Raw genomic sequence first — 82002 nt, 5'->3', positions numbered from 1 at the left:
GGCCCGGCGCCCGGCCGGCCCGCCGGCCCAGCGCGTACCGGCCGCCGCCCGCGCCGGTCCTCCGGCTCGGCAGCCCGCGGCCCCGGCTGCGCATGGTCGGCCTCGCGCTCACCCTGGTGATGCTCGCCTTCGTCGTACGGCTGCTCCAGGTCCAGGCCGTCGACGCCGCCGCGTACGCGGCCAAGGCCGTGCAGAACCGCTATGTCGTGCACACCCTGGCCGCCGAGCGGGGCGGCATCACCGACCGCAACGGCGTGGCCCTCGCCATCAGCGAGGACGCCTACGACATCACGGCCGACCCGACGATGTTCACCGCCGAGCAGCTGAAGATCGGCGACGGACCGGAGCGGGCCGCCGCGCTGCTCGCGCCGATCCTCGGCCAGGACCAGGCGGCGATCGCCAAGAAGCTCAGGCCCGCGAACAAGCTCTCGCGCTACACCCGGCTCGCCAACCGCCGGACGCCGCAGGTCTGGAAGCAGATCAAGGACCTGAAGGCCGCGCTCACCAAGAAGGCCGAGACCGACAAGGGCACGGTCAACGTGCTCGCCGGCGTCTTCGCCGACCCGAGCAGCCAGCGCGTGTACCCGAACGGCGACCTCGCCGCCGGGATACTGGGCTGGGTCAACGCCGACGGCCGGGGCGGCGGCGGCATCGAACAGGAGCTGGACAAGCGGCTGTCCGGCAAGGACGGCCAGCTGCGCTACGCCCAGTCCGGCGGGCGCGAGGTGCCCACGGCCGGCTCGACGGAGACCCCCGCCGTACCCGGCTCCGACGTCGAACTCACCATCGACCGCGACATCCAGTGGGCCGCCCAGAACGCCATCACCGAGCAAGTGCGGAAGTCCAGGGCGGACCGCGGCTACGTCATCGTCCAGGACACCCGCACCGGCGAGATCCTGGCCATGGCCAACTCGCCCGGCTTCGACCCCAACGACCTGTCGAAGGCCGACGGGGAGGCCATGGGCAACGCGGCCGTCCAGGACGCCTTCGAGCCCGGCTCCACCGCCAAGGTGATGTCGATGGCGGCCGTGCTCGAACGGAACGCGGCCACCCCGCTGACCCACGTCGTCGTGCCCAACCGGCTGCACCGCGGCGACCGGCTCTTCCAGGACGACGTCGACCACGGCACCTGGTACCTCACGCTCAACGGCGTGCTCGCCAAGTCCAGCAACATCGGCACCATCCTCGCCACCGGCCAGCTCGGCCGGACCCAGCCGGAGGCCAACAAGGTCCTCCACTCGTACCTGCGCAGGTTCGGCATCGGCAGCGCCACCGGCCTCGGCTTCCCCGGCGAGACCAGGGGCATTCTCGCGCCCGCCGGAAAGTGGTCCACGTCGCAGCAGTACACGATTCCTTTCGGCCAGGGCTTCTCGCTCAGCGCCATGCAGGCCGCCTCCGTGTACTCGACGATCGCCAACGGCGGTGTCCGCGTCGAGCCGACCCTGGTACGCGGGACGAAGGGCGCCGACGGACGTTTCGCACCGGCCCCGCAGCCCAAGAAGACCCGTGTGGTCAGCGCTAAGACCGCGAAGACCCTCGCCCAGATGCTGGAGTCCGTCGTGGACGACGAGCAGGGGACCGGCATCAAGGCCCGCATCCCCGGGTACCGGGTGGCGGGCAAGACCGGCACGGCCAACCGCGTGGATCCGGCCACCGGCCGCTACCACGGCTACACCTCGTCCTTCGCCGGATTCGCACCCGCGGACAACCCGCGGATCACCGTCTACTGCGCGATCCAGAACGCCACGTCGGGCAGCTACTTCGGCGGCCAGATCTGCGGCCCGATCTACAAGCAGGTGATGGAGTTCGCCCTGAAGACCCTCCAGGTCCCGCCGACCGGGGCGAGGCCCGCGAACCTGCCTGTCGACTACAAGCCCTGATCAGCACACGCGAACGACCACCAGGAACCCACTCGTGACGACGAACAGCCCGAACCCCGGGAACCAGGGCAGCACCCCTGGCCCCTCACTTCGCTCCGGAGCGGGTGCGCCCGGTACGCTCACCGCCGTGCCACACGCTGATCAGTCCCAAATCACCCAGAAGGGCGCTTCCGTGACATATCCGGGACCGCCGCGACCGGTTCAGGTCTCCGCCACACCTCTCGCGGAACTGGCCGATCAGCTGGGTGCCGCCGCTCCGGGGGCCGCCGCCGAGGTCACGGGGATCACCCACGACTCGCGCGCCGTCCGCCCCGGCGACCTGTACGCCGCCCTCCCGGGCGCCCGCCTGCACGGCGCCGACTTCGTCACCCAGGCCGCCGGCCTCGGCGCGGTCGCCGTGCTCACCGACCCGACCGGCGCCGAGCGCGCCGCCGCGACCGGACTGCCGGTCCTGGTGGTGGACGACCCGCGTGCGCGGATGGGCGAACTGGCGGCCACCATCTACGGCCGTCCGGGCCGTGACCTGCTCCAGATCGGCATCACCGGCACCTCCGGCAAGACCACCACCGCCTACCTGGTCGAGGGCGGTCTGCGCACCACGCGCTCCACCGGTCTCATCGGGACCGTCGAGATGCGCATCGGCGAGGAGCGCATCAAGTCCGAGCGCACCACCCCCGAGGCCACCGACCTGCAGGCCCTGTTCGCGGTCATGCGCGAACGCGGTGTCGAGGCGGTCGCCATGGAGGTCTCCAGCCACGCGCTGGTCCTCGGCCGGGTCGACGGCTGTGTCTTCGACATCGCCGTCTTCACCAACCTCAGCCCGGAACACATGGAGTTCCACTCCGACATGGAGGACTACTTCCGGGCCAAGGCACAACTCTTCACGCCGGAGCGCAGCAGACTCGGCGTCGTCAACACCGACGACGAGTACGGCCGCCGGCTCGCCGCCGAGGCGACCGTCCCGATGGTCACCTTCTCCGCCGAGGGCCACCCCGACGCCGACTGGCGCGCCGAGGACGTCCAGGTCGGCCCCATGGACTCGACGTTCACCGTGCTCGGCCCCGACGGCCAGCGCGTCCACGCCAGGTCGCCGATCGCCGGGCCCTTCAACGTGGCGAACACCCTCGCCGCGATCGTCGCCCTCGCCGTGGCCGGTCTCGACCCGCAGACCGCCGCCGACGGCATCGCCGCCGTGCCGGGCGTCCCCGGCCGCCTGGAGCGCGTGGACGCCGGCCAGCCCTACCTCGCCGTCGTCGACTACGCCCACAAGACCGACGCGGTCGAGTCGGTGCTCAAGGCACTGCGCAAGGTCACCAAGGGCCGTCTGCACGTGGTCCTCGGCTGCGGCGGCGACCGCGACCGGACCAAGCGCGCCCCGATGGGCGCCGCCGCGGCCCGGCTGTCCGACACGGCCGTACTGACCTCCGACAACCCCCGCTCCGAGGACCCCCTGGCGATCCTCGCGACCATGCTCCAGGGCGCGGCCTCCGTGCCCGCGCACGAGCGTGGCGAGGTGCTCCTGTTCGAGGACCGGGCCGCCGCCATCGCCGCCGCCGTGGGCCGCGCCCAGGCCGGCGACACCGTGCTGGTCGCGGGCAAGGGCCACGAACAGGGCCAGGACATCGCCGGCGTGGTCCGTCCCTTCGACGACCGCCAGGTGCTTCGCGCAGCTATCCAGAAGACCCAGGGATGAACTTGTGATCGCCCTCTCTCTCGCCGAGATCGCTGAAGTCGTCGGCGGGCAGACGCACGACATACCGGACCCGTCCGTCCACGTCACGGGACCGGTCGTCCGGGACTCCCGGGAGGTACGCGAAGGCAGCCTCTTCGTGGCCTTCGTCGGCGAGCGCGCCGACGGCCACGACTACGCGCAGGAGGTCGTCAAGGCCGGTGCGGCCGCCGTGCTGGCGTCCCGGCCCGTCGGCGTGCCCGCGATCGTGGTCGAGGACGTCCAGACCGCGCTCGGCGCCCTCGCCCGCCATGTCGTACGCCGGCTCGGCGCGACCCTCGTCGCCCTGACCGGCTCGGCGGGCAAGACCAGCACCAAGGACCTCATCGCCCAGGTGCTCCGGCGCAAGGCGCCCACCGTCTTCACGCCCGGCTCGCTCAACAACGAGATCGGGCTGCCGCTGACCGCCCTGTCGGCGACCGCGGAAACCCGTTTCCTCGTCCTGGAGATGGGCGCCCGCGGCATCGGCCACATCCGCTACCTCGCCGAGCTGACCCCGCCGCGGATCGGCCTGGTGCTCAACGTCGGCACCGCCCACATCGGCGAGTTCGGCGGCCGTGAGCAGATCGCCCAGGCCAAGGGCGAACTCGTCGAGGCGCTTCCGGCCGCGGCCGACGGCGGCGCGGCGATCCTCAACGCCGACGACCCGCTGGTGCGCGCCATGGCCTCCCGTACCAAGGCGAAGGTGGTCCTTTTCGGAGAGTCGGCCGAAGCGGACGTACGCGCCGAGAACGTACGACTCACGGACAGCGGACAGCCCGCTTTCAGGCTTCACACACCCTCCGGTGCAAGCGATGTGACCATGCGCCTGTACGGTGAGCACCACGTGTCGAACGCGCTCGCCGCGGCCGCCGTCGCCCATGAGCTGGGCATGTCCGCGGAAGAGATCGCCCTCGCGCTCTCCGAGGCGGGCTCCCTCTCCCGCTGGCGGATGGAGGTCACCGAGCGCCCGGACGGCGTGACCATCGTCAACGACGCCTACAACGCCAACCCCGAGTCCATGCGGGCCGCCCTCAGGGCGCTCGCGGCCATGGGCAAGGGGCGCCGCACGTGGGCGGTGCTCGGCAAGATGGCCGAGCTGGGGGACGAGGCGCTCGCCGAGCACGACGCCGTCGGACGGCTCGCCGTCCGGCTCAACGTCAGCAAGCTCGTCGCGGTCGGGGGGATTGAGGCCTCCTGGCTGCAACTGGGCGCATATAACGAGGGTTCGTGGGGTGAGGAGTCGGTGCACGTGTCCGACGCACAGGCGGCGGTCGACCTGTTGCGCAGCGAGTTGCGCCCGGGGGACGTCGTACTCGTGAAGGCCTCCCGTTCGGTGGGGCTCGAGAGCGTCGCCCAGGCGCTCGTCGAGGGCGGGGTCGATGCCCGATGATGAAGCAGATCCTGTTCTCGGGAGTCATCGGCCTCTTCCTGACGCTGGTCGGCACCCCGCTGCTGATCAAGCTCCTCGCCCGCAAGGGCTACGGCCAGTACATCCGTGACGACGGCCCGCGCGAGCACGCCAGCAAGCGCGGTACGCCGACCATGGGCGGCATCGCCTTCATCCTGGCGACGATCGCGGCGTACTTCCTCAGCAAGCTCATCACCGGCTACGCCCCGACCTACTCGGGTCTGCTGGTCCTCGGCCTGATGTTCGGCATGGGCCTGGTCGGCTTCCTGGACGACTACATCAAGATCGTCAAGCGGCGGTCACTGGGTCTGCGGGCCAAGGCGAAGATGGCCGGCCAGCTCATCGTCGGCATCGGCTTCGCCGTGCTGTCGCTGATGTTCTCCGACGCCCGCGGCAACACCCCGGCGTCCACCAAGCTGTCGTTCATCACCGACTTCGGCTGGTCGATCGGCCCGGTGCTGTTCGTGGTCTGGGCGCTGTTCATGATCCTCGCGATGTCGAACGGCGTGAACCTGACGGACGGCCTCGACGGCCTGGCCACCGGCGCCTCCGTCCTCGTCTTCGGCGCCTACACGTTCATCGGCGTCTGGCAGTTCCAGGAGTCGTGCGCCAACGCGCAGACCCTGACGAACCCGAACGCCTGCTACGAGGTGCGCGACCCGCTGGACCTCGCGGTCGTCGCGTCCGCGCTGATGGGCGCCTGCCTGGGCTTCCTGTGGTGGAACACCTCGCCCGCCAAGATCTTCATGGGGGACACGGGTTCGCTCGCCCTGGGCGGTGTGCTCACCGGTCTGGCCATCCTCTCCCGCACGGAGCTGCTGGTGGCCATCATGGGCGGCCTGTTCGTCCTCATCACCATGTCGGTCGTCATCCAGGTCGGCTCGTTCCGGCTCACCGGCAAACGCGTCTTCCGGATGGCACCGCTCCAGCACCACTTCGAACTCAAGGGCTGGTCCGAGGTCCTGGTGGTGGTCCGCTTCTGGATCATCCAGGGAATCTGCGTGATCGTCGGACTCGGCCTCTTCTACGCGGGATGGGCAGCGGACAAGTGACCTCCTCGGTGCCCACTGGGCTTTCGGAGTTCCAGGGCAAGCACGTCACGGTCGCGGGACTCGGTGTCTCCGGCGTCCCGGCGGCCAGGGTGCTGCACGCGCGCGGCGCGATCGTCACGGTCGTCAACGACGGCGACGACGCACGCGCGCGTGAGCAGGCCGCCGAACTGGAGGCGCTCGGTGTCACCGTGCGCCTCGGCGACGGCGCGACCCTGCCCGAGGGCACCGAGCTGATCGTCACCGCCCCCGGCTGGAAGCCCGACAAGCCGCTCTTCCTGGCGGCCGCGGAGGCGGGCGTGCCCGTCTGGGGCGACGTGGAACTGGCCTGGCGCCTGCGCGGGCCCGACGCGGCCCCCTGGCTCGCCGTGACCGGCACCAACGGCAAGACCACGACCGTGCAGATGCTGGCCTCGATCCTGCGGGCCGCGGGCCTGCGCACGGCCGCCGTCGGCAACATCGGTGTCTCGCTGCTGGACGCGGTCCTCGGCGAGGAGCCGTACGACGTGCTCGCCGTGGAGCTGTCCAGCTACCAGCTGCACTGGGCGCCCTCCCTGCGCGCCCACTCCGCGGCCGTGCTGAACCTCGCCCCGGACCACCTCGACTGGCACGGCTCCATGGAGGCCTACGCGGCCGACAAGGGGCGTATCTACGAGGGCAACCAGGTCGCCTGCGTCTACAACACGGCCGACCCGCGCACCGAGGACCTGGTGCGCGAGGCCGACGTCGAAGAGGGCTGCCGGGCCATCGGGTTCACCCTCGGCGCCCCGGGCCCGTCCCAACTCGGCGTCGTGGACGGCATCCTGGTCGACCGGGCCTTCGTGGAGAACCGGTACAAGAGCGCGCAGGAGCTGGCCGAGGTCTCCGACGTCGAACCGCCGGCCCCGCACAACATCGCCAACGCCCTTGCCGCCGCCGCCCTGGCGCGCGCCTTCGGGGTGCCCGCCGCGGCCGTCCGCGACGGTCTGCGCGCCTTCCGTCCCGACGCGCACCGCATCGCGCACGTCGCGGACATCGACGGTGTGGCGTACGTCGACGACTCCAAGGCGACCAACACCCATGCCGCGGAAGCCTCGTTGGCGGCATATGAGCCGATTGTATGGATTGCCGGTGGTCTGGCTAAGGGCGCGACCTTCGACGAACTGGTCGCCAGGTCCGCGAAGCGGCTGCGTGGCGCCGTCCTCATCGGCGCCGATCGGGCCCTGATCCGCGAGGCCCTCACGCGACACGCCCCGGAAGTACCCGTCGTCGACCTCGAACGGACCGACACTGGGGCGATGCTCCAGGCGGTGACGGAAGCGAAGCGGCTCGCACGGCCCGGTGACACGGTGCTGCTGGCCCCGGCCTGCGCCTCCATGGACATGTTCACCAACTACAACGAGCGCGGTGACGCGTTCGCGGAGGCGGTCCGCGAACTCGGCGCCTGACCCGGCCGCCTGCCGGGCGGATCTTGGGAGGGACGCGTGGGACGGTCGACGTTCACTGGAGGCGCTGATGCCCGGTAGCCGTACCGGCCGGCCGCCCGTACAGCGGGCGTCCCGCCGTCCCGCCGCCGCCCGGCCCGCGCGCGAGAACTCCCTGCTGCGGCTCTACACACGGGCACGCAAGGCCTGGGACCGCCCGCTGACCGCCTACTACCTGATCCTCGGCGGCAGCCTGCTGATCACCGTGCTGGGCCTGGTGATGGTCTACTCGGCCTCCCAGATCACCGCGCTCCAGCTCTCGCTGCCGGGGTCGTACTTCTTCCGCAAACAGGCCCTCGCCGCGCTCATCGGCGGCGCACTGCTGTTCGCCGCCTCCCGCATGCCGGTGAAACTCCACCGGGCGCTCGCCTACCCGATCCTGGCCGGCGCCGTCTTCATGATGGCCCTGGTGCAGGTGCCCGGGATAGGGATGTCGATCAACGGCAACCAGAACTGGATCTCCCTCGGCGGCTCCTTCCAGATCCAGCCAAGCGAGTTCGGCAAGCTCGCCCTCGTCCTGTGGGGCGCCGACCTGATCGCCCGCAAGCAGGAGCGCAAGCTGCTGACCCAGTGGAAGCACATGCTGGTGCCGCTGGTCCCGGTCGCCTTCCTGCTGCTGGGCCTGATCATGCTCGGCGGCGACATGGGCACCGCGATCATCCTCACCGCGATCCTGTTCGGCCTGCTCTGGCTCGCCGGGGCGCCAACCCGGCTGTTCGCCGGGGTGCTGACCATCGCCGCCCTGATCGGCGGGGTCCTCATCAAGACCAGCCCCAACCGCATGGCCCGGCTGGCCTGCATCGGAGCCACCGAGCCCAAGGCCGGGGTGGCCGACTGCTGGCAGGCCGTGCACGGCATCTACGCCCTCGCCTCCGGCGGACTCTTCGGATCCGGCCTGGGTGCGAGTGTGGAAAAATGGGGCCAACTGCCAGAAGCGCACACCGACTTCATCTTCGCCGTCACCGGTGAGGAACTGGGCCTGGCGGGGACGCTGTCGGTACTCGCCCTGTTCGCGGCTCTAGGCTATGCGGGTATCCGCGTGGCCGGATGCACGGAGGACCCCTTCGTGAGGTACGCCGCGGGAGGCGTGACCACGTGGATCACCGCTCAGGCGGTGATCAACATCGGTGCGGTGCTCGGCCTGCTGCCGATCGCCGGCGTCCCCCTCCCGCTGTTCTCCTACGGAGGGTCCGCCCTGCTGCCGACCATGTTCGCCATCGGGCTGCTGATCGCCTTCGCACGCGACGAGCCCGCTGCGCGGGCGGCGCTTGCGATGAGGCAACCTCGCTTTGGTAGAAAGCGGGCTGGAGGCGCCAGGATGGATCGGGGGCCTCGGAGATGGAACACGATGCGACGGCGCGCCTCGGTGGCGCGTACGTCCGGAGAGCGGTGAATTTCGGTGCATGTCGTACTCGCTGGTGGGGGGACCGCCGGCCACATCGAGCCCGCGCTCGCCCTCGCGGACGCCCTGCGCAGGCAGGACCCGACCGTGGGCATCACGGCCCTGGGCACGGAACGCGGGCTTGAGACCCGACTCGTCCCGGAGCGCGGCTACGAGCTGGCGCTGATCCCCGCCGTGCCGCTGCCCCGCAAGCCCACGCCCGAGCTGATCACCGTCCCGGGCCGGCTGCGCGGGACCATCAAGGCGGCCGAGCAGATCCTGGAGCGCACCAAGGCGGACTGCGTGGTCGGCTTCGGCGGCTACGTCGCCCTGCCCGGCTACCTGGCCGCCAAGCGCCTCGGCGTGCCCATCGTGATCCACGAGGCCAACGCCCGCCCGGGCCTGGCCAACAAGATCGGCTCGCGGTACGCGGCCCGGGTCGCCGTCTCCACCCCGGACAGCAAGCTGCGCGACGCCCGCTACATCGGCATCCCGCTGCGCCGCTCCATCGCCACCCTGGACCGCGCCGCCGTCCGCCCCGAGGCCCGCGCCCGCTTCGGCCTCGACCCCAACCTGCCCACGCTGCTCGTCTCGGGCGGCTCGCAGGGCGCACGGCGCCTCAACGAGGTCGTCCAGCAGGTCGCTCCGTGGCTCCAGCAGGCCGGCATCCAGATCCTGCACGCGGTCGGTCCGAAGAACGAACTGCCGCAGGTGCAGCAGATGCCGGGAATGCCTCCCTACATCCCGGTAAGTTACCTGGACCGGATGGACCTCGCGTACGCCGCGGCCGACATGATGCTCTGCCGCGCGGGCGCGATGACCGTCGCCGAACTCTCCGCCGTGGGTCTCCCGGCCGCCTACGTCCCGCTGCCCATCGGCAACGGCGAACAGCGACTGAACGCCCAGCCGGTGGTCAAGGCCGGCGGCGGACTCCTGGTCGACGACGCGGAACTCACCCCGGAGTGGGTGCAGCAGACCGTCCTGCCCGTGCTCGCCGACCCGCACCGGCTGTACGAGATGTCCCGTGCCGCCGGTGAGTTCGGCCGCCGGGACGCCGACGAACTGCTCGTCGGCATGGTGTACGAGGCGATCGCCTCACGCCGTTAGGACCGTATGACGAAAGGGCTGTGAGCGTGGCCGGACCGACGACCGCCGAGCGCGGTGACCGCCAGCAGGAGTCGTCCGGCCCACCGCCCGCGCGGCGATGGGGCACACGCCGCCTCCGCGCCCTCGTCGTCCTGGCCGGCCTGCTGGTGCTCCTCGCGGGCGGCTGCGCGTGGCTGCTGTACGGCTCCTCGTGGCTGCGCCTGGAGCGCGTCTCGGTCTCCGGCACGCGGATGCTGACCCCCGCCGACGTGCGCGAGGCCGCCTCCGTGCCGGTCGGGGCGCCGTTGGTCTCCGTCGACACGGAGGCCGTCGAGGCCCGGCTCCGCCGGAAACTGCCCCGGATCGACACCGTCGACGTCGTCCGTTCCTGGCCGCACGGAATCGGCCTGAAAGTGACCGAACGTACCCCGGTGCTCCTTGTCCGAAAAGCCGGGACGTTTGTGGAAGTCGACGACGACGGTGTCCGGTTCGCCACGGTTTCGCAGGCGCCGAAAGGCGTTCCGGTCCTGGAATTGACCGCCTCCCGTTCCGGCCCCGGCGCCGCGAGCTTCCGGCGTTTCGGCACCGATCGGCTGGTGCGCGAGGCGGTACGGGTCGGCGGCGACCTGCCCGCCGCGGTGGCGCGGCAGACCCGGACCGTCAAAGTCCGCTCCTACGACGACATCTCACTGGAGTTGGGCGACGGGCGCTCGGTCGCGTGGGGCAGTGGCGAGGGCGGCCGCGCCAAGGCACGAGCCCTCACAGCACTCATGAAAGCAGCTCCCGGCGCACGGCACTTCGATGTCAGCGTGCCCACCGCCCCTGCGTCATCGGGGAGTTGACGCACATCAGCGCAGGCCAGCACCCTGGTTGGGCACTGCTATGGCTGATCACATAGGGTGAAAAGAAAAACGGGAGGTTCGGCGTGTTCGTTGAACGGGCGCCACTTGTCGACTTAGTGTCCTGTTCAGAAGACTCCAGGGAACAGACACACTGGTAACCCTAAACTTCAGGGTTAGGGTTCGGGTCGGCGTTCGGACCGTCCCATTCGGCATCAGTCGTCCCGGTGCGGGGAACCGCCCGGCGGCGACAACGTAATTCGAGGCGAGAGGCCTTCGACGTGGCAGCACCGCAGAACTACCTCGCAGTCATCAAGGTCATCGGTGTCGGCGGCGGTGGTGTCAATGCCATCAACCGGATGATCGAGGTCGGTCTCAAGGGCGTCGAGTTCATCGCCATCAACACCGACGCACAGGCGCTGTTGATGAGCGACGCCGACGTGAAGCTCGACGTCGGCCGTGAACTCACCCGCGGACTCGGCGCCGGAGCCAACCCGGCCGTCGGCCGCAAGGCGGCCGAGGACCACCGCGAGGAGATCGAGGAGGTCCTCAAGGGGGCCGACATGGTCTTCGTGACGGCCGGTGAAGGCGGCGGCACCGGCACCGGCGGGGCGCCGGTCGTGGCCAACATCGCGCGCTCGCTGGGCGCCCTCACCATCGGCGTGGTCACGCGCCCGTTCACCTTCGAGGGACGGCGCCGCGCGAACCAGGCCGAGGACGGCATCGCCGAGCTGCGCGAGGAGGTCGACACCCTCATCGTCATCCCGAACGACCGACTGCTGTCCATCTCGGACCGCCAGGTCTCGGTCCTGGACGCCTTCAAGTCGGCCGACCAGGTCCTGCTCTCCGGTGTCCAGGGCATCACCGACCTCATCACCACCCCCGGCCTGATCAACCTCGACTTCGCCGACGTCAAGTCGGTCATGTCCGAGGCGGGTTCCGCCCTGATGGGCATCGGCTCGGCCCGCGGCGACGACCGCGCGGTGGCCGCCGCCGAGATGGCGATCTCCTCGCCCCTGCTGGAGGCGTCCATCGACGGCGCCCGGGGCGTGCTGCTCTCCATCTCCGGCGGTTCGGACCTCGGCCTGTTCGAGATCAACGAGGCGGCCCAGCTGGTCAGCGAGGCGGCCCATCCCGAGGCCAACATCATCTTCGGCGCCGTCATCGACGACGCCCTCGGCGACGAGGTCCGGGTCACCGTGATCGCGGCCGGGTTCGACGGCGGCCAGCCGCCGGCCCGCCGGGACAACGTCCTCGGCTCGGCCTCCTCCTCGCCGGCCCCGGCCCGCCGCGAGGAGCCCGCTCCGGCCCGGCAGCCGGAGAGCCGCCCGACCTTCGGCTCGCTCGGCAGCGTGACGCCGAAGGAGGAGCCGGAGCCGGCGCCCGAGCCGGTCGCCGAGATCCCGGTGGCCCCGCCGGTCCCGCCGTCGCCGCGGACCTACTCGGACAGCGCGGCCGAGGAGCTGGACGTGCCGGACTTCCTGAAGTGATAGGACAGCGCGAGAGCGTGAGCGGCGCGCACTTCGCCTTCACCGACCGGTGGGGCGGGGTGAGCGCCGCTCCGTATGAGGAGCTCAACCTCGGCGGAGCGGTCGGCGACGATCCCGGGTCGGTGCGCTCGAACCGGGAGCTGGCGGCGAAGACGCTCGGGCTCGATCCCGGTCTCGTCGTCTGGATGAACCAGGTGCACGGCGCCGGCGTGGCCGTCGTGGACGCGCCCTGGGGCGCGCAGCCCGTACCGGAGGTCGACGCCCTCGTCACCACCCGCCGGGGGCTCGCCCTTGCGGTCCTCACCGCCGACTGCGTACCGGTCCTGCTGGCCGACCCGGTCGCCGGTGTCGTGGCCGCCGCGCACGCCGGGCGGCCCGGCATGATCAAGGGGGTCGTTCCCGCCGCCGTACGGGCCATGACGGAACTCGGCGCCGAGCCGGGCCGGATCGTCGCCCGCACCGGCCCCGCCGTGTGCGGCCGGTGCTACGAGGTGCCGGAGGCGATGCGCGCCGAGGTGGCCGCCGTCGAGCCGGCGGCGCACGCCGAGACGAGCTGGGGCACACCCGCGGTCGACGTGGGCGCCGGCGTGCACGCCCAGCTCGAACGGCTCGGGGTGGCCGACCGGGCGCAGTCTCCGGCGTGCACGCTGGAGTCGGGCGACCACTTCTCCTACCGGCGCGACCGCACCACCGGGCGGCTCGCCGGTTACGTCTGGCTGGACTGATGGGGCATGACGGAACGTAAGACCGAACTCGCCGCGAACCTGGCGAAAGTGGAGCAGCGCATCGCCGCCGCCTGTGCGGCGGCCGGGCGCGAGCGGGACGAGGTGACCCTGATCGTGGTCACCAAGACCTACCCGGCGAGCGATGTGCGGATCCTGTCGGAGCTCGGGGTGCGTCACGTGGCCGAGAACCGGGACCAGGACGCCGCCCCGAAGGCCGCCGCGTGCGCGGATCTGCCCCTGAGGTGGCACTTTGTCGGTCAGTTGCAGACCAACAAAGTCCGTTCCGTGGTGGGTTATGCCGATGTGGTGCAGTCCATCGACCGGGACCGGCTGGTGACCGCGCTGTCGAAGGAGGCCGTGCGGACCGGGCGCGAGGTGGGCTGTCTGGTCCAGGTCGCGCTCGACGCGGGCGAGCGCGAGCGGGGCGAGCGCGGAGGCGTCGCGCCCGGCGGGATCGAGGAGTTGGCCCGGCTCGTGGCCGAGGCTCCCGGGCTCCGGCTCGACGGTCTGATGACCGTCGCTCCGCTCACCGGGGAATACGCGGGACGCGAACAGGCGGCGTTCGGGCGGCTCATGGATTTGTCGACCGACCTGCGCCGGACCCATCCGGCTGCAACCATGGTGTCCGCAGGGATGAGTGCGGACCTCGAACAGGCCGTGGCCGCCGGAGCGACACATGTGCGCGTCGGCACTGCGGTACTCGGAGTCCGACCCAGGCTCGGGTAACGTCGCCAAGAAGTCGGACCACAGCAGAAAATATGGTCAATGCCCGCCCAGGTGGGCGCAACGACCCCGTGGATCGCGGGCACTTGGCAGTCGTCACCCGATCCACCACAGAGCGGAGGACTCAGAGCATGGCCGGCGCGATGCGCAAGATGGCGGTCTACCTCGGCCTCGTGGAGGACGATGGGTACGACGGCCGTGGATTCGACCCCGACGACGACTTCGAGCCCGAGCTGGACCCGGAGCCCGAGCGGGAACACCGACGGCATGAACCGTCACACCAGTCGCATGGCGCGCACCAGTCCCAAAGGGACGAAGAGGTGCGAATCGTGCAACCGCCCGCGCCGCGCGAGCCGGTGGCCCGGTCGACCGCGCTCGCCGCGGAATCCAGCCGTCCGGCGCGCATCGCGCCCGTGGCATCCATCACACAAGAACGTCAGTCCCTGGAGAAGAACGCGCCGGTGATCATGCCCAAGGTCGTGTCCGAACGAGAGCCGTACCGGATCACCACGCTTCACCCCCGGACCTACAACGAGGCCCGTACCATCGGGGAACACTTCCGTGAGGGCACCCCGGTGATCATGAATCTCACTGAGATGGATGACACAGACGCCAAGCGACTTGTCGACTTTGCGGCCGGTTTGGTGTTTGGTCTTCACGGCAGCATCGAGCGGGTGACGCAGAAGGTGTTCCTGTTGTCGCCTGCTAACGTCGATGTCACGGCGGAGGACAAGGCCCGCATCGCAGAGGGCGGGTTCTTCAACCAGAGCTGAGACGTACCACCGGACAAGGCACGGAACAGGGGAGAGGGAAAGTCAGACCATGAGCGTGTTCGCGCAGGTGATCTACATCGCGCTGATGGTGTTCCTCGTCGTGCTGATCTTCCGGCTGGTCATGGACTACGTCTTCCAGTTCGCCCGCTCGTGGCAACCCGGCAAGGCGATGGTGGTCATCCTGGAGGCCACCTACACTGTCACCGATCCACCGCTGAAGCTTCTGCGGCGGTTCATCCCGCCGCTGCGTCTCGGGGGCGTGGCGCTCGACCTGTCCTTCTTCGTACTGATGATCATCGTCTGGATCCTCATCTCCGTCGCACAGAGATTCGTGTGATGAGGATGGACGATACGGTCTTGCCGACTGCCGATGACTACGTTGAGGTGAAGAGATGCCGTTGACCCCCGAGGACGTGCGGAACAAGCAGTTCACGACCGTCCGCCTCCGAGAAGGCTATGACGAGGACGAGGTCGATGCCTTCCTCGACGAGGTCGAAGCCGAGCTGACCCGTCTGCTCCGCGAGAACGAGGACCTGCGCGCCAAACTGGCCGCGGCCACGCGCGCTGCTGCCCAGAACCAGCAGAACATGCGCAAGCCTCCGGAGCAGGACCAGTCGCACCCTCAGCAGCAGGGCATGCGAGGTCCCGGCGCACCGGTGCCCGCCGGCATATCGGGCCCGCCGCAGCAGCAGATGGGTGGCCCCATGGGTGGCCCGCCCCAGCTGCCGAGCGGTGCCCCGCAGCTGCCGGCCGGCCCCAGCAGCCAGGGCGGCCCGCAGGGTCCCGGCCCGATGGGTCAGGGTCCGATGGGTCAGGGCCCCATGGGTCAGGGCCCGATGGGTCAGGGTCCGATGGGCCAGGGCCCCATGGGCGGTCAGCCGCCCATGCAGCAGCAGATGGGTGGCCCGATGGGCGGCCCCATGGGCGGTCCGATGGGCGGCCCCGGTCAGGGTCCCGGTGGCGACAGCGCCGCGCGTGTCCTCTCGCTGGCCCAGCAGACCGCCGACCAGGCGATCGCCGAGGCCCGCTCCGAGGCCAACAAGATCGTCGGCGAGGCCCGCAGCCGCGCCGAGGGTCTGGAGCGTGACGCCCGTGCCAAGGCCGACGCCCTGGAGCGGGACGCGCAGGAGAAGCACCGCGTCGCGATGGGCTCCCTGGAGTCCGCTCGCGCCACGCTGGAGCGCAAGGTCGAGGACCTGCGCGGCTTCGAGCGCGAGTACCGCACGCGTCTGAAGTCGTACCTCGAGTCCCAGCTGCGTCAGCTGGAGACCCAGGCCGACGACTCCCTGGCGCCGCCGCGTACTCCGGCCACCGCGTCCCTCCCGCCGTCCCCGGCGCCCTCCATGGCTCCGGCCGGCGCGAGTGCCCCGTCCTACGGCGGCAACCAGGGGATGGGCGGCCCGTCCGCGCCGTCCGCCCCGTCCTACGGCGGCCAGCAGCAGATGACCCCGGCGATGACCCAGCCGATGGCTCCGGTCCGTCCGCAGGGTCCGTCCCCGATGGGCCAGGCGCCCTCGCCGATGCGTGGGTTCCTGATCGACGAGGACGACAACTGAGTATCGAGCACTAGTACGACAAGGGCGTCGGCAGCGTTCATCTAGGGCGGGGCCCCGGACTTTGGTCCGGGGCCCCGCCCTTTTACGCGGGTTGAGCCGGGTGTGCCGGACGTGTCGGGCCGGTCCCGCCCCCGCGCACACGGCCCCCGCGCGCACCCGCCGCACACACGGCCCCGCACACATGCCAAGGGCCCGGCCCCCCTGCCGGGGGGCCGGGCCCTCGGTGTGGTCCCGCTCAGGCCTTGCGCAGCCGGAAGACGAGGGACAGGCCCTCGTCGGTGAACGGCTCACCGAAGGAGGCGTCCGCCTCGCCCTGGGCGAAGTCGGTCGCCAGGACCTCCTCGGCGATCAGCCCGGTGTGCTCGGCCAGGGCCGCGACGACCGCCGGGTCCGTGGACGTCCAGCGCAGGGCGATCCGGTCGGCGACGTCCAGGCCGCTGTTCTTGCGGGCCTCCTGGATCAGCCGGATCGCGTCACGGGCCAGACCCGCCTGCCGCAGCTCCTCGGTGATCTCCAGGTCGAGCGCCACGGTGGCACCGGAGTCGGAGGCCACCGACCAGCCCTCGCGCGGGGTCTCCGTGATGATCACCTCGTCGGGGGCGAGGGCGACCGTCTCGCCGTCGACCTCCACCGACGCCGTGCCCTCGCGCAGCGCCAGCGACAGCGCGGCGGCGTCGGCGGCGGCGACGGCCTTGGCCACGTCCTGCACCCGCTTGCCGAACCGCTTGCCCAGCGCACGGAAGTTGGCCTTGGCGGTGGTGTCTACGAGCGAGCCGCCGACCTCGGACAGCGAGGCCAGGGAGGAGACGTTCAGCTCCTCGGTGATCTGGGCGTGCAGCTCCCGGTCCAGCGCCTCGAAACCGGTCGCGGCGATCAGCGCCCGGGACAGCGGCTGGCGGGTCTTGACGCCCGACTCCGCGCGCGTGGCACGGCCCAGCTCCACCAGCCGGCGGACCAGGACCATCTGCTTCGACAGCTCCGGGTCGATGGCGGAGAGGTCCGCCTCCGGCCAGGGGGCCAGGTGCACGGACTCCGGGGCGCCGGGCGACACCGGCACGACCAGGTCCTGCCACACCCGCTCGGTGATGAACGGGGTGATCGGGGCCATGAGCTTGGTGACCGTCTCCAGCACCTCGTGCAGCGTGCGCAGCGCGGCCTTGTCGCCCTGCCAGAAGCGGCGGCGCGAACGGCGGACGTACCAGTTGGACAGGTCGTCGACGAACGCGGACAGCAGCTTGCCGGCGCGCTGGGTGTCGTACGCCTCCAGGGCCTGGGTCACCTGGTCGGTGAGCGCGTGCAGCTCGGACAGCAGCCAGCGGTCGATCAGCGGGCGCTCGGCCGGGGCCGGGTCCGCCGCGGACGGCGCCCAGTCCGACGTACGGGCGTACAGGGCCTGGAAGGCCACCGTGTTCCAGTACGTCAGCAGGGTCTTGCGGACGACCTCCTGGATGGTCCCGTGGCCGACCCGGCGGGCCGCCCAGGGGGAGCCGCCGGCCGCCATGAACCAGCGGACCGCGTCCGCGCCGTGCTGGTCCATCAGCGGGATCGGCTGCAGGATGTTGCCCAGGTGCTTGGACATCTTGCGGCCGTCCTCGGCGAGGATGTGGCCGAGGCAGACGACGTTCTCGTACGACGACCGGTCGAACACCAGGGTGCCTACGGCCATCAGCGTGTAGAACCAGCCGCGCGTCTGGTCGATCGCCTCGGAGATGAACTGGGCCGGGTAGCGGCTCTCGAACAGCTCCTTGTTCTTGTACGGGTAACCCCACTGGGCGAACGGCATCGAACCCGAGTCGTACCAGGCGTCAATGACCTCGGGCACCCGTACGGCGGTCTTTCCGCAGCCGTCGTGACGGCAGGCGAAGGTGACCTCGTCGATGTAGGGGCGGTGCGGGTCGAGGCCCGACTGGTCGGTGCCGGTCAGCTCGGTCAGCTCCGCGCGGGAGCCGACGCAGGTGAGGTGGTCGTCCTCGCAGCGCCAGATCGGCAGCGGGGTGCCCCAGTAGCGGTTGCGGGAGAGCGCCCAGTCGATGTTGTTGTTCAGCCAGTCGCCGTAACGGCCGTGCTTGACCGTGTCAGGGAACCAGTTGGTCTTCTCGTTCTCCTGGATCAGGCGGTCCTTGATCGCCGTCGTCCTGATGTACCAGGAGGGCTGCGCGTAGTACAGCAGCGCGGTGTGGCAGCGCCAGCAGTGCGGGTAGCTGTGCTCGTACGGCAGGTGCCGGAAGAGCAGGCCGCGCTGCTTGAGGTCCTCGGTGAGCTGCTCGTCGGCCTTCTTGAAGAAGACGCCGCCGACCAGCGGCAGGTCCTCCTCGAAGGTGCCGTCGGGGCGGACCGGGTTCACCACGGGCAGGCCGTAGGAGCGGCAGACCTTGAGGTCGTCCTCACCGAAGGCGGGGGACTGGTGGACCAGACCCGTGCCGTCCTCGGTGGTGACGTAGTCGGCGTTCACCACGTAGTGGGCGGGCGCCGGGAACTCGACCAGCTCGAAGGGGCGCTGGTAGGTCCAGCGCTCCATCTCGGCGCCGGTGAAGGTCTGCCCGGTGGTCTCCCAGCCCTCGCCGAGCGCCTTGGCGACGAGCGGCTCGGCGACGACGACCTTCTCGGGATTTTCCGAGCCCTTCGTGGCGACGACGTAGGTGACGTCGGGGTGCGCGGCGACCGCCGTGTTGGACACCAGGGTCCACGGGGTCGTCGTCCACACCAGGAGCGCGGCCTCACCGGCGAGCGGGCCCGAGGTGAGCGGGAAGCGGACGTACACGGACGGGTCCACGACCGTCTCGTAGCCCTGGGCCAGCTCGTGGTCGGACAGGCCGGTGCCGCAGCGCGGGCACCACGGGGCGACGCGGTGGTCCTGGACCAGCAGGCCCTTGCCGAAGATCTCCTTCAGCGACCACCAGACCGACTCCACGTACTCGGGGTCCATGGTGCGGTAGGCGTCGTCCAGGTCGACCCAGTAACCCATGCGGGTGGTCAGCTCGGCGAAGGCGTCGGTGTGCCGGGTCACGGACTCGCGGCACTTGGCGTTGAACTCGGCGATGCCGTACGCCTCGATGTCCTGCTTGCCGGAGAAGCCCAGCTCCTTCTCCACCGCCAGCTCCACGGGCAGGCCGTGGCAGTCCCAGCCGGCCTTGCGGCCCACGTGGTAGCCGCGCATGGTGCGGAAGCGGGGGAAGACGTCCTTGAAGACGCGTGCCTCGATGTGGTGGGCGCCGGGCATGCCGTTGGCGGTGGGCGGCCCTTCGTAGAACACCCACTCCGGGCGGCCCTCTGACTGCTCCAGGCTCTTGGCGAAGATCTTCTGGTCGCGCCAGAAGTCGAGCACCGCGTGCTCAAGCGCGGGCAGGTCGACCTGGGCGGGCACCTGGCGGTACGTCGGCGCTGTCATCTGCGAGCATCCTCCAACGGACTTGCTGCCTTCCGTCGGAGGGACGAGAGCCTTCAATCGTCTACGCCGTGTGCGGCGCGCTCCCGCGGTACCACCCTCCTTGGCCCCTCGGCGTGCCGTACGCGCCGCTGAGCCCCCTCATTGGGGTCGCGAGCCGGTTCTACTCGCCGCGGGGTCTCCACGGCTTTCTTCCGGCGGCTCCGGGGTGATCTTCACGTCGCGCTCGCCCCCGGGCTCACACCGTCCCCGGGTCGCTCTGGGCTGCGTACGTCGCTACTCGTCCCCATCCACGCTTTTCGCTCCGCCCAGTGTACGGCGCCGCGCGGACAGCGGCCGACCGCTTTTCGCGGGCCCGCGCGGGCGCCCGAACGGGGCGGGGCCGGTGACCCGGATGGCGTCGGGCGCGGCGACGGGCGTCAGGGCCGGGCGGACCTGCCGGATTACCCGGCGGGGAGCGGGGCACAACGGATGCAGGTCCGCTGCGCGGGGGGTGCGGGCGGGCGAATCGGGCGGTGTGCCCCGTTGCCGCGGGACTCAAGTCGATTTATCGTCCCAGAACGATTCGCGTGCAAAATCACAATATGTGAAGGGGCCGCGGCCATGGTGGCGAAGAAGACCGCCGTACAGCAGCCGGCGACCGGCCGCTCCCGGGGCGCGGACGCCCCCGGAGCGGACGTGTCCCCGGGCGGGCCCGAGCGGACCGGCCACGGGAAGGGCACGCACGCGGACGACGCCTCGGCGGGCCGCGCGAAGCACGCGACGGCTGTCGCCGCGGCGGCAGGGAAGTCCTCCGGCGGTGGGCCGGGCACCGCCCCGGGTGGGGCACCCGCGGTGGAGGAAAGCGGGCGGAAGCGGGGTAGTACTGCCGGGGCCGGGAAGAAGACTGCGGTCGAGGGGGCCGCGAAGACCGGGACGACGACCGGCAAGGGGACGGGCGGGAGAACGGCGGAGAAGGCAGCGGGGAAGGCGTCCGCCAGGGACAGGACGACCGAGCGCACGGCGGCCGGGGAACCGGCGGCGGCCACGCCCGCATCGAAGAGGACGACGGCCGGGAAGGCGCCGCACGGCAGGGCGGGCACCGGGAGGACGGCGCACGGCAAGGCGGCCACCGGAATGACGGGAACCGAGCGGACGGCGGACGGCGAGGCGGCCACGGGGAAGACGGCGGCCGACAAGGCGGCGGACGCCAAGACGGCCACCGGGACGACGGCGGCCGAGAAGGCGGCGGACGGCAAGGCGGCCACCGGGAAGTCGGGGACCGAGAAGGCGACGGACGGCAAGGCGGGCACCGGAAAGACGGCGTCCAAGAAGGCGACGGCGAAGAAGGCGACGGGCGTGAGGCCGGCGGCCGGGAGGGCGGCGGCGAAGAAGGCGGGCGCCAAGGAGGCTGCAACCGCCGGGACGGCCACCGGTAAGGCGGGCGCCAAGGAGGCGGCCATCGGGGGAGCGGCCACCGGGGAGGCGGTCGCCGCCGAGGGGACGAGTGCCTCGGCCGCTCCGAGGCCGGCCGCCCGGAAGACGGCGGCGGCCAGGACGGCCGGGGGAAAGGCGAAGGCCGCCGGGAAGGACGTGGCGGGCAGGGCGGCCTCCGGGACGGCGGCCTCGAAGCGGACGGCCGCACAGGAGACGGCCGCCGGGAAGGCGGGCGGCGAGAAGGACGGCACCGGGAAAGCGGGCGCCGGGGAAGCCTCCGCGGGGGCGGCCCGGAAGAGCACGGCCAAGAAAGCGGGCGCGGCGCGGGCCGCGAAGCAGACGGGAGCCACGACAGTGGTTGCGAAGAAGACTCCGGGCACGGCCACGGCGGAGCAGGGCGCCGTTCCCAAGGCACGGCTCGCCGCGGTGGAGCCCGGCGAGCTGGCGGTGCGTCCCGGCGAGGACCCCTGGACCCCGGAGGAGGTCACCGAGGCCCGGGCCGAGCTCCAGTCCGAGGTGGAGCGGCTGCGGAACGAGATCAGCACCTCCGAGGCGTCCCTCGTGGGCCTGATGCGGGACTCCGGTGACGGCGCGGGCGACGACCAGGCCGACACCGGCACCAAGAACATCACGCGCGAGCACGAGATGGCGCTGGCCGCCAACGCGCGCGAGATGCTGACGCAGAACGAGCACGCCCTGGAGCGGCTCGACGCGGGCACCTACGGCCTGTGCGAGAACTGCGGCAACCCGATCGGCAAGGCCCGCATGCAGGCCTTCCCCAGGGCCACACTCTGCGTCGAGTGCAAGCAGAAACAGGAACGCCGCTCCTGAGCACCGGGGTCCGCCTGACCGTGCCGTAGTCTCGTCTCAGTCAGGCACCTAGGTTGAGGGACTCACGTGGCAGAGGCGGAGCGCATCATCGGTACGCCGGACACCCCGGACGGCGGCGGCGAGCGGGCGGCGGCGGCCGGGACGCCCGCCGGTCCGGACGCGTCCGGACCGTCCGGCGCGGGCGAGCCGGCGACGCCGGCACAGCGGCGGACCGGGCGCGGGCGCAGGATCGCCGTGCTGTTCGCGGTGGCCGCGTTCGCCTACGCCCTCGACCTGATCAGCAAGCTGCTCGTGGTCGCGAAGCTGGAGCACCACGAGCCGATCCGGCTGATCGGCGACCTGCTGGAGCTGCACGCCATCCGCAACCCCGGCGCGGCCTTCGGCTTCGGCGCGGCCTTCACGGTGATCTTCACCCTGATCGCGGCCGCCGTGATCGTGGTGATCATCCGCCTGGCGCGCAAGCTCTACAGCTTCCCCTGGGCGATCGCGCTCGGCCTGCTGCTCGGCGGCGCGCTCGGCAACCTCACCGACCGCATCTTCCGGGCGCCCGGCGTCTTCGAGGGCGAGGTCGTGGACTTCATCGCGCCCAAGGGCTTCGCCGTGTTCAACCTGGCCGACTCGGCGATCGTGTGCGGCGGCATCCTGATCGTCCTGCTGTCCTTCCGCGGCCTGGACCCGGACGGCACCGTCCACAAGGACTGAGCCCCGGGTCGTACCGGTTGTCCACAGGCTCGTGCGGGGCCGCCGCGGCCGTCCGGCATACTCGACGGGTGAGCACGATTCCCGAGATCCGTACCCTGCCCGTGCCCGACGGCCTGGAGGGCGAGCGCGTCGACGCCGCCATCTCCCGCATGTTCGGCTTCTCCCGCACCAAGGCGGCGGAGCTGGCCGCGGCCGGCAAGGTCCAGGTCGACGGGGCGGTGGTCGGCAAGTCGGAGCGGGTGCGCGGAGGCGCCTGGCTCGAAGTCGAGATGCCGCAGGCGCCCGCGCCCGTGCAGGTGGTCGCCGAGCCGGTCGAGGGCATGGAGATCGTGCACGACGACGATGACGTGGTCGTGATCGTCAAGCCGGTCGGCGTGGCCGCCCACCCCTCGCCGGGCTGGAGCGGCACGACCGTCATCGGCGGCCTCGCCGCCGCCGGGTACCGGATCTCCACCTCGGGTGCCGCCGAGCGCCAGGGCATCGTGCACCGCCTGGACGTCGGCACCTCCGGCCTGATGGTGGTCGCCAAGTCGGAGCGGGCGTACACCTCGCTCAAGCGCCAGTTCAAGGAGCGCACGGTCGACAAGCGCTACCACACCCTCGTCCAGGGCCACCCGGACCCGACGAGCGGCACGATCGACGCCCCGATCGGCCGGCACCCCAACCACGACTACAAGTGGGCGGTCACGGCCGACGGCAAGCCCTCGGTGACCCACTACGACCTCATCGAGGCCTTCCGCGCCGCCTCCCTGCTCGACGTGAAGCTGGAGACCGGCCGCACCCACCAGATCCGCGTCCACATGTCCGCCCACCGCCACCCCTGCGTGGGCGACCTGACCTACGGCGCCGACCCGACCCTCGCCAAGCGGCTGCGCCTGTCCCGCCAGTGGCTGCACGCGGTCCGGCTCGGCTTCGAGCACCCGGGCGACGGGCAGTGGGCCGAGTTCGAGAGCGACTACCCGGAGGACCTGAGCAAGGCCCTCGACCAGGTACGCGAGGAGACCTACGCGTGAGCACGCCCGTCACCGTCCGGATCGCCGAGGACCCCGCCGACCGCGAGGCATGCTTCGCGATCCGCAAGGAGGTCTTCGTCGCCGAACAGGGCGTCCCGCAGGACATCGAGTACGACGCGTACGACGCCGTCGCCGTCCATGTCCTCGCGGTCCGCGAGGACGGCGAGCCGCTCGGCACCGGGCGCCTGCTGTTCGGCGAGGCGGCCGCCGCCAAGACCGGCGGGGACGCGTCGGTGGGATCGCTGGGGCGGCTCGCCGTCGCCGGCGCGGCCCGCGGGCTGGGCATCGGCGTGGCCCTGGTGCGGGCCATCGAGGAGGCGGCCCGCGCGCACGGCCTGTCCGCGGTGGACCTGCACGCGCAGAGCCACGCCCTGGGCTTCTACGAGCGCCTGGGCTACGAGGCGTACGGCCCGGAGTTCCTGGACGCCGGGATCCCGCACCGGTCGATGCGGCGCGTGCTCTAGCCGAGGCCCCCGGAACGGCCGGCGGGCGGGCGCCGTGGCAGGCTGGTGGCCTGCCGTGTGATCGTCGACCCCCGGAGCGCTGGCCGTGGATCAGTTGGCCCTGTTGTTCGTGCTGCTGCTGGGGGCCCTGGTCAGCGTCCCGATCGGGGACCGGCTCGGGCTGCCCGCGCCGGTGCTGATGACGCTGCTCGGCGGGGCGCTTGCGGTGGCCGACTTCGTCCCCAACGTCGACATCCCGCCCGGGCTGATCCTGCCCGCCCTGCTGCCGCCTCTGCTCTACGCCGCCGTACGCCGGACCTCGTGGCGGCAGTTCGCCGCCAACAGACGGCCCATCTTCCTGCTGGCCGTGGCCCTGGTGTTCGTGACGATGCTGTGCGTGGCGGCCGTCGCCCACACGATCGTGCCGGGGCTGCCGATCGCCGCCGCGCTGGCGCTGGGCGCGCTGATCGCCCCGCCCGACCCGGTCGCCGCCACCGCGGTCGCCGGGCAGCTCGGGCTGCCGCGCCGGCTGGTGTCGATCCTGGAGGGCGAGGGCCTCTTCAACGACGTCACCGCCATCGTGCTCTACCACGTGGCGATCGCCGCCGTGGTGAGCGGGGAGTTCTCGGCCTGGCGCGCCGGGCTCGACCTGGTGCTGTCCGCCGTGGTCGCGGTGGCGGTCGGGCTGGTGCTCGGCTGGGGCGCGAACCGGCTGATGGACCTGCTCGGCGACCCCACCCTGCAGATCGGCATGACCCTGCTGGTGCCCTACGCCTCCTACGTGCTCGCGGAGGAACTGCACGGGTCCGGCGTGCTGGCCGTGCTCACCACGGCCCTCTTCCTCTCCGAGTACGCCACCGACGCCGACGACGTGATGACCCGGCTCGCCGGCCACACCTTCTGGGACATCATCGACACGCTCGTCACCGGCGTCGCGTTCGGGCTGATCGGCCTCGAACTGCACAACGCGATCAGGACGGCGTCCGGGCGCTGGGGCGAGATGCTCGGCTGGGCCGCCGCGACCGCGGGCGTCGTCGTCCTCGTCCGGCTGCTGTGGCTGCTGCCCGCGACCTGGCTGACTCAGCGGCTGCACGCCCGGCGGGACTACGACGAGGAGATCCCGGTGAGCTGGCGGGAGACCGTGGTGATGTGGTGGTCCGGGATGCGCGGGGTGGCGTCGGTGGCGCTGGCGCTGGCCATCCCGCTGGAGACCGGCGCGGGGAAGCCGTTCCCCGACCGCGACGAGATCGTCTTCATCGCCTTCGGAGTGATCATCGTCACCCTGGTGCTCCAGGGGCTGACCCTGCCGTGGCTGGTGAAGCGGCTCGGGGTGCGGGCCGACTCCGAGCGGGAGAAGGAGTTCGAGAAGGAACTGGCCCGGCGGGCGGCGAAGGCGGCCAAGAGCAGGCTGCGGGAGATCGAGCAGGTGGAGGACCTGCCGGAGGAACTGTCCGAGCAGATGCTGCGGCGGGCCTTCGACATCGGCATCCGGATCAGCCCGGACATGGGCGAGGAGGAGCGCCGGGAGGCGCACCAGCAGCGGGCGCGGCGGCTGCGCCGGGTGCGGCGGATCCAGGGCGAGATGCTCAGCGCCGCCCGGCACGAGGTGCTGGCGGCGCGCAGCGAGCCGGGGGCCGACCCGGAGATCGTGGACCGGGTGCTGCGCCATCTGGACGTACGCAGCCTGCGCTGACCCGGCGGGCCCGTCGGACGTGGCCGCCTCCCGCACCGGCCGGTCCCGCCCGGTGCCGGGCGGGACCGCTGAGGGCGGGGCCGTTCAGCCGCGGCCGGTGCGCGGGAACTCGTAGGCCCTGCGCAGGGTCGCGCCGTCGGGCGACGGGACGCGGCTCGGCGGGAGCACCCCCTCGGAGGTGTTCACCCGCGGCAGGGCGTAGGGGTGCTCCGTGGACAGCCAGCCGATCATCTGCTCGCGGACGGTGACCCGGACGGTCCAGATGTCGTCCGCGTCCTTGGCGGTGACCAGGGCGCGCACCTGGATGGTGTTCGGGGTCGTGTCCGTCACCTGGAGGCTGTAGGCGCGGCCGTCCCACGCCGTGCACTGGCGCAGGATGTCGCGCAGCTTCTCGCGCATCGCCTCGATCGGCGCGCTGTGGTCGAGGTGCCAGTAGACGATGCCCGTCATCTGCGGGGTGCCGCGCGACCAGTTCTCGAAGGGGTTGGAGGTGAAGTAGGAGACCGGCATGGTGATCCGCCGCTCGTCCCAGGTCCGCACCGTCAGGAAGGTCAGGGTGATCTCCTCCACCGTGCCCCACTCGCCGTCCACCACGACCGTGTCGCCGATGCGCACCATGTCGCCGAAGGCGATCTGGAGCCCGGCGAACATGTTGGACAGGGTCGACTGGGCGGCGACACCGGCGACGATGCCGAGGAGTCCGGCGGAGGCCAGCAGCGAGGCACCGGCGGCGCGCATCGCCGGGAAGGTGAGCAGCATCGAGGCGCTGGCCACCACGATGACGATCGCGGAGACCACCCGCATGATCAGTTCCACCTGGGTGCGCACCCGGCGCACCCGGGCGGCGTCCCGGTGGACACGCGCGTAGCGGGAGTAGGAACTCTCGACGATCGCCGAGGCGATCCGGATCACCAGCCACGCGGCGGATCCGATCAGCACCAGGGTCAGCGCCTGGCCGATGCCGACCTGGTGGTGCTCCAGGAGTTTCGCCTGGTCGTACGAGCCTCTGAGCATGGCGGCGCACAGGACGAGCTGGTAGGGGATGCGGCCGCGCCGAAGCAGCCCCCACAGCGGTGTCTCGGAATTTCGTTCGTCTGCCTTGCGCAGCAGCCGGTCGGTGGCCCACCCGATGGCCAGGGTGAGCAGTACCGTGCTGCCGAGCACGATCAACGGACGGAGTACGTTCTCCATCCTGCGCACCTAACCGGAGTCGGCGGTTCATGAACATGTGAGTTCCGGCCGCGGATGGGTACGGCCGCGGTTCGGCCCGGTCGTACCGGGCTGGCACCATGGCCTCATGAACATCATGCTCTTTCACTCGACGTACGGGCTCGGGCCCGCGGTGCGCGAGGCCGCGGACCGGCTGCGCGCGGCCGGCCACGAGGTGTGGACGCCGGACCTCTTCGAGGGGCGCACGTTCGACACGGTCGAGCAGGGCATGGAGTTCGAGCAGGGGATCGGCAAGGACGAGCTGCTGAAGCGGGCCGTGCTGGCGGCCGCTCCCTACTCCGAGCGCGGACTGGTGTACGCGGGGTTCTCGCTCGGCGCCTCCGTCGCCCAGACGCTCGCGCTCGGCGACGAGCGGGCTCGTGGCCTGCTGCTCCTGCACGGCACCTCGGACATCGCGCCGAACGCGCAGGTGGACGAGTTGCCGGTGCAGCTGCACGTGGCGGAGCCCGACCCGTTCGAGACGGACGACTGGCTGAGCGCCTGGTACCTGCAGATGGGCCGGGCGGGCGCGGACGTCGAGGTCTACCGGTACGCCGGGGCCGGCCACCTGTACACCGACCCCGCGCTGCCGGACTACGACGAGGAGGCCGCCGAGGCCACCTGGCGGGTGGCGCTCGGCTTCCTCGACAGCCTCTGGAAGTGAGCTTCTAGAAGGCGGTCACGGGCCTCCGGAGGGCGGTCACACCGGGTCGTAGGTGCGCTCGATCTTCTGCGTGCCGCTGCGGGTGCGGTAGGAGCGGACCCAGGCGGAGGTGGCGTTCGCGTTCGTGCGGTCGGACAGGACGTAGTAGTCCATCTGCGTGCGGTCCGCGGTGATGTCCAGGACGCCGTAGCCGTGGCGGTCGGTGTCCACCCAGTGGACGTGCCGGTTGGCGGCCTTGATGACCGGCGCGGCGATCGCCGAGACGGTGCCCTCGGGGACCTTCACGATGTCGTCGAGGTTGTCGGAGGTCACCGAGGTGACCACGAACTCGGTGGCCGCCGAGGCCGACAGCGGGTAGGTGCCCGCGTCCACCGGCACGTCGTTGGCCCACGCCATGTGGATGTCACCGGTCAGGAAGACGGTGTTGCCGATGGCGTTGGAGCGCAGGTGGCCGAGCAGTTCGCGGCGGTCGTCGGTGTAGCCGTCCCACTGGTCGGTGTTGGCGGCGATGCCCTCCTGCGGCAGCCCGAGCAGCTTGGCGAGCGGCTTGAACAGGTCGGCGGAGAGCGAGCCGAAGGAGAACGGCGAGATCATCACCGAGTTGCCGACCAGCCGCCACTTGGTGTCGGAGGCGGACAGGTTCGCCTTCAGCCAGTCGAGCTGGGCGCGGCCGGTGATCGTGCGGTTCGGGTCGTCCACCGAGCCGCTGGCCGTCGACGCCTGCTGGGAGCGGAAGGAGCGCAGGTCCAGCAGGGAGAGGTCGGCGAGCTTGCCGAAGCGCAGCCGGCGGTAGGTGGTGCCGGCGATGGCGGGACGGACCGGCATCCACTCGAAGTAGGCCTGCTTGGCGGCGGCCTGCCGGGCCGTCCAGGTGCCCTCGGCGCCCTCGGTGTGGTTGACCGCGCCGCCCGACCAGGAGTTGTCGGCGAACTCGTGGTCGTCCCATATCGCGATGACCGGCGCCTTCAGGTGCAGTGCCTGGAGGTCGGGGTCGGTCTTGTACTTCGCGTGCCGGATCCGGTAGTCGGCGAGGGTGAGGATCTCGTTCGCGGGGGCGTGCGGACGGACCACGGTGCCGCGGGCCGCGTACTCGCCCGACTTGTACTCGTAGATGTAGTCGCCCAGGTGCAGCCACGCGTCCAGGTCGTTGCGGGCCGCGAGGTGGCGGTAGGCGGAGAAGTAGCCCGCCTCCCAGTTGGCGCAGGAGACCACGCCGAAGCGCAGACCGGCGACGGCGGCGTCCGCCGCCGGCGCGGTGCGGGTGCGCGCCGCCGGGGAGTCGGTGCCGCCGGCCGAGAACCGGAACCAGTAGTCCGTGGCCGGTGCCAGGCCGCGGATGTCCGCCTTGACGGTGTGGTCGGAGGCGGCCGTCGCCGTCGTGGAGCCCTTGGCGACGATGCTGGTGAACGCCTTGTCCCGGGCGACGGTCCAGCTCACCTCGGTGTCCGGGCCGACGCCGGAGCCGGGCAGGGCCTCGGGGACGGGGGTCACCCGGGTCCACAGCAGGACACCGTCGGGCAGCGGGTCGCCGGACGCGACGCCGTGCAGGAAGGCGGGGGCCTGGTCGGCCGCGCGCGCCGGGAGGGTGGCGGCGAGCGGGCCGGCCAGCACAGCCGTCGCCGCCGCGGCCTTGACGACCGTACGGCGGCGGGGAGAAAGGGAGTTGAGGGCCTGGTGGGCCTCAGATGATCTGTATCGACTGGTCACGGCGCATCAGATTACTGATCGGTACGTCATGCGCGCGAGCGAACCCCCAAATGTTCCCTATGTTTGGTTCGGGTTCCTGAAGAGTTCAGGTCGACATCGAGCTTGCGCAGGGTGCATTCGCCGTTCGATGCCGCCTGTATCACGACAAAACGCCCCTCGGTTCCCTTGAAGGAATTCCGAGTAGGCGTTTTGGGCAAGCGCGGAGCCGGCCGGGTGTCAGCCGATGCGGACGCCGGTCAGCAGTGCTTCACCGTGCCCGACTTGAGCGCCAGGTGTCCGCTGTAGATCCATCCCTCGTTCACGCGGACCCACTGGTTGCCGTAGCTGTTGACGGTGAAGCACCAGGCGTTCAGGTTGTGGCCCGGCGCCATGCTCATCACCGCCGTGCACTCCGAGGCGGGCTCCTTGTACGCCTTCGCGCCGCCCACGACCACGACAACCCCGTCGGATATGTTGCTCGCCGACACGTGATCGCAGGCTGCGGCGGCCGCCGTGCCCGCGGTCGCCACGTTCACCGCGACGCCGCTCAGGGCCAGTGCGGCCGCCCCCAGTGCCCCCGCCAGCTTCTTGTGGAAACCCATGTGCATCCCCGTTCTCCTACCAAGGTCATCTTGCGAACCTTGATCCAACCGGCTGTAGACGGCGGCTGACCACAGGGTTTCTGGAAAAAATCTGGCCGAAATGTTCCCCGGCGGGAGCGAGGTTCCGCAGAGCCCCGGGCCTGAAGCCGGCCCGGGGCACCTCCACCCTTTTGCGGGCTGCGGAACTAGGAGTTGAGAGCCTTCTGTATCGCGGTGTCGAACTCGGCGACCGACATGGGCGGGTTCTTGCCGTCGCTGCCGGTGACTATCTTGTCGTCCATGAGCAGCGTCGGGGTCCCCTGGAAACCGTACTTCTTTCCATCCGTGTTGAACTTGCTGCTCATCACGAGGGCCCACTTGTCGTAGGTCCCCTTCTTCACGGCATTCTGGAACGCCGTGTTGTTCCTGAGAGCGCTCACCGTGTTCGCCACCTTGATCAGGTAGTCGTCGCTCTTGAACTTGTCGTCCTGCTCGTCCGGGTGGTATTTCGCCGAGTACAGAGCGCTCTTGTACTCGAGGAAGGCCTCGGGGCCGACGTTCAGGGCCGCGCCCAGTGCGCTCAGCGCGTTCTTGGATCCCTCGCCCGGGATGTTGTTGTCGATGAACGTGGCGCCGACGTACTGGATCCTGAACTTGCCGGCGTCGAGATCCTTCTTGACCGTCGAGCCGACCGTCTGCTCGAACTGGGCGCAGACCGGGCAGCGCGGGTCCTCGTACATCACGAGGGTCTTCTTGGCGGTGCTCTTTCCGATGACGACGGTCGTACCGTCCGCCCCCGTGCTGTTGGCCGGCTTGACCAGCTTCTCCTTCTTCACCGCGTCCCAGCCGCTGGGCTTGTTCATCTGCACGACGGCGTAGCCGATGCCGCCGGCCGCGGCCAGCACGGCCACGACCGAACCGGCCACGATCAGCTGCCGCCTGGCCTTGTCGCGCTTGGCCTGCCGCTCGCGCTCCTGGCGCAGCCGCTCCCGGGCCGCCGTCTTCGCCGACTGGGTGTTCCGCTTGCTCATGGTGGTGATCTCCATATGGGACGCGCACATGCCGTACGCGGGATACGTGCGGGGGACTGGTCGTGCTCAGCCGAGAGCCGAGGAGCACGGCGGTCCACGCCGTCCCAGGGAGTGCACGAGGAGCCGGTCGAGAACGGACGCCGGCCGGGGCGAGGGGTTCGGCAGTCGGCGGACCGGCGAGAGCCGCACGGACCGGGCGGCCGCCACCGCGAGCGACAGCGGCCGGAAGGTGGTGGCGGTGACCGCGCGCAGCAGCTGCACCAGGGCGCGCTCGCCCCGGCGCAGCCAGGCGGCGGCCAGCAGGCCCACGCCCACGTGTGCGGCGAGCAGCAGCCAGGCGGCGGCCGGGTCGGCGTGTGCGAGCAGTCCGTCCGGGTTGCCGTGGCCGCCCGTGACCTGGGCCAGCGGGCCACCGACGGCACCGCCCTGGCACAGCACGTCGAAGCCGAAGGCGCGCAACGGTCCGGCGACCGGTCCGCCCGCCCGGCCGTAGCAGGCGTGCTGGCCGGTGGTGAACACGGTGTCGGCGGCCAGCTCCAGCGGGACCAGCAGCGCCGCGATGCGGCCGAAGCCGCGCTCGCGGCCCGCCAGCGCGTACGCGGTCAGGAACACCCCGGCGGCGACCGCCGTCACGGTCGCCACCGGCAACGGGGCCCTGGACAGCAGGACGTGCGACGCGGTGCTGAGCGTCACGACCACGGCCGTGAACAGCGCCGCGCGCACGGCTCTGAGGTGGGTCCCGGATATGTCCATAGCGAGAGAAGAGTCTGTCACGTGCGCGGGTAGGAGACCCCTAAAGAGTGCCTGTGAAGAGGCGCGGGTTACAGCCCCGGGATCCGGCCGTTGCGGAACAGGTCGACGAAGATCTGGTGGTCGGCACGCGCGCGTGCGCCGTAGCGGTGCGCGAAGTCCACCAGCAGGGGGCCGAAGCCCTCCTCGTCGGCGGCGAGGGCCGCGTCGATGGCCCGCTCGGTGGAGAACGGCACCAGCGACTCGCCGGAGGTGTCGTCCGCCGCCGCGTGCATCGTGGCCGTGGCCCGGCCCAGGTCGGCGACGACGGCCGCGATCTCCTCCGGGTCGTCGATGTCGCCCCAGTCCAGGTCGACGGCGTACGGCGAGACCTCGGCGACCAGCTGGCCCGCGCCGTCCAGCTCGGTCCACCCCAGCCACGGGTCGGCGTGCGCCTGGAGCGCGCGCTGGGAGATCACCGTGCGGTGCCCCTCGTGCTGGAAGTACCCGGCGATCGCCGGGTCCGTGATGTGCCGGGAGACGGCCGGGGTCTGGGCCTGCTTGATGTAGATCACGACGTCGTTCTCCAGGGCGTCGCTGGAGCCCTCCAGGAGGATGTTGTACGAGGGCAGGCCGGCCGACCCGATGCCGATGCCCCGGCGGCCCACGACGTCCTTCACCCGGTAGGAGTCGGGGCGCGCCAGCGAGGCGTCCGGCAGCGTCTCCAGGTAGCCGTCGAAGGCGGCCAGCACCTTGTAGCGGGTCGCCGCGTCCAGCTCGATGGAGCCGCCGCCCGGGGCGAAACGGCGCTCGAAGTCGCGGATCTCGGTCATCGACTCCAGCAGCTCGAAGCGGGTCAGCGAGCGGGCGGCCCGCAGCGCGCCCAGGAGCGGGCCGTCGGCCGTGTCCAGGGTGAACGGCGGCACCTCGTCGCTCTTGGCGCCCGTGGCGAGGGCGTGGATCCGCTCACGGTAGGCGGCCGCGTAGATCGTCACCAGCTCGGTGATCTGCTCGTCACTGAGCGCCTTCGCGTAGCCGATCAGCGCGACGGAGGCCGAGAAGCGCTTCAGGTCCCAGGTGAAGGGGCCGACGTAGGCCTCGTCGAAGTCGTTGACGTTGAAGACCAGGCGCCCGTTGGAGTCCATGTAGGTGCCGAAGTTCTCGGCGTGCAGGTCGCCGTGGATCCACACGCGCGAGGTGCGGTCGTCCAGGTAGGGGCCGCCGCGCTTCTCGGCGTCGACGTCGTGGTAGAAGAGCGCGGCCGTCCCCCGGTAGAACGCGAAGGCCGAGGCGGCCATCTTCCGGAACTTCACCCGGAACGCGGCCGGGTCGGCGGCGAGGAGCCGGCCGAAGGCGGTGTCGAAGACGGCGAGGATCTCCTCGCCGCGCTGCTCGTCGTTGAGCTGGGGGACCGACATCGCGGGGTGCCTCCTGGTGCAGGACGGGTGGTGCATGAACGTAGGTGTACGGGTACGACAGCGCTTCCGCCGTCTCCAACGGGCGACGCCACGCGGGAGTGCCCGGTTCCCACCTGAAGGTACGAGGACGGGGCCCGCGTGTGTCAGTGCCGGGGCATAGACTTCGACGCTGTCCCCCAGACTGTCCGCAGTCGGTCCGCAGCCGGTCGGAAGATCGTCGCCGCCCGTTTTCCTTGGAGGCCGAAACCGTGTCGAAGCCGCCCTTCACGCACCTGCACGTCCACACTCAGTACTCGCTGCTGGACGGTGCCGCGCGGCTCAAGGACATGTTCGACGCCTGCAACGAGATGGGCATGACGCACATCGCCATGTCCGACCACGGCAACCTCCACGGGGCGTACGACTTCTTCCACAGCGCGAAGAAGGCCGGAGTCACCCCGATCATCGGGATCGAGGCATACGTCGCCCCCGAGTCCCGGCGCAACAAGCGCAAGATCCTGTGGGGCCAGCCGCACCAGAAGCGGGACGACATCTCCGGCTCCGGCGGTTACACCCACAAGACGATGTGGGCGGTGAACAGCACGGGGCTGCACAACCTCTTCCGGCTCTCCTCCGACGCCTACGCCGAGGGCTGGCTGCAGAAGTGGCCCCGGATGGACAAGGAGACCATCTCCCAGTGGTCCGAGGGCATCGTCGCCTCCACCGGCTGCCCCTCCGGCGAGGTGCAGACCCGGCTCCGCCTCGGCCACTTCGACGAGGCCCTCAAGGCCGCAGCCGACTACCAGGACATCTTCGGCAAGGACCGGTACTTCCTGGAGCTGATGGACCACGGCATCGAGATCGAGCGCCGGGTCCGCGACGGCCTGCTGGAGATCGGCAAGAAGCTCGGCATCCCGCCCCTGGTCACCAACGACTCGCACTACACGTACGCGCACGAGGCGGGTGCCCACGACGCCCTGCTGTGCATCCAGACCGGCAAGAACCTCTCCGACCCGGACCGCTTCAAGTTCGACGGCACCGGCTACTACCTGAAGTCCACGGACGAGATGTATGCCATCGACTCCTCGGACGCCTGGCAGGAGGGCTGCGCCAACACGCTCCTGGTGGCCGAGATGGTCGACACCACCGGCATGTTCGAGGCCAAGAACCTCATGCCGAAGTTCGACATCCCCGACGGCTACACCGAGGTGACCTGGTTCAAGGAGGAGGTCCGCCGCGGCATGGAGCGCCGCTTCCCGGGCGGCATCCCCGAGGACCGGCAGAAGCAGGCCGACTACGAGATGGACGTCATCATCCAGATGGGGTTCCCGGGCTACTTCCTCGTGGTCGCCGACTTCATCATGTGGGCCAAGAACAACGGCATCGCGGTCGGCCCCGGCCGAGGCTCCGCGGCCGGCTCGATCGTCGCCTACGCCATGGGCATCACCGACCTCGACCCGATCCCGCACGGCCTGATCTTCGAGCGCTTCCTCAACCCCGAGCGCGTCTCCATGCCCGATGTCGACATCGACTTCGACGAGCGCCGGCGCGTCGAGGTGATCCGCTACGTGACCGAGAAGTACGGCGCCGACAAGGTCGCCATGATCGGCACCTACGGCAAGATCAAGGCCAAGAACGCGATCAAGGACTCCGCGCGCGTCCTGGGCTACCCGTACGCCATGGGCGACCGGCTCACCAAGGCGATGCCCGCCGACGTCCTCGGCAAGGGCATCGACCTCAACGGCATCACCGACCCCTCGCACCCGCGCTACGGCGAGGCGGGCGAGATCCGCGGGATGTACGAGAACGAGCCGGACGTGAAGAAGGTCATCGACACCGCCAAGGGCGTGGAGGGCCTGGTCCGCCAGATGGGCGTGCACGCCGCCGGCGTGATCATGTCCAGCGAGACCATCACCGAGCACGTCCCGGTCTGGGTCAGGCACACCGACGGCGTGACCATCACCCAGTGGGACTATCCGAGCTGCGAGTCGCTCGGCCTGCTGAAGATGGACTTCCTGGGCCTGCGCAACCTCACGATCATGGACGACGCGGTCAAGATGGTGAAGGCCAACAAGGGCCTCGACATCGACCTGCTGTCCCTGCCGCTCGACGACCCCACGACCTTCGAGCTCCTCCAGCGCGGCGACACCCTCGGCGTCTTCCAGTTCGACGGCGGCCCCATGCGCTCGCTGCTGCGGCTGATGAAGCCCGACAACTTCGAGGACATCTCCGCCGTCTCCGCGCTCTACCGTCCGGGCCCGATGGGCATGGACTCGCACACCAACTACGCGCTGCGCAAGAACAAGCTCCAGGAGATCACCCCGATCCACAAGGAGCTGGAGGAGCCCCTCGAAGAGGTCCTCGCCGTCACCTACGGCCTGATCGTCTACCAGGAGCAGGTGCAGAAGGCCGCCCAGATCATCGCCGGCTACTCGCTCGGCGAGGCCGACATCCTCCGCCGCGTCATGGGCAAGAAGAAGCCCGAGGAACTGGCGAAGAACTTCGTCCTGTTCCAGAAGGGTGCCCGCGAGAAGGGTTACAGCGACGAGGCCATCCAGGCCCTGTGGGACGTGCTGGTCCCCTTCGCCGGCTACGCGTTCAACAAGGCGCACTCCGCCGCGTACGGCCTGGTCTCGTACTGGACCGCGTACCTCAAGGCGAACTACCCCGCCGAGTACATGGCCGCGCTGCTGACCTCCGTCAAGGACGACAAGGACAAGTCGGCGGTCTACCTCAACGAGTGCCGCCGCATGGGCATCAAGGTGCTCCCGCCGAACGTGAACGAGTCCGAGTCCAACTTCGCCGCCCAGGGCGACGACGTGATCCTCTTCGGCCTCTCCGCCGTCCGCAACGTCGGCACCAACGTCGTCGAGTCGATCATCAAGAGCCGCAAGGCCAAGGGGAAGTACGCCTCCTTCCCCGACTACCTCGACAAGGTCGACGCCGTGGTCTGCAACAAGCGCACCACGGAATCGCTGATCAAGGCCGGCGCCTTCGACGAGATGGGCCACACCCGCAAGGGACTCACCGCCCAGTACGAGCCGATGATCGACAACGTCGTCGCGGTCAAGCGCAAGGAGGCCGAGGGGCAGTTCGACCTCTTCGGCGGCATGGGCGAGGACACCGGCAGCGAACCCGGCTTCGGCCTCGACGTCGAGTTCACCACGGACGAGTGGGACAAGACCTATCTGCTCGCCCAGGAGCGGGAGATGCTCGGTCTCTACGTCTCCGACCACCCGCTCTTCGGCCTGGAGCACGTGCTCGCCGACAAGGCCGACGCGGGCATCTCCCAGCTCACCGGCGGCGAGCACGCCGACGGCGCGGTCGTCACCATCGGCGGCATCATCTCCGGTCTCCAGCGCAAGATGACCAAGCAGGGCAACGCCTGGGCGATCGCGACCGTCGAGGACCTCGCCGGCTCCATCGAGTGCATGTTCTTCCCGGCGACCTACCAGCTCATCTCCACCCAACTCGTCGAGGACGCGGTGGTGTTCGTCAAGGGCCGCCTCGACAAGCGGGAGGACGTGCCGCGGCTCGTCGCCATGGAGCTGATGGTCCCCGACCTCTCCAACGCCGGCACCAACGCGCCCGTGATCCTCACCATCCCGGCCACCCGGGTCACCCCGCCCATGGTCAGCCGCCTCGGCGAGATCCTCAGCCACCACAAGGGCGACAGCGAGGTCCGCATCAAGCTCCAGGGCCCCCGCAAGACCACCGTGCTGCGCCTCGACCGGCACCGCGTCAAGCCCGACCCGGCGCTGTTCGGCGACCTGAAGGTGCTGCTCGGCCCGTCCTGCCTGGCCGGCTGAGCCGATGCGGCGAGAAGGGGCGCACCCCGCAGGGATGCGCCCCTTCTGCGTGCCTGGGCCGCAACTGCCCAGTGCCTGGAGCTCTTTGGCAGAGCCCTTTAGTTGTGGCCGAAGCTCTTCTGCTTCTTACGAGCAACATCCGACGGGCTGCCCGGCACGTGCGCCATCGAGGACTCGTGGTCCTCCGCCGGTCGCTGCGCGCGCTCCTGGCCGTGCTCGCTCTGCGGAGCGCGGTTCTGGGGGCCGGACTGCTTGCGGTTCTTGTTCTTGGCCATGGTGATCTGCCTCCTGAAGGGGATCTAGGGGCCAGGGCCGGCTTCAGATTCACATATGCCGACACGGCGCGCATGTCGGATAATTACCGTGTGTGACAGGGGTGGTGGGCGCGCAGGAGCCGCAAACGCCACGCCGAAGATCGAGTTCGGGCCGTTAACCCCCGTGGGGTCGGGCAGACTCGAAGGAAGTCCGAAGCAAAACCTCCCGGGAAGAGGGTGAGTCGCGTGGACCGCTGCATCGTCCTGGTGGACGCCGGATATCTGCTGGGTGCCGCCGCCAGCCTCCTCGCCGGTGAGCCCTCCCGGTCCCGCATCACCGTCGACCACACGGCGCTGATCCAGGGGCTGCGCGAGCGCGCGGAGGCGGAGACCGAGCGGCCGCTGCTGCGTATCTACTGGTTCGACGGCGCTCCGGACCGGGTCCCCCAGCCGGAGCATCGCCGGCTGCGCGTCATGCCCCGCGTCACCGTCCGCCTCGGCGCCCTCACCCGCAGCGACGGACGCTGGGCGCAGAAGGGCGTGGACGCCGCCATGCACGCCGAGCTGACCGAACTGGCCCGCAATCGCGCCTGCTCCGACGTCGTCCTGGTCACCGGCGACGGCGACCTGCTGCCCGGCATGATGGCCGCCAAGGAACACGGCGTCGCCGTCCACCTGTGGGCCGTGCAGGCCGCCGACGGTGACTACAACCAGTCCGAGGACCTGGTCGCCGAGGCCGACGAGCGGCGCGTGCTGGACCGGGCCTGGATCACCCAGGCCGTCCGCGCCAAGGAGCTGACCGGCGTCTGCGCCCCGCAGCCGGTGACCCGGCCGGAGATCGCCGCGATCCTCTCCGCCCCCCTGCCCGAGTCCGCACCGGCACCCGCCGGCGACCACCCCGCCGAGGAGGGCGGCCACGCCCCGGCCGCCGGGAGGGAGAACGGCGTCCAGGAGCGGGTCCCCGCCGCCAAGGGCGTTCCCACCCCCAAGGACCTCGCCGCGCTGCGCGCCCCCGGGGCGCCGCAGGCCGCGCAGCACCCGACGACCGCGACCCTGCGCTGGTCCTCCGACAAAGGGTGGGTGGACCGGCCGGGCACCGTCGCCGAACCGCCCGAGATCGCCTCGATGCCCACGCTCGCCCAGCTGACGACTGCCGAGCAGCGGTGGGCCGACCGGGAGGAGGACATCACCACGGTCGGCGGCGACCCCTACGAGGTGGGACAGGTCTTCGCCCGCCGGTGGACGGCCCGGCTCGGCGACCAGACCCATGTGCAGCGGCTGTCCACGATGTACCCGCGCATCCCGCACCGCATCGACGGCGAGCTGCTGCGGTACGCGGCCCGCTTCGGGCTGCTCGCCCACAAGGACGACCAGATCGACGAGCACGACCGTTACGCCATCCGGGCGGGCTTCTGGCGGGAGGTCGACGTGCCCGCGGCGGCGGAACAGCACGCGCCCGCCGCCGACTGAGATCCGTGTGGCCGCCCCCAAAGGCGAGTAAAGGCCCCGGACCCCGTAGTCTCGTCCCTTGTGAGTACGCGCGTGGCACCGGCACTTCGGCATGACGAGGTCCTACGCGTGCGCGGGCTCGGCAAGACCTATCCGCCCGTGAAGGGCCGGCGCGGGGCGCCGGCCACGCCCGAGGTGCGGGCCACCGACGCCGTGGACCTGGACGTACGGTCCGGGGAGATCTTCGGCCTGCTCGGCCCGAACGGCGCAGGCAAGTCCACCCTCGTCCGGCAGCTCACCGGACTGCTGCGGCCGGACACCGGCAGCGTCGAGATCCTCGGGCACGACATCGTCCGGCACCCCGAGCGGGCCGCACGGCTCCTCGCCTACCTGGGGCAGGAGTCCTCCGCCCTGGACGAGCTGACCGTCGCCCTCGCCGCCGAGACCACCGGCCGTCTGCGCGGCCTGGACGTACGGCGGGCGCGGGCCGAGCGGGACGCCGTGCTGGAGGAACTGGGGCTCACCCCCCTCGCCGGGCGGGCGCTGAAGAAGCTGTCCGGCGGCCAGCGGCGCCTGGCCTGCTTCGCCGCCGCCCTCGTCGGCGAGCGGCCGCTGCTGGTCCTCGACGAGCCCACCACCGGCATGGACCCGGTGGCCCGGCGCGCGGTGTGGGCGGCCGTGGACCGGCGGCGGGCCGAGCACGGCACGACCGTGCTGCTGGTCACGCACAACGTCATCGAGGCCGAGACGGTCCTCGACCGGGTGGCCGTCCTGGACCAGGGCCGGGTCATCGCCTGTGACACCCCGGCCGGCCTGAAGGAACAGGTCTCCGGAGAGGTGCGGGTGGAGCTGGTCTGGCGGGAACGGGCACCCCTGGAGGTGCCGGAGGTCGCCGTGCTGCGCGAGCGGGCGGTGGAGTCCGGGCGCCGCTGGACGCTTCGGCTCGCCCCCGAGGAGGCCAGGGCCGCCGTCGCCACCGTCACCGGCGGAGCCGCGTTCGCCGCCCTGGACGACTTCACGCTCGCCACGCCCAGCCTGGAGGACGTGTACCTGGCCCTGGGCGGGGCGGCGCGGCAGGGACTGGTGAAGGCGTGAGCCCGGGGGACTTCGCACCCGTATGGTCCCTGTGGGACGGCGGCCGGGCCGCCGTAGGGAAGAGGAGCAGGGCGTCGTGAGTGTCGTACCCGCGGAGATTCTGCCGGGCGGGGCCCGGACCGTGCCGGAACCGGCCCGGCGCGCGGCCGAGCTCGGGCCGCCCGCGCGGCTGGGGCCGTCGCTGGTGGCCGTCTACCGGGCCCAGCTGTCCCGCGCCCGGGTGGCGCGCATCCCGCTGCTGTTCGTGGCGACCTTCCAGTCCGTCGGCATCGCCGTGATGATGCGCGGTGTCGTCGACAGCGGCGGCGAGGCGCAGTCCGTGGTGGCGGGCTCCTCGGTGCTCGTCGTCGCCTACGTCGCGCTCAACCTGCTGTCGCAGTACTTCGGGCAGCTGCGGGCCAGCGGCGGCCTCGACCACTACGCCACGCTGCCGGTGCCGCCCGCGGCGGTGGTGCTGGGCGCGGCGGCCGCCTACGCCTCCTTCACCGTGCCGGGGACCCTGGTCACCGCCGTCTTCGGGTGTGCGCTGTTCGGGCTGCCGCTGTCCAACCTGTGGATCCTGCTGGCCGTGATCCCGCTCGCCGGAGCCGCCCTCTCCGGGCTCGGCGCCGCCTGCGGGCTGCTGGCGCCGCGCCCCGAGCTGGCCACGCTGCTGGGGCAGCTGGGCATGTCGGCGGCGCTGCTGCTGGGCGTGCTGCCGGCCGACCGGATGCCGGAGCCGATCCGGCTGGCCCGGGACCTGCTGCCGTCGACCTACGGCGTGGAGGCGTACGCCCGGACCTTCGGGGCAGACCCGGACTGGGCGGTCGTCCTGGTCGACCTGGGGGTGTGCGCCGGTGTCGGGGTGGTCTCGCTGGCCGTCGCCACCTGGGCCTACCGCCGGGCCGCCGTCCGGTGACGCGGCCCACAGCACGACCTGGCACGATGTCAGGGTGACCGCACCGCTGACTCCGCCACCGCCGCCGCACGACGACTCCCCGCACCAGGTCCGGCAGGCCCCGCCGCCCGCCGGGGCGCCGGTCGTGGGCCCGTACGAACAGGACGGCCCCGGTATGAAGACCGAAGTGCGCGAGGCCGCCCTGATCACGCTCGCCGTGGCGCTGACCGGGGTGCTGCTGGGGCTGCTGTGGTGGTGGCTGGCGCCGCACGTGCCGCTGGTCGGGGACCAGGTCGACAAGAGCTGGGTGGTCTACCTCAAGGACACCGAGGGCGAGCAGGCGGTCGGTGTGGACGGCACGTTCACGCTGCTCAGCCTGGCCTTCGGCGCGGTCAGCGCGGTCGTGGTGTTCCTGCTGCGGCGGCGCGGGGGCGTGCCGCTGGTGGTCGCGCTCGGGCTCGGCGGTCTGCTCGGGGCCGTGCTGGCGTGGCGGCTCGGCGTGTGGCTGGGGCCGACGTCCGACGTGATCGCCCACGCGAGGGCGGTGGGCAAGGGGGTCACCTTCTCCGCCCCGCTCAAGCTGGGCGCCAAGGGCGCGCTGCTCGCCTGGCCGCTGGCCGGGCTGCTGGTCCATCTGGGGCTCACCGCGCTGTTCGGACCCCGGGATCCCGAGGTGCCTCACACCGGCGGCGAGGCGCCCCACTCCGGCTGAGCGGGGAGCCGGATCGGGTCACTGCCCGGGTACCGGCAGCGCCGCCGCCCCGGCCGTGCCTCCGCCCGTGCCCCGGCCGCGCCTTGTCGGCCGCCAGGGCTCCGGGGCCGCTCAGCCCCGGCCGACGGGGGCCAGCACGGCGGCCGTCAGCTGCGCGAGGTCGCCGGGTGCCAGCTCGACCTCCAGGCCCCTGCGCCCAGCCGAGACGCAGATCGTCGGATGGGCCGCGGCCGAGTCGTCCAGGACTGTGGGGAGCCGCTTGCGCTGGCCGAGCGGGGAGATGCCGCCGCGCACGTAGCCGGTGGTGCGTTCCGCGAGCGTGGGGTCGGCCATGGTGGCCCGCTTTCCGCCCACCGCGGCGGCCAGGGCCTTCAGGTCCAGCGAGCCCGACACCGGCACCACCGCGACGGTCAGGGTGCCGTCCACGTCGGCCACCAGGGTCTTGAAGACCCGGTCGGGGGAGACGCCCATCGCCTCGGCCGCCTCCTCCCCGTAGGACGGGTGGGAGGGGTCGTGGTCGTAGGAGTGGACCGTGTACGCCACGCCCGCCGCCGTCAGGGCGACCGTGGCGGGCGTGCCGCCGGGCTGCTGCTTCTTGGACTTCTTCGCCATCGGGTGGGTCGGCCTCGGTTCGCTCGGAGCGTGCGCCCGGTCCGGGCACGGCGTGCGCTCAGTTCTGGCTGGTCGGCGTCCGCGTCAGCTCGAACGCGGGCAGCGACGGCAGACTACGGATGATGGACGTCTCGGAGCGAAGGAGTTTCAGCTCGTCGCGCAGCCGGGAGGCGGTGTCCGGCGCCTGCAGCAGCCGCTGCTTCGTCGGGGTGTCCAGCACCATCGCCGCCGCCACCAGGTAGGAGACCACCGAGGGGTCGTCCGGGAGTTCGGCACCGGTGGTGAGCGAGCGCTCGCGGGCGCCCGCGAGGCGCTTCTGGTACTGGCGGAACGCGCGCAGCACGCCCTCGGCCAGGGCGCCCGCCTCCTCGCCCGGGTCCTCCGCGAGCTCCTCCAGTTCGGCGGTCAGGAACGGGCCCGAGGTGTCCACGGACAGCAGCCGCACCCGGGTGGTGCCGGTGGCCAGCACCTCGAACGTGCCGTCGGCGCGCTCCCGGATGGTCGCCGCGTCCGCGACGCAGCCCACCCCGTGGAAGGACTTCAGCGGGTCGGGGCCGAAGCCGGCGGCCGGGCCGCGCTCGGGCTGCGCGGTCTGGTCCGGCATGCCGGGGGCGGCCGGTGCCACCTCGTGGCCGTCGCGGATCGCCACGACGGCGAACCGGCGCGGTTCGTCCTCGGGGGTCTTCAGCAGTTCGCGCATCATGGCGCGATACCGCTCCTCGAAGATGTTCAGGGGCAGCACGAGCCCGGGGAACAGCGCCGAGTTCAGCGGGAAGAGAGGCAGGCGGGCGATGGTCACGGCGCCCCAGCCTAATGGTCGTGGACGGCGGCCCGGCGGCGGTGCTCGCTTCGCGGTCGCGCGGGCGCCCCGGCCAGCTCGCCGAGCACGGGTCCGGGAGCGTCCGCGAGGAGCGCGTCGCGCAGCCGCAGGAAGTGGCCCAGGGGGTCGTCGGAGAACCGGTCCCACGGGAAGGAGGTGGCGTACGGGCCGATCAGGGGGAGCTGGGCGCGGGCCTCGTCCCAGCGTTCCAGCCGGAGCAGAACGTAGAGCAGCTTGTTGCGGAACTCGGCGGGCCGGGGGACGGCCGCCGGGAAGTGCCCGGAGAGCGCGACGGCCCCGTCGGCCGCCGCCTCCAGCCGCTCGCGCGGCACCTCGGGTCCGCAGCCGTCGACGAGGTAGCCGAAGGCCGCGCGGGCCGGCAGCGCCTGCACCAGGGAGCCGGCGGGGGCGTCCTGCGCGGCCAGGTCGGCGAAGTCGAAGCAGGCGGAGTGGGAGCCGTGCCAGCAGGCGCCCAGGTAGCGCAGGGCGGCCACATGGCAGCCGTAGTGGTGCGGGGCCCGCCGGACCGCCGCCTCCCACAGCTCCTCGAAGTAGCGGTGCCCGGCCCGGGAGCCGCGCGCGTGGTCCAGCGCGATCCGCCACGGCACCGGGTCGCGGTTCTCGGCCCGGGCGGCGGCCGTGATCAGCGGGCTCACCTCGCGCAGCAGTTCGGCGCGGGCCGGCGAGGGCCAGGCCCGGTCCACCGCGAGCTGGGCGCCGACGAGGGCCATGTCGGGGTCGTGCGGGGCGGCCGTACGCCACTCCTCGAACCACTCGGGGCGCGAGCGGGCGAAGGAGGCGAGTCGCCTGGTGTACCGGTCGCGGTCCTCCCAGGCGGCCGTCGCGCGGGTGGCGGCGAGCAGGGCGGAGGCGGCGCCGTACTCGCCCCGCCCGGCCGCGACCAGGGCGGGGGAGAGGTGCTCGTCGGGCGCGTCGAGGACGGCCTCGTCACCGGCCGGCGGAGCGGCGGGGCGGGAGGCGCGTCGTGTCGTCCGGGTGGGGCGGAGGAACGCCGGCAGCAGAACCATGGTGTCGACCATTGAAAGTCCGCTGGTCGGGGCGGCGCCAGAGGGCCGGGGCAAGTCATGGAAAGTTGTACGCCCGGCGGTCAAGGACAAGTAAAGGCGACTGTTCAACTAATCTGGGGCGACTCGTCAGCCGCGGCGCAGCAGCCGGGTCGCCCCGGCGGCCACCGTCGTGGCCAGCACCCAGCCCACCATCACCATCGCCGCCGCCAGCCACTGCCAGCCCCCGTGCAGCTCCCACTGGCCGGCCTGGCCCAGGTCCACCACCGGCAGCAGGAGGTCGAGGGTGAACAGCGCGGGGCTCCAGGACGGATGCCCGCCTGGGTTCACCGGCGGATGGTCGGCGTGCGCGAAGAGCAGTGTGCCCGCCGCCCACAGCACCGCCATCCACACCGCGGCGCGGCCGGGCCGGTACCCGTACGCCACCGCCAGGTCCTGGACGTAGCCCCAGGTCTTGGCGGCCGGCGGCAGCGTCTCGCGGCGCCGGCGCTGCTTGGCGAGCAGCACCTCCCGGGCGTCCTCGTCCTCGCCGGCCGCCCGCAGCACCGCGGCCAGCCGCTCGTACGGCTCCGGGTTGTACTCGGCGGTCGCGGCTGTCACCCAGTCCAGGCGCCGGACCAGTGGGAACGGCCCGCGCGGTACCAGGTTCTCGTAGGCGAAGCCGCCCATGTGCAGCCGGCCGGGACCGGGCCAGCTGCCCGCGCGGTCCACGAGGTTCACCACCCGCGCGCCGGACAGCAGCACCTGGCCCCGCTGCGGGGCGTCCCCCAGGAAGCGCAGCTCCGGCGTCTGCACCCGGCGCAGCGACAGCACCTGGTCGTCGGTGAGGTCGAAGCGCGCCCGGTCCAGGTCGATGGCGTCCCCGAACCGCCCGTCGTCCAGCCGCACCCCGCCCTGGCACTCGAACCGCTGGATCCGCGTCCCGCGCGCGGGGGTGGTGCCGCTCAGCAGCGGGCTGCCCACACCGGCCGGGGTCAGGTACAGGGTGCGCTCCACCGTGAGCTGGGGGGCGTTCAGGGCGAGACGGGCGTAGGGGTTGGCCAGCCTCGCTCCCCGCAGGCTCAGCGAGACGCCCACCTTGGCGCTGCGCAGGCTCAGCTCGCCGTGCGACTCCAGCAGCTCCGCCTGGAGGTCCTGGCCCACGGTCATGCCGTCCGCCGCGATCGAGCGGCCGCTGCGGTCCTGGTGCACGATCGCCTGGTTGAGCAGCAGGTCCGTGCCGATGTGGGCGTCGGTCAGCCGGATCCCGAGCGGGACGCGGCAGCGCGGCAGGTGCAGATCGCCCTCGGTGTGCACCCGGGCCGCCTCCAGACGCGGCATCGCGCAGTCGACCAGCCGCAGGGTGGTGAACCGGGCCTCGGGCAGCAGCACCTGGTCGTCGAAGCGGCAGCCGCGCAGCTCCACGTACGGCATGACCGTGCCGCCCGCCAGGTCCAGCGTGCCGGTCACCCGCACCCCGGCGAGCTTGAGCGAGGCCACCCGGCCCGCGAGCGCGGGCGGCCCGTCCAGCAGCAGCCAGCAGACGATCCGCGCCCTGACGCTCCGCTCGGGCCCCCAGGGGTGCCCGCCGTGCGGATCGTCGACGACGGCGTCCCCGCTGCTCAGGTCGTACACGCTGCCGTTGCGGAAGGCCTGCCACATGCCCGCCTCGGCCGCGGTCAGGTCGTCCGGCAGGTCCCCGGTGTGGAGGCCGGCTCCCTCGGTCACCGCTCGGCCCTTCTTCCTGTCCACTCGTGAGTCACCTGCGTCGTACAGCAGGTCATGCCCGTTGTGTGACGCCCGGAACACCCGGAGTGAAGGCGATCTTCCGAATTCCGGCCACGTTCTGTATCAGCCATTGATACGCGCGGACGGCTCCCGATGCCGGTCTGAGAGAATTGACCCTGTGATCTCCCGAATCGATCTGCGCGGCGACGCCCTTCCCGAGGGACCCGCCCTGCGCGACCTGCTGCCCCGAGCCGACTTCGACGTTCAGGCCGCCCTGGAGAAGGTGCGCCCGATCTGCGAGGCCGTGCATCATCGTGGCGACGCGGCGCTGATCGACTTCGCCGAGAAATTCGACGGAGTGCGGCTGGAATCGGTGCGGGTGCCCGCCCAGGCGCTCACCGACGCGCTAGCGGCCCTCGACCCGGCCGTGCGCGCGGCCCTGGAGGAGTCCATCCGGCGGGCACGCATGGTCCACCGCGCGCAGCGCCGCACCACGCACACCACCCAGGTCGTGCCCGGCGGCTCCGTGACCGAGAAGTGGGTGCCGGTCGAGCGGGTCGGGCTCTACGCGCCCGGCGGCCGGTCCGTCTACCCCTCGTCCGTGATCATGAACGTGGTGCCGGCCCAGGAGGCCGGGGTGCGCTCCATCGCGCTCGCCTCCCCGGCCCAGGCCGAGTTCGGCGGGCTGCCGCACCCGACGATCCTCGCCGCCTGCGCCCTGCTCGGCGTGGACGAGGTCTACGCGGCCGGCGGCGCCACCGCCGTCGCGATGTTCGCCCACGGCACCGAGTCCTGCCCGCCCGCCAACATGGTCACCGGCCCGGGCAACATCTGGGTGGCCGCCGCCAAGCGCTACTTCACCGGCAAGATCGGCATCGACGCCGAGGCCGGACCCACCGAGATCGCGGTCCTCGCGGACGACACCGCCGACCCGGCGCACGTGGCCGCGGACCTGATCAGCCAGGCCGAGCACGACCCGCTCGCGGCGGCCGTCCTGGTCACCGACTCGGTCGAACTGGCCGACGCCGTGGAGAAGGAGCTGGAGCCGCAGATCGCGGCCACCAAGCACATCGAGGACCGCATCCGCCCCGCCCTCGCGGGCAGGCAGTCCGCGATCGTGCTGGTCGACGGCGTCGAGGAGGGACTGCGGGTGGTCGACGCCTACGGCGCCGAGCACCTGGAGATCCAGACCGCCGACGCCGCGGCGGTCGCCGACCGCGTGCAGAACGCGGGCGCGATCTTCATCGGCCCCTGGGCGCCGGTCTCCCTCGGCGACTACGCGGCCGGCTCCAACCACGTGCTGCCGACCGGCGGCTGCGCCTGCCACTCCTCCGGCCTGTCCGTCCAGTCCTTCCTGCGCGGCATCCACATCGTCGACTACACGAAGGACGCGCTGGCCGACGTCGCGCACCACGTGGTGACGCTCGCGGAGGCGGAGGACCTGCCCGCGCACGGCGCGGCGATCAAGGCTCGTTTCGGCTGGAAGGTTCCGGAAGGCAAGTGACAGGCATCGACGATCTTCCCGTCCGGGACGAGCTGCGCGGCAAGTCCCCCTACGGCGCGCCCCAGCTCGACGTACCCGTACGGCTGAACACCAACGAGAACCCCTACCCGCTGCCCGAGCCGCTGGTCGAGCGGATCACCGAACGGGTCAGGGAGGCCGCCCGCGACCTGAACCGCTACCCGGACCGGGACGCGGTCCAGCTCCGCACCGAGCTGGCCAGGTACCTGACGCGCACCGGGAAGCACCCGATCGGCGTCGAGCAGGTGTGGGCGGCGAACGGCTCCAACGAGGTCATCCAGCAGCTGCTGCAGACCTTCGGCGGCCCCGGCCGCACGGCGATCGGCTTCGAGCCGTCGTACTCCATGCACGCGCTCATCGCGCGCGGCACCGGCACCGGCTGGATCTCCGGCCCGCGCGCCGAGGACTTCACGATCGACCTGGCCGCCGCCGAGCGCGCCATCGCCGAGCACCGCCCGGACGTCGTGTTCATCACCACCCCCAACAACCCCACCGGCAACGCGGTCCCGCCGGAGACGGTCCTCGCGCTGTACGAGGCGGCCCAGGCGGCCAAGCCGTCCATGGTGATCGTGGACGAGGCGTACGTCGAGTTCAGCCACGGCGACTCGCTGCTGCCGCTGCTGGCCGGCCGGCCGCACCTCGTCGTCTCCCGCACCATGTCGAAGGCGTTCGGCGCCGCCGGACTCCGCCTCGGGTACCTCGCCGCCGACCCGGCGGTCGTGGACGCCGTCCAGCTCGTACGGCTGCCGTACCACCTCTCGGCGATCACCCAGGCGACCGCGCTGGCCGCCCTGGAGCACACCGACACGCTGCTGGGGTACGTCGAGCAGCTGAAGTCCGAGCGGGACCGGCTGGTCGCCGAGCTGCGCGCGACCGGCTACGACGTCGTCGAGTCCGACGCCAACTTCGTGCAGTTCGGCCGGTTCGACGACACCCACGGGGCCTGGCAGAAGATCCTCGACCGGGGCGTCCTGGTCCGGGACAACGGCGTACCGGGGTGGCTGCGGGTGTCCGCCGGCACCCCGGCGGAGAACGACGCGTTCCTCGACGCGGTACGGGACTTGAAGAAGGAGCTTGAGGCATGACTCGCGATGTCCGCGTCGGACGAATCGAGCGCACCACCAAGGAGACCTCGGTCCTGGTCGAGATAGACCTCGACGGCACCGGGCGGACCGACATCAAGACCGGTGTCGGCTTCTACGACCACATGCTCGACCAGCTCGGCCGGCACGGCCTGTTCGACCTGACCGTGAAGACCGACGGCGACCTGCACATCGACTCCCACCACACCATCGAGGACACCGCCCTCGCGCTCGGCGCCGCCTTCAAGCAGGCGCTCGGCGACAAGGTGGGGATCTACCGCTTCGGCAACTGCACCGTCCCGCTGGACGAGTCCCTCGCTCAGGTCACCGTCGACCTGTCCGGCCGCCCCTATCTCGTGCACACCGAGCCCGAGAACATGGCGCCGATGATCGGCGAGTACGACACCACCATGACCCGGCACATCCTGGAGTCCTTCGTCGCCCAGGCCCAGGTCGCGCTGCACGTCCACGTGCCGTACGGCCGCAACGCGCACCACATCGTGGAGTGCCAGTTCAAGGCGCTCGCCCGGGCGCTCCGCTACGCCAGCGAGCGCGACCCGCGCGCGGCCGGCATCCTCCCGTCCACGAAGGGCGCGCTGTAAATCCATGAACGGTCTCTCGACCCTCCTGATCGTCGTCGGCCTCTTCCTCGTCGGCGGCATCATCTCCTTCGTCAAGCAGAAGATGCCCGCGAGCCTCGTCGTGCTGCTCTCGATCGGCGCGGCCATGTGCCTCGTGGCCGGTGTCATGCGGCTGGAGGTGTGGAATTGAGCGCTTCGAAGAAGGTGGTCGTCTTCGACTACGGCTTCGGCAACGTCCGGTCCGCCGAGCGCGCCCTCGCGCGCGTGGGCGCCGACGTGGAGATCACCCGTGACTTCGACAGGGCGATGAACGCCGACGGCCTGCTGGTGCCCGGCGTCGGCGCCTTCGCGGCCTGCATGCAGGGGCTGCGCGCCGCCCGCGGCGACTGGGTCGTCGACCGGCGGCTGTCCGGCGGCCGCCCGGTGATGGGCATCTGCGTCGGCATGCAGATCCTGTTCGCCCGCGGCATCGAGCACGGCGTGGAGGCCGAGGGCCTGGACGAGTGGCCCGGCACGGTCGCGCCGCTCAAGGCCGACGTCGTCCCGCACATGGGCTGGAACACCGTGACTGCCCCGGCCGACTCCCAGCTTTTCGCGGGCCTCGACGCGGACGCCCGCTTCTACTTCGTGCACTCCTACGCGGTCCACGACTGGTCCCTGGAGACGCACAACCCGCTGATCGAGAGCCCCAAGGTCACCTGGTCGACGCACGGCGAGCCGTTCGTGGCCGCCGTGGAGAACGGCGCCCTGTGGGCCACCCAGTTCCACCCCGAGAAGTCCGGCGACGCCGGCGCCCAGCTCCTCACCAACTGGATCGGAACCCTGTAGACCATGGCCAAGCTCGAACTCCTCCCCGCCGTCGACGTACGTGACGGCCAGGCCGTCCGCCTCGTGCACGGCGAGTCCGGGACCGAGACGTCCTACGGCTCCCCGCTGGAGGCCGCCCTCGCCTGGCAGCGCTCCGGTGCCGAGTGGCTGCACCTGGTCGACCTCGACGCCGCCTTCGGCACGGGCGACAACCGGGAGCTGATCGCCGAGGTCGCCAGGGCGATGGACATCAAGGTGGAGCTGTCCGGCGGCATCCGCGACGACGACACCCTCGCCGCGGCCCTCGCCACCGGCTGCACCCGGGTGAACCTCGGCACCGCGGCCCTGGAGACCCCCGAGTGGGTCGCCAAGGTCATCGCCGAGCACGGCGACAAGATCGCCGTCGGCCTCGACGTGCGCGGCACCACCCTGCGCGGCCGCGGCTGGACCCGCGACGGCGGCGACCTCTACGAGACGCTGGCGCGCCTCGACAAGGAGGGTTGCGCCCGCTACGTGGTCACCGACATCGCCAAGGACGGCACCCTCCAGGGCCCGAACCTGGAGCTGCTGCGCAACGTCTGCGCGGCCACGGACCGGCCGGTCGTGGCGTCCGGCGGCGTGTCGTCGCTGGACGACCTCCGCGCGATCGCCGAGCTGGTACCCCTCGGTGTCGAGGGCTCCATCGTCGGGAAGGCCCTGTACGCGAAGGCGTTCACCCTGGAAGAGGCCTTGGAGGCGGTGGCCGAGTGAGCGACGTCCGACGCGTGTCGACCGGCGCGCCCTGGGAGGAGCAGTTCGGCTACTCCCGCGCGGTGGAGCTGCCGAACGGCCTGGTCCTGGTCTCGGGCTGCACGTCCATCGTGGACGGGCAGATCGCGGGGGGCGGCCCGTACGAGCAGGCGGTCAATGCGTTCAAGGTCGCCCTGGCGGCGCTCGGGCAGCTGGGGCTCGGCCGTGACGACGTCGTCCGCACGCGCATGTACCTCACGCACGCCCGTGACGTGGACGATGTCGGCCGCGCCCACAAGGAGCTGTTCGACGCCGTCCGGCCCGCCGCATCCATGATCATTGTCTCCGGCTTCGTGGACCCCAGCCTGGTCGTCGAGGTCGAGGTGGAGGCGTTCCGAGGAGTGACGGCATGACCCTGGCCATCCGAGTCATCCCCTGCCTGGACGTGGACAACGGCCGGGTCGTCAAGGGCGTCAACTTCCAGAACCTGCGCGACGCGGGCGACCCCGTCGAGATGGCCAAGGTGTACGACGCCGAAGGCGCCGACGAGCTGACGTTCCTGGACATCACCGCGTCCTCGGGCAACCGGGAGACGACCTACGACGTGGTGCGCCGCACCGCCGAGCAGGTGTTCATCCCGCTGACCGTCGGCGGCGGCGTCCGCACGGCCGAGGACGTGGACCGGCTGCTGCGGGCCGGCGCCGACAAGGTCGGCGTGAACACGGCGGCCATCGCCCGCCCCGACCTGATCCGCGAGATCGCCGAGCGGTTCGGCCGGCAGGTGCTGGTGCTGTCGGTGGACGCCCGCCGCAGCGAGTCCGGCTCCTTCGAGGTGACCACCCACGGCGGCCGCAGGGGCACCGGCATCGACGCCGTCGAGTGGGCGCACCGCGCCGCCGAACTGGGCGCCGGGGAGATCCTGCTGAACTCCATGGACGCCGACGGCACCAAGGACGGCTACGACCTGGAGATGATCGCGGCCGTCCGCAAGCACGTCACCGTCCCGGTGATCGCCTCCGGCGGCGCGGGCCGGCTGGCCGACTTCCCGCCGGCCGTCGACGCGGGCGCGGACGCCGTCCTGGCCGCCTCCGTCTTCCACTTCGGCGACCTGCGGATCGGCGAGGTGAAGCAGACGCTGCGGGAGGCGGGTCATCCGGTGCGGTGACGACCCGCTGAGACCAGGGCCCCGGCCGCCCCGCGAGGGCGCCGGGGCCTTCTCGTGCCCGGACATAGGAGAGAGGCGAAAGAGGAGGAGGACGCGAAAGAGAAGTTGCGCAATATCTGTTGTGCAATTTTTCTTTCGCATCTAGGGTCGTGGGCATGGCAAGCAGAGAACAGCGGCAGATCACGGATCTGGGCACCCTCAAGGCACTGGCCCACCCCCTGCGTATGAAGCTCTACCGGCTGCTGTTCGCCGCCGAGGCCGCCACCGCGTCCCAACTCGCCGAACAGGTCGACGAAGCGGTCTCCCTCGTCAGCTACCACCTGCGCAAGCTCGCCGAGCACGGCCTCGTCGAGGAGGCCGAACCGCGCAGCGCCGACGCCCGGGAGCGCTGGTGGCAGCCGGCCACCCAGGGCGTCTCCATCCGCGACCGGGACTTCCGGGACGCGCCCGAGAAGGCCGCGGCCCACGTCGCCGCCTCCCGGCTCTTCCAGGAACAGCGCTCCGAGATGTACCGCACCTACCTCGACCAGCGCGCGGCCTGGGGCCGCGAGTGGAACGAGGCGTCCTCCGACTCCGAGTCGCTGCTGCGCCTCACCCCCGCCGAACTCGCAGAGATGAAGCGCGAACTGCTCGACGTGATCAAGAGGTACGACGAGCTCGCCCGTGACCGCGAGGCCGCGGGCGACGGCCAGAGGCGCGAGCACGTCGCGCTGCATGTGTACGGCTTCCCGTTCCGCGTCTGAGAAGGGCACCTCCCGTGACCGACATCCTCATACCCCCGGCCCCCGCCGCCGAGGACCGCCCCGCCCACCGCGACCCGAACGTGCTGCGCTGGCTCGGCGCCTACACCTCCTCGATGCTGGGCGACAGCATCTACTACATCGCCCTGTCCTGGGCCGCCGTCCAGGCCGGCACCCCCGCCGAGGCCGGCGTCGTGATGTCGGTCAGCGCGCTGCCGAGGGCCGTGCTCATGCTCGGCGGGGGAGTGCTGGCCGACCGGCTCGGCCCGCGCCGCGTCGTCATCGGCAGCGACGCCGTGCGCTGCGCCGCCGTCCTCGCGGTGGCCGCCCTGCTGTTCGTCACCAGCCCCGGACTGTGGCCGCTCGCCCTGCTGGCCTTCCTCTTCGGCACCGTCGACGCCGTGTTCATGCCCGCCGTCGGCGCCCTGCCGGCCAGGATCACCGGCAAGCCGCAGCTCGCCCGGGTGCAGGGCATGCGCGGCCTCGCGATCCGGTTCGCCGGCGTCGTCGGGGCACCGCTCGGCGGCCTCGGCGTGGCGGTCGGCGGCGCGGCCGCCGCCTTCGCGCTCGCCGGACTGCTCATCGCGGTCTCGGTGCCCCTGCTGTACTCCGTCCGGGTCAGGGACCTTCCCGAGGACGACCGGCGGGACGGCCGGGAGACGAGCGCCTGGCGGGACCTCAGGGCCGGCCTCGCCTACGTCCGCCGCCACCGCGTCCTGGCCCCGCTGATGATCACCATCGCCCTCGGCGACTTCGGCTTCGTCGGCCCGCTCAACGTCGGCCTCACCCTGCTCGCCGACCAGCGTGGCTGGGGCGCCTCGGGCATGGGCTCGGTGCTCGCCGCGTTCGGCGTCGGCGCGGGCGCCGCCTCGCTGCTGCTCACCGTCCGGGGACGGCTGCCGCGCGCCGGACTGGTCGCCGCCTGCGCCATCCTCGCGGGCTCGGTCGCCATCGGCGCCCTCGCCTACGCGCCCAGCCTCGCCGCGGCCGTCGGCACGGCCCTGCTCATCGGACTGCTCGCCGGACTCAGCGGCGCCATGTGCGGGGCCCTGCTGCAGACCCAGGCCGACCCCGCCCGCCTCGGCCGGGTCACCGCCGTCTCCAGCCTGGTCAGCCTCGGCCTCGCCCCGCTGAGCATGCCCTTCGCGGCCGCCGCCATCGGCGCCTGGGGACTCGGCCCGGTGTTCGTGGTCAGCGCCGTCGTCTGCGGTCTCGGCGGAGTCGTCGCCCTGTGCGTCCCCGCCCTGCGCCGCGCCGAACTGCCGCGCTGAGACTCAGCCGATCGGCTGGGTCAACTGGACCAGGTTGCCGACCGTGTCGTCGAACACCGCAGCCAGCACAGGGCCCTGCTCCTGCGGAGGATGCGTGAACCGGACGCCGAGCCCGCGCAGCCGGTCGTACTCCGCGCGCAGGTCGTCCACCGAGAAGACGATGCACGGGAGCCCCGCCTCGTACAGGCCCTTGCGGTACGGCTCCGCGAGGGGACCCTCGCCGGGCTCCAGCAGCAGCTGCAGGTCCGGCTGGGCGCCCTCGGGTGCTCCGACCGTGACGAACAGCGTGCCGCCGCCCAGATCCATGTGCAGCCGGGTCTCGAACCCCAGCACCCCCGTGTAGAAGGCGTGCGCGGTGGCCACGTCGTCCACGAACACACTGGTCATCGCCACCTTGATCATGGCGGGTCCTCTCTCGCGGGTGCCCGGTGGCCCGGACTCAGATGCCCAGTTGCCTGGACTCGTGCAGCCGGGTGATCGCGTCCTCCTCGCCGTCCAGCTCCACCTTGGCCGCGCTCTGCCGGCCGAAGACGAACATCAGCAGCTCCGACGCCTCCCCGGTCGCCGTGACCACCGGCGTGCCGCGGTGCGCGACCGCCGTCTGGCCGTCCGGGCGGCGCAGCACCAGACCGGTCGGCACACCCCGGCCCACCAGCCGTGCCGTGCGCTCCAGACGTGACCACAGCGCGTCCTGGAACACGGCGTCCAGCTCGCGCGGGCTCCAGTCCGGCTGGGCGCGCCGGACGTCCTCGGTATGGACGTAGAACTCGACGATGTTGGCCGCCTCGTCGATCTGCTTGAGCTGGAAGGGCGAGAAGCGCGGCGGACCGGTACGGATCAGCTGGATCAGCTCCTGGTACGGCTTGGCCGCGTACTCGGCCTGCACCTTCTCCAGACGCGAGGCCAGTGGCTTGATCAGCGCACCTCCCGCCGCGTCCGGCCGGCGCTCGCGCACCACCACGTGCGCGGCCAGGTCCCGGGTCCGCCAGCCCTCGCAGAGGGTCTCGGCGTCCGGTCCGACGGTTTCCAAGAGGTCGGCGAGCAGGAGCCGTTCACGCTTGGCGAAGGTCGACATGCCGTCAGCCTACGACCCCGTACCGCGTCCGCCCAGCGGGCACCGTCCTTCCGGTGCCCCCGGCGACCCCGCACCGGCCGCGGCGGTCCGCCTCGTGGACACGGACCGTCACCGACCCTGCCGCGCGGCACAATGGCACCCATGACCAGTTCGACCACACCCCGGCCCAGCGGCCTCGACCCGGAGATCGCCGCGCGCCTCAAGCGCAGCGCCGACGGACTCCTGCCCGCCATCGCCCAGCAGTACGACACCGGCGAGGTGCTGATGCTCGGCTGGATGGACGACGAGGCGCTGCACCGCACGCTCACCACCGGCCGCTGCACCTACTGGTCGCGCAGTCGCCGGGAGTACTGGGTCAAGGGCGACACCTCGGGCCACTTCCAGTGGGTGAAGTCCGTCGCCCTGGACTGCGACGCCGACACCGTGCTGGTCAAGGTCGACCAGGTGGGCGCCGCCTGCCACACCGGCGCGCGCACCTGCTTCGACGAGGACGTGCTCCTCAAGGACGCCGGTTCCGGCGCCCCGGGCACGGATCAGTAGGGTCGGCCGCCATGGACCTCGAGACCTTCCGCAAGCTCGCCACCGACCGGCGCGTCATCCCGGTCACGCGCAAGCTCCTCGCCGACGGCGACACCCCGGTCGCGCTCTATCGCAAGCTCGCCGCCGAACGCCCCGGCACCTTCCTGCTGGAGTCCGCGGAGAACGGCCGCTCCTGGTCCCGCTACTCCTTCGTGGGCGTCCGCAGCGCCGCCATGCTCACCGCGCGGGACGGACAGGCCCACTGGCTCGGCACCCCGCCCGTCGGCGTCCCGGCCGAGGGCGACCCGCTGGCCGCCCTGCGGGCGACCATCCAGACCCTGCACACCCCGCACCAGGAGGGCATGCCGCCCTTCACCGGCGGCATGGTCGGCTACCTCGGCTACGACATCGTCCGCCGCCTGGAGAAGATCGGCCCCGGCGAGCACGACGACCTGCGACTGCCCGAGCTGACCATGCTCCTCACCAGCGACCTCGCCGTCATGGACCACTGGGAGGGCTCGGTCCTGCTGATCGCCAACGCGATCAACCACAACGACCTCGACACCGGCGTCGACGAGGCCCACGCGGACGCGGTGGCCCGCCTGGACGCCATGGAGGCGGACCTCGCGCGCCCGGTCGCCCAGCCGCCCGCCGTCCTGCCCCCCTCCGAACTGCCGGCGTACACCGCCCGCTGGGGCGGCCCCGACTTCCAGCGGGCCGTCGAGGACGTCAAGGAGCGCATCCGCGCGGGCGAGGCCTTCCAGGTCGTCCCCTCGCAGCGCTTCGAGACGCCGTGCACGGCGAGCGCGCTGGACGTGTACCGGGTGCTGCGGGCCACCAACCCCTCCCCGTACATGTACCTGTTCCGGTTCCCCCTCGGGGACGGAGGTGCCTTCGACGTCGTCGGCTCGTCCCCCGAGGCGCTGGTCAAGGTCGAGGACGGGCGCGCGATGGTCCACCCCATCGCCGGCACCCGGCACCGCGGTGCCACCCCGCAGGAGGACCAGGCGCTCGCCGAGGAACTGCTCGCCGACCCCAAGGAGCGCGCCGAGCACCTGATGCTCGTCGACCTCGGCCGCAACGACCTCGGCCGGGTCTGCGAGCCCGGCTCGGTGGAGGTCGTGGACTTCATGTCCGTCGAGCGCTACTCGCACGTCATGCACATCGTGTCGACCGTCACCGGCAAGGTCGCCGAGGGACGTACGGCGTTCGACGTGCTGACCGCCTGCTTCCCGGCGGGCACCCTCTCCGGCGCCCCCAAGCCGCGCGCCATGCAGATCATCGACGAGCTCGAGCCCTCCCGGCGCGGTCTGTACGGCGGCTGCGTCGGCTACCTCGACTTCGCCGGCGACTCCGACACCGCCATCGCGATCCGCACCGCCCTGCTCCGCGACGGCACCGCCTACGTCCAGGCGGGCGCGGGCATCGTCGCTGATTCCGACCCCGTCGCCGAGGACCAGGAGTGCCGCAACAAGGCCGCCGCGGTGCTGCGCGCGGTGCACACCGCCAACCGGCTCGGCCGGGCCTGAGCGTACCTGTGACGAACCCCGGGTGACGGTTCGCCCGGGGTTCAGGCGATAGTGGAGTACGTGACAGCCGTACCTCACCCCCGTTCCGAAGCCGCCGCACCCGCCCGGTCCGGCCGGCGGAGCCTCGCCGTGGCCCTGCTGTGCGGTGCCCTCGGCGCGGCCGTGACGCTGCTCGCGACCCGGCAGCGCTGGTCGGAGGGCACCGCCACGGTGGCCGGCGGCGCGTTCCCGCTGACCGCCAAGGGCAGCGACGTCACCGGCGTCCCCGCGGCTCTCGCCATAGTCGGTCTCGCCGCCCTCGTCGCCGTCTTCGCCGTCCGCGGGGCCGGCCGCGTCGCCGTCGCCGCCCTGCTCACGCTCTCCGGCGCCGGCATCGCCGCCGCCTCCCTCGCCGGCGCCTCCGACGGCTCCTCGCTCGACGAGAAGGCCGCGCAGGCCACCGGCGACACCTCGGCAACGGTCGCCGCCCTCGGCCACACCGGCTGGCCGTACGTCGCGGTCGCCGGCGGCGTCCTGATCCTGCTCGCCGGGCTCCTCGCCCTGCGCTTCGGAAGGACCTGGCCCGCCATGTCCGGCCGCTACGAGCGCGGCACCGACCGGCCCCGGCGCACGGCCCGCCCGGTGGACCCGGAGCGCCCCGAGGAGATCTGGAAGGCCCTCGACCGCGGCGAGGACCCGACCGGCCCCTGAGCCGCGTCCCGCACCGCCGCCGGAGCCGCGTCCCGCACCGCCGCCGGATGTGGCGAACCAGACGTCACCCCCGCGTCCGGCGGACACCCGCGTACGGGACAATGGTCGGTGAGCGTCCGGCTCGGACAGGGACGGGCGGACCCGGACACGTACACGTACGACGCGAACTTCGTCACGTACACAGCAACGAGGAGCAAGTCATGGCGGGCAGCAGCCACGGTCACACCCCGGCCGCCTGGACCGGTGTCATCATCGCCTTCATCGGTTTCTGCGTCGCGGGCGCCTTCATGGTGATGGCCCAGCCGCTCGGCTTCTGGGCCGGCATGGTGATCATCGCTCTGGGCGGTGTCGTCGGCGCCGTCATGCGTGCCATGGGCCTCGGCCAGCCGAAGCAGACGCACACGCTCGCGCACACGGCCCCGGCCCCGGTCCGCGAGCCCGCCGGCGCCGAGGGCTGAGCACCCGGCTTCCCGCGCCTTCCCGTGAGGGGCGGCCCCGACCGGTGACGGTCCGGGCCGCCCCTCGCGCGCGTGCGGCGGGCGCGCGGGGCACAATGCCAGCGTGACCGCCGACAGCCGCACCGCACCACGCACCACCCCGCCCCCGGCGCTGTGGAACCGGCTCGCCGTCCCGGCCGGCCTCCTGGCGGCCGTCGCCGGGGCCTTCGCGTACGTCGGCGCCGTCGACCCCAACCAGCCCGGCCACTACCCGGTGTGCCCCCTGTACCGGCTCACCGGCCTGTACTGCCCCGGCTGCGGCGGACTGCGCAGCGCGCACGCCTTCGTCCACGGCGACCTCGTCACCGCGCTGCACGACAACGCGGCGGGCGTGGCCGCCTACCTCGGCTTCGCGGTGCTGTGGACCGTCTGGGTGGTCCGCGCCGCGCGCGGCCGGGCGGTGCGGTTCGAGCCAGGGCGCGCCCGGATGTGGGCGGTCGGCGCGTTGCTGCTGGTCTTCACGGTCGTGCGCAACCTGCCGTCCGGCGGCTGGCTGCACCCGTGACCGCCCGCGGGGACGTCCAGGTCGTGGGACCGCTATAGCTCGGATGCAGGGCCTTCGTGGACCTCCGGATACCATCGCATTGACCACGGGTTTTCGAGAGCCCGAAGGAACGACCGTCTGGAAGGGGGCCGCTCGCGTGAGTGTGCTCGACGAGATCATCGACGGAGTCCGTGCCGACCTCGCGGAGCGGCAGGCACGCGTCACCCTCGACGAGCTCAAGGAGCGTGCCGCCAAGGCCCGCCCCGCCAAGGACGGAGTGGCCGCGCTCAAGGGCGACGGCGTCAAGGTCATCTGCGAGGTCAAGCGCTCCAGCCCCTCCAAGGGCGCGCTGGCCGCGATCGCCGATCCGGCCGGGCTCGCCGCCGACTACGAGGCGGGCGGCGCCGCCGTCATCTCGGTGCTGACCGAACAGCGCCGCTTCGGTGGCTCGCTGGCCGACCTGGAGGCCGTCCGTGCCCGCGTGGACATCCCGGTCCTGCGCAAGGACTTCATCGTCACGTCGTACCAGCTCTGGGAGGCCCGGGCGTACGGCGCCGACCTCGCGCTGCTCATCGTCGCCGCCCTGGACCAGCCGGCCCTGGAGTCGCTGATCGAGCGCGCGGTCTCCATCGGCCTCACCCCGCTGGTCGAGGTGCACGACGAGGACGAGGTCGAGCGCGCGGTGGACGCCGGCGCCCGGATCGTCGGCGTCAACGCCCGCAACCTGAAGACGCTGGAGGTCGACCGCGGCACGTTCGAGCGCGTCGCCCCGGAGATCCCCGACCACATCGTCAAGGTCGCCGAGTCCGGCGTGCGCGGGCCGCACGACCTCATCGCCTACGCCAACGCGGGCGCCGACGCGGTCCTGGTGGGCGAGTCCCTCGTCACCGGGCGGGACCCGAAGGCGGCCGTCTCCGACCTGGTCGCGGCGGGCGAGCACCCCGCGCTGCGGCACGGCCGCGGCTGAGCGAGGGACGACCACGATGACCCCGACCGCACCCCGCACGGCCACGGACCGGTACGCGCGCCTGGCGCGCGGCTGCCGGCCCCGTGGCTGCCGCGCGCCCGCCCGCAGGGTGCACGGCCGCCGGGTGCGGTACGTCATCGGTGACGAGCCCGGGCAGGTCAACGGCATGCGATGGCAGCGGCGCCCCTACGGGGGCGCGGGGCTGTGCCCGGACGCGCGGCCGCGCCGCGTGGCCGCGAGCCGCCACTGACGGCCCGCGGCCGGACGATCACCCCGCCCCCACGGCGAACCGTGTCCTTCCCACACACACTCACCGTGAGGTTTCCGCATGCCCAGCGAGTTCTTCATCCCTGACCCCAGCGGCCAGGTGCCCAGCGCCGAGGGCTACTTCGGCGCGTTCGGCGGCAAGTTCATCCCGGAGGCACTCGTCGCCGCCGTGGACGAGGTCGCCGTCGAGTACGAGAAGGCCAAGGCCGACCCCGAGTTCGCCCGCGAGCTCGACGACCTGCTCGTCCACTACACCGGCCGCCCCAGCTCCCTCACCGAGGTGCCGAGGTTCGCCGAACACGCCGGCGGCGCCCGGGTGTTCCTCAAGCGCGAGGACCTGAACCACACCGGCTCCCACAAGATCAACAACGTGCTCGGCCAGGCTCTGCTCACCCGGCGGATGGGCAAGACCCGCGTCATCGCCGAGACCGGAGCGGGCCAGCACGGCGTCGCGACGGCCACCGCCTGCGCCCTGTTCGGCCTCGACTGCACCATCTACATGGGCGAGATCGACACGCAGCGCCAGGCCCTGAACGTGGCCCGCATGCGCATGCTGGGCGCCGAGGTCGTCGCCGTGAAGTCCGGCAGCCGCACCCTCAAGGACGCCATCAACGAGGCGTTCCGGGACTGGGTCGCCAACGTCGACCGCACCCACTACCTGTTCGGCACGGTCGCGGGGCCGCACCCGTTCCCGGCCATGGTCCGCGACTTCCACCGGGTCATCGGGGTCGAGGCGCGGCGCCAGGTCCTGGAGCGGACCGGCCGTCTGCCCGACGCCGCCGTCGCCTGCGTGGGCGGCGGCTCCAACGCCATCGGCCTCTTCCACGCCTTCATCCCCGACGAGGGCGTCCGCCTGATCGGCTGCGAGCCGGCCGGGCACGGCGTGGAGACCGGCGAGCACGCGGCCACCCTGACCGCGGGCGAGCCCGGCATCCTGCACGGCTCCCGCTCCTACGTCCTGCAGGACGAGGAGGGCCAGATCACCGAGCCGTACTCCATCTCGGCCGGCCTGGACTACCCGGGCGTCGGCCCGGAGCACTCGTACCTGCGCGACAGCGGCCGCGGCGAGTACCGCGCGGTCACCGACGACGCCGCCATGCAGGCGCTGCGCCTGCTGTCCCGCACCGAGGGCATCATTCCGGCCATCGAGAGCGCCCACGCCCTCGCCGGCGCCCTGGAGGTCGGCCGGGAGCTGGGCAGGGACGGGCTGATCGTCGTCAACCTGTCCGGCCGTGGCGACAAGGACATGGACACCGCGGCCCGCTACTTCGGCCTCTACGACACCGACGCCGAGGTGGCCGCCAACGAAGCCGACACCGCCGAGATCGAGGGGGACGCCAAGTGAGCGGGAACGTGCAGCTGCTGACCGACACCCTCGCCGCCGCCAAGGCGGAGGGGCGGGCGGCGCTCATCGCCTACCTCCCGGCCGGGTTCCCGACCGTGGACGGTGGCATCGAGGCCGTCAAGGCCGTCTTCGACGGCGGCGCCGACGTCGTCGAGGTCGGTCTGCCGCACAGCGACCCGGTCCTGGACGGCCCCGTCATCCAGACCGCCGACGACATCGCCCTGCGCGGCGGGGTCAAGATCGCGGACGTCATGCGCACGGTCCGCGAGGCCCACGGGGCGACCGGCAAGCCGGTGCTCGTGATGACGTACTGGAACCCCATCGACCGCTACGGCGTCGAGCGCTTCACCGCCGAGCTGGCCGAGGCGGGCGGCGCGGGCTGCATCCTGCCCGACCTGCCGGTCCAGGAGTCGGCCCTGTGGCGTGAGCACGCCGAGAAGCACGGTCTCGCCACCGTCTTCGTGGTCGCCCCCAGCAGCAAGGACGGGCGGCTCGCCGAGATCACCGCGGCGGGCAGCGGCTTCGTCTACGCGGCCTCGCTGATGGGCGTCACCGGCACCCGCGAGTCGGTCGGCGCGCAGGCCCACGACCTGGTCGAGCGCACCCGGGCCACCGGCACGGGACTGCCCGTCTGCGTCGGCCTCGGCGTCTCCAACGCCGTCCAGGCCGCCGAGGTCGCCGGCTTCGCCGACGGCGTCATCGTCGGCTCGGCGTTCGTCAAGCGGATGCTGGACGCCCCGGACCACGCCTCCGGTCTCGACGGCGTCCGCGAGCTCGCCGGCGACCTGGCGAAGGGCGTGCGTGGGCGGGCGTAAGCGCCCGTAGACGGCTTTAGGCGCTCTAAGGTGCCCGTAGTCGTTCACAACGGAAGATTCGGTCACTCGAACGAGTGGACCTCGGTCCGGGGAGGCGCGCTGCGCCTCCCCGGTTCGTTCCTGGGATGTGAGCGAGAAGAACCGTGACGGAAAGCGCACCGCCCGCGAGCGGCTGGCGGTCGAGCGTGAGAAGCAGAAGTCCGCGGAGAAGCGACGGCGCACGCTGATCGTCGGCGCGAGCGTCGTCTGCGTCCTCGGGCTCGCGGCGGTGATCGGCGTGGTCGCCGCGAACGCGGGCAAGAACAAGAGCGGCAGCGCGGGCCCGGTCGTGGCGCCCTCCGGCGCCCAGGGCAAGGACAGCCTCGCGGTCCCGGTCGGCAAGGACGGCGCCAAGGCGACGCTCACGGTATGGGAGGACTTCCGCTGCCCGGCCTGCCAGTCCTTCGAGACCATGTACCGGCCCACGCTCCACGAGCTGACCGACGCGGGCAAGCTCCGGATCGAGTACCACCTGGTCCGGCTGATCGACGGCAACCTCGGCGGCACCGGCTCGCTGCGCGCGGCCAACGCGGCGGCCTGCGCCCAGGACGCCGGGAAGTTCCGCGACTACCACGACGTGCTGTACGCGAACCAGCCCAAGGAGACCGACGACGCCTTCGCGGACAACGCCAAGCTGATCGCGCTGGCCGGCAAGGTGAACGGCCTCGACACGCCCGCGTTCCGCGCCTGCGTGAAGAACGGCACCCACGACAACTGGGTGAACAAGTCCCACAAGGCCTTCGGCGCCGGCGGCTTCTCCAGCACGCCCACGGTCCTGCTCGACGGCAAGAACATCTACCAGGACCAGACGCTGACCCCGGCGAAGCTCAAGGAGATGGTGGAAGCGGCCAACCGGTAAGGGGGTTTTCTCACGTCCCCGTTACGGACCCGTTGCCGGTCCGCCTGCCGTCCGGGCGGCCCGGCACGGTAGCGTCGACCTTGCCATGGAACTTGCCTACATTCCCAGCCCGTCGCACGGGGTGCTGTACCTCGGCCCCATTCCGCTGCGCGGCTACGCCTTCTGCATCATCATCGGCGTCTTCGTCGCCGTCTGGCTCGGCAACAAGCGCTGGATCGCCCGGGGCGGGCGGGCCGGCACGGTCGCCGACATCGCCGTCTGGGCGGTGCCCTTCGGCCTGGTGGGCGGCCGGCTCTACCACGTGATCACGGACTACGAGCTGTACTTCAGCGAGGGCCGTGACTGGGTGGACGCCTTCAAGGTGTGGCAGGGCGGCCTCGGCATCTGGGGGGCGGTCGCGCTGGGCGCGGTCGGCGCGTGGATCGGCGCCCGGCGCCGGGGCATCCCGCTGCCCGCCTACGCCGACGCCGTCGCCCCCGGCATCGCCTTCGCCCAGGCCATCGGCCGCTGGGGCAACTGGTTCAACCAGGAACTGTACGGACGCGAGACGCACGTTCCGTGGGCGCTGCACATCACGTCCTCCGAGGGCGGCCGGGTGCCGGGCTACTACCACCCGACCTTCCTCTACGAGTCCCTCTGGTGCATCGGCGTCGCCGTCCTGGTCATCTGGGCCGACCGCCGCTTCCGGATGGGACACGGCCGGGCGTTCGCGCTGTACGTCGCCGCGTACTGCGTGGGCCGCGGCTGGATCGAGTACATGCGGGTGGACGACGCCCACCACATCCTGGGCCTGCGCCTCAACGACTGGACCGCGCTGATCGTCTTCCTGCTCGCGGTGGTCTACATCGTGGTCTCGGCGAAGAAGCGGCCGGGCCGGGAAGCGGTGGTCGAGCCGGGAGCCGCCGCGGACGCCTCCGGCGACGCGGCCGACGGCACCGGGACGGCTGCCGAGGGCGACGACCGGACCGGCGCCGAGGAGTCGGCCGCCGCCGCGAAGACCGGCGACAAGCCCGGCGACAAGGCGGGGGACCAGGGCGCCGCGAAGGACCCGGACGGTGCCGGGGACGACGCCGCGGCCGAGGCGGAGCCCGCCGCGGCGGCGGACGAGGCGGAGTCGGCCAAGAAGGGCTGAGGCCCGGCCGTACGACAGCGAAGGGCGCCCCGGAGAGCCGGGGCGCCCTTCGTCGTGCCGGGGTCAGCGCCGGCGCGCCAGCGCCAGCGTCCGCCGGGCCGCCGCCACCACCGCCGCGTCCACGAAGCGGCCGTCGGGCAGCGCCTGGGCGCCCTCGGTGGTGGCCGCCGCCTTGATGACCGTCTCCGCCTGCTCGATCTCCGCCGCGGTGGGCAGATAGGCCCGTTCGATCACCGGCAGCTGCCGGGGGTGGATGGCCGCGCGGCCGAGGAAGCCGAGGGCACGGCCCCGGGCGCAGGACGCGGCGAGCGCGTCCAGGTCGCGGATGTCCGGGTGGACCGACTGCGGCGGCGGGGGCAGCCCCGCCGCACGCGCGGCGACGATCACCCGGGAGCGCGGCCAGTCCAGCCCGGCGTCGGCCCGGACCCCCAGGTCGGCGCGGAGGTCCGCCTCCCCGAGCGAGATGCCCCGCAGGGACGGGTGGGCGCCCGCGATGGCGTAGGCGTGTTCGATGGCGAGCGCCGACTCCAGCAGGGCGTACAGCGGCAGCGGGGTGTCCACGGCGACCTGCCTGACCTGCCGCGGAGAGGCCACCTTGGGCAGCCGCAGCCCGGACACCCCCGGCAGCGTGGCCAGCGCCGCGAGGTCGGCGGCCGCCCAGGGGCCGTCCGGGGCGTTGACGCGGACGTGCACCGGCACCGGCTGGGCCTCGCCGAGGCGCTCGGCCGTCGCGGCGCGCGCGTACTCCTTGCGGTCCGGGTCGACCGCGTCCTCCAGGTCGATCACCACCACGTCGGCGCCCGCGGCCAGCGCCTTGGCCACCACGTGCGGGCGGTCACCGGGGACGTAGAGCCAGGTGAGCGGGAACGGCGTCACAGGGCGCCCTCCTCGCGCAGGGCGCGCAGCTCGGCCGGGGTGAGACCGAGCTCCGTGAGCACGGCGTCCGTGTCGGCGCCGTGCGGCCGGCCGGCCCAGCGGATCGCGCCGGGGGTCGAGGAGAGCCGGAAGAGGACGTTCTGCATGCGCAGCGGGCCCAGTTCGGGGTCGTCGACGGTGGTGATCGTGTCCAGCGCCCGGTACTGGGGGTCCGTCACCACGTCCCGTACGTCCTGGACCGGGGCGACGGCCGCCTCCGCCTTCTCGAAGGCGGCCAGCACCTCGTCACGGGTGCGGGAGGCGATCCAGGAGCCCACCGCCTCGTCCAGGACGTCGGCGTGCGCCGCGCGGTCCACGCCCGTGGCGAACCAGGGCTCCTCGATCAGCTCCGGCCGGCCCACCAGCCGCATCACCCGTTCCGCCACCGACTGGGCCGAGGTGGAGACGGCGACCCAGTGCCCGTCGGCGGTGCGGTAGGTGTTGCGCGGGGCGTTGTTCGCGGACCGGTTGCCGGTGCGTTCCTGGACGTGGCCGAGCTGGTCGTACCAGGTGGGGTGGGGTCCGAGGACCGCCAGGATCGGCTCGATGATCGCCATGTCCACGACCTGCCCGGCGCCGGTGCGCTCGCGCGCGGCCAGGGCCGTCAGCACGGCGTACGCGGTCGCCAGGCCCGCGACCGAGTCGGCGAGCCCGAACGGCGGGAGCGTCGGTGGCGCGTCCGGTTCGCCGGTCAGGGCGGCGAATCCGCTCATCGCCTCGGCGAGGGTGCCGAAGCCGGGCCGGTGCGCGTACGGGCCGAACTGGCCGAAGGCGGTGACCCGGGTGAGGACGAGCCGCGGGTTGGCGGCGGACAGCTCCGCCCATCCCAGGTCCCACTTCTCCAGGGTGCCCGGGCGGAAGTTCTCGATCAGTACGTCGGCGGTGGCGGCGAGCCGCAGCAGGGTCGCGCGGCCGCCGGGCCTGGACAGGTCGAGGGTGACGGCGCGCTTGTTGCGGCCGAGCACCTTCCACCAGAGGCCGACGCCGTCCCTGGCCGGGCCGTGCCCTCGGGACGGGTCGGGCCGGCGCGGGTGCTCCACCTTGATCACCTCGGCGCCGTAGTCGCCGAGCAGGGTGGCGGCCATGGGCCCGGCGAAGAGGGTGGCCAGGTCCAGGACCCGCAGGCCGGCCAGGGGCTGTGGGTCGTTCACGGGCGGGTGCGTGGCGGTCGTCGTCATGCGGTGTACTGCGCCTCGATCTGCTGGCGGTACGGCATCGACGCCGTGGCCCCCGCCCGCTGCACGGACAGGGCGGCCGCGGCGGCGGCCCAGGACAGTGCCTCGCGCACCGGTTTCTCCTCGGCGAGGGCCACGGCGAGCGCGCCGACGAAGGTGTCGCCGGCCCCCGTGGAGTCCACCGCCTGCACCCGCGGGGCGGGCACCACCAGCGGCTCGGTGCCGCGGGCCAGGTACAGGCTGCCGGTGGCGCCTAGGGTGACCACGACCTCCGGGACCAGGTCGAGCAGGGCGGCGGCCGCCTCCCGCGGGTCGGTCCGGCCGGTGAGGGTGACCGCCTCGTACTCGTTGGGGACCAGCAGGTCGGTGGCGGCGAGGAGTTCGGGCGCCAGCGGCTGGGCGGGGGCGGGGGTGAGGATCGTGCGGACCCCGTGCCGGCGGGCCGCCGCCGCGCCCGCGATGACCGCGGCCTGCGGGATCTCCAGCTGGAGCAGCAGGGCGTCGGCGGTGGCGATCACGCCCTCGTCGCCGGGCGACAGGTGGTCCACGGTGCCGTTCGCGCCCGGGACGACGACGATGGAGTTGCCGCCCTCGTCGTCCACCACGATGTGGGCGGTGCCGGAAGGGCCCTCGACCGTGCGCAGGAAGTCGGTGTCCACCCCCGAGTGTTCGAGGGTGTCGCGCAGCCGCACGCCGAAGCCGTCGTTGCCGACTGCGCCGATCATCGACACCGTGGCGCCGGCCCGGGCCGCGGCGATCGCCTGGTTCGCGCCCTTGCCGCCGGGGATGGTGCGGAACTGCCGTCCCGTCACCGTCTCGCCGCGCTGCGGGGCCTTGTCGACGTAGGCGACGAGATCCATGTTCATGCTGCCGAGGACCGCGATGTGGGTCATGAGCGGGTCGCCTCCAGGTGTGTGAGGTGGGCGAGGGTGTCGAAGCCGGTGCCGTCGAAGTCGGCGACCGAGGTGGCGAGCCGGTTCTTCAGCGGGGTCCGCCAGCGGTCCGGGAGCGCGCCCGGGTCCCCGGCCAGGAGTCCGGCGACGCTGCCTGCGGTGGCCCCGTTGGAGTCGGTGTCCCAGCCGCCGGAGACGGCGCGGCAGACGGAACCGGTGAAGTCGCCGTCCGCGTGGGCGAGGGCGGCGGCGATCAGGGCGGTGTTGGGCACGGCGTGGACCCAGTGGTGGGTGGCGGCGTGACGGGCGTGCAGGGCGTCGACGACGTCGTCGAAGTCCCGGTGCTGCGCGGCCAGGTCGAGGGCCTCGTCGACCGCCCGAGCCAGCCGGGAGCCGGCCGGGACCACCGCGCGTCCGGTGCGCAGACAGGCGTGGACGTCGGGGGCCCCGCCGGCCGCGGCGGCCAGCGTGGCGGCCGTGAACATCGCCGCGTACACGCCGTTGGCGGTGTGCGTGAGGACGGCGTCCCGGTGGGCCTGCTCGGCGGCGGCCGCGGCGTCGCCGGGGTTGGTCCAGCCGTGCACGTCGGCGCGGATCAGCGCGCCGATCCACTCGCGGAACGGGTTGCGGTGGCGGGCGGTGAGCGGAGGTTCGATGCCGCTGAGGAGGTTGCGGAAGGCGACGCGTTCGGCCGTGAAGGCGCGGCCCGGCGGCAGTTCGTCCAGCCAGAGCCCGGCCACGTCCGCGGTGGTGAAGGCCCGCCCGTGGCGCTGGAGCAGGAGCAGGTTGAGCAACGGGTAGTTGAGGTCGTCGTCCTCGGGCATGCCGTCGATGTTCTCGGCGAGCGAGGTACCGGCGGAGCGGCGGTTCCACGGATGGGCGGCGAGCAGTTCCCCCGGGACGCCCCGCGCGGTGAACCAGGTGCTCAGCGGCCAGTTGCCGGTGGACCGGGCCAGGGCGCGGATGGCCTCCAGGGGCAGCTTCTCCACGGGTTTGCCGAGCAGGCAGCCGGCGGCCCGGCCCAGCCACGACGCCTCCAGGGCCGGCGGGGCGGTGGCCGCTCGGGCCGGGGGCCGCGGGGGCCACTCGGGGCACCGGGCCCTGATCCGCTCCAGGTCGGTCGGCTCGTCCTCGGCCAGCGCGCTGGGCAGATCGGCGAGTTCGTCCAGGAGGTCCTCGGCGAGCAGCCGCAGGTAGCGCGAGGCCCGCTGCGGGGAGGCCCCGGCCCGCTCCGGCGCGTCCAGGCCGCCGGCCGCGCGCCACCTGGCCTCGATCCTGGACGGTTCCCGGCCGTCCAGGCGGGCCTGGCGCAGCTCGTGGCCCACCAGGTCCTCCGGCTGCACCCAGGTCAGTCGGAGCATGCCGCGCCTCCCAGTTCCGTGAAGGCCCGCTCGTGCGCCCGGCGGTGGTCCACGTCCCGGGCGAAGATCTCCCGGGCGACCCCGGTGAGGGTGCGGGCGGGTTCCCACAGGTCGAGGCGGCTGGCCTCGGCCACCGTCTTGGACCACTCCTCGGGGACCGGCGCGCCCAGGGCGCCGGCGAGGGCGCCCGCCATCGTGGCGGTCGAGTCGCAGTCGCGGCCGTAGTTGACCGAGCCCAGGACCGCCTGCCGGAAGTCGCCGCCGGAGACCAGCAGCATCCCCAGGGCGACGGGAAGTTCCTCGATGGAGTGCAGCCGGGAGGGGCGGCGGGCGCCGAGCGAGGGGGCGCGGTAGTCGGGGCCGACCGTGTCGTAGGGGGCCACCGCCTCCCGCAGCGGGACCAGGGCCGACTCGAAGTCGCCGTGTGCGCGGGCCGCCTCGCATACCTTCTCGATCGCCGCGCGGGTGCCGTCCTTCGCCAGGCACAGGCAGGCGGACACCACCGAGTCCGGGGTCGCGCCCGGTGTGGCGGCGGCGGCGACCGCAGCGGCGAACACCCCGGCGGCCTCCCTGCCGTACGACGACTGGTGCGCGCCCGCGACGTCCAGCGCCTCGGCGTACGCCCGGGCCGGGTCGGCCGCGTTGACCAGGCCGACGGGGGCCATGTACATCGCGGCCCCGCAGTTGACGATGTTGCCGACGCCCGCCTCCCGTGGGTCGGCGTGGCCGTACGCCAGCCGCGCCACGAGCCATTTCTCGGCGAGGAACAGGCGCTGGAGCGGCAGCGCCTCCGCCTCCAGCTCGGGGATCCAGCGCGGGTTCGTCATCAGGTCGGGGACCAGGTGGTCGGCGATCGCGTACGCGTCGAGGTGGTCGCGGACGCGGGCGTAGACCCGGACCAGCGCGTGGGTCATCAGGGTGTCGTCGGTGACGTGGCCGTCGCCCTTGTGGTACGGGGCGATCGGGCGGGCGGTGCGCCAGTCGTCGCCGTGCCAGGGGCCCACGACGCCGTGCACGCGGCCGCCGTGGCGGTCGGTGATCTGGTCGGGGGAGTATCCCTCGACGGGGCCGCCCAGCGCGTCCCCGACGGCGGCCCCGACCAGCGCCGCGGTGATCCGCTCGTCGAGACCGCTCTGCCGCGGCGGGCACGGAACGCTGCTTTCTGCTCCTTTGGGCGTCATGCCCCGAATCATCCCTCCGGTCGGGCCGGGTGCGCGGTTTCCAGGAGTCCGGCGAGTTCCACCAGGTCGGTGCCGGTGAGGCGGGGCAGGGCGCAGCCGGACAGGGTGCGGCAGGCGTCCCGCCAGCTGTCGGGGACGGCCGCGCCGCCGCCCAGGGCACCGGTGAGCGCCCCGGCGAGGGCGGGCGCGGAGTCGGCGACCCGGGACAGGCAGGCGGCGGCGGGCACGGCCTCGGCGATGCGGCCGCGGGCGGCGGTGGCCAGGGCGAGGGCCACCGGGACGGTCTCGGCGGCGGCGATGCCGTAGCTGTAGACGTGGTCGACGATCTGGTGCTCCAGCAGGGGGATCAGCGCGAAGGCCGACTCGCTGTCGGCGGCCAGGGCGAGGGCGTGCCGGGCGTTGCGGCCGATCTCCGTCCCCGCCGGGAGCTCGTCGAGCGCGGCCGTCACGCAGGTTTTGGTGTCCGCGCCGACGAGGGCCTGGGCCAGGGCCGCCGCCATCGCCCGGGCGCCGTGCACGCCGTCGCCGTCCTGGGTGTAGCGGGCGTCGAACTCGGCGAGGTCGGCGGCCCGGCGGGGGTCCCCGGGGTGGGCCACCGCGAGGACGCAGGCGCGGACGCAGGCGGCGTCGTCGAAGTAGTGCGGGTTGTCGTGGCCGGTGGCGGGCGGGCGCAGACCGGCGGCGAGGTTGCCGAGGCCGGCGCGTACGGAGATGCGGGCCCGCAGCGGGAGCACGGCCGACTCGACCTCGGGGGCGCGGTCCGCCGCCGCGGCGACCTCGGCGGCGACGGCGGTCCAGGTGAGGTCGATCGCGGCGCGCATCCGGCGGTCCCGGCCGAGGTCGCCGAGCACGTCGTCGTCACCGGCCCGCAGCACCGCCTCGGCGGCGAACGCCGCCCACTCGGCGTCGTCGGAGGGGCCGAGGCGCAGCGGCTCCGGGGGCTGGTTGAGCGCGATCGGCACCGGGAGGGTGGTCGTCGCGTTCTGCTCGGCGAACGTGTCCAGCTCCCGGGTGAGCCGCCGGGTCCACTCGGGCATCCGCGCCGCCCGGTGCCGCGCGGCGGGCCACCCGGCGGCGTCCCCCGCGGCGAGCCCGACCAGCAGCCCCTCGACCCGCCGCGTCACGACCGCCCCCCGCTGCCCACACCCCCGGAGTCCCCCACCTTCACGAGAGGCCCCGCCCGACGGCCAGGTTCCTGCTTCTCGGCGAGGCCGGCTTCCGAGGGGGTGAGTGCGGTCGGGGGTTGGGCGGAGGGGAGGGGGCTCGGGTCGGGCTCGACGGAGCGGGCGCCGGGGTGGGAGGTGGTGAGCGGTTGCGGTGGCTGGGCGGCCTGGGCGGTGGCGGTGGGATGCAGGGGCGGCTCGGGCGGTGGGGCGGCAGCGGGCAGAGGTGCCGGACGTCCGGCCGGCTGGGCGGCGGTGGGGAGGGGCATGGGTGGTTCAGCCGGTTCAGCCGGTGCAACGGCCGGGGCGGGGCCCGGTGGGACGAGGGGCTGAGTGGTGGTGAGCGGTTGCTGTGGCCCGGCGGGCTGGGCGGCGGTGAGAAGGGGCGTAGGGGGCTCGGCCGGCGAGGAGGCGGCGCGCAGAGCTGCCGGGTCTTCAGGCGCCTGGGCGGAGGGGAGGGGTGCTGGTGACCCGGCCGGCTCTACGGCGGGCGCCGGTGGGGCGAGGGGCTGGGACGTGGTGAGCGGTTGCTGGGGCTCGGCGACCTGGGCGGCAGCGGCGGCGGGAGCCAGGGGCGACTCGGCCGACGCGGCGGCAGCGGGCAGGGATGCCGGGTCCTCGGGCGTTTGGGCGGCGGGCAGGGGAAGGGGTGGCTCAGCCGGCTCGACGGCGGGGAGCGGTGCAAGGGGTTCCGCCGGCCGGGAAGTGGTCGTGGGGATCGGTGTCGCCGGGCGGGCGGTGGTGAGCAGGTGGCGGACCGGCTCCGGGAGGAGGTCCGGGGTCGTCACCGCGGAGCCCCACTTGCCGCCCTCCTCCGGGACGAGGAGTTCCGCGATGTCCAGGACGTGGTGGCCGGCCATGGACGGCAGGCAGCGGCCGCGCGCCGGGCCGATCGCCGCCGCCCAGGACGAGGGGATCGCCGAGACGCCCCGGGTCGCGCCGGCCAGGGCGCCCGCCACCGCGGCCGTCGTGTCCGCGTCGCGGCCCATGTTGACCGCCGTCAGGACCGCTTCCCGGAAGTCCCCGTCGGCCGCCGCGTACGCGCCGAAGGCGAGGGCGACCGCCTCGGGGGCCAGATCGGTCCAGGGGTAGCCGCCGATGACCACCGCGGAGCGGACCGCGCGTTCGCCGCGGTGGGCCACGGTCACCGCGCGCCGCAGCGAGCGGGCCGTCCAGGAGTCGTCGGGGACGACCGCGAGCGCCGAGGCGATCACCACCGCGGGCGAGGCACCCGCCATCGCCGCCGCCACCCCGGCCGCTACCGCCTGGCCGCCGTAGATGCCCTCGCCCTCGTGGCTGACCGCGCCGTCGATCGCCACCAGCCGGGCCGCCTCCCCGGGGCGCCCGGCGGCGAAGACCCCGAAGGGCGCCGCCCGCATGGCGAGGCCGTCGCTCCAGGCATGCCGGTGCTGTGCGGAGATGGGGGCCGCGAGACCGCGGCGGAGGTTCTCCAGCGTGCCCCGCTCGCTGAAGCCCGCCCCGCGGAAGGGGCCCTCGGCGCGGTCGGCGATCCACTGGTGCCAGGCACCCTCGACGTGCGCCGGGGTCAGCGCCGAGCCGTGCCGGGCCAGCAGCAGCCCCGAGAAGATGGCGTACTCGGTGTCGTCCGTGCCGCACGGCCGCTCGCTGACGTACCCGGTGATCCGGCCCCAGCGGCCGCGGATCTCGGAGGGCTTGAGGTTCTCCGCGGGCGCCCCGAGCGCGTCGCCGACGGCCAGCCCGAGCAGCGCGCCGCGGGCCCGCTCGCGCAGGGGGACGGCGTCCGCGGGCGCCGGGCCCGGGGGAGTGCGGGCGATCGATGCCATGGGCGGCCTCTCCTTCGCGGCGCCACGAGGGCCACGGGGACCTCTGACGGACGGACCTCTGGCGGTTGTCTCCGGTTGTCTCCCCCGGATGTCTCCCCCCGGCAGGGGCGGCCGTGAGCCTGAAGGCCATCCGTGTCACCCGGTCGGCATCTGAGCATGATCGTTCTCGCATGAGCAAGAACAGGTAAAACCGCAGGTTAGCCCAGCCTTTCCTTGCTGGCGGCGAAGAAATTATCGGCGTACATTCGGTTTTGTCGAAAAGTAGAACTCATCCAAAGTTAGCTTTGGCTAAGCTTCCTGGGGGACCCCGCATGGCGATCATCGAGACCGAGGCGGCGCTGCACGAGGCGCACCGCGACAACCACACGCACCGGGACGTGAACGGCGGCTGGCTGCGCCCCGCCGTCTTCGGCGCGATGGACGGCCTGGTCTCCAACCTCGCCCTGATGACCGGCGTCGCGGGCGGTTCCGTGGGCCACCAGACCATCGTCATCACCGGCCTCGCGGGCCTGGCCGCCGGCGCCTTCTCCATGGCGGCCGGCGAGTACACCTCCGTCGCCTCGCAGCGCGAACTCGTCGAGGCCGAGCTGGACGTCGAGCGGCGCGAGCTGCGCAAGCACCCGCAGGACGAGGAGGACGAGCTGGCGGCGCTCTACGTGGCCCGCGGGGTGGAGCCCGCACTGGCCCGGGAGGTCGCCCGGCAGCTCTCGAAGGACCCCGAGCAGGCGCTGGAGATCCACGCCCGCGAGGAGCTGGGCATCGACCCCGGCGACCTGCCGTCGCCGCTGGTCGCCGCCGTGTCCTCGTTCGGCTCCTTCGCGCTCGGCGCCCTGCTGCCCCTCCTGCCGTACCTGCTGGGCGCGAACGCCCTGTGGCCGGCCGTGCTCCTCGCGCTCGCCGGGCTGTTCGGCTGCGGCGCCGTGGTGGCCAAGGTGACCGCCCGCTCCTGGTGGTACAGCGGCCTCAGGCAGCTCGCTCTGGGTGGCGCAGCGGCCGGTGTGACGTACGCCCTGGGTACTCTGTTCGGGACGGCCGTAGGATAGGGCCGTAGGGACTTATGCGTCGGACCGCATAAGTACCCGTTACTCGCTGGTTTCGAAGGCATGACCACGGGGCATGAGCCGTAAGCGCTGTGGGCAAAGACGCCTGCGGCGCACTCGCGGGATGAGTGAAGGCGCTCCTCCCCCTCAAGGCCGATGGACGCGGATCCGACCGATCCCGTCCCCCCGGCCCCCACACACTTCCGCCGCCCGTGCGCGGCACCCGCCGCGACCCCGCGGCACCCCGGCCGTACCCGGCGCCGTCCGCATGCTGGAACGGAGTATCCGGTTCCCGAGAACCGCTCCATCATGTAACCTGCACGAAATTTTGCACTCCACCGCAGAGGGCCAACGTCGTCCCTCGGCACTTGCACATGCCAGATGACGACGACGGGAGAGCCGATGCGTACGCCGCGCCAGCCGTCCCAGCACTCCGTGAATGGCCAGAACTGGTCGTTCATGGATGCTCGCCCTGCTGCCCAGGGTATGTACGACCCCCGCAACGAACGCGACGCCTGTGGCGTCGGTTTCGTCGCCACTCTTACCGGCGAGGCGTCCCACACGCTGGTCGAGCAGGCACTCACCGTGCTGCGCAACCTGGAGCACCGCGGCGCCACCGGCTCCGAGCCCGACTCCGGCGACGGCGCGGGCATCCTCTCCCAGGTTCCCGACGCCTTCTTCCGTGAGGTGACCGGTTTCGACCTCCCCGCCGCAGGTGGCTACGCGGTAGGCATCGCGTTCCTCCCGGAGGACGGCGCCGACGCCGCCGTCTCGAAGATCGAGACGATCGCGGCCGAGGAGGACCTCACCGTCCTCGGCTGGCGCGAGGTCCCGGTCGCCCCCGAGCTGCTCGGCGTCACCGCCCGGTCCACCATGCCGGTCTTCCGCCAGATCTTCGTGACCGCCGCCGGGAGCGAGGGCATCGCGCTCGACCGCAGGGCCTTCGTGCTGCGCAAGCGCGCCGAGCGGGAGGCCGGTGTCTACTTCCCGTCCCTGTCCGCCCGCACGATCGTCTACAAGGGCATGCTGACCACCGGCCAGCTCGAGCCCTTCTTCCCGGACCTGTCCGACCGCCGCTTCGCCTCCGCGATCGCGCTCGTGCACTCCCGGTTCTCCACGAACACCTTCCCGTCGTGGCCGCTCGCGCACCCGTACCGCTTCGTCGCCCACAACGGTGAGATCAACACCGTCAAGGGCAACCGCAACTGGATGCGCGCCCGCGAGTCCCAGCTCGCCTCCGACCTGTTCGGCCCGGACGAGAAGGCGATCGAGCGCATCTTCCCCGTGTGCACGCCGGACGCCTCCGACTCGGCGTCCTTCGACGAGGTGCTCGAGCTGCTGCACCTCGGCGGCCGCTCGCTCCCGCACTCCGTGCTGATGATGATCCCGGAGGCGTGGGAGAACCACGACTCCATGGACCCGGCCCGGCGCGCCTTCTACCAGTTCCACTCCACGATGATGGAGCCCTGGGACGGCCCGGCCTGCGTCACCTTCACCGACGGCACCCAGGTCGGCGCCGTGCTCGACCGTAACGGCCTGCGCCCCGGCCGCTACTGGGTCACCGACGAGGGCCTCGTCGTCCTCGGCTCCGAGGTCGGCGTCCTCGACATCGACCCGGCCAAGGTCGTCCGCAAGGGCCGCCTGCAGCCCGGCCGCATGTTCCTCGTCGACACCGCCGAGCACCGCATCATCGAGGACGACGAGATCAAGGCGTCCCTCGCCGCCGAGCGGCCGTACGCCGAGTGGCTGGAGGCCGGCGAGATCGAGCTGGGCGACCTGCCCGAGCGCGAGCACATCGTCCACACCCACGCCTCAGTCACCCGCCGCCAGCAGACCTTCGGCTACACCGAGGAGGAGCTGCGCATCCTCCTCGCTCCGATGGCCCGCACCGCCGCCGAGCCGATCGGCTCCATGGGCACGGACTCGCCCATCGCGGCCCTGTCCGAGCGCCCGCGGTTGCTCTTCGACTACTTCACCCAGCTGTTCGCGCAGGTCACCAACCCGCCGCTGGACGCGATCCGGGAGGAGCTGGTCACCTCCCTGCGCTCGTCGCTCGGCCCGGAGGGCAACCTGCTGGAGCCGACGGCCGCCTCCTGCCGCTCGGTCACCCTGCCCTTCCCGGTCATCGACAACGACGAGCTGGCCAAGCTCATCCACATCAACGCCGACGGCGACATGCCCGGCTTCAAGGCCGCGACGCTCTCCGGCCTGTTCCGGGTCTCCGGCGGCGGCGACTCGCTGGCCGCGCGCATCGAGGAGATCTGCGCCGAGGCCGACGCGGCCATCGACAACGGCGCCCGCCTGATCGTCCTGTCGGACCGCCACTCGGACGCCGAGCACGCGCCGATCCCGTCGCTGCTGCTCACCGCGGCCGTCCACCACCACCTCATCCGCACCAAGCAGCGCACCCACGTGGGCCTGCTGGTCGAGGCCGGCGACGTCCGCGAGGTCCACCACGTCGCGCTGCTCATCGGCTTCGGCGCCGCCGCGGTCAACCCGTACCTGGCGATGGAGTCCGTCGAGGACCTGCTGCGCGCGGGCACCTTCATCGACGGCGTCGAGCCCGAGCAGGCCATCCGCAACCTGATCCACGCCCTCGGCAAGGGCGTCCTGAAGGTCATGTCCAAGATGGGCATCTCCACCGTCGCCTCCTACCGCGGCGCCCAGGTCTTCGAGGCCGTCGGCCTGGACGACGCGTTCGTGGAGAAGTACTTCAACGGCACCGCCACCAAGATCGGCGGCGTCGGCATCGACGTCATCGCCAAGGAAGTCGCCGCCCGCCACGCCAAGGCCTACCCGGCCTCCGGTATCGCTCCCGCGCACCGCGCGCTGGAGATCGGCGGCGAGTACCAGTGGCGCCGCGAGGGCGAGCCGCACCTGTTCGACCCGGACACGGTCTTCCGCCTCCAGCACTCCACGCGCTCCGGCCGCTACGACATCTTCAAGAAGTACACCGAGCGGGTGAACGAGCAGTCCGAGCGCCTGATGACGCTGCGCGGCCTGTTCGGCTTCAAGTCGGACCGGCAGCCGATCCCCGTCGACGAGGTCGAGCCGGTCTCCGAGATCGTCAAGCGGTTCTCCACCGGCGCCATGTCGTACGGCTCCATCTCCAAGGAGGCGCACGAGACCCTCGCCATCGCCATGAACCAGCTGGGCGGCAAGTCCAACACCGGTGAGGGCGGCGAGGACCCGGAGCGCCTGTACGACCCGGCGCGCCGCTCCGCGATCAAGCAGGTCGCCTCCGGCCGCTTCGGCGTGACCTCCGAGTACCTGGTCAACGCGGACGACATCCAGATCAAGATGGCCCAGGGCGCCAAGCCCGGCGAGGGCGGCCAGCTGCCCGGCCACAAGGTCTACCCGTGGGTCGCCAAGACGCGTCACTCGACGCCGGGCGTGGGCCTCATCTCCCCGCCGCCGCACCACGACATCTACTCCATCGAGGATCTGGCCCAGCTGATCCACGACCTCAAGAACGCCAACCCGCAGGCCCGCATCCACGTGAAGCTGGTCTCCGAGGTCGGCGTCGGCACGGTCGCGGCCGGTGTGTCCAAGGCGCACGCGGACGTCGTCCTCATCTCGGGTCACGACGGTGGCACCGGCGCCTCCCCGCTGACCTCCCTGAAGCACGCGGGCGGCCCCTGGGAGCTCGGCCTCGCCGAGACCCAGCAGACCCTGCTGCTCAACGGCCTGCGCGACCGCATCGTGGTGCAGACCGACGGCCAGCTGAAGACCGGCCGCGACGTCGTCATCGCCGCGCTGCTCGGCGCCGAGGAGTTCGGTTTCGCGACCGCCCCGCTCGTCGTCTCCGGCTGCATCATGATGCGCGTCTGCCACCTGGACACCTGCCCGGTCGGCATCGCCACCCAGAACCCGACGCTGCGCGAACGGTTCACCGGCAAGGCCGAGTACGTGGTGAACTTCTTCAAGTTCATCGCCGAGGAGGTCCGCGAGATCCTCGCGGAGCTGGGCTTCCGCTCCATCGAGGAGGCCGTCGGCCACGCGGAGACGCTCGACGTCACCCGTGCCGTCGACCACTGGAAGGCGCAGGGCCTGGACCTGGAGCCGCTGTTCCACGTGCCGTCGCTGCCCGACGGCGCCGTCCGCCACCAGCTGATCGAGCAGGACCACGGCCTGGAGAAGGCCCTGGACAACGAGCTGATCAAGCTGGCCGCCGACGCCCTGGCCGCCTCCGACGCCACCGAGGCCCAGCCGGTACGCGCCCAGGTCGCCATCCGCAACATCAACCGCACGGTCGGCACCATGCTCGGCCACGAGGTGACGAAGAAGTTCGGCGGCGCGGGCCTGCCCGACGACACCGTCGACATCACCTTCATCGGCTCGGCCGGCCAGTCCTTCGGCGCGTTCCTGCCGCGCGGTGTCACGCTGCGCCTGGAGGGCGACGCCAACGACTACGTCGGCAAGGGCCTGTCCGGCGGCCGGATCGTCGTCCGCCCGGACCGGGCCGCCGACCACCTCGCCGAGTACTCGACCATCGCCGGCAACACCATCGGCTACGGCGCCACCGGCGGCGAGCTGTTCCTGCGCGGCCGTACCGGTGAGCGGTTCTGCGTCCGCAACTCCGGCGCGCTGGTCGTCTCCGAGGGCGTGGGCGACCACGGCTGCGAGTACATGACCGGCGGTCGCGCGGTGGTCCTCGGCGAGACCGGCCGCAACTTCGCGGCGGGCATGTCCGGTGGCATCGCGTACGTCATCGACCTGGACCGCGACAACGTCAACGCCGGCAACGTCGGGGCCGTCGAGGCGCTGGACGACGCCGACCGGCAGTGGCTGCACGACGTGGTGCGCCGGCACGCCGAGGAGACCGGCTCGACCGTGGCCGGGAAGCTGCTCGCCGACTGGGACGCGGCCGTGCAGCGGTTCAGCAAGATCATCCCCAGCACGTACAAGGCAGTGCTCGCCGCCAAGGACGCCGCCGAGCGAGCCGGTCTCACCGAGACCGAGATCACCGAGAAGATGATGGAGGCGGCGATCAATGGCTGACCCGAAGGGCTTCCTGAACCACGGCCGTGAGGTCGCCAAGTCCCGCCCCGTCGAGCAGCGCGTCAAGGACTGGAACGAGGTCTACGTCCCCGGCTCCCTGCTGCCGATCATCAGCAAGCAGGCCAGCCGCTGCATGGACTGCGGCATCCCGTTCTGCCACAACGGCTGTCCGCTGGGGAACCTGATCCCGGAGTGGAACGACTACGCCTACCGCGAGGACTGGGCCGCGGCCCAGGAGCGCCTGCACGCGACCAACAACTTCCCGGAGTTCACCGGTCGCCTCTGCCCGGCCCCCTGCGAGTCCGCGTGCGTGCTGGGCATCAACCAGGCGCCGGTCACCATCAAGAACGTCGAGGTCTCGATCATCGACAAGGCGTGGGAGACCGGGGACGTCGCCCCGCAGGCGCCCGAGCGCCTGTCGGGCAAGACGGTCGCGGTCGTCGGCTCGGGCCCGGCGGGCCTGGCCGCCGCCCAGCAGCTCACCCGGGCCGGCCACACCGTCGCCGTCTACGAGCGCGCGGACCGCGTCGGAGGTCTCCTCCGGTACGGCATCCCCGAGTTCAAGATGGAGAAGCGGCACATCAACCGCCGTATCGAGCAGATGCGCGCGGAGGGCACCCGCTTCCGCACCGGCATCGAGATCGGCCGCGACCTGAAGGCGACGGACCTGAAGAAGCGGTACGACGCCGTGGTCCTGGCCGTCGGCGCCACGACCGCCCGCGACCTGCCGGTCCCCGGCCGCGAACTCAAGGGCATCTACCAGGCGATGGAGTACCTGCCCCTGGCCAACAAGGTCCAGGAGGGCGACTACGTCACCACCCCGATCTCGGCCGAGGGCAAGCACGTCGTCGTCATCGGCGGCGGTGACACCGGCGCCGACTGCGTGGGCACCGCCCACCGCCAGGGCGCGGCCTCGGTCACCCAGCTGGAGATCATGCCCCGTCCGAACGACGAGCGGCACCCGACGAACCAGCCGTGGCCGACCTTCCCGATGCTCTACAAGGTCACCTCGGCGCACGAGGAGGGCGGCGAGCGGGTCTACTCCGTCTCCACCACCCACTTCGAGGGCGACGAGGACGGCAACGTCCAGTGGCTGCACCTGAGCGAGGTCGAGTTCGTCGACGGCAGGCTGACCTCGAAGCCGGGCACGGAGCGCAAGATCCCCGCCCAGCTGGTCACCCTCGCCATGGGCTTCACCGGCACCGACCGCGAGAACGGTCTCGTGGAGCAGTTCGGTCTCGACCTCGACGAGCGCGGCAACATCGCCCGCGACGCCGACTTCCAGACCAACGTGCCCGGCGTGTTCGTCGCCGGCGACGCCGGCCGCGGCCAGTCGCTGATCGTCTGGGCGATCGCCGAGGGCCGTTCCGCGGCCCGCGGTACGGACCGCTTCCTGACCGGGGCCAGCGAGCTGCCGGCCCCGATCCGCCCGACGGACCGCGCCCTCGCGGTCTGACGGGCCCCGCGAAACGTTACGTACAACGGCGTACGGAACAAGGACGACGCCTGCCCACCATGTCCCCGACCGGACGGCTGGGCAGGCGTCGTCGCACGTCCGGACACCGCCCCGGCTAGGGCACCTTGTACGTCTCCCCGTACACGCGCCACTCCAGCGGCGTGTCGAGGCCGAGGTTGCCGTCGTACAGGAACTCCCGAAGCCGTCCCGGCCGGTGCCGGGGCCGTGGAAGACCATCGCGTCGTGGTACACGAACCGGCCCAGCGTGCCCAGGCCGTCGAGCTTGGCGAGGCGGACGGCCGGGTCGAAGCAGGCGTGGTCGCGCTCCGTCCTCTGGGCCTCGCGGAAGGCCGGCCGCTTCGCCTCGGACTTCCAGGCCGCGGTGAAACCCGGGTCGAGGCCCCGGTGGGAGTCGGTGCCGTCGACCTCGCGCAGGTTCGGCAGGTACCTCGCCGGGCCGTTGCCCGGATGCGCCTTCGAGTAGCGCTCGACCAGGGTCAGCGGGTCGTGGGTGCCGGAGCAGAAGCCGATGATGCCGGCGGTGTAGCCCTGCCCGTCACCGAGGTCCTCGATGTAGCCGTAGGCGCTGGGCCAGTCCAGCGTGGAGTTCTCCGCGCTCGCCACGATCCGCTGCGCCAGCTCCTTTTTCGCGGGCGCGGCGAGCCCGGGCGGGGCGTCGGCGACGACCTCGGCGTCCGCCGCACGCTCCGACTCGGCGCGGCTCTTGGCCTTCTGGCGCGCTTCCTGGGCGGCCGACACGTGCTTGCCCTCCGCCGGCTCGGACGGCCCGGGGCCGACGGCGTAGACCACCGCCGTGACGACGACCGGCACCGCGGCGAAGAGCGGCGCGCCTCACGCGGCGGCACCTCCCGTGAGGCCGGCGACCTCGACCCAGGCGAGCACGAGCAGCACCACCAGCAGCGCCACGCACACGCCGGTCTGGATCAGCGCGCGGCGGCCGTCCCGGGGCGCGTAGGCGTACGCCAGCGTCACCGCGCCGCCCGCCAGCAGTCCGCCGAGGTGGCCCTGCCAGGACGTCATCCCCGCGGAGAGCACCAGCCACAGCAGCAGACCGGTCATGTAGCGGTTGACCGCCCGCATGTCGTAACCGAGGCGGCGGCCCATGATCCAGTAGGCGGCGCCGAGCCCGAAGATGGCGCCGGAGGCGCCCACGCCCAGGACGTCCGGGGCGATGAGCAGCTGCAGGACGGAGCCGCCCAGGGCCGACAGCAGGTAGAGGGCGAGGTAGCGGGCCCGGCCCAGCTGCGTCTCCACCACCCGGCCGACCGTCCACAGCGAGGCCATGTTCATCACGATGTGCAGGACGCCGATGCCCTCGGACGGCGGCATGTGCAGGAAGGCGCCGGTCAGCAGCCGCTCCCACTCGCCGCCCACGAGGCCCTCGGCGCGCACGGAGGAGTCGTACGGGTACTGCCAGAGGTAGTGCGCGCCGTCCGTGCCCCTGAGCCCGGCCCCCAGCATCCCGAACCGGTCCACGATCGACGGGCGCGCCAGCTCGGCCAGGTAGGCGAGCACGTTGAGCCCGATGAGGACGTACGTCACCAGCGGCACCGCGCTGATCCGGCCGCCGAAGGCCGTGCGCGCCTGCCGGACCGACCGCGCGCCCTCCTTCACGCACTCCACGCACTGGTGGCCGACGGCGGCCTCGCGCATGCACGACGGGCAGATGTGACGGTCGCAGCGGGTGCAGCGGACGTGCGACTCCACCTTGGGGTGACGAAAGCACGTGGTGACGGCGGACTCGGCGGTCACGGCCGGCTCCTCTGAGAATGATCGGACAGGGGCGAGCCGGTGGGGACGGCGCCGAACAAAATAGCCAACGCCGGATGCGGGAGTGACGGCAGGGGCCGATGATCACGGGCTCAGCCCCCATATCGACCATTCAGCCCGGCTCAGCCGTCGTCCGCGTCCCCGAGGACGGCCTCCCTGCACTCCTCCGGCGTGCCCCAAGCGGTGCGCAGCGCACGGGCCTTGGTCAGCCACAGGGACAGGTCGTACTCCGCCGTGTACCCGATCGCGCCGTGCAGCTGGAGCGCGGTGCGGGCCGTGATGTACGCCGCCTCGCACGCCTTCAGCTTGGCGGCGGCCACGTCCGCCGGGCGCAGCGACAGCGCCGCCCCGAACACCAACGGCCGGGCGAACTCCAGGGCGATCACGGCGTCGGCCAGGCGGTGCTTGACCGCCTGGAAGGATCCGACCGGGACCCCGAACTGCGTGCGCCGGCGCACGTACGCGACCGTCCGGTCGAGCAGGGCGAGGCCGACCCCCAGGGCCTGGGCGGCGGTCGCGAGGCGCGCCCAGGCCAGTGCGCGGGCCCACGGCGGATCGGGGTCCAGCAGCTCGCCGCCGGGCGCCAGCGGGGTCAGCCTGCGGGCCGGGTCCAGGGAGGGGCGGACCGGCCCGGGACCCGGCGAAAGCACCAACCCCCCGGCCGTCGCGGCGAGATGGAGCGTGGCCGCGTCGCCGTCGAGCGCGGGTCCGCCGGGTGCCGCCACGGTCGCCACCGTCCCGCCCGCCGCGAGCCCGGGCAGGAACCGCCGGGCCGCTGCTCCCTCGCCGAGCAGCACGGCCGCCGCGACCGTCTCCACCAGCGGCCCGGGCACCGCGCACCGGCCCAGCTCCACGAAGGCGACGGCCAGTTCCACCGGATGC

General features: G+C 72.3%; 71 protein-coding genes and 2 pseudogenes (1 of these 73 running past the window's edge). 49 read left to right on the top strand and 24 right to left on the bottom strand.

The features are described from left to right. The 14 genes from PV343_RS22010 to PV343_RS21945 all read left to right on the top strand — a co-directional run. A partial coding sequence (locus tag PV343_RS22010; RefSeq protein ID WP_319148672.1) for a penicillin-binding protein 2 occupies nucleotides 1-1880 on the top strand: 1880 nt, incomplete at its 5' end. 172 nt (nucleotides 1881-2052) lie between these two features. After that, nucleotides 2053-3573 (top strand): UDP-N-acetylmuramoyl-L-alanyl-D-glutamate--2,6-diaminopimelate ligase, encoded by a 1521-nt coding sequence (locus PV343_RS22005; protein ID WP_401699400.1) that lies wholly within the window; start codon nucleotides 2053-2055, stop codon nucleotides 3571-3573. A 4-nt stretch (nucleotides 3574-3577) separates the two neighbouring features. After that, nucleotides 3578-4981 (top strand): UDP-N-acetylmuramoyl-tripeptide--D-alanyl-D-alanine ligase, encoded by a 1404-nt coding sequence (locus PV343_RS22000; RefSeq protein ID WP_319148670.1) that lies wholly within the window; start codon nucleotides 3578-3580, stop codon nucleotides 4979-4981. Beyond that, nucleotides 4978-6051: a phospho-N-acetylmuramoyl-pentapeptide-transferase gene (gene mraY / locus PV343_RS21995; RefSeq protein ID WP_193384443.1), complete on the top strand. Its 1074-nt coding sequence runs from the start codon at nucleotides 4978-4980 to the stop codon at nucleotides 6049-6051. The genes PV343_RS22000 and mraY overlap by 4 nt, the downstream gene beginning before the upstream one ends. Beyond that, complete coding sequence (murD, locus tag PV343_RS21990) at nucleotides 6033-7475, top strand: UDP-N-acetylmuramoyl-L-alanine--D-glutamate ligase (protein ID WP_319148669.1); 1443 nt, start codon at nucleotides 6033-6035, stop codon at nucleotides 7473-7475. The genes mraY and murD overlap by 19 nt, the downstream gene beginning before the upstream one ends. Nucleotides 7476-7542: 67 nt before the next feature. Next, nucleotides 7543-8904, top strand: coding sequence for a putative lipid II flippase FtsW (ftsW, locus tag PV343_RS21985; RefSeq protein ID WP_319148668.1), 1362 nt, complete (start codon nucleotides 7543-7545; stop codon nucleotides 8902-8904). Nucleotides 8905-8910: 6 nt separating this feature from the next. Beyond that, nucleotides 8911-9999, top strand: coding sequence for an undecaprenyldiphospho-muramoylpentapeptide beta-N-acetylglucosaminyltransferase (murG, locus tag PV343_RS21980; protein ID WP_020939482.1), 1089 nt, complete (start codon nucleotides 8911-8913; stop codon nucleotides 9997-9999). Between the two features lie 26 nt (nucleotides 10000-10025). After that, complete coding sequence (locus PV343_RS21975; RefSeq protein WP_319148667.1) at nucleotides 10026-10820, top strand: cell division protein FtsQ/DivIB; 795 nt, start codon at nucleotides 10026-10028, stop codon at nucleotides 10818-10820. Nucleotides 10821-11098: 278 nt separating this feature from the next. After that, a complete protein-coding gene (ftsZ, locus tag PV343_RS21970) occupies nucleotides 11099-12307 on the top strand; it encodes a cell division protein FtsZ (RefSeq protein ID WP_319148666.1) in 1209 nt (402 codons plus the stop codon). Further along, complete coding sequence (pgeF, locus tag PV343_RS21965) at nucleotides 12304-13032, top strand: peptidoglycan editing factor PgeF (protein ID WP_319148664.1); 729 nt, start codon at nucleotides 12304-12306, stop codon at nucleotides 13030-13032. Before ftsZ ends, pgeF begins: the two co-directional genes overlap by 4 nt. A gap of 6 nt (nucleotides 13033-13038) precedes the next feature. Beyond that, nucleotides 13039-13758, top strand: a complete 720-nt coding sequence (locus tag PV343_RS21960) for a YggS family pyridoxal phosphate-dependent enzyme (RefSeq protein ID WP_319148663.1) — start codon at nucleotides 13039-13041, stop codon at nucleotides 13756-13758. Nucleotides 13759-13886: 128 nt separating this feature from the next. Beyond that, complete coding sequence (locus PV343_RS21955; protein ID WP_319148662.1) at nucleotides 13887-14528, top strand: cell division protein SepF; 642 nt, start codon at nucleotides 13887-13889, stop codon at nucleotides 14526-14528. A 49-nt stretch (nucleotides 14529-14577) separates the two neighbouring features. Then, nucleotides 14578-14865 (top strand): YggT family protein, encoded by a 288-nt coding sequence (locus PV343_RS21950; RefSeq protein WP_020939476.1) that lies wholly within the window; start codon nucleotides 14578-14580, stop codon nucleotides 14863-14865. A 55-nt stretch (nucleotides 14866-14920) separates the two neighbouring features. After that, nucleotides 14921-16084 carry a DivIVA domain-containing protein gene (locus PV343_RS21945; protein ID WP_319148661.1) on the top strand — a complete coding sequence of 388 codons (1164 nt, stop codon included), beginning with the start codon at nucleotides 14921-14923 and terminating at the stop codon, nucleotides 16082-16084. Nucleotides 16085-16319: 235 nt separating this feature from the next. Here the strand turns inward: PV343_RS21945 and ileS are convergent, their stop codons facing one another. Continuing rightward, entirely contained in the window at nucleotides 16320-19472 is a 3153-nt protein-coding gene (ileS, locus tag PV343_RS21940; RefSeq protein ID WP_319148660.1) for an isoleucine--tRNA ligase, read from the bottom strand. Between the two features lie 600 nt (nucleotides 19473-20072). Here ileS and PV343_RS21935 point away from each other — a divergent pair. The 5 genes from PV343_RS21935 to PV343_RS21915 all read left to right on the top strand — a co-directional run bounded on the left by PV343_RS21935 (nucleotide 20073) and on the right by PV343_RS21915 (nucleotide 25567). Next, complete coding sequence (locus tag PV343_RS21935) at nucleotides 20073-21716, top strand: TraR/DksA family transcriptional regulator (RefSeq protein ID WP_319148659.1); 1644 nt, start codon at nucleotides 20073-20075, stop codon at nucleotides 21714-21716. Nucleotides 21717-21782: 66 nt separating this feature from the next. Further along, nucleotides 21783-22418, top strand: coding sequence for a signal peptidase II (lspA, locus tag PV343_RS21930; protein ID WP_319148658.1), 636 nt, complete (start codon nucleotides 21783-21785; stop codon nucleotides 22416-22418). 68 nt (nucleotides 22419-22486) lie between these two features. Beyond that, nucleotides 22487-23431: an RluA family pseudouridine synthase gene (locus tag PV343_RS21925; protein ID WP_319148657.1), complete on the top strand. Its 945-nt coding sequence runs from the start codon at nucleotides 22487-22489 to the stop codon at nucleotides 23429-23431. Beyond that, nucleotides 23428-23895 carry a GNAT family N-acetyltransferase gene (locus PV343_RS21920; protein ID WP_319148656.1) on the top strand — a complete coding sequence of 156 codons (468 nt, stop codon included), beginning with the start codon at nucleotides 23428-23430 and terminating at the stop codon, nucleotides 23893-23895. The genes PV343_RS21925 and PV343_RS21920 overlap by 4 nt, the downstream gene beginning before the upstream one ends. Before the next feature lie 85 nt (nucleotides 23896-23980). Further along, complete coding sequence (locus PV343_RS21915; RefSeq protein WP_319148655.1) at nucleotides 23981-25567, top strand: Na+/H+ antiporter; 1587 nt, start codon at nucleotides 23981-23983, stop codon at nucleotides 25565-25567. A gap of 84 nt (nucleotides 25568-25651) precedes the next feature. On the opposite strand, the gene PV343_RS21910 is transcribed toward PV343_RS21915, so the two are convergent. Next, a complete protein-coding gene (locus PV343_RS21910; protein WP_319148654.1) occupies nucleotides 25652-26758 on the bottom strand; it encodes a mechanosensitive ion channel family protein in 1107 nt (368 codons plus the stop codon). A 106-nt stretch (nucleotides 26759-26864) separates the two neighbouring features. Here PV343_RS21910 and PV343_RS21905 point away from each other — a divergent pair, with 106 nt between their 5' ends. Next, complete coding sequence (locus PV343_RS21905; protein WP_319148653.1) at nucleotides 26865-27440, top strand: dienelactone hydrolase family protein; 576 nt, start codon at nucleotides 26865-26867, stop codon at nucleotides 27438-27440. A 36-nt stretch (nucleotides 27441-27476) separates the two neighbouring features. On the opposite strand, the gene PV343_RS21900 is transcribed toward PV343_RS21905, so the two are convergent. The 5 genes from PV343_RS21900 to PV343_RS21880 form a co-directional block, all read right to left on the bottom strand. Next, entirely contained in the window at nucleotides 27477-29147 is a 1671-nt protein-coding gene (locus PV343_RS21900) for an alkaline phosphatase D family protein (RefSeq protein WP_319148652.1), read from the bottom strand. Between the two features lie 236 nt (nucleotides 29148-29383). After that, nucleotides 29384-29734, bottom strand: a complete 351-nt coding sequence (locus PV343_RS21895; protein WP_319148651.1) for a hypothetical protein — start codon at nucleotides 29732-29734, stop codon at nucleotides 29384-29386. 179 nt (nucleotides 29735-29913) lie between these two features. Beyond that, nucleotides 29914-30738, bottom strand: a complete 825-nt coding sequence (locus PV343_RS21890) for a thioredoxin domain-containing protein (RefSeq protein WP_319148650.1) — start codon at nucleotides 30736-30738, stop codon at nucleotides 29914-29916. Between the two features lie 66 nt (nucleotides 30739-30804). Further along, the gene (locus PV343_RS21885; protein WP_319148649.1) at nucleotides 30805-31491 is read right to left on the bottom strand and encodes a hypothetical protein; all 687 of its coding nucleotides are present in this window, start codon (nucleotides 31489-31491) and stop codon (nucleotides 30805-30807) included. 68 nt (nucleotides 31492-31559) lie between these two features. Further along, nucleotides 31560-32885: a DUF2252 domain-containing protein gene (locus PV343_RS21880; protein ID WP_319148648.1), complete on the bottom strand. Its 1326-nt coding sequence runs from the start codon at nucleotides 32883-32885 to the stop codon at nucleotides 31560-31562. A gap of 248 nt (nucleotides 32886-33133) precedes the next feature. Between PV343_RS21880 and dnaE the strand changes: the two genes are divergently transcribed. Next, nucleotides 33134-36673, top strand: a complete 3540-nt coding sequence (dnaE, locus tag PV343_RS21875; protein WP_319148647.1) for a DNA polymerase III subunit alpha — start codon at nucleotides 33134-33136, stop codon at nucleotides 36671-36673. Between the two features lie 98 nt (nucleotides 36674-36771). On the opposite strand, the gene PV343_RS21870 is transcribed toward dnaE, so the two are convergent. Continuing rightward, nucleotides 36772-36948, bottom strand: a complete 177-nt coding sequence (locus PV343_RS21870; protein WP_020939460.1) for a hypothetical protein — start codon at nucleotides 36946-36948, stop codon at nucleotides 36772-36774. Between the two features lie 225 nt (nucleotides 36949-37173). Between PV343_RS21870 and PV343_RS21865 the strand changes: the two genes are divergently transcribed. From PV343_RS21865 to PV343_RS21850, 4 genes are all read left to right on the top strand, one after another. Further along, complete coding sequence (locus PV343_RS21865) at nucleotides 37174-38397, top strand: NYN domain-containing protein (RefSeq protein ID WP_319148646.1); 1224 nt, start codon at nucleotides 37174-37176, stop codon at nucleotides 38395-38397. A gap of 60 nt (nucleotides 38398-38457) precedes the next feature. Further along, nucleotides 38458-39471, top strand: coding sequence for an ABC transporter ATP-binding protein (locus PV343_RS21860; RefSeq protein WP_319148645.1), 1014 nt, complete (start codon nucleotides 38458-38460; stop codon nucleotides 39469-39471). Between the two features lie 76 nt (nucleotides 39472-39547). After that, a complete protein-coding gene (locus PV343_RS21855; RefSeq protein WP_319148644.1) occupies nucleotides 39548-40369 on the top strand; it encodes an ABC transporter permease in 822 nt (273 codons plus the stop codon). Nucleotides 40370-40403: 34 nt separating this feature from the next. After that, nucleotides 40404-41060 (top strand): AAA family ATPase, encoded by a 657-nt coding sequence (locus tag PV343_RS21850; protein ID WP_319148643.1) that lies wholly within the window; start codon nucleotides 40404-40406, stop codon nucleotides 41058-41060. Nucleotides 41061-41171: 111 nt separating this feature from the next. Here the strand turns inward: PV343_RS21850 and ybaK are convergent, their stop codons facing one another. From ybaK to PV343_RS21830, 4 genes are all read right to left on the bottom strand, one after another. Then, nucleotides 41172-41672, bottom strand: a complete 501-nt coding sequence (gene ybaK, locus PV343_RS21845; RefSeq protein ID WP_319148642.1) for a Cys-tRNA(Pro) deacylase — start codon at nucleotides 41670-41672, stop codon at nucleotides 41172-41174. Between the two features lie 58 nt (nucleotides 41673-41730). Continuing rightward, nucleotides 41731-42471: an LON peptidase substrate-binding domain-containing protein gene (locus tag PV343_RS21840; protein WP_319148641.1), complete on the bottom strand. Its 741-nt coding sequence runs from the start codon at nucleotides 42469-42471 to the stop codon at nucleotides 41731-41733. Between the two features lie 11 nt (nucleotides 42472-42482). Then, a complete protein-coding gene (locus tag PV343_RS21835; RefSeq protein WP_319148640.1) occupies nucleotides 42483-43532 on the bottom strand; it encodes a hypothetical protein in 1050 nt (349 codons plus the stop codon). 114 nt (nucleotides 43533-43646) lie between these two features. Then, nucleotides 43647-45224, bottom strand: a complete 1578-nt coding sequence (locus tag PV343_RS21830; RefSeq protein ID WP_319148639.1) for an oxidoreductase — start codon at nucleotides 45222-45224, stop codon at nucleotides 43647-43649. Between the two features lie 178 nt (nucleotides 45225-45402). On the opposite strand from PV343_RS21830, the gene hisD reads away from it, so the two are divergent. The 10 genes from hisD (at nucleotide 45403) to PV343_RS21780 (ending at nucleotide 53121) form a co-directional block, all read left to right on the top strand. Beyond that, complete coding sequence (hisD, locus tag PV343_RS21825) at nucleotides 45403-46728, top strand: histidinol dehydrogenase (protein WP_319148638.1); 1326 nt, start codon at nucleotides 45403-45405, stop codon at nucleotides 46726-46728. Next, nucleotides 46725-47831: a histidinol-phosphate transaminase gene (locus PV343_RS21820; RefSeq protein ID WP_319148637.1), complete on the top strand. Its 1107-nt coding sequence runs from the start codon at nucleotides 46725-46727 to the stop codon at nucleotides 47829-47831. The genes hisD and PV343_RS21820 overlap by 4 nt, the downstream gene beginning before the upstream one ends. Continuing rightward, nucleotides 47828-48430 carry an imidazoleglycerol-phosphate dehydratase HisB gene (hisB, locus tag PV343_RS21815; RefSeq protein WP_020939449.1) on the top strand — a complete coding sequence of 201 codons (603 nt, stop codon included), beginning with the start codon at nucleotides 47828-47830 and terminating at the stop codon, nucleotides 48428-48430. The genes PV343_RS21820 and hisB overlap by 4 nt, the downstream gene beginning before the upstream one ends. A 4-nt stretch (nucleotides 48431-48434) precedes the next feature. Next, a complete protein-coding gene (locus PV343_RS21810) occupies nucleotides 48435-48599 on the top strand; it encodes a hypothetical protein (RefSeq protein WP_319148636.1) in 165 nt (54 codons plus the stop codon). Then, nucleotides 48590-49237, top strand: a complete 648-nt coding sequence (gene hisH / locus PV343_RS21805) for an imidazole glycerol phosphate synthase subunit HisH (RefSeq protein ID WP_387953977.1) — start codon at nucleotides 48590-48592, stop codon at nucleotides 49235-49237. The genes PV343_RS21810 and hisH overlap by 10 nt, the downstream gene beginning before the upstream one ends. A gap of 3 nt (nucleotides 49238-49240) precedes the next feature. Then, nucleotides 49241-49966: a bifunctional 1-(5-phosphoribosyl)-5-((5-phosphoribosylamino)methylideneamino)imidazole-4-carboxamide isomerase/phosphoribosylanthranilate isomerase PriA gene (gene priA / locus PV343_RS21800; protein ID WP_133922148.1), complete on the top strand. Its 726-nt coding sequence runs from the start codon at nucleotides 49241-49243 to the stop codon at nucleotides 49964-49966. Then, nucleotides 49963-50358: a RidA family protein gene (locus PV343_RS21795; protein ID WP_317442817.1), complete on the top strand. Its 396-nt coding sequence runs from the start codon at nucleotides 49963-49965 to the stop codon at nucleotides 50356-50358. The genes priA and PV343_RS21795 overlap by 4 nt, the downstream gene beginning before the upstream one ends. After that, nucleotides 50355-51110, top strand: coding sequence for an imidazole glycerol phosphate synthase subunit HisF (gene hisF, locus PV343_RS21790; protein WP_319148634.1), 756 nt, complete (start codon nucleotides 50355-50357; stop codon nucleotides 51108-51110). The genes PV343_RS21795 and hisF overlap by 4 nt, the downstream gene beginning before the upstream one ends. 155 nt (nucleotides 51111-51265) lie before the next feature. Continuing rightward, nucleotides 51266-51853 (top strand): ArsR/SmtB family transcription factor, encoded by a 588-nt coding sequence (locus PV343_RS21785; RefSeq protein ID WP_319148633.1) that lies wholly within the window; start codon nucleotides 51266-51268, stop codon nucleotides 51851-51853. A gap of 14 nt (nucleotides 51854-51867) precedes the next feature. Next, on the top strand, nucleotides 51868-53121 hold the full coding sequence (locus PV343_RS21780) for an MFS transporter (protein WP_319148632.1): 1254 nt from the start codon (nucleotides 51868-51870) through the stop codon (nucleotides 53119-53121). A gap of 3 nt (nucleotides 53122-53124) precedes the next feature. On the opposite strand, the gene PV343_RS21775 is transcribed toward PV343_RS21780, so the two are convergent. Then, complete coding sequence (locus tag PV343_RS21775) at nucleotides 53125-53523, bottom strand: VOC family protein (RefSeq protein WP_020939441.1); 399 nt, start codon at nucleotides 53521-53523, stop codon at nucleotides 53125-53127. 37 nt (nucleotides 53524-53560) lie between these two features. After that, the gene (locus PV343_RS21770) at nucleotides 53561-54196 is read right to left on the bottom strand and encodes a TIGR03085 family metal-binding protein (protein ID WP_317442813.1); all 636 of its coding nucleotides are present in this window, start codon (nucleotides 54194-54196) and stop codon (nucleotides 53561-53563) included. Between the two features lie 132 nt (nucleotides 54197-54328). Between PV343_RS21770 and hisI the strand changes: the two genes are divergently transcribed. From hisI to lgt, 11 genes are all read left to right on the top strand, one after another. After that, a complete protein-coding gene (hisI, locus tag PV343_RS21765; protein WP_401699453.1) occupies nucleotides 54329-54736 on the top strand; it encodes a phosphoribosyl-AMP cyclohydrolase in 408 nt (135 codons plus the stop codon). An 11-nt stretch (nucleotides 54737-54747) separates the two neighbouring features. Next, nucleotides 54748-56244 carry an anthranilate synthase component I gene (locus PV343_RS21760; RefSeq protein WP_319148630.1) on the top strand — a complete coding sequence of 499 codons (1497 nt, stop codon included), beginning with the start codon at nucleotides 54748-54750 and terminating at the stop codon, nucleotides 56242-56244. Nucleotides 56245-56295: 51 nt separating this feature from the next. Further along, nucleotides 56296-56934, top strand: coding sequence for a TIGR02234 family membrane protein (locus PV343_RS21755; RefSeq protein ID WP_319148629.1), 639 nt, complete (start codon nucleotides 56296-56298; stop codon nucleotides 56932-56934). Nucleotides 56935-57134: 200 nt separating this feature from the next. After that, nucleotides 57135-57392, top strand: a complete 258-nt coding sequence (locus PV343_RS21750; protein WP_319148628.1) for an HGxxPAAW family protein — start codon at nucleotides 57135-57137, stop codon at nucleotides 57390-57392. A gap of 103 nt (nucleotides 57393-57495) precedes the next feature. Next, complete coding sequence (locus tag PV343_RS21745) at nucleotides 57496-57936, top strand: DUF2752 domain-containing protein (protein ID WP_319148627.1); 441 nt, start codon at nucleotides 57496-57498, stop codon at nucleotides 57934-57936. A gap of 136 nt (nucleotides 57937-58072) precedes the next feature. Beyond that, on the top strand, nucleotides 58073-58882 hold the full coding sequence (gene trpC / locus PV343_RS21740) for an indole-3-glycerol phosphate synthase TrpC (protein ID WP_319148626.1): 810 nt from the start codon (nucleotides 58073-58075) through the stop codon (nucleotides 58880-58882). Nucleotides 58883-58898: 16 nt separating this feature from the next. Further along, complete coding sequence (gene trpM, locus PV343_RS21735; protein WP_319148625.1) at nucleotides 58899-59132, top strand: tryptophan biosynthesis modulator TrpM; 234 nt, start codon at nucleotides 58899-58901, stop codon at nucleotides 59130-59132. Between the two features lie 78 nt (nucleotides 59133-59210). Next, nucleotides 59211-60494 (top strand): tryptophan synthase subunit beta, encoded by a 1284-nt coding sequence (gene trpB / locus PV343_RS21730; protein ID WP_319148624.1) that lies wholly within the window; start codon nucleotides 59211-59213, stop codon nucleotides 60492-60494. Beyond that, a complete protein-coding gene (gene trpA, locus PV343_RS21725; protein WP_319148622.1) occupies nucleotides 60491-61309 on the top strand; it encodes a tryptophan synthase subunit alpha in 819 nt (272 codons plus the stop codon). The genes trpB and trpA overlap by 4 nt, the downstream gene beginning before the upstream one ends. Before the next feature lie 127 nt (nucleotides 61310-61436). Next, nucleotides 61437-62207: a DsbA family protein gene (locus tag PV343_RS21720; RefSeq protein WP_319148621.1), complete on the top strand. Its 771-nt coding sequence runs from the start codon at nucleotides 61437-61439 to the stop codon at nucleotides 62205-62207. A gap of 85 nt (nucleotides 62208-62292) precedes the next feature. Continuing rightward, nucleotides 62293-63339 carry a prolipoprotein diacylglyceryl transferase gene (lgt, locus tag PV343_RS21715; protein WP_319148620.1) on the top strand — a complete coding sequence of 349 codons (1047 nt, stop codon included), beginning with the start codon at nucleotides 62293-62295 and terminating at the stop codon, nucleotides 63337-63339. A 63-nt stretch (nucleotides 63340-63402) separates the two neighbouring features. Here the strand turns inward: lgt and PV343_RS21710 are convergent, their stop codons facing one another. The 7 genes and pseudogenes from PV343_RS21710 to PV343_RS21680 all read right to left on the bottom strand — a co-directional run. Continuing rightward, nucleotides 63403-64215, bottom strand: a complete 813-nt coding sequence (locus tag PV343_RS21710) for an HpcH/HpaI aldolase/citrate lyase family protein (RefSeq protein ID WP_319148619.1) — start codon at nucleotides 64213-64215, stop codon at nucleotides 63403-63405. Further along, nucleotides 64212-65432: a CaiB/BaiF CoA transferase family protein gene (locus PV343_RS21705; RefSeq protein ID WP_319148618.1), complete on the bottom strand. Its 1221-nt coding sequence runs from the start codon at nucleotides 65430-65432 to the stop codon at nucleotides 64212-64214. Before PV343_RS21705 ends, PV343_RS21710 begins: the two co-directional genes overlap by 4 nt. Beyond that, the gene (gene rbsK / locus PV343_RS21700) at nucleotides 65429-66322 is read right to left on the bottom strand and encodes a ribokinase (RefSeq protein ID WP_319148617.1); all 894 of its coding nucleotides are present in this window, start codon (nucleotides 66320-66322) and stop codon (nucleotides 65429-65431) included. The genes PV343_RS21705 and rbsK overlap by 4 nt, the downstream gene beginning before the upstream one ends. Further along, entirely contained in the window at nucleotides 66319-67683 is a 1365-nt protein-coding gene (locus PV343_RS21695) for an ADP-ribosylglycohydrolase family protein (RefSeq protein WP_319148616.1), read from the bottom strand. Before PV343_RS21695 ends, rbsK begins: the two co-directional genes overlap by 4 nt. Then, a complete protein-coding gene (locus tag PV343_RS21690) occupies nucleotides 67671-68864 on the bottom strand; it encodes an ADP-ribosylglycohydrolase family protein (RefSeq protein WP_319148615.1) in 1194 nt (397 codons plus the stop codon). Before PV343_RS21690 ends, PV343_RS21695 begins: the two co-directional genes overlap by 13 nt. 8 nt (nucleotides 68865-68872) lie before the next feature. After that, nucleotides 68873-69988 (bottom strand): ADP-ribosylglycohydrolase family protein, encoded by a 1116-nt coding sequence (locus tag PV343_RS21685; RefSeq protein ID WP_319148614.1) that lies wholly within the window; start codon nucleotides 69986-69988, stop codon nucleotides 68873-68875. 851 nt (nucleotides 69989-70839) lie between these two features. Continuing rightward, nucleotides 70840-71832, bottom strand: a pseudogene (locus PV343_RS21680) (ADP-ribosylglycohydrolase family protein); the annotation flags it as partial. 311 nt (nucleotides 71833-72143) lie between these two features. On the opposite strand from PV343_RS21680, the gene PV343_RS21675 reads away from it, so the two are divergent. The 3 genes from PV343_RS21675 (at nucleotide 72144) to PV343_RS21665 (ending at nucleotide 79329) form a co-directional block, all read left to right on the top strand. Continuing rightward, nucleotides 72144-72875, top strand: a complete 732-nt coding sequence (locus PV343_RS21675) for a VIT1/CCC1 transporter family protein (RefSeq protein WP_319148613.1) — start codon at nucleotides 72144-72146, stop codon at nucleotides 72873-72875. 399 nt (nucleotides 72876-73274) lie between these two features. Continuing rightward, nucleotides 73275-77873 (top strand): glutamate synthase large subunit, encoded by a 4599-nt coding sequence (gene gltB / locus PV343_RS21670; RefSeq protein WP_319148612.1) that lies wholly within the window; start codon nucleotides 73275-73277, stop codon nucleotides 77871-77873. Beyond that, on the top strand, nucleotides 77866-79329 hold the full coding sequence (locus PV343_RS21665) for a glutamate synthase subunit beta (protein ID WP_319148611.1): 1464 nt from the start codon (nucleotides 77866-77868) through the stop codon (nucleotides 79327-79329). The genes gltB and PV343_RS21665 overlap by 8 nt, the downstream gene beginning before the upstream one ends. 115 nt (nucleotides 79330-79444) lie before the next feature. On the opposite strand, the pseudogene PV343_RS21660 reads toward PV343_RS21665, so the two are convergent. From PV343_RS21660 to PV343_RS21650, 3 genes and pseudogenes are all read right to left on the bottom strand, one after another. Next, nucleotides 79445-80139: pseudogene (locus tag PV343_RS21660) on the bottom strand (chitosanase). Between the two features lie 42 nt (nucleotides 80140-80181). Beyond that, the gene (locus PV343_RS21655) at nucleotides 80182-81102 is read right to left on the bottom strand and encodes a rhomboid family intramembrane serine protease (RefSeq protein ID WP_319148610.1); all 921 of its coding nucleotides are present in this window, start codon (nucleotides 81100-81102) and stop codon (nucleotides 80182-80184) included. Between the two features lie 140 nt (nucleotides 81103-81242). After that, nucleotides 81243-82002 carry the 3' portion of an acyl-CoA dehydrogenase family protein gene (locus PV343_RS21650; protein WP_319148609.1) on the bottom strand. 197 nt of this gene lie beyond the right edge of the window, so the window shows 760 of its 957 coding nt (coding positions 198-957); the start codon falls outside the window, past its right edge; it ends in the stop codon at nucleotides 81243-81245.

The sequence above is a fragment of the Streptomyces sp. WI03-4A genome, assembly GCF_033792105.1.
GTDB lineage: Bacteria > Actinomycetota > Actinomycetes > Streptomycetales > Streptomycetaceae > Streptomyces > Streptomyces collinus_A.
The sequence above is the reverse complement of the archived record's forward strand: the minus strand, read 5'-3'. Positions and strand labels throughout refer to the sequence as shown.

Bases quoted from the DNA above. Each gene is read 5' to 3' on its own strand.
- PV343_RS21880 (WP_319148648.1), bottom strand. From the start codon at position 32,885: ATGTCGGTCCCCCAGCTCAACGACGAGCAGCGCGGCGAGGAGATCCTC.
- priA (WP_133922148.1), top strand. From the start codon at position 49,241: ATGGCCAAGCTCGAACTCCTCCCCGCCGTCGACGTACGTGACGGCCAG.
- PV343_RS21775 (WP_020939441.1), bottom strand. From the start codon at position 53,523: ATGATCAAGGTGGCGATGACCAGTGTGTTCGTGGACGACGTGGCCACC.
- PV343_RS21810 (WP_319148636.1), top strand. From the start codon at position 48,435: ATGAACGGTCTCTCGACCCTCCTGATCGTCGTCGGCCTCTTCCTCGTC.
- PV343_RS21870 (WP_020939460.1), bottom strand. From the start codon at position 36,948: ATGGCCAAGAACAAGAACCGCAAGCAGTCCGGCCCCCAGAACCGCGCT.
- trpM (WP_319148625.1), top strand. From the start codon at position 58,899: ATGACCCCGACCGCACCCCGCACGGCCACGGACCGGTACGCGCGCCTG.
- hisF (WP_319148634.1), top strand. From the start codon at position 50,355: ATGACCCTGGCCATCCGAGTCATCCCCTGCCTGGACGTGGACAACGGC.
- PV343_RS21705 (WP_319148618.1), bottom strand. From the start codon at position 65,432: ATGACGACGACCGCCACGCACCCGCCCGTGAACGACCCACAGCCCCTG.
- PV343_RS21785 (WP_319148633.1), top strand. From the start codon at position 51,266: ATGGCAAGCAGAGAACAGCGGCAGATCACGGATCTGGGCACCCTCAAG.
- PV343_RS21885 (WP_319148649.1), bottom strand. From the start codon at position 31,491: ATGGACATATCCGGGACCCACCTCAGAGCCGTGCGCGCGGCGCTGTTC.
- PV343_RS21950 (WP_020939476.1), top strand. From the start codon at position 14,578: ATGAGCGTGTTCGCGCAGGTGATCTACATCGCGCTGATGGTGTTCCTC.
- PV343_RS21955 (WP_319148662.1), top strand. From the start codon at position 13,887: ATGGCCGGCGCGATGCGCAAGATGGCGGTCTACCTCGGCCTCGTGGAG.
- hisB (WP_020939449.1), top strand. From the start codon at position 47,828: ATGACTCGCGATGTCCGCGTCGGACGAATCGAGCGCACCACCAAGGAG.
- gltB (WP_319148612.1), top strand. From the start codon at position 73,275: ATGCGTACGCCGCGCCAGCCGTCCCAGCACTCCGTGAATGGCCAGAAC.
- murD (WP_319148669.1), top strand. From the start codon at position 6,033: ATGGGCAGCGGACAAGTGACCTCCTCGGTGCCCACTGGGCTTTCGGAG.
- PV343_RS21760 (WP_319148630.1), top strand. From the start codon at position 54,748: ATGGACCTCGAGACCTTCCGCAAGCTCGCCACCGACCGGCGCGTCATC.
- hisI (WP_401699453.1), top strand. From the start codon at position 54,329: ATGGCACCCATGACCAGTTCGACCACACCCCGGCCCAGCGGCCTCGAC.
- PV343_RS21690 (WP_319148615.1), bottom strand. From the start codon at position 68,864: ATGACGCCCAAAGGAGCAGAAAGCAGCGTTCCGTGCCCGCCGCGGCAG.
- ftsW (WP_319148668.1), top strand. From the start codon at position 7,543: ATGCCCGGTAGCCGTACCGGCCGGCCGCCCGTACAGCGGGCGTCCCGC.
- PV343_RS21835 (WP_319148640.1), bottom strand. From the start codon at position 43,532: ATGGTCGACACCATGGTTCTGCTGCCGGCGTTCCTCCGCCCCACCCGG.
- PV343_RS21905 (WP_319148653.1), top strand. From the start codon at position 26,865: ATGAACATCATGCTCTTTCACTCGACGTACGGGCTCGGGCCCGCGGTG.
- rbsK (WP_319148617.1), bottom strand. From the start codon at position 66,322: ATGACCCACATCGCGGTCCTCGGCAGCATGAACATGGATCTCGTCGCC.
- PV343_RS21890 (WP_319148650.1), bottom strand. From the start codon at position 30,738: ATGAGCAAGCGGAACACCCAGTCGGCGAAGACGGCGGCCCGGGAGCGG.
- PV343_RS21695 (WP_319148616.1), bottom strand. From the start codon at position 67,683: ATGCTCCGACTGACCTGGGTGCAGCCGGAGGACCTGGTGGGCCACGAG.
- PV343_RS21750 (WP_319148628.1), top strand. From the start codon at position 57,135: ATGGCGGGCAGCAGCCACGGTCACACCCCGGCCGCCTGGACCGGTGTC.
- lgt (WP_319148620.1), top strand. From the start codon at position 62,293: ATGGAACTTGCCTACATTCCCAGCCCGTCGCACGGGGTGCTGTACCTC.
- PV343_RS21960 (WP_319148663.1), top strand. From the start codon at position 13,039: ATGACGGAACGTAAGACCGAACTCGCCGCGAACCTGGCGAAAGTGGAG.
- mraY (WP_193384443.1), top strand. From the start codon at position 4,978: ATGATGAAGCAGATCCTGTTCTCGGGAGTCATCGGCCTCTTCCTGACG.
- PV343_RS21895 (WP_319148651.1), bottom strand. From the start codon at position 29,734: ATGCACATGGGTTTCCACAAGAAGCTGGCGGGGGCACTGGGGGCGGCC.
- PV343_RS21665 (WP_319148611.1), top strand. From the start codon at position 77,866: ATGGCTGACCCGAAGGGCTTCCTGAACCACGGCCGTGAGGTCGCCAAG.
- ybaK (WP_319148642.1), bottom strand. From the start codon at position 41,672: ATGGCGAAGAAGTCCAAGAAGCAGCAGCCCGGCGGCACGCCCGCCACG.
- trpB (WP_319148624.1), top strand. From the start codon at position 59,211: ATGCCCAGCGAGTTCTTCATCCCTGACCCCAGCGGCCAGGTGCCCAGC.
- PV343_RS21935 (WP_319148659.1), top strand. From the start codon at position 20,073: ATGGTGGCGAAGAAGACCGCCGTACAGCAGCCGGCGACCGGCCGCTCC.
- PV343_RS21945 (WP_319148661.1), top strand. From the start codon at position 14,921: ATGCCGTTGACCCCCGAGGACGTGCGGAACAAGCAGTTCACGACCGTC.
- PV343_RS21675 (WP_319148613.1), top strand. From the start codon at position 72,144: ATGGCGATCATCGAGACCGAGGCGGCGCTGCACGAGGCGCACCGCGAC.
- PV343_RS21770 (WP_317442813.1), bottom strand. From the start codon at position 54,196: ATGTCGACCTTCGCCAAGCGTGAACGGCTCCTGCTCGCCGACCTCTTG.
- ileS (WP_319148660.1), bottom strand. From the start codon at position 19,472: ATGACAGCGCCGACGTACCGCCAGGTGCCCGCCCAGGTCGACCTGCCC.
- PV343_RS21910 (WP_319148654.1), bottom strand. From the start codon at position 26,758: ATGGAGAACGTACTCCGTCCGTTGATCGTGCTCGGCAGCACGGTACTG.